The sequence below is a fragment of the Shewanella halotolerans genome, assembly GCF_019457535.1.
Classification (GTDB): Bacteria; Pseudomonadota; Gammaproteobacteria; order Enterobacterales; family Shewanellaceae; genus Shewanella; species Shewanella halotolerans.
Genome location: NZ_CP080417.1, coordinates 1958417 through 2073759 on the forward strand (window position 1 = coordinate 1958417; position 115343 = coordinate 2073759).

The 115343-nt window shown below is 52.4% G+C and carries 84 protein-coding genes (2 of these 84 running past the window's edge); 48 read left to right on the forward strand and 36 right to left on the reverse strand.

What is annotated here, in order from left to right; translation table 11 throughout:
• From rnm to K0H81_RS08445, 7 genes are all read left to right on the forward strand, one after another.
• Positions 1-231 carry the 3' portion of an RNase RNM gene (gene rnm / locus K0H81_RS08415; protein WP_220060548.1) on the forward strand. The gene continues 630 nt to the left of window position 1, outside the view, so the window shows 231 of its 861 coding nt (coding positions 631-861); its start codon lies off the left edge, out of view; its stop codon occupies positions 229-231.
• Positions 228-848, forward strand: a complete 621-nt coding sequence (locus K0H81_RS08420; protein WP_011866047.1) for an L-threonylcarbamoyladenylate synthase — start codon at positions 228-230, stop codon at positions 846-848. Before rnm ends, K0H81_RS08420 begins: the two co-directional genes overlap by 4 nt.
• A 162-nt stretch (positions 849-1010) precedes the next feature.
• Entirely contained in the window at positions 1011-1799 is a 789-nt protein-coding gene (locus K0H81_RS08425; RefSeq protein WP_011866046.1) for a segregation and condensation protein A, read from the forward strand.
• Between the two features lie 15 nt (positions 1800-1814).
• On the forward strand, positions 1815-2432 hold the full coding sequence (scpB, locus tag K0H81_RS08430; protein WP_220060826.1) for an SMC-Scp complex subunit ScpB: 618 nt from the start codon (positions 1815-1817) through the stop codon (positions 2430-2432).
• Positions 2425-3291 (forward strand): 23S rRNA pseudouridine(2605) synthase RluB, encoded by an 867-nt coding sequence (gene rluB / locus K0H81_RS08435; protein ID WP_220042662.1) that lies wholly within the window; start codon positions 2425-2427, stop codon positions 3289-3291. Before scpB ends, rluB begins: the two co-directional genes overlap by 8 nt.
• 402 nt (positions 3292-3693) lie before the next feature.
• On the forward strand, positions 3694-4602 hold the full coding sequence (locus K0H81_RS08440) for an exo-alpha-sialidase (protein WP_220060549.1): 909 nt from the start codon (positions 3694-3696) through the stop codon (positions 4600-4602).
• Between the two features lie 590 nt (positions 4603-5192).
• On the forward strand, positions 5193-7871 hold the full coding sequence (locus K0H81_RS08445) for a TonB-dependent receptor (protein ID WP_144202917.1): 2679 nt from the start codon (positions 5193-5195) through the stop codon (positions 7869-7871).
• A gap of 195 nt (positions 7872-8066) precedes the next feature.
• On the opposite strand, the gene K0H81_RS08450 is transcribed toward K0H81_RS08445, so the two are convergent.
• Entirely contained in the window at positions 8067-8423 is a 357-nt protein-coding gene (locus K0H81_RS08450; RefSeq protein ID WP_220060550.1) for a TraR/DksA family transcriptional regulator, read from the reverse strand.
• Positions 8424-8665: 242 nt separating this feature from the next.
• A complete protein-coding gene (dusC, locus tag K0H81_RS08455; RefSeq protein WP_220060551.1) occupies positions 8666-9595 on the reverse strand; it encodes a tRNA dihydrouridine(16) synthase DusC in 930 nt (309 codons plus the stop codon).
• Positions 9596-10037: 442 nt separating this feature from the next.
• Between dusC and K0H81_RS08460 the strand changes: the two genes are divergently transcribed.
• The 13 genes from K0H81_RS08460 (at position 10038) to K0H81_RS08520 (ending at position 25384) form a co-directional block, all read left to right on the forward strand.
• The gene (locus K0H81_RS08460) at positions 10038-10478 is read left to right on the forward strand and encodes an HvfA family oxazolone/thioamide-modified RiPP metallophore (protein ID WP_011866039.1); all 441 of its coding nucleotides are present in this window, start codon (positions 10038-10040) and stop codon (positions 10476-10478) included.
• Positions 10479-10580: 102 nt separating this feature from the next.
• Positions 10581-11417 (forward strand): HvfB family MNIO-type RiPP peptide maturase, encoded by an 837-nt coding sequence (locus K0H81_RS08465; protein ID WP_220060552.1) that lies wholly within the window; start codon positions 10581-10583, stop codon positions 11415-11417.
• Positions 11418-12161 carry an HvfC family RiPP maturation protein gene (locus tag K0H81_RS08470; protein ID WP_220060553.1) on the forward strand — a complete coding sequence of 248 codons (744 nt, stop codon included), beginning with the start codon at positions 11418-11420 and terminating at the stop codon, positions 12159-12161.
• Positions 12162-12480: 319 nt separating this feature from the next.
• On the forward strand, positions 12481-12849 hold the full coding sequence (locus tag K0H81_RS08475) for a YbaN family protein (RefSeq protein ID WP_220060554.1): 369 nt from the start codon (positions 12481-12483) through the stop codon (positions 12847-12849).
• Positions 12850-13008: 159 nt separating this feature from the next.
• A complete protein-coding gene (gene apt / locus K0H81_RS08480) occupies positions 13009-13563 on the forward strand; it encodes an adenine phosphoribosyltransferase (protein ID WP_220060555.1) in 555 nt (184 codons plus the stop codon).
• A gap of 384 nt (positions 13564-13947) precedes the next feature.
• Positions 13948-17304 carry a DNA polymerase III subunit gamma/tau gene (gene dnaX, locus K0H81_RS08485; RefSeq protein ID WP_220060556.1) on the forward strand — a complete coding sequence of 1119 codons (3357 nt, stop codon included), beginning with the start codon at positions 13948-13950 and terminating at the stop codon, positions 17302-17304.
• Between the two features lie 274 nt (positions 17305-17578).
• Positions 17579-17908 (forward strand): YbaB/EbfC family nucleoid-associated protein, encoded by a 330-nt coding sequence (locus tag K0H81_RS08490; RefSeq protein ID WP_144202934.1) that lies wholly within the window; start codon positions 17579-17581, stop codon positions 17906-17908.
• Positions 17909-17910: 2 nt separating this feature from the next.
• Positions 17911-18510 (forward strand): recombination mediator RecR, encoded by a 600-nt coding sequence (recR, locus tag K0H81_RS08495; RefSeq protein WP_144202937.1) that lies wholly within the window; start codon positions 17911-17913, stop codon positions 18508-18510.
• A 155-nt stretch (positions 18511-18665) separates the two neighbouring features.
• Positions 18666-20585, forward strand: coding sequence for a molecular chaperone HtpG (gene htpG / locus K0H81_RS08500; RefSeq protein ID WP_220060557.1), 1920 nt, complete (start codon positions 18666-18668; stop codon positions 20583-20585).
• Positions 20586-20704: 119 nt separating this feature from the next.
• Positions 20705-21544, forward strand: coding sequence for a co-chaperone YbbN (locus K0H81_RS08505; protein ID WP_220060558.1), 840 nt, complete (start codon positions 20705-20707; stop codon positions 21542-21544).
• 543 nt (positions 21545-22087) lie between these two features.
• Positions 22088-22732: an adenylate kinase gene (gene adk, locus K0H81_RS08510; RefSeq protein ID WP_220060559.1), complete on the forward strand. Its 645-nt coding sequence runs from the start codon at positions 22088-22090 to the stop codon at positions 22730-22732.
• Between the two features lie 136 nt (positions 22733-22868).
• Complete coding sequence (hemH, locus tag K0H81_RS08515; protein WP_220060560.1) at positions 22869-23882, forward strand: ferrochelatase; 1014 nt, start codon at positions 22869-22871, stop codon at positions 23880-23882.
• A 197-nt stretch (positions 23883-24079) separates the two neighbouring features.
• Positions 24080-25384 (forward strand): inosine/guanosine kinase, encoded by a 1305-nt coding sequence (locus tag K0H81_RS08520; protein WP_220060561.1) that lies wholly within the window; start codon positions 24080-24082, stop codon positions 25382-25384.
• 175 nt (positions 25385-25559) lie between these two features.
• Here the strand turns inward: K0H81_RS08520 and K0H81_RS08525 are convergent, their stop codons facing one another.
• Positions 25560-26879 carry a dicarboxylate/amino acid:cation symporter gene (locus tag K0H81_RS08525; RefSeq protein ID WP_144202950.1) on the reverse strand — a complete coding sequence of 440 codons (1320 nt, stop codon included), beginning with the start codon at positions 26877-26879 and terminating at the stop codon, positions 25560-25562.
• A gap of 216 nt (positions 26880-27095) precedes the next feature.
• Between K0H81_RS08525 and K0H81_RS08530 the strand changes: the two genes are divergently transcribed.
• The gene (locus tag K0H81_RS08530) at positions 27096-29552 is read left to right on the forward strand and encodes an Ig-like domain-containing protein (RefSeq protein ID WP_220060562.1); all 2457 of its coding nucleotides are present in this window, start codon (positions 27096-27098) and stop codon (positions 29550-29552) included.
• Between the two features lie 157 nt (positions 29553-29709).
• Here the strand turns inward: K0H81_RS08530 and astB are convergent, their stop codons facing one another.
• Entirely contained in the window at positions 29710-31047 is a 1338-nt protein-coding gene (gene astB / locus K0H81_RS08535) for an N-succinylarginine dihydrolase (protein WP_220060563.1), read from the reverse strand.
• Between the two features lie 357 nt (positions 31048-31404).
• Here astB and topA point away from each other — a divergent pair, with 357 nt between their 5' ends.
• The 5 genes from topA to K0H81_RS08560 all read left to right on the forward strand — a co-directional run bounded on the left by topA (position 31405) and on the right by K0H81_RS08560 (position 37036).
• Positions 31405-34053 (forward strand): type I DNA topoisomerase, encoded by a 2649-nt coding sequence (topA, locus tag K0H81_RS08540; protein ID WP_220060564.1) that lies wholly within the window; start codon positions 31405-31407, stop codon positions 34051-34053.
• Between the two features lie 188 nt (positions 34054-34241).
• Complete coding sequence (locus K0H81_RS08545; RefSeq protein ID WP_258406424.1) at positions 34242-34817, forward strand: YceI family protein; 576 nt, start codon at positions 34242-34244, stop codon at positions 34815-34817.
• A gap of 119 nt (positions 34818-34936) precedes the next feature.
• Complete coding sequence (locus K0H81_RS08550; RefSeq protein WP_144202963.1) at positions 34937-35287, forward strand: DUF3802 family protein; 351 nt, start codon at positions 34937-34939, stop codon at positions 35285-35287.
• A gap of 404 nt (positions 35288-35691) precedes the next feature.
• Positions 35692-36066, forward strand: a complete 375-nt coding sequence (locus K0H81_RS08555) for a SpoIIAA family protein (RefSeq protein ID WP_220060566.1) — start codon at positions 35692-35694, stop codon at positions 36064-36066.
• Positions 36067-36181: 115 nt separating this feature from the next.
• Positions 36182-37036 (forward strand): putative ATP-dependent zinc protease, encoded by an 855-nt coding sequence (locus tag K0H81_RS08560; RefSeq protein ID WP_258406452.1) that lies wholly within the window; start codon positions 36182-36184, stop codon positions 37034-37036.
• A gap of 57 nt (positions 37037-37093) precedes the next feature.
• Here the strand turns inward: K0H81_RS08560 and K0H81_RS08565 are convergent, their stop codons facing one another.
• The gene (locus tag K0H81_RS08565) at positions 37094-39757 is read right to left on the reverse strand and encodes a PAS domain-containing protein (RefSeq protein WP_220060567.1); all 2664 of its coding nucleotides are present in this window, start codon (positions 39755-39757) and stop codon (positions 37094-37096) included.
• Between the two features lie 144 nt (positions 39758-39901).
• A complete protein-coding gene (locus K0H81_RS08570; RefSeq protein ID WP_220060568.1) occupies positions 39902-41404 on the reverse strand; it encodes a methyl-accepting chemotaxis protein in 1503 nt (500 codons plus the stop codon).
• 392 nt (positions 41405-41796) lie between these two features.
• On the opposite strand from K0H81_RS08570, the gene pheS reads away from it, so the two are divergent.
• The 4 genes from pheS (at position 41797) to lpxM (ending at position 46540) form a co-directional block, all read left to right on the forward strand.
• Positions 41797-42780, forward strand: a complete 984-nt coding sequence (gene pheS, locus K0H81_RS08575; RefSeq protein ID WP_041407220.1) for a phenylalanine--tRNA ligase subunit alpha — start codon at positions 41797-41799, stop codon at positions 42778-42780.
• A gap of 15 nt (positions 42781-42795) precedes the next feature.
• Positions 42796-45183 (forward strand): phenylalanine--tRNA ligase subunit beta, encoded by a 2388-nt coding sequence (gene pheT / locus K0H81_RS08580; RefSeq protein WP_220060569.1) that lies wholly within the window; start codon positions 42796-42798, stop codon positions 45181-45183.
• A gap of 4 nt (positions 45184-45187) precedes the next feature.
• Positions 45188-45484, forward strand: a complete 297-nt coding sequence (ihfA, locus tag K0H81_RS08585; protein ID WP_011866012.1) for an integration host factor subunit alpha — start codon at positions 45188-45190, stop codon at positions 45482-45484.
• 120 nt (positions 45485-45604) lie between these two features.
• Entirely contained in the window at positions 45605-46540 is a 936-nt protein-coding gene (lpxM, locus tag K0H81_RS08590; RefSeq protein ID WP_220060570.1) for a lauroyl-Kdo(2)-lipid IV(A) myristoyltransferase, read from the forward strand.
• A gap of 116 nt (positions 46541-46656) precedes the next feature.
• On the opposite strand, the gene K0H81_RS08595 is transcribed toward lpxM, so the two are convergent.
• The 16 genes from K0H81_RS08595 to hisG all read right to left on the reverse strand — a co-directional run bounded on the left by K0H81_RS08595 (position 46657) and on the right by hisG (position 71350).
• Entirely contained in the window at positions 46657-48819 is a 2163-nt protein-coding gene (locus K0H81_RS08595) for a M3 family metallopeptidase (RefSeq protein WP_220060571.1), read from the reverse strand.
• Between the two features lie 834 nt (positions 48820-49653).
• Complete coding sequence (locus tag K0H81_RS08600) at positions 49654-50760, reverse strand: phosphoribosylaminoimidazolesuccinocarboxamide synthase (protein WP_220060572.1); 1107 nt, start codon at positions 50758-50760, stop codon at positions 49654-49656.
• Positions 50761-51011: 251 nt separating this feature from the next.
• Complete coding sequence (locus K0H81_RS08605) at positions 51012-52337, reverse strand: proprotein convertase P-domain-containing protein (protein ID WP_220060573.1); 1326 nt, start codon at positions 52335-52337, stop codon at positions 51012-51014.
• Positions 52338-52422: 85 nt separating this feature from the next.
• Positions 52423-55899, reverse strand: coding sequence for a S8 family serine peptidase (locus tag K0H81_RS08610; protein ID WP_220060574.1), 3477 nt, complete (start codon positions 55897-55899; stop codon positions 52423-52425).
• A gap of 857 nt (positions 55900-56756) precedes the next feature.
• Entirely contained in the window at positions 56757-58574 is a 1818-nt protein-coding gene (locus tag K0H81_RS08615) for a S8 family serine peptidase (protein WP_220060575.1), read from the reverse strand.
• Positions 58575-59084: 510 nt separating this feature from the next.
• Entirely contained in the window at positions 59085-61352 is a 2268-nt protein-coding gene (locus K0H81_RS08620; protein ID WP_220060576.1) for a tetratricopeptide repeat protein, read from the reverse strand.
• 6 nt (positions 61353-61358) lie between these two features.
• The gene (locus K0H81_RS08625; protein ID WP_220060577.1) at positions 61359-62099 is read right to left on the reverse strand and encodes a response regulator; all 741 of its coding nucleotides are present in this window, start codon (positions 62097-62099) and stop codon (positions 61359-61361) included.
• 382 nt (positions 62100-62481) lie between these two features.
• A complete protein-coding gene (locus K0H81_RS08630) occupies positions 62482-63531 on the reverse strand; it encodes a GGDEF domain-containing protein (RefSeq protein ID WP_220060578.1) in 1050 nt (349 codons plus the stop codon).
• A gap of 545 nt (positions 63532-64076) precedes the next feature.
• On the reverse strand, positions 64077-64697 hold the full coding sequence (gene hisIE / locus K0H81_RS08635) for a bifunctional phosphoribosyl-AMP cyclohydrolase/phosphoribosyl-ATP diphosphatase HisIE (protein ID WP_220060579.1): 621 nt from the start codon (positions 64695-64697) through the stop codon (positions 64077-64079).
• A gap of 28 nt (positions 64698-64725) precedes the next feature.
• Positions 64726-65499 carry an imidazole glycerol phosphate synthase subunit HisF gene (gene hisF, locus K0H81_RS08640; protein ID WP_220060580.1) on the reverse strand — a complete coding sequence of 258 codons (774 nt, stop codon included), beginning with the start codon at positions 65497-65499 and terminating at the stop codon, positions 64726-64728.
• Positions 65481-66218 (reverse strand): 1-(5-phosphoribosyl)-5-[(5-phosphoribosylamino)methylideneamino]imidazole-4-carboxamide isomerase, encoded by a 738-nt coding sequence (hisA, locus tag K0H81_RS08645; protein ID WP_220060581.1) that lies wholly within the window; start codon positions 66216-66218, stop codon positions 65481-65483. Before hisA ends, hisF begins: the two co-directional genes overlap by 19 nt.
• Positions 66215-66889, reverse strand: coding sequence for an imidazole glycerol phosphate synthase subunit HisH (gene hisH, locus K0H81_RS08650; protein ID WP_220060582.1), 675 nt, complete (start codon positions 66887-66889; stop codon positions 66215-66217). Before hisH ends, hisA begins: the two co-directional genes overlap by 4 nt.
• Complete coding sequence (gene hisB, locus K0H81_RS08655; protein ID WP_220060828.1) at positions 66886-67953, reverse strand: bifunctional histidinol-phosphatase/imidazoleglycerol-phosphate dehydratase HisB; 1068 nt, start codon at positions 67951-67953, stop codon at positions 66886-66888. Before hisB ends, hisH begins: the two co-directional genes overlap by 4 nt.
• A gap of 80 nt (positions 67954-68033) precedes the next feature.
• The gene (gene hisC, locus K0H81_RS08660) at positions 68034-69113 is read right to left on the reverse strand and encodes a histidinol-phosphate transaminase (protein ID WP_220060583.1); all 1080 of its coding nucleotides are present in this window, start codon (positions 69111-69113) and stop codon (positions 68034-68036) included.
• Between the two features lies 1 nt (position 69114).
• Positions 69115-70416: a histidinol dehydrogenase gene (hisD, locus tag K0H81_RS08665; protein WP_220060829.1), complete on the reverse strand. Its 1302-nt coding sequence runs from the start codon at positions 70414-70416 to the stop codon at positions 69115-69117.
• A 34-nt stretch (positions 70417-70450) separates the two neighbouring features.
• Positions 70451-71350 (reverse strand): ATP phosphoribosyltransferase, encoded by a 900-nt coding sequence (gene hisG / locus K0H81_RS08670; protein ID WP_011865995.1) that lies wholly within the window; start codon positions 71348-71350, stop codon positions 70451-70453.
• Between the two features lie 489 nt (positions 71351-71839).
• Between hisG and yoaA the strand changes: the two genes are divergently transcribed.
• Positions 71840-73765: a DNA repair helicase YoaA gene (gene yoaA / locus K0H81_RS08675; RefSeq protein ID WP_220060584.1), complete on the forward strand. Its 1926-nt coding sequence runs from the start codon at positions 71840-71842 to the stop codon at positions 73763-73765.
• 12 nt (positions 73766-73777) lie between these two features.
• Here yoaA and K0H81_RS08680 read toward each other — a convergent pair whose 3' ends face one another.
• Entirely contained in the window at positions 73778-75079 is a 1302-nt protein-coding gene (locus K0H81_RS08680; protein ID WP_220060585.1) for an NAD(P)/FAD-dependent oxidoreductase, read from the reverse strand.
• A 12-nt stretch (positions 75080-75091) separates the two neighbouring features.
• Entirely contained in the window at positions 75092-76009 is a 918-nt protein-coding gene (locus tag K0H81_RS08685; protein ID WP_220060586.1) for a DMT family transporter, read from the reverse strand.
• Positions 76010-76405: 396 nt separating this feature from the next.
• On the opposite strand from K0H81_RS08685, the gene tsaB reads away from it, so the two are divergent.
• The 7 genes from tsaB to rnd all read left to right on the forward strand — a co-directional run bounded on the left by tsaB (position 76406) and on the right by rnd (position 83495).
• A complete protein-coding gene (gene tsaB / locus K0H81_RS08690; RefSeq protein ID WP_220060587.1) occupies positions 76406-77119 on the forward strand; it encodes a tRNA (adenosine(37)-N6)-threonylcarbamoyltransferase complex dimerization subunit type 1 TsaB in 714 nt (237 codons plus the stop codon).
• Between the two features lie 65 nt (positions 77120-77184).
• The gene (locus tag K0H81_RS08695) at positions 77185-77559 is read left to right on the forward strand and encodes a hypothetical protein (protein WP_220060588.1); all 375 of its coding nucleotides are present in this window, start codon (positions 77185-77187) and stop codon (positions 77557-77559) included.
• A 335-nt stretch (positions 77560-77894) separates the two neighbouring features.
• Positions 77895-78557, forward strand: coding sequence for a M50 family metallopeptidase (locus K0H81_RS08700; protein WP_220060589.1), 663 nt, complete (start codon positions 77895-77897; stop codon positions 78555-78557).
• A gap of 82 nt (positions 78558-78639) precedes the next feature.
• Positions 78640-79488 carry a class I SAM-dependent methyltransferase gene (locus K0H81_RS08705; protein ID WP_220060590.1) on the forward strand — a complete coding sequence of 283 codons (849 nt, stop codon included), beginning with the start codon at positions 78640-78642 and terminating at the stop codon, positions 79486-79488.
• A gap of 2 nt (positions 79489-79490) precedes the next feature.
• Positions 79491-80426, forward strand: coding sequence for an alpha/beta fold hydrolase (locus K0H81_RS08710; protein WP_258406425.1), 936 nt, complete (start codon positions 79491-79493; stop codon positions 80424-80426).
• Between the two features lie 198 nt (positions 80427-80624).
• Positions 80625-82298 (forward strand): long-chain-fatty-acid--CoA ligase FadD, encoded by a 1674-nt coding sequence (fadD, locus tag K0H81_RS08715; RefSeq protein ID WP_220060591.1) that lies wholly within the window; start codon positions 80625-80627, stop codon positions 82296-82298.
• A 90-nt stretch (positions 82299-82388) separates the two neighbouring features.
• The gene (gene rnd / locus K0H81_RS08720) at positions 82389-83495 is read left to right on the forward strand and encodes a ribonuclease D (protein WP_220060592.1); all 1107 of its coding nucleotides are present in this window, start codon (positions 82389-82391) and stop codon (positions 83493-83495) included.
• 109 nt (positions 83496-83604) lie between these two features.
• On the opposite strand, the gene minE is transcribed toward rnd, so the two are convergent.
• The 3 genes from minE to minC are packed head-to-tail and all read right to left on the reverse strand — an operon-like array spanning position 83605 to position 85367.
• Positions 83605-83865 (reverse strand): cell division topological specificity factor MinE, encoded by a 261-nt coding sequence (gene minE, locus K0H81_RS08725; protein ID WP_144203062.1) that lies wholly within the window; start codon positions 83863-83865, stop codon positions 83605-83607.
• 2 nt (positions 83866-83867) lie between these two features.
• The gene (gene minD / locus K0H81_RS08730; protein WP_144203065.1) at positions 83868-84677 is read right to left on the reverse strand and encodes a septum site-determining protein MinD; all 810 of its coding nucleotides are present in this window, start codon (positions 84675-84677) and stop codon (positions 83868-83870) included.
• Between the two features lie 24 nt (positions 84678-84701).
• Entirely contained in the window at positions 84702-85367 is a 666-nt protein-coding gene (gene minC, locus K0H81_RS08735; RefSeq protein ID WP_144203067.1) for a septum site-determining protein MinC, read from the reverse strand.
• A 126-nt stretch (positions 85368-85493) separates the two neighbouring features.
• On the opposite strand from minC, the gene K0H81_RS08740 reads away from it, so the two are divergent.
• The 5 genes from K0H81_RS08740 to K0H81_RS08760 all read left to right on the forward strand — a co-directional run bounded on the left by K0H81_RS08740 (position 85494) and on the right by K0H81_RS08760 (position 91794).
• The gene (locus tag K0H81_RS08740) at positions 85494-85775 is read left to right on the forward strand and encodes a YcgL domain-containing protein (RefSeq protein WP_011865981.1); all 282 of its coding nucleotides are present in this window, start codon (positions 85494-85496) and stop codon (positions 85773-85775) included.
• A gap of 59 nt (positions 85776-85834) precedes the next feature.
• Positions 85835-86761 carry a lytic murein transglycosylase gene (locus K0H81_RS08745; protein WP_220060593.1) on the forward strand — a complete coding sequence of 309 codons (927 nt, stop codon included), beginning with the start codon at positions 85835-85837 and terminating at the stop codon, positions 86759-86761.
• A 115-nt stretch (positions 86762-86876) separates the two neighbouring features.
• Positions 86877-87317 (forward strand): YcgN family cysteine cluster protein, encoded by a 441-nt coding sequence (locus tag K0H81_RS08750; RefSeq protein ID WP_220060594.1) that lies wholly within the window; start codon positions 86877-86879, stop codon positions 87315-87317.
• A gap of 889 nt (positions 87318-88206) precedes the next feature.
• The gene (locus K0H81_RS08755) at positions 88207-91317 is read left to right on the forward strand and encodes a P-loop NTPase (protein WP_220060595.1); all 3111 of its coding nucleotides are present in this window, start codon (positions 88207-88209) and stop codon (positions 91315-91317) included.
• Positions 91318-91548: 231 nt separating this feature from the next.
• Positions 91549-91794, forward strand: a complete 246-nt coding sequence (locus K0H81_RS08760; RefSeq protein WP_220060596.1) for a hypothetical protein — start codon at positions 91549-91551, stop codon at positions 91792-91794.
• Between the two features lie 726 nt (positions 91795-92520).
• Here the strand turns inward: K0H81_RS08760 and dsbB are convergent.
• Together dsbB and nhaB are read right to left on the reverse strand one after the other, a co-directional pair.
• On the reverse strand, positions 92521-93036 hold the full coding sequence (dsbB, locus tag K0H81_RS08765; RefSeq protein ID WP_220060597.1) for a disulfide bond formation protein DsbB: 516 nt from the start codon (positions 93034-93036) through the stop codon (positions 92521-92523).
• 87 nt (positions 93037-93123) lie between these two features.
• Positions 93124-94719: a sodium/proton antiporter NhaB gene (gene nhaB, locus K0H81_RS08770; protein WP_144203080.1), complete on the reverse strand. Its 1596-nt coding sequence runs from the start codon at positions 94717-94719 to the stop codon at positions 93124-93126.
• Between the two features lie 298 nt (positions 94720-95017).
• Here nhaB and fadR point away from each other — a divergent pair, with 298 nt between their 5' ends.
• Positions 95018-95779, forward strand: a complete 762-nt coding sequence (gene fadR, locus K0H81_RS08775) for a fatty acid metabolism transcriptional regulator FadR (protein ID WP_220060598.1) — start codon at positions 95018-95020, stop codon at positions 95777-95779.
• Between the two features lie 89 nt (positions 95780-95868).
• On the opposite strand, the gene tamB is transcribed toward fadR, so the two are convergent.
• Together tamB and K0H81_RS08785 are read right to left on the reverse strand one after the other, a co-directional pair.
• Complete coding sequence (gene tamB / locus K0H81_RS08780; RefSeq protein ID WP_220060599.1) at positions 95869-99801, reverse strand: autotransporter assembly complex protein TamB; 3933 nt, start codon at positions 99799-99801, stop codon at positions 95869-95871.
• Complete coding sequence (locus K0H81_RS08785; RefSeq protein WP_258406453.1) at positions 99798-101588, reverse strand: autotransporter assembly complex protein TamA; 1791 nt, start codon at positions 101586-101588, stop codon at positions 99798-99800. Before K0H81_RS08785 ends, tamB begins: the two co-directional genes overlap by 4 nt.
• 229 nt (positions 101589-101817) lie before the next feature.
• On the opposite strand from K0H81_RS08785, the gene K0H81_RS08790 reads away from it, so the two are divergent.
• The 3 genes from K0H81_RS08790 to K0H81_RS08800 all read left to right on the forward strand — a co-directional run bounded on the left by K0H81_RS08790 (position 101818) and on the right by K0H81_RS08800 (position 107320).
• Positions 101818-102825 (forward strand): isoaspartyl peptidase/L-asparaginase family protein, encoded by a 1008-nt coding sequence (locus K0H81_RS08790; RefSeq protein WP_144203223.1) that lies wholly within the window; start codon positions 101818-101820, stop codon positions 102823-102825.
• A gap of 439 nt (positions 102826-103264) precedes the next feature.
• A complete protein-coding gene (locus K0H81_RS08795; RefSeq protein ID WP_220060601.1) occupies positions 103265-106102 on the forward strand; it encodes an ExeM/NucH family extracellular endonuclease in 2838 nt (945 codons plus the stop codon).
• A 288-nt stretch (positions 106103-106390) separates the two neighbouring features.
• A complete protein-coding gene (locus K0H81_RS08800) occupies positions 106391-107320 on the forward strand; it encodes a universal stress protein (protein WP_220060602.1) in 930 nt (309 codons plus the stop codon).
• 202 nt (positions 107321-107522) lie between these two features.
• Here K0H81_RS08800 and K0H81_RS08805 read toward each other — a convergent pair whose 3' ends face one another.
• The 4 genes from K0H81_RS08805 to K0H81_RS08820 form a co-directional block, all read right to left on the reverse strand.
• Positions 107523-107843, reverse strand: coding sequence for a YdbL family probable chaperone protein (locus K0H81_RS08805; RefSeq protein ID WP_220060603.1), 321 nt, complete (start codon positions 107841-107843; stop codon positions 107523-107525).
• A 21-nt stretch (positions 107844-107864) separates the two neighbouring features.
• Positions 107865-108008, reverse strand: coding sequence for a YnbE family lipoprotein (locus K0H81_RS08810; RefSeq protein WP_160290154.1), 144 nt, complete (start codon positions 108006-108008; stop codon positions 107865-107867).
• A 177-nt stretch (positions 108009-108185) separates the two neighbouring features.
• Complete coding sequence (locus tag K0H81_RS08815) at positions 108186-112043, reverse strand: intermembrane phospholipid transport YdbH family protein (RefSeq protein ID WP_220060604.1); 3858 nt, start codon at positions 112041-112043, stop codon at positions 108186-108188.
• A 229-nt stretch (positions 112044-112272) separates the two neighbouring features.
• On the reverse strand, positions 112273-113127 hold the full coding sequence (locus K0H81_RS08820) for a D-hexose-6-phosphate mutarotase (protein WP_220060605.1): 855 nt from the start codon (positions 113125-113127) through the stop codon (positions 112273-112275).
• Positions 113128-113378: 251 nt separating this feature from the next.
• Between K0H81_RS08820 and K0H81_RS08825 the strand changes: the two genes are divergently transcribed.
• A complete protein-coding gene (locus K0H81_RS08825; RefSeq protein WP_220060606.1) occupies positions 113379-115169 on the forward strand; it encodes an acyl-CoA dehydrogenase C-terminal domain-containing protein in 1791 nt (596 codons plus the stop codon).
• Positions 115170-115306: 137 nt separating this feature from the next.
• Here the strand turns inward: K0H81_RS08825 and K0H81_RS08830 are convergent, their stop codons facing one another.
• Positions 115307-115343 carry the 3' portion of a DUF938 domain-containing protein gene (locus K0H81_RS08830; protein ID WP_220060607.1) on the reverse strand. It continues 563 nt past the right edge of the window, so the window shows 37 of its 600 coding nt (coding positions 564-600); the start codon falls outside the window, past its right edge; its stop codon occupies positions 115307-115309.

Genomic DNA, 115343 nt, shown 5'->3' on the forward strand with positions numbered 1-115343 from the left:
GTACGTGAATTTAAGGCCGCCGGTGGCGATGCCATGGAAGTGGTGCTGGGTCAGCAGACCCTGGACGATCGTAACAATTTAATTGCCTTGAGTCGGCTTAATGAACTGCATGCCTCGCTGGGAAGCGATTTTCATTTTCCCGGTAGCTGGCTCGAGTTAGGTAGAAATATGTTCCAACCCCAAGGTGTCGATTGGGTTTGGCAAATGGATAATTGGATGGGAAACCCATGAGTCAATTTTTTTATGTACATGAGGAAAATCCTCAGGTTCGTCTGATTAATCAGGCGGTCAATGTGATCAAGCAAGGTGGCGTGGTGGTCTATCCCACAGACTCTGGCTATGCCCTAGGTTGTCTGCTGGGTGAGAAGGATGCGATGACCCGTATAGTGCGTATTCGTCAGATCGAGAACGATCACAACTTCTCCTTGATGGTGCGTGATCAGTCTGAGCTGGCGACCTATGCCAGGGTGGATAACCAGGCTTACCGCGTGCTTAAGCACAACACCCCTGGTCCTTTTACCTTCATCTTCAAGGCCACCAAAGAGGTGCCTAAGCGCTTACAGAACCCGAAGAAGAAGACAATCGGTATTCGCGTGCCAGACAATGTGATTGCCCTGGCGTTGCTTGAGGCGCTCGATGCACCGCTGATGTCTACCAGTCTTATCCTGCCGGGTGAAGAGTTTACCGAGTCAGATCCCGAGCATATCCGTGACATCCTAGAGCATCAGGTAGACGTGATTATTCATGGCGGTTATCTGGGGGAAAAACCGACTACGGTTATCGATCTTTCAGAGGGCGATATTGAGATCTTACGTGAAGGTGCAGGTGATGTTAGCCAGTTTGGCTAAAGCCCTGTCTATTGGTCAAATTTGCAGGTATAATCGCGCGTTTGGTGTCGATTAGCCTCGCCAGAAACCGGTGATTATTCGCCCTAAATGGCGGTAATTTATCGTTATTATCTAACCTTTAGCCTTTGGCAGGCAAATGCTGTCTGCTGACTTGGAGAGCGGATGCAGGGGACTCAGCAAAGTTTACCTTTGGCCGTGGTCAGGGGCGAGCCCGTTAAGGAGCTGCCGGCGGATCTCTTTATTCCGCCCGAGGCGCTAGAGGTGTTTCTCGAGTCTTTCGAAGGCCCGCTGGATCTGCTGCTCTATCTGATCCGCAAACAGAAACTGGATGTGGTCGAGATGGCCATTGCGCCGGTGACGGATCAATATCTCGAGTATATCGAGCTGTTGCAGGGGGCGAGGGTGGAACTGGCCGCCGACTATCTGGTGATGGCCGCAACCCTGGCCGAGATCAAGTCGCGCCTCTTGCTGCCAAGACCCGAACTTGCAGAGGAAGATGAGGCCGATCCCCGTGCCCAGCTGATAAGACAGCTTAAGGCCTACGAGGTGATTAAAGACGCGCAGCAAAGGCTAGATGCCTTGCCGCGACTCGAGCGAGATGTGTTTCAGGCTAAGGTGTTGCCCGCGCCTGATATCAAGCCGGTATTAGTGCCGCCGTCGGTTTCCCTGGTGGAGTTGGCCGGTGCCTTCGCCGCCGTGTTAAAGCGGGTTGAGGCCACAGAGCATCACCATGTGCAGCGTGAGCATCTGTCGACACGGGAACGCATGACGCAAATATTGGCTATGCTAGAAGGCAAGTCCTATGTGCCTTTCGAGCAGCTGTTTGATGTTTCTGAGGGGCGAGCCGGCGTGGTTGTGAGCTTTCTTGCGCTGATGGAGCTGGTAAAAGAGCTTCTGGTTGACCTAATTCAAGCGCAGCCGCTGTCGACCATACATGTTAGGGCCTATTGATTGTCGAGTAAGAAACTGCAAATAAACCCGGATCAGCTCAAGCAGTTGATTGAAGCCAGTCTGTTTGTGATGGCTAGGACTGTCTCTATCAAGCACTTAAATGAAAGTGTGCTGGCAAACTTTAGCGTCTCCCGCGCCAAGGTGAAGGCCGCCATAGAGGAGTTGCAGCAGGATTATCAGGGACGCGGCATAGAGTTAGTCAAGGTGGCGGGCGGCTATCGTTTTCAGTCCATCGAGACCTTGAGTCCCTATCTGCAGCCTCTGTGGCAAGAGAAGGCGCCGAGATATTCCCGGGCGACCCTGGAGACTCTGGCGGTGATCGCCTATCGTCAGCCGGTCACCCGCGCCGATATTGAGTTTGTACGTGGTGTGGCCGTGGGAAGCCATATCATCAAGAGTCTATCCGATAGACACTGGATTAAGATTGTTGGTCATAAAGAGGTGCCGGGCAGGCCCGCGCTCTATGCGACCACAAATGAATTTTTAGCCTATTTTGGCTTGGACAGGATAGCGGACCTTCCTCCCTTATCCGATGCCGAGTCACTAGCGGCGCTGTTTGGACAAACCCAGGCGGTCGAATCGACCCCTGACAATACAGCGCCTCAAACCAATGAAGAGTCTACTAATGAGTGAAAAATTGCAGAAAGTCTTGGCCCGTGCAGGCCATGGCTCCCGTCGTGAGATGGAGGCATGGATTGCTGCAGGTCGAGTTAGTATAGACGGTGAAATTGCCAAATTGGGCGATCGTATCGAGGCCGATGCCAAGGTGCGTATCGATGGTCGTACGGTATCGATTAAGTCGGAAGACGACTTGGTATGCCGCGTGATCGCCTATCATAAGCCTGAAGGGGAGATCTGCAGCCGCAAAGATCCCGAAGGGCGCCCGACGGTATTCGACCGTCTGCCTAAGACCCGAGATTCTCGCTGGGTTGCGGTAGGTCGTCTGGATATCAACACCTCAGGCTTGTTGCTGTTTACCTCTGACGGTGAGCTGGCCAACCGCCTGATGCATCCATCCCATGAGGTGGAGCGTGAATACGCCGTGCGCACCTTTGGTGAGGTAACCGATGCCTGCATTCAGCGTCTGCGCAGTGGCGTAACCTTGGAAGATGGCCCGGCTCATTTTGACAAGGTGAAGCCTGCTGGTGGCGAAGGCATGAACAAGTGGTGGCATGTGTCGCTGGCCGAAGGTCGTAACCGTGAGGTTCGCCGCCTGTGGGAATCCCAGGAAGTGCAGGTGAGCCGCCTGATCCGTATTCGCTACGGTATGATAGATCTGCCTAAATCCCTGCCTCGTGGCGGCTGGGTCGAGCTACCAATCGAGCAGGTAAACTATCTGCGTAAGCTGGCCGGCATGGATGAAGAGACGCGCACCCTGCTGGGCACAGACAAACACAGTGTGGCCCGCGCCAAGGTGAAAAGCGCTAAGATCCGCCGCGCCGTGCGTAAGCACAAGACCACAGCGGGTAAGACGCCGCGTCAAAGAAGCTAAAATTAAGTTTGTAGTAAAAGCCGCCTCGTGCGGCTTTTTTTATGCTTTTTTCTAGTGTTGCCTAAGGAAGGTGCGAACAAGTCGTCACACAGCTATGGCTTTGATAGCAGCGGCAGTTCAAGGCATTCAACTGAGGACATGCCGAGGCCTGCTGAAGTTGAATAACGCCGAAATGGTGTTGCTACCAAAGCCCCGCAGGTCGAGGCTTACAGTGGTATTTGCTGCGTTACAGTTCTTGCGAAGGACTAGGGCCATTCGCTGCAAACTGTGCCTTGCATCTACCCACTTTAAGCACACGCAGAGCAAGCACGGGACTTATTCGCACCTTCCCTAAGCCTCACAGACTTGAGTCATCTGTCGTCGTCAGCCATGATGAAGCTTATTGGCTACAGGGAACGCAAGATGAAATTATGCTCAGTCAGCAAAATATGGGATAAGTCGGCTCACAATGCCTTTACCGATCTTGCTCTCTATCGCGGCAAGCTCTATTGCGTATTCAGGGAAGCCAGTGCCCATGTGTCACCTGATGGCGCGCTGCGGATCTTATGCTCTAACAATGATGGACAAGACTGGCATAGTGTTGCCCTCATCGAGGCCGATTTTGCCGACCTCAGGGACGGTAAGCTGGTGGTCGAGGGGGATAGCCTATTCCTGTTTGGCGGCGCCGCTATGCATGAGGGCGAGGGCATGCGCTCTTACTGTTGGCAATCTGATGATGGGATACATTGGTCTGCGCCAAGGGCGCTGGTGAAAGAGAGAGAGTGGCTGTGGCGCATAACGCCCCACAAGGGCTACTTCTATGGCATAGCCTATTATTGTCATGAACATGATGGCTATGCGGCGCTGTATAAGAGCGACGCTAATACCGATTTTCATCCCTTAGTGGAGAAGCTTAGTCAGGCCGGTTATGTCAATGAGTCTGGTTTAGTGTTCGACGAGGAAGACAAAGCCATCTGTCTGCTGCGCCGGGATCCACTGTGGCAAACCGATGAGCGTGCATTGCTGGGCGAGTCTGCTCCCCCCTATACCCAGTGGCATTGGCAAACGGTGAACTGCCGCGTAGGGGGACCCGTAATCTTTCTCTATCAAGGTCAGCTTTATGGTGTGGTGCGCCTCTATGATGGTCGTGTGCGTACCTCTCTGGTGGCGATCGATCGGCAAACGGCTCAGATAGAGGAGCTACTGAGCCTGCCTTCGGGCGGGGACACCAGTTATGCCGGTGTCGTGCTCTGTGATAATACCTTGATGGTCAGTTATTACTCCTCCCACGAAGGTGACTGCGCTATTTATTTCGCTAAAATTGCCCTTTAACCTATTTAAGACCAAGTGAGACATCATTTGGTCTTTATCACTTCTGCATTTTCTCTTTTTGTTTAGTCAAATATCCTGAATGTCAATTCTTGCTAATTCTGTGACTTTTTAATTTATTTTTAAGGTAAAGGTTAAGGTGCGTAATAAATAAGGTTTAACGTTTTTGTTGTTAAAATTGTTATTTAACCTTTCTTACCATCAGGATACATTATTTTACATTGTTACTTTTGTGGTTGTTTTTTATATTTAATTGATCTTTCGTTAACCTGTTAAACATATTTGACACAGAGGTATAAATTTGTATCGGCTGATTGTTTTTTCATTTTTACATTTTTCGACAATCTTGGTAGTTTCACAAAAACCTTGTAAATCAGTCGATTAAGTTTTAGTTGTCGGGTTGGTATGATTGTTTTTCATTATCGAGTTGTATCAATTTTTATCATTGTGGTTATTTTCATGTTAACGGCGTTGACTTGTTTTATCTTTTTTCACAATATCTTCACCGAAGGACATTCTTCTTATTTTAAAAATAAAAAATAAATTAATGATCGAAACTCAGATTGTCTGGTTTCGTATTGTGAGGGAAACATATGAACTCTTTGACCTTAACAGCAAAAGCGGTTCGCGTAGGCTTATTTGCCGCCGCGACATCTAGCATTGCATTTTCTGGTATCGCAATTGCTGAAGAGCAAAGCGATAAAGTTGAACGCATCGAAGTAACTGGTTCGCGTATTAAGCAAGTTGATATGGAGACTTCGTCTCCTGTGACTGTATTAAGTGCGGCAGATATCGCGTTGACCGGTGAAAAAACTGTTGCCGACGTATTGAATAACTCTTCTATCAACGCCTTTGGTTCTTGGCGTGGTACTTCGGGTTATGGTTCGGGTGCGAGTGCGACTTCAACAGTTAACATGCGTGGTTTAGGTTCTCAGGCTACCTTGGTATTGCTTGATGGCCGTCGTATGCCTGGTACCAGCTCTAGCTCGGGTGCCGAGGCAGATACATCTCAGATCCCACTAGCAATCGTTGAACGTATTGAGATCCTACGTGATGGTGCTTCTGCGGTTTATGGCTCAGATGCCGTAGCAGGTGTAATTAACATCATTACCAAGAAAGAGTTTGATGGATTCCAAGTCGACTACAGCACAGAGCAGCCTAGCGTAGAAGGCGGCGATGCCAATCGTTTCTCTATTGCGGCAGGCTTCAACTCTGAGAAAGGTAATGTGACTTTTACCTATGAGTACTATGACACTAAGGCTGTGATGGACCGTGACATTTGGAACATGGATGATCCTAGCTATGGTGACTACAGCTCTTTTAGCTCTGTACCGAATGGCTACTATAACACCGGCGAGAAAGATGCCGATGGCGATGATATCTATGCATTCTACTCAAACTCTGAGATGTGTGCCGATACCGATAACGTTGCCGATACCACAGATGGTCAGAACAATGGTCGCTGTCTATACAGCTATGGTGCGGTAACCAAGCTATTTGGTGACATGACCCGCAACTCTTTCATGACCAACTTTAACTATGACATCACGGATAACATTCGCTTCCGTGGTCGCGGTACCGCATCTTTGAGCGAAACCAACACACGTTATGCCGGTACGCCCGTATCGACTAACTATCCTGTGATGAGCGCGGATAACCAATATAACCCAACGGGTAAGGACATGACGCTGTACATGCGCTCTGTCCAGATTGGTGAGCGTGACACCCTAACCGAAACAAACAGTTTCGATATCCTAGGTGGTTTCGTGGGTTATGCCGACGTGGGTAATGGTATCGATTGGGAGCTGAACGCACAGCATTCTGCATCGACCACTAACGCCTTTAACTACAACCTGATCAACGACAACATCATTCAGAGCGAGATCGATACTGGCAACTATGATGTCTTCAATACCTCAGGTATGAGCTATGCAGAGTGGGAGCAGCAGATGACAGCACTGTATTCTGCCGCAAACCACACTGGTGTATACCAAGGTAAATTCGACAGCACGCAGATCGACGGTCTTGCCAGCACCATGCTGTATGAACAAGGTGATTTCTCTGTGGCCATCGTAGGTGGTTTAGAGTATGAGATGATCAACTTCAAGCAAACCTCTGATCCAGAGTCGGCTTCTGGCATTATCTCTGGTGGTTCGGGTGGTGACGATGTTGATGCTGAGCGTACACGTCAGTCTGCCTATACCGAAATCCAGATGGCACTGCCTGCCAACTTCGAACTGTCAGCGGCGCTACGTTATGAGCGTTATGAGCAGGAAGGTACCTTGACGGGTGCAGAAGGTCAGGTGACTAACTCTTCTACATTCGATGCCGTTGTACCTAAGTTTGGTTTGAGCTGGCGCCCTGTTGATTCGTTGCTGCTTCGCGCTAGCTACGGTGATTCATTCCGCGCACCAAACATGGGTGAGATGTTCTCGTCGCAATCTCTGAGCTTCGAGAAGGCCTATGATTCGGTTTGGTGTGAAGCCAACAACAATTCTGACGCCAACTACTGTGCTACAGGTAACCAGCACAAGACTTGGTTTGGTGGTAACCCGAATCTAGAAGCGGAAGAGGGTAACTCACTGACATTGGGTGGCGTCTGGAACGTGACCGATGCGTGGAGTGTTGAACTGTCATATTACTCAATCACTTATGACAATAAGATTGAAGCCGTTAGCGCATCAGACGTGATCCGTGATGAGAAGATCAACGGCGGCTCTGATTTCGTGACTCGTGGCCCAGACGGTAAGATTGAGTACCTTGAAAGTGGTTATGTGAACAAGGCATCGCTGGAAACATCTGGTTTTGACTTTGCTTCTTCATACAACTTCGAGACAGGCTTCGGTGACTTCAACCTTAAGCTAGATGTTACTCACATCCTCGACTTTAAAGAGCAGGCCGATGCCGAATCTGAGAAGATCGATTACTCAGGTACGCAAGACTATCCTGATTGGCGTGGTAACTTCGCCGCGGCTTGGTACTACAACGATTTCAGCGCGGCTTGGACAACCGTGTATATCGGTAGTCAGTCAGGTGCAATGTGGCGTGATCTTGGTTACGACTACATCATCGACACACCAAGCTACTTCAAGCATAACTTCCAGGTGGGTTACACCCATGATTGGAACGGTACTATCACAGTGGGTGTGAACAACCTGTTCGACGAGAAAGCACCGACTTGGTATGACTATGCGGGTTATCGCGATGTGAACACCAACCTATACGATGTATTGGGTCGTACCTTCTATCTGCGTATTAACCAGAAGTTCTAAATCGTTATTCACCCTCCCTGTGACTTAACGATAAAAGCCTCCTGATTCAGGAGGCTTTTTTATGGGCATCATTAAGTGGATTGTCTTTTAAATTAATCGTCGACTGACGCGACTAACTTGGCTGGCGCGGTTAACTCGATTGGCGTGATTGAGCGGACCGCTCGATTAGCAAGCAGTCCGCTTATTGAGCTGTGCTTAGTGGGTGAGCCTGAGCTCGTGCCTGTGTTCGTGGGAGTAATCGGCGGCGCACTGGGTGCAGCGCTGCTCGAGCGGATTGGCGTTGAGCCGCTCGGCTTCGATATCGGCCTCGCAGTCTGAGCACAAGCCGTAGAGACCCAGATCCAGCTGGCACAGCGCCGCATCGAGTTGGGTCAGCTTGATAAACAGAGGCTCGTCGGCCAGTTTGGCCGTGGTCATCTCGTCGATTAACCTGGTCAGCGACAGTTGTTGGGTATCGAGCGTTATTTGATGTAATGCCAGCAGGGTACCTAACTCTTTCCTGAGATTCGCTTCAAGCACCGACAGTTCATGTCTGATATGGGATCTGCTCACAAATCATTGCCTAGTTGATATTCTTAGATAATCAGTCTAAACCGCTTGGGCGTCTTGGCTATGACTAAGATCAAAAGTCGGTGACATTTATAGTGAATCGCGTTTAGGGATGTAAAGATCAGACCAGTTGGCGCGCGACTGGGCTGGCTATTTGTCGCGCCTTAAGATAGGGAAAGGTGAAGGTTAGAAGCCCTGAAGCATCATAGAGCCTGCAGACGCGACCGTCGGGCACAAGTATCCTGCTAGCAACTGCGTAGCAGGGACAAGATGCTCTGGGTATCTTTCAGTACGCGTACCTGGCGGAACAGGGTTTCGCCCTCCTCATAGTGGCGGGCGATAAACCTCAGCCACTGTTTGATGCGCGCCGGATAGTACTTCTCTTTCTCACTGACTATCTCAAACTCTGAATATTGCAGCAGTAGCGCTAACACCTCGGGCCAGGGCATAGGCGTCTGCTGGCCTTTCACTACGTGGGCCAGGTTGGGGATGGTCAGAGCGCCGCGGCCGAGCATGACGTCATCACAGCCGCTGGCCTCGCGGCATTTGAGGTAATCTTCTCTGCCCCAGATCTCGCCATTGGCGATGATGGGCAGGCGAGTGACAGATTTTATCTGCGCGATATATTCCCAGTGTGCCGGCGGTCGGTAAGCTTCCTCTTTGGTGCGGGCGTGTACCGTCAGTTCGGTGGCGCCGGCCGCCTCGATAGCCTGGGCGATTTCGGTGCAGCGGCTCTTGTCATCCCATCCCAGGCGGATCTTGGCCGACACAGGCTTGTCCTTGGGTACTGCCTGCCTCACGGCCTGGGTCACCCGGTAAATGGTTTCAGGCTCTTTTAACAGCGCCGCGCCGCCCTTGCTGCGATTAACCATAGGGGCAGGGCAGCCATAGTTGAGATCGACGCCGCGAGAACCGAGTTCGACGGCGCGAATGGCATTTTCGGCCATCCAGTTAGGCTCCTGCCCCAGCAATTGCAGGCGCACCGGAGTGCCCGAGGCGGTTCTGCATTGGTACTTAAGCTCGGCGCAGAGTCGGTAGAAGACTTTTTCCGGCAGTAGTTGATCGACGACACGAATAAATTCGCTGATCACCATGTCATAGCCACCAACGCTGGTTAGCAGGGCTCGCATAGGGGCGTCGGCAACGCCTTCCATCGGGGCTAAGATGACACGCATGATTCTCGTTTTCTCATTAATTAAAGGCGCGGAGCCTAAAAAGGTGAACCTGTCGGCCATGGTTTACGTACTGCTTGAGTACCGTATTGCCCGGACCGGGTAAAAGGGCGCTTATTCTACGTCAAGCGCCTGGCAGATACAAAGCCTGTGTGCGTGCGAGGAGGTGTGGGGATAACGGCTGTGCCCAGCCAAACTCATGGGTCAGATGTGAGCATCTTTTGTTATCTATGACTGGCTTATCGATTTCTAGTCAATAAAGACGTGAGATCAATCGATTACTGCTGTATAGATGCTTGCGCTAACACATAATTTGGGTCATAAATGTGATGCCTGATAAGTTTTTTGAAATAAAAATCTAGGGGGCCGGGTCATATTATCCGAGCCAGCAACGCACTGATGTTGGCAAACCATTGCATATAAGAGATCAACAAAGGAAGAGATTATGAAATTAGTTAAGAATACTGCTGTTGCTGTAGCGTTAGGCACTGTGTTTGTTGGTAGCGCGTTTGCGGCGCAGGCTCAAGCTAATCCGTTTGGTTACAGTGAAATGCAAGCTGGTTACCAGATCGCCGATGGCGAAGGTAAGTGTGGCGAAGGCAAGTGCGGTGAGAACATGAAGAAAGGCGCCAAAGAAGGTAAGTGCGGCGAGAACATGAAAGCCAAAGAGGGTAAATGTGGCGAAGGCATGAAGAAAGGCGCCAAAGAAGGTAAGTGTGGCGAAGGTAAATGCGGCGCCCAGATGAAGGCCCATAAAGAGGGTAAGTGCGGCGAAAACATGAAAGCCAAAGAAGGTAAGTGTGGCGAGAACATGAAGGCCAAAGAGGGCAAGTGTGGCGAAGATATGAAGAAGGGCAAAGAAGGCAAGTGTGGTGGCCATAAGTAATCGGCCTTAAGGCAATTGCCCATTTCGATTAGGCCAGTTTTCACTGGCCTAATTCTTTTTACATAAGGTAAATGCGTCAATTTGTTCACTAGAGGTGGAGTGATGATGACACAAGCTAAGGTGGGGCTCGGCCTGCGCCGCGAGATGCTAGATGAGTTTTGCCAGTCCGTCCCTGGCGCCATCGATTTTTTCGAGGTGGCGCCCGAGAACTGGATGACACTTGGTGGTAAGTTTGGCCGTCAATTTAGGCAGTTAACCGAGAAGCACAAGTTTTTCTGCCACGGACTGTCGCTCTCTATCGGCGGGCCTGAGCCCCTAGATACCCGTTTCGTTAAACAGGTGAAGCACTTTCTTGACCATCACGGCATAGATATCTATTCGGAGCACCTAAGTTACTGTTCGGGCAAGGGCCATCTGTATGACTTGATGCCAATTCCCTTTACTGATGGCGCGGTGCGCCACGTGGCAAGGCGTATCGAGCAGGTGCAGGATATCTTAGAGCGCCCCTTTATTCTGGAAAACGTATCCTTTTACGCCGCGCCCGCGAGCGAGATGAGTGAGTGCGAGTTTGTCAGCGCCGTGCTTGAAGAGGCAGATTGTCGCCTGCTGCTGGATGTGAACAACATCTATGTTAACGCGATCAATCATCAGTATGACGCCGAGGCCTTCTTAAGGGCCATGCCCAGTGAGCGTATCGCCTACCTGCATATTGCCGGTCATTACGATGAGGCGGAAGATCTTAAGGTCGATACCCATGGCAGCGAGGTGATCGACCCCGTGTGGCGTTTGTTAGCGATCTGCTATCAGACCCATGGTGTGTTTCCCACCTTGCTTGAGCGTGACTTTAATATTCCAGCCACCTCTGAGTTGCTCAAAGAGATCAACAAGATACATGACTATCAGACTAAGGCATTGCAGCCCAGTCATCGGAGCGCCTAGATGAGTTTTACCCAAGTTCAGCAGTCGTTTATCGATTACATCAAAGACCCTTCATCGCCCCTGCCTCAGGGGACGGATGAAAGGCGCATGGGGATCTATCGCGAACTGTTTTTTAATAATGTGAAGGGGTTTGTCGCCAGCGGCTTTCCCGTGCTCTGCTCCTTGTATGAAGATGATGACTGGCAGGCGCTCGTTCAGCAGTTTTTTGTGACCCATGATTGTCAGACGCCGATCTTTATCGAAATCGCCCAGGAGTTTTTGCTGTTTTTGCAAAACGAGTATCAGCTGAGCGAGCAAGATCCCGCCTTCATGCTAGAGCTGGCTCATTACGAATGGTTGGAGCTGGTGGTGGCCACGGCGCTCGATGACAGACAGTCGCAACGTATTGACGAGCAAAGCCTGGAAACCCAGCCCCTGGGGTTAAGCTCGGCAGCCAGTGTGGCCCAATATCATTTTGAGGTGCAGCGTATCAGCCCCGACTATCGCCCCGAGGCGCCTAGCGAGCAGCCAAACTTTTTCTGTATCTACCGGGATGCTGACGATGAAGTCTGTTTCTTGCAGCTTAATCCGCTTACGGCGCAAGTGCTGGCCTATATCGAACAGCAAGAGGGTGTGGAGTTTGCAGCGCTATGTGACTGGCTCGCAACCCTTTATCAGCAGATGCCGAGGCCTCAGCTAGTAGAGGGTTGTCGGCAGTTGCTACTGGATATGGCTCAGCGGGGCATAGTGGTCGCCGCGAGATAAATTTTGTCCAATTAGGCCTTTCTATCGTGCTGGCTTGTCACTATAATGGCGGCGAAAATTGATCTAGATCAATAAAAGTTGTCAATCATGAGTGAGGAAAGTATGAGTCAGCCGTTTAAAGACCCGTTTAATTTTGTTTATTTTCTTGGTTTCTTGCTGGTAATGATGTTGCCTACGCTGCCAGCTACCCTGTCATGGTTGAAACACCTAAACCTGATCTCTTAAGCATTAGCTTTAAGCGGTTAAGCAACTAGCTTAGCGAGTTAAGTCGGGTATACTAACCACTCTTTCTTGAGTGGTTTTTTTATGCGAGGAATTCATGGTTATCAAGCGGGGCTTCTATCTACTCCTAGGCCTTAGCAGCCTGTTTCTCGGCCTGCTTGGCATTGCCATTCCGCTGCTGCCGACCGTGCCTTTTATCTTGCTGGCAGCCTTTTGTTTTGCCCGCTCGAGTTCGCGCCTGCATGACTGGCTGATGACCCACCCTTGGTTTGCCGACGCGCTGCAGAACTGGCATAGCGAGCGCGCCATTCGCCGCGGCTTGAAGCGCAAGGCCTATATCGCCACCTGTTTGAGTTTTAGCGTGAGTATCATCTTGGTGCCGCTGCTGTGGGTGAAGCTGATGCTGCTGGCCATGTTGACAGGCTTGCTGCTTTATCTCAGGCAAATTCCCGAATTAGACGACTGATTGTGAACTTAGATTGTGAACCTTGGCGGTGAGTTTGGTTAAGCTTTGTGACATTCGCTGTTGCAACCCATATCAAAGGAGCTTAAGCTTTAGCCGAAAATTCTAGTCAAAACTGGCCCTATGGCCAGTTTGTCCTTTTTAAGGGCTCAAACGAAAAAGATGGTAGTAATGAATACAGACAAGTTAGCCTTGATCAAGCAGAGCATTAAGACAATTCCAGATTATCCGAAACCAGGGATCATGTTTCGCGATGTAACCAGTTTAATGGAAGACCCATCGGCCTATCAGGCGACGATTGCCCTGTTTGTTGAGCGCTATAAAGATCTTGGCGTAACCAAAGTGGTGGGCACCGAGGCGCGTGGCTTCCTCTTCGGCGCGCCGCTGGCGTTAGAGTTGGGCGTCGGTTTCGTGCCTGTGCGTAAGCCGGGTAAACTGCCGCGCGAAACCATTTCTGAGAGTTATGAGCTGGAATATGGCCATGACATGTTGGAGATCCACACGGATGCCATTAAGCCAGGCGATAAGGTATTGGTGGTCGACGATTTGCTGGCTACAGGCGGTACTATCGAAGCGACAGTAAAGCTTATCCGTCAGCTCGGTGGTGAAGTTGAGCACGCGGCGTTTGTGATCTCTCTGCCAGAGCTTGGCGGCGAGCATCGTCTTGCCGAGATGGGCCTCTCTCTGATGACCCTGTGTGAGTTTGAAGGCGAGTAATATCGTCTAATTGATCACTCTGGTTGATCATATAAGTGCCGTGGCTATGCCGCGGCATTTTGCTATCTGGGCATCTGTGATGTCAGGCCGATGAGATATGTGAGTCTGCTGTCTGTCCCATGGGATTGATGGCGTGGGAGAAGGCGATCATTGCCCTGTCAACTCGCTAAAAACTAGCTAAAGAGTGGCACACGATGGCTTAGCAATAGGCCTTTAAATGGCGGGCAAAGCGGGTGATAGGTTAAACATGAAGCAAGCTGGCTAAACAAAGATAAATTAAGGCGCGCTAAGCGCTTAGCTTGCTAGCGAGATGGACCTTGGCATGTTATTGTTTGCTGATTAATGAAGTGTGCTTCGTAATAGTTACCAACCTTGGGGAGTTCCATGTCATATCAGGTGTTAGCCAGAAAGTGGCGCCCTGCAACATTTGAGCAAGTCGTCGGTCAGTCACATGTGCTGCATGCCCTAACCAATGCCTTATCGCAAAACCGTCTACATCATGCCTATCTGTTTACCGGTACCCGAGGGGTCGGTAAGACGAGTCTGGCCAGGCTATTTGCCAAGGGATTGAATTGTGAGCAAGGGGTAACGGCCACGCCCTGTGGCCAATGTGCCAGCTGCGTCGAGATCGCCCAGGGCCGTTTTGTCGATCTTATCGAGGTGGATGCGGCGTCGCGCACCAAGGTTGACGACACCCGCGAGTTGTTGGACAACGTTCAGTATCGCCCCACACGCGGCCGTTTCAAGGTGTATCTTATCGATGAGGTGCACATGCTCTCGCGCAGCAGCTTCAATGCCCTGTTGAAGACGCTGGAAGAGCCACCAGAGCATGTTAAGTTCTTGCTGGCGACCACAGATCCTCAGCGCCTGCCGGTCACCGTACTCTCCCGCTGTCTGCAATTTAACCTTAAGAGTCTGACACTCGATGAGATCTGCGTGCAGCTTGGCCACATCCTGGCGCAGGAGATGGTTGGGTATGACGATGGCGCGGTAAAACTACTCGCCAAGGCGGCCAACGGCAGTATGCGTGACGCCTTGAGTCTAACGGATCAGGCGATCGCCTTCGGCGCCGGTCAAGTCAGGCTCACTCAGGTGCAGACCATGCTGGGCACCATAGATGAGCATCATGTGATCGTACTGCTGAAAGCCCTGTGCGATGGCGACGTGGATCAGCTCATGAAGGTGACTGGGGATGTTTTATCCTTCGGCGCCGATCCCCATGAGGTGCTGCGCAGCCTGCTGGAATTGCTGCATCAGATCACCTTGACCCAGTTTGCGCCCAGCGCCGCTCAGCTGTCGCAATATGCCGAGCAGATCAAGGCCTTCGCCAAACAGCTAAGGCCCGAGCAGGTACAGCTCTATTATCAACTATTGCTAAACGGTCGGCAGGATCTGCCCCATGCACCCGATCCTAAGTCTGGCCTAGAGATGGCGCTATTGCGCGCCATCGCTTTCGTGCCCGAGGCGCCTGTGCAGCGCTGGATGGGCGAGGCAGGTAGCGAGATCCTCTTGCCAGACACTCTTTTACGAGAACAGGGCAAGGGTGAAGATGTTGCGCCAACCTCTGCTAAGCCAGACGAAACAGTTAAGTTGGTGAAACCTGCTGAGTCTGTGTCAAACAGTCAGGACGAAGTGGAAGCCGAGGTTGAAGAAAAGGCTAAGGTTGAGGCCAGCAGTGAATCAAGTGCGCCAATGTTTTCTCAAGACGATGCGCAAACGCCAACTGCAGAGCAGACGAACAAGTTAAGCGATACTGACGCCCCAATTGAAGCGGACTTAGTTGAAGCGGATTTAGTCGAAGCGGATTTAGTTGAAGCTGGCTCTGCGGAAAAGGATGCGCTTGAGGAGGATGAGGGCGCACTCGATCTGTTTGCCGAGCAGCAGCTGATTTTGAGTCAGGCCAATAGCCAAGGTCATAGCCCTAATCATAGTTCTGAGCCTATCACTGAGCCTGTGTCTAGCCCTGAGCCGAGCGCGCAAGCAACGAGCTCGGCAAATAAGAGTCCCGTAAGCGATGCATCTGCCGAGTCTAAAGCGGATGTGTCGACGAGTTCTGCGACAGCGCAGGGCGGTGAAGCGGCTCTGTCAACCGAGCCAAAAATGCCGGCAGAAAGCGTCGAGCAAACTGCTTCAATAGCCGAGCAAGGTGCGTCATCGGCAGATGAGAGTGGCAGTTTTTATGATGACCTCTATTTCAGTTCAGATGAAGATGAGTCTGGCGACCCAAGTGACTATGAAGCCTACCTTGCCTATCAACAGGGCCAGGATAGTCAGACGTCTGGCGATATCTCTTCCACTGAGGCAACAACGCCTGCTGCCAAAAGTGTCCAGGCTAGTAGCGCCCCGGTAAATGAAGATGCCCCCCTTGGCGGCTTGACGCCCGATACTGCATCGGCAAATGAAGAAACGACGCCCAACCTGTTAGAAGATGATCTGCTCGATGCCGTATTGAATGCGCGTCAGAGCCTGCTTAGCGATCTTGAGGAAGATGCGGCTAAGGAGGACGCGGCTAAGGAGAGCGCATCAAAAAAGCCCCTAGTCGGCGCTAAGAAGCCCGGGGCTAACCAGGCTCAAGCGAGTAGCGAACAGCAGGCGGGCGAAGAGAGCAAGTTTGGCGCAGAGCCTTATGCGCCACCAAAAAGGCTAGAGCAAGCAGCCTTGAGCGTAGAAGCAGCCGAGAGCGGAGAAAAAGCAGCCCTGAGCGGGAATGATGAAGCCCCGAGCGTAGGTGAAAATGCCCTGAGCGGGAATGACGAAGCCCAGAGGGGCGGTGAAAATGACTTGAGCGGGGAAGCAACTTCTCAGAGCTTTGGTGAGACAGCCCAGAACGATCAAGATAATGCCTTGAGCGTAGAAGCTGTCTCGAACACGGCTGTGATGACGGAGCCTGGGACGAAAGCGCCTGCTCCGCAGCACAATAATTCTTCACAGCAGCCTACTGCGTACCTAAATGATGAAGACAGGCCGCCTTGGGTGTCACCAGAGCCAAGTCAGCAGGCGATGACCGCGCCAAGTGATGAAGCATCTAATCTTGTCGAGCAAGTCGATACAGAGACTGAATCACACGTCCGCGCCGCTGCAGTTGCTGAGACTGAACAAGGTTTGGATGAACTCAGCTTGGAGGACCAAAGCTCGGAGGACCAAGGCTCAAATGAAAGCGGTGCTATCGGCAATGATCCCGTCCAGCGTCCTGCTGCGCAGGAATCTTCTGCATCTTCGGCGGTAACTCAGCTCGTCAGTCAGACGACCCGGGTGGCCTTTGTGGCCGATGAGATCACAGGGCACGATACGGATCTTAAGTGGTACCGCTTGATGTCGGCGCTGGAGATCGGCGGCCGGGTAAGACAGCTGGCGGTCAACGCCGTATGTCAGGCCTTTAGTGAGCCACTGCCTTTGGTGCTTAAACCCAATCAGAAGCATTTGGCGGCGCCAGGCGCCATCAGTCAGCTCGAAGATGCCTTGTCGAAGGCCTTGGGCGGCAGCTGCCAGGTGGCGTTTAGTGTCGGCGTCGAGCCGGATCGTGAGACACCGCTAGAGATACGTCAGCGTTTTCATCGTGAGCTGCTCGAGCAGGCGCATCAGGGGTTATTGCAAGATGAAAACATTCAGTGGCTGACACAGGTGATGCAGGCAGAGATGGAGCCAGACAGCTTAAGTTATCTGCCGGAGCTGCTGGGTAAGCGGGGCCAGACGATAGCACTTATCGATAAGTCGAACTTTGTGGTGACAGAGGAGTCTTAACTCACGCGAGTTATCGCTCATATGAGGGATAGCTTGAGTCAGTCGTTAGTGCGGCTAACAAATGTCGTGAGCAAGGGTCGTGAGCAAGTGTCGTGAGCAAGTGTCGTGAGCAAGCGCAGTGAGCTAGTGCAGTTGGCTCGATAGAATGAAGGAGCCGAGCAATGCGAAAGGGCTCGCAGGTCATAAGTTTTAAGATTGGTGATCAGCTTTGATTGCTTATTGGTGCTAATTCAGTAAGATTAGCCAGTTTTTTTAATATTGAAGAGAACTCGATATGTTTGGAAAAGGCGGTATGGGCAACCTGATGAAACAGGCCCAGATGATGCAAGACAAGATGGCCAAGGCGCAAGAAGAGATCGCGCGTATGGAAGTGACCGGTGAAGCCGGTGCGGGTCTTGTTAAGGTCACTATGACAGGCTCTCACAGCGTACGTAAGGTCGAGATCGACCCAAGCCTGCTAGAAGATGACAAAGAGATGCTCGAAGATCTGATCGCGGCGGCTTGTAACGATGCGGCGCGTCGTGTCGAAGAGAGCCAGAAAGAGAAGATGGCTGAAGTCACAGGCGGCATGCAGTTGCCACCTGGCATGAAGATGCCTTTCTAACGATGAAATTTAGTCCCCTCGTCGATGAGTTGATCCAGTCGCTGCGCTGTCTGCCCGGGGTTGGCCCCAAGTCGGCTCAGCGCATGGCGTTTCAGCTGCTTGAGCGCGATCGCAAGGCGGGTCACAAGCTCGCCCAGGCGCTGTCGAGTGCCATGAGTGATGTGGGACACTGCAGCAGCTGTCGCACCTTCACCGAAGAGAGCCTGTGCCCCATCTGCGCCAGTAGTCGCCGTGGCAGCTCAGATCTAATCTGTGTGGTCGAGACGCCTGCAGACGTGCTGGCGATTGAAGCCGGCGGTCACTTCTCGGGCCGTTATTTTGTGCTCTTAGGCCACCTGTCACCCCTCGACGGTGTGGGGCCTGACGAGCTCGGGCTGAGCCTGCTGGAGACCCATCTTGCCAGTGGCGAGGTGAGTGAGCTTATCCTGGCGACCAACCCCACGGTAGAAGGGGACGCGACGGCGCACTTTATTGCCGATATGGCCAAGCAGCATGAGGTCAATGTGAGCCGAATTGCTCATGGTGTGCCCGTAGGCGGCGAGCTGGAGTATGTCGACAGCACCACGCTGGCGCTCTCCTTTAATGGACGCATTCCGTTATAAGGCTCTTTTAAGTCCTATATTAAAATCCAGTTCATTTTGAGCTGGATTTTTTTTGACCAATTAAAACCCTTTGTCTGTTTTTGGCTTGAAAAGCGAAAATCCAGCCCCATCTCTAAAGCCATAAGCGTTTTTGTGAAATAGAGAAGGAAACATCCATGTCACATCAAGAAACCCATGGCTTTCAAACAGAAGTCAAACAACTACTCAATTTGATGATCCACTCTTTATACTCCAATAAAGAGATTTTCTTGCGTGAATTGGTCTCTAACGCCGCCGATGCGGCCGATAAACTTCGCTACGAAGCCCTGACTAAAGATGAGCTTTACGAAGGCGACGGTGAGCTGCGCGTACGCGTCAGTGCCGATAGCGAGAAAGGCACAGTGACCATTGAAGATAATGGTATCGGTATGACCCGCGATGGCGTGATAGAGCATCTGGGGACCATCGCCAAGTCGGGCACCGCAGAATTTTTCAAGAACCTGTCGGGCGATGAGTCTAAAGACTCACAGCTGATCGGTCAGTTTGGTGTGGGCTTCTACTCGGCCTTCATCGTTGCCGACAAGGTGACCGTACGCACTCGCGCCGCCGGTCACGCGGCAGATGAGGCGGTGCAGTGGGAATCAGCCGGTGAGGGCGAATTCACCGTCGAAAACATCGTAAAAGAGAGTCGCGGTACAGAGATCATCTTGCATCTTCGCGAAGAAGAGAAAGAGTTTGCGAGCGATTATCGTCTGCGCTCTATCATCACCAAATACTCAGATCATATCTCGGTACCGGTAGAGATGTGGCAAGAAGGCACGCCGGCCCAGGAAGCGAGTGAGGAGGGCGGTGAAGCCATTCCTGCGACCGAAGGTCATTGGAAGGCGATGAACAAGGCGACTGCTCTGTGGACTCGTAACAAGAGCGATGTCACTGACGAAGAGTATCAAGAGTTCTACAAGCATATCTCCCATGATTTTGCCGACCCTCTGCTGTGGAGCCACAACCGCGTTGAGGGTAAGCAGGAGTACACCAGTCTGCTTTACATCCCGTCGAAGGCGCCTTGGGATCTGTGGAACCGCGACCGTAAACACGGCCTGAAACTCTTCGTGCAGCGCGTATTCGTGATGGACGATGCCGAGCAGTTTATGCCTAGCTACCTGCGTTTCGTGCAGGGGCTTATCGACTCAAACGATCTGCCGCTGAACGTCTCGCGTGAAATCTTGCAGGACAACAAGATCACCACGGCGCTGCGTACTGCGGTCACCAAACGTGTGCTTGGCATGCTAGAGAAGCTGGCTAAGAACGATCCCGAGAAGTATCAAACCTTCTGGGCCGAGTTTGGTCAGGTATTGAAAGAAGGTCCGGCGGAAGATTTCGCCAACAAGGAGAAGATTGCCGGTCTGCTGCGTTTTGCCTCGACTCACACCAACGAGGCGGCCCATACCGTGTCACTGAGTGACTATGTTGAGCGCATGAAGGAAGGTCAGAGCAAGATCTACTATATCGTTGCCGACAGTCATGAAGCGGCGGCCAACAGCCCACACCTAGAGCTACTGCGTAAGAAGGGGATCGAGGTGCTGTTGATGTCGGAGCGTATCGATGAGTGGTTGATCAACCATCTCACCGAGTTCGACGGCAAGCAGCTGCATTCGGTGACCCGTGGCGATCTCGAACTGGGCGAGCTGGAAGATGCCGCCGAGAAAGAGGCCCAAGAGAAGCTGGAAACCGAGTCTGAAGGCCTGGTTAAACGCGTCAAAGAGGTGCTGGGCGATAAGGTGGCCGAGGTGAAGGTGACCAGTCGTCTAACCGACACCCCTGCTTGTGTGGTTGCTGGCGCTGGTGAGATGTCGTCGCAGATGATTAAATTGATGCAGGCCGCAGGCCAGGCTGTGCCCGAGAGCAAGCCTGTGTTTGAGCTTAACCCCGAGCATCCGCTGGTGAAACGTCTGGACACTGAGCAGGATGAAGAGGTGTTTGGTCAGTGGGCCGAGCTCTTGCTGCAACAGGCGCAGCTATCTGAGAAAGGCAGCCTGGCCGACCCATCAGCTTTTATCAAACTGATGAACAAGATGTTGTTAGCCAGCGTTAAATAAATCTAAGCTAGAGTTAGTAAGAGGCAGTTTGACTGCCTCTTATGCTATCTACTTATCGCTAACTCATTAACAGAGACAAGCTCTCTCAAAAAAGAGACGATCTCGATAAAAGAGATATTATGGATTCAGTATTGGATTTAACCAAAGAAAACATTCAACAAGTGGTCGATGCCTCCATGCAGCAGGTGGTGGTCATGACGTTTTGGAGCCAGCAGAGCCCGGAGAGCCTGCAGCTGATGCAGACGCTGAACCAGATCGCGGCACAGGGGCGTTTTGTATTGGCCAAGGTCAACTGCGATCAGGAGATGGAGATAGCCAACTATTTTCAGATCCAGAGCCTGCCGACCACCTTGGTGTTAAAAGAGGGTAAGCCGGTCGATGGCTTTGCCGGCCTGCAGGAGGCGGCGCAAATCGAGGCCTTACTCGACCAGCATCTGCCTAAGGCCTGGCAAGTCGCGCTTAATCAGGCCAAGGTCCAGCTCGCCGAGGGCGATACAGAAGGGGCGCTGCCGCTGCTCAAGCAAGCCTATCAGGAGTGTCAGACGGCCGAGGTATCCTTGGTGTATGCCGATGCGCTGCTGGCCGTGTCAGACATCAATCAGGCGAAGGTGCTACTCGATGGTATCGGCCTTGCCGATCAAGACGCCTACTATCAGAGCCTCAAGGCCAAGCTCTCCCTGGTGCTGGACGCCGCCGATACGCCGGAGATCAGAAGTCTGCTGGATGATGTCGAACAAGACCCCTTTGATTATGCCAAGCTCTTGTCCCTTGCCAAGGCGCTTCATGGCGCCAAGCGCGATGAAGAAGCGCTCGAGCGTCTCTATCTGGTATTAAAGACAGATCTGCAGGCCCAGCAAGGTGAGATCAAGCTGCTTTTCATGGAGATCCTCACCGCATTAGGCCAGGGACATGCCGTGGCCAATCAATATCGCCGCAAATTATACACCTTGCTCTACTAGGGCCTGTTTTTCTTTGCTGTTTGTTTTTGCAGCAGTTTGTGGGTGATTTATACAAGGCAGAGCCTGTGCGTGTAGTGTTTTTATAAACCAGAGTTACACCAACGGGCGAGAACGCTGTAAAAATGGCCTACAAACACTGCCCAATGGGTTCATCTAAACACGCACTGTACTTTATGATAGGCTTCCTGCCCTTCACCGTGGGCGGTCAGCGACGCTGTTAGAAATCGTTCCAGACGATTTCTTGGTTGTTCGCCATTCACATAGAGTAACTATGCTTCATGACTCTCGCCTCGTGCAAAACGCGTTTAGATTGAACAAAAATTAAACTTGAAAGTACAACAGCCCCTAATGAGTCTCTGCATCGGGTTGTCATACCAGTGATATATGCTGACCTGGTCGCTTTATAAGGTGGTATCTGTGGTATCAGCCTAAAGTCGAATTAAAACTGGCCATGCGGCCCTTCAAATAGGCGCCCATTTGTGCGAAGATCGCCGCCCAGATAAAACTAATAATCAAATTTATGCGAAATAAGAGGACTCTCAGATGCGCATTATGCTATTAGGTGCCCCAGGTGCCGGTAAAGGTACTCAAGCCCAATTCATCATGGAAAAATACGGTGTGCCACAAATTTCTACGGGCGACATGCTCCGTGCAGCCGTTAAAGCGGGAACGCCTCTGGGTCTAGAAGCCAAGAAAGTGATGGATGCAGGACAGTTGGTTTCTGATGAGCTGATTATTGGACTGGTTAAAGAGCGTATCACCCAAGACGATTGCGCCAAGGGCTTCCTGCTCGACGGTTTCCCACGCACCATTCCTCAGGCCGATGCCATGGCGGCTAGCGGTATCGATATCGATCACGTGATCGAAATCGACGTGCCAGACGAAGAGATCGTTAAGCGCATGAGCGGTCGTCGTGTACACCCAGGCTCTGGCCGTGTTTACCACATCGTTTACAACCCACCTAAGGTGGAAGGTAAAGACGATGTAACCGGCGAAGATCTGGCTATCCGCCCAGATGACGAAGAGAGTACAGTGCGTAAGCGTCTAGGCATCTACCATGAACAGACTAAGCCGCTGGTTGAGTACTATGGTAAAGTCGCCGAGCAAGGTAAGCTGACCTACAACAAGTTCGACGGCACCCAGAGTGTTGGTGCTGTGAGCGAAGCTATCGTTAAGGCGATTGGCTAATCCCGCTCCTATAAAGTGAAGCGCTATATGAGCTGCTTCTCATATTTGAAAAAGCCCACCTAGGTGGGCTTTTTTTATGTCAAGGTGGGTGCTAGCCTATCGCTATCCTTGCCAGAGAATATGAGTAGAGTAATTCTTGAATAAAGTCGACAACTTATCTCCTGCTAAGCTTGGTGTTTTGCTGGTTAATCTCGGCACACCCGATACACCAACGCCTAAAGATGTAAAGCAGTTCTTAAAACAGTTTCTCAGCGATCCCCGTGTGGTCGACCTAAATCCCTGGATCTGGAAACCCATACTCAATGGCATCATATTAAATACGCGCCCTAAGGCAGTAGCCAAGCTCTATGAGTCTATCTGGTGGCCCGAGGGCTCGCCTCTGATGGTGATCAGTGAGCGCCAACGTGAGGCGCTGAGTGCGATTCTAAAAGCGCGTCATGGTCACGATGTTCCGGTGGAGTTGGGGATGAGTTACGGCAACCCCTCGTTGACAGCTGGGATAGATAGCTTGCTGGCGAAAGGGGTGGAGCGCCTCGTCGTATTGCCGTTATATCCCCAGTATTCCTGCTCGACCGTGGCACCGGTATTCGATGCCATCGCCAGTGACTATAAGGGCAGACGCAACTATCCCGAGACCCGCTTCAGTAAAGAATATTTCGAGCACCCGGCCTATATCGCGGCGCTGGCCGATTCAGTGCGGCGTCACTGGCAAGATAAGGGTCAGGGTGATTGCCTCTTGATGTCTTTTCATGGTGTGCCACTGCGTTATGTGACTGAGGGCGATCCCTATCAGCACCAGTGTCAACGCACTGCCGAGCTACTAGCCGAGGCCTTGGGATTGACCGAGTCACAGTGGCGCCTGTGTTTTCAATCGAAATTTGGTAAGGAGGAATGGCTGACACCGGCAACGGATGCGCTGCTCGAGAGCCTGCCGGGTCAAGGGATTAAGCGTGTGGACATTCTATGTCCGGCTTTCGCCGTCGATTGTTTGGAGACGCTTGAAGAGATCTCGATTGGCGGCAAGGAGAGCTTTATCGAGGCGGGCGGTGAGGCCTATCATTTCATCCCTTGTCTGAACGAGGATGAAGCTCACATGCAACTGCTTGCGGACTTGGTCGATGAGCAGGCGGCGGGCTGGCTTAAATCTTAAGCAAAGAACCTTAGGTAAACGGCATAAATCACTGCCCGATGCTATTTTATATGGTACGATCTGCCGCCGTTTTTTTGAGGCGATGGCGTCCGCGTAGCATTAACCAAAACGCGGCCTGGTAGACAGCAGACTAAGGGGGTCTAGTGTGCTGTTTATTCTTATTTGATTCTGCATGGATGCATTAGAGTGAGTTCTGTATGAAGTTTCCCGGTCAACGTAAGTCGAAACATTACTTTCCAGTTAAGAATCGCGATCCATTATTGGCGCAGTTAACCCTGCAGCCGCAGCATATTTCAACCCACATCAGTGGAATTGATCAGACACTGGTCGACATCGAGGCCAAAGTGGGCGACGAGCTGCTTAGCCGTTACGCCCTGCCGAAAGGAAACTCGACACTGATCGATGATGAGAAGGCGCACCAACTTTACACAGAACTGAAGTCTTCTGAGCTGATCAGCGATGAATTTGCCGGTGGCACCATAGGTAACACGGTACACAACTACTCTATTCTCGCCGACGATCGCTCCGTGCTGTTTGGGGTGATGAGCAATCATATCGAGGTGGGCAGCTACGCCTATCGTTATCTGTGCAACACCTCTTCTAAGGTAGATCTTAATTTTCTGCAGCCGGTCGATGGGCCTATCGGTCGTTGTTTCACCCTGATCTCAGAGTGCGGCGAGCGCACCTTTGCCATCAGCAAGGGCTCGATGGATAAACTTACGCCGGAATATATCGACCAGGAGATAGTGCAGACCTCGTCGGCGCTAGTGCTTACCGCCTATCTGATGCGCGCGAGCGGTGGCGATAGGATCACAGATGCCGCATTAAAAGCCATCGAGTATGCCAAGGCGGCAGATGTGCCCGTAGTGCTAACCCTGGGGACACGCTTCCTTATTGAGGAAGATCCCCAGTGGTGGATCGAATTCATTAAGGAAAATGTCACTATACTGGCGATGAACGAAGATGAGGGCGAAGCCCTGACCGGCTTAAAAGATCCCTTGAGTGCCAGCAATGCGGCATTAGAGTGGTGTGATATGGTGCTCACCACGGCAGGTCCGCTGGGGCTCTACACCGCGGGCTATACCGAGGACTCCGAGAAGCGCGAAACCAGTCATACGCTGCTACCTGGCGCAATTCCAGAATTTAATCGCTATGAGTTCTCCAGACCTAAACTAAAGCGCGACTGTCAGACCCCAATTAAGGTGTTTGCGCATATCTCGCCTTATATGGGCGGTCCTGAGATCATACGTAACACCAATGGCGCGGGCGATGGTGCGCTGGCGGCGCTGCTGCACGACCTTGCCTCTAACACCTATCATAAGGCCAATGTGCCGGGGTCGAGCAAGCATAAGCGAGACGGCCTGTGTTACTCCTCTTTCTCGCAGATCTGTAAGTACGCTAACCGTGTAGCCTACGAGGTATTGGCGCAGCACAGTCCACGTCTGTCTCGCGGCTTGCCTGAGCGGGAAGACAGCCTGGAAGAAGCTTACTGGGAAAGATAGGCTATTGGGAAAGATAGGCTATTGGGAAAGATAGACTTTGGCAGTTTTAAATAGGCCTGCACGGTTTTAGCGAGGCTTGTTTAAGTTAATTCCCGTTCTACCCCATATAAATTAAATAGAAAAGGCGTCCATAGGACGCCTTTTTTGCTTCAATTGAACGATGAAATCTATGGTTTTACTCTTTAAGTTCCGCATTGACCTGATCGACAAAGCTACCGGCAGTTTTACCAGCTTGAGGGTCATCAAAGGTCTCTTGATTAAAGGCATTTTCCGATTTGGCAATGATAAGCGTCGCAACCGAGTCTCCGGTGACGTTGACTGCGGTGCGCACCATATCCAGCAGTCTGTCGACCCCCATGATAAGGGCGATACCTTCGACAGGCAGACCCACCTGATTAAGCACCATGGCTAGCATGATAAGACCGACACCTGGTACACCTGCTGTGCCGATAGAGGCTAGGGTTGCTGTGACCACCACCATGGCATAGTCGGTGATAGTGAGGTCGATACCAAATACTTGGGCAATAAACACCGTGGCGACACCCTGCATAATCGCCGTGCCGTCCATGTTAATGGTGGCGCCAAGCGGCAGAGTGAAAGAGGCAACCTTGTTATCCACCCCTAGACGGTGTTCAGAGGTTTCTAGCGTCACCGGTAGCGTGGCATTTGAGCTAGCCGTACTAAAGGCGAACAGCTGCACATCGCGCATCTTACGAATAAAGGTAAAGGGACTGAGTCCGGAGAAGAGTTTTAATAGCACTGGGTAGCTAACGAAGGCGTGGACTAATAACACCGCCAGAACTACCGCGAAATATTTAACGACGCTTTCAAATGTCTCGAGACCTAAGGTTAAGGCGAGTTTACCCATGAGGGCAAATATACCGTAGGGGGCCAGTTGCATGATGAGAGTGACCACGCGCATGATCACTTCATTTAAGTCATTAAATAGTGCCGATACACGTTTGCCGCGCTCGCCAATATGGGAAATTGCAAAGCCAAAGATCACCGCAAAGATGATGATCTGTAGCATATTCCCCTCTGTCATCGCCTGTATCGGGTTGCGGGGAACCAGATTGATCAAGACATCGGAAAGGCTAGGGGCCTCTTTCACACTGTACTGCATGTTCTCTGCTGCTAGCGAGGCGTTACCTGGATGAACGAGCAGCGCGACCAAGATGGCCATAGATAGCGCAATCGCCGTGGTAAACAGATAAAAAGCGATGGTTTTTCCACCGAGCCTGCCAAGGGATGATGGGTCACTCAGCGAGCAGGTACCACAGACCAGGGAGATGAAGACCAAAGGGACGACCAACATCTGTAAACTCGAGATAAAAATACTGCCGACCACGTTCAATAAGCCGTTAGTAATATACTCTTCGATAAACTCACTACCGGGGAAAAAACTGCGTAGCAGTAGCCCGATTAAAATGCCTCCGGCCATACCTATGAGTATTTTTCCGGTGAGGCCTAATTTTTTGTTTTGCGTGCCAGCCATAGTGCTTCCTGTATTATTTTTATGCTTTTCAATTTGCACCTAAAGCCTAGCAAGAAACCCTAGGTGATGAAACGGCTAAATAGTTAAAGTTTTTGTCACTTTTACGCCTTTAATTGCGATTAGTGATGGAAAAGTTATGGGAAAATTGTGTAATGTTAGCCTATAAGTAATAAGCAGATGCTTTTAATGATAATCTGAGTAACAGGGAGTCTGACAATGAAGTCAGCGTTTAAAGTTTTTACCTCATATTTATTTTTGCTTTTTATTGTCGCCTGTAGCGGCGGGGGAAATGTCACAGATGGTGGATCCGGTGGTACACCGACACCGCCAACTATCTCTATTGCTTTATCTATCGATAATACGCAGATCTCAGTAGCGGAACCTGCGATGATAACCGCTAAGGTGAAAGATTCAACAGGAGCCGCAGTCAGTACACTAGTAACGTTTAGTTTGAACAATGATACTTACGGAACCTTCTCTCCTGGTACGGGTGAAGTTGCGACCGATGCCGATGGTATTGCTAAGGTGCGCTTGGATACGGCTGCTATCAATACTGGCGCGACTATTACTGCGACGACCAGTTCTGGCGAGAGTGCATCGCTGAATGTCACCATGATAGGTGATGGCGGCGAAGCCGGCGGTGGAGCACAAGTTTCTGTATCACTTACCGACAGTACCGGTAATCCAATTCAATCGATCAGCATTCTTGAGCCAGGCAAGATCACTGCTACGGTAACAGGCATCACTAAGCCGACAATCGTGACTTTTGCGACGACTATTGGCGACCTACCTATCAAGACCGCGGTGACCGATTCTGAAGGTAAGGCTACGGTAGACATCTATGCGGGTAGCTCTTTAGGGGCGGGTGAAGTGACCGCGAGTCTGTCTACCAATGAGGTGGGTAAGACTATCGTTGTGGTTGGTGCGACCAATGTAGTGATGGGAAGCGGCGATCCTTTTGTTCAAGGAAAAGCTGAGATCAGTACCGCAACTCTCTCTGCTGGTGGTACGGCAACGATTTCCGTTCTTATTCAAGATGATAAAGGTAACCCCTTCACTCAACCTGTAGATGTTAACTTCTCTTCAACCTGCGCGACTAAGAATCCTGCTCAGGCCGAGATTAGCTCGCCAGTCTCTTCGAGCAATGGTGTTGCTACCTCAACCTACCGTGCGCAAGGTTGTGTGGGCGAAGATCAGATTAACGTCACAGCTAACGCAGGTGGAATTAGCCTATCGGCAACGGGCACACTAACTGTCCTGCAAGCAGATGTTGGCAGTATTGTATTTGAATCGGCAACGCCGCAAAATATCGCAATCTTAGGAACGGGTGGCATAGAGTCTTCTGTCGTTAAATTTAAAGTGCTGGATAAGAACAGCAACCCTGTTCCTAACCAAAATGTTTTGTTTTCACTTAACACTAAAGTAGGGGGTGTAGATATCTCGCCTCTGCAGGCGACCACTAACAATGAAGGTATCGTTCAGACGGTCGTCACTACCGGTACGGTAGCTACATCACTGCGTGTTACTGCGACTGTTGATAACGGTGCGGTACCGGCCATTTCGAGCCAGTCTAGTCAGTTGATTGTCTCTACGGGGATTCCTGATCAAGACAGTTTTTCGCTATCAGCGTCTGTGCTCAATGCGGAAGGGTGGGACGAAGATGGTACTAAAGTAGTGGTTACGGCGCGTATGGCCGATGCCTTCAATAACCCTGTGCCCGATGGGACGACGGTTTCATTTACCACCGAAGGTGGTGCAATCGAAGATGCTTGTCAGACGGTTAATGGTGCCTGTTCGGTGACATGGACTAGCCAGTTACCACGTCCAGAAGGTGAAACTATCATTTCTGGCGCAGGTGAGATGGTTCGTAATCCAGATGCAGCATTAGTGTACTATCCAACGCTCGGTGTGTACGGTAACGTATATGGTCAGATGTATGGTGGGCGCGCCACAGTTACGGCTACAGCTATCGGTGAGGAGTCTTTCCCAGATCTCAATGGTAATGGTCGCTTCGATGCCTCGGAGATGGCTGAGTTTACCAATGGTAAAGATGTAACGGGTCAGTCGTTCGACCTTACCGATGCATATAGTGATTATAACGAAGATGGCTTGTTTAACCCGCAGCAGGCTGGTGGACAAGTTGGTGGCTCACTCGAGGAGCTTATCGATTTCAATTCAAATGGAATCTTTGAAGCCAAAGACGGTAAATACAACGGTGTATTGTGTTCAGACCCTGTCCATGCTGGTTGCGCAGATGGTGTCAGTGAATCTAAGTCACTCTATGTGCGCCGTAGCTTGGTAATTGTTATGTCGGGTAGTACCGCTTATGCGACTGCAGATGATGACATTTTGATCAGCGATAAAGATGGTGTTCATTACGGTGGCAGCATCAATATAGTAGGTAAGGGGGCTGCCAGTGTTTCCTTTACCATTTCGGATCTGCACAACCAACAGATGCCTGCCGGCTCTAAGGTTCGCTTTAAGACGAGTGCTGGATCGGTAGTTAGTTCGGCTGAATTAGTTTGGCCAAGTACTAACTATAACGGTGGACGAGAGTATGGTGCAACATTGAAGGGGGAAGACGAACCTACTACTGGGGTATTTATCGTAGAGGTAGAAACTCCCGGTGGAACAATTACTCAGGTCGTCTCGCTTAAGGTAAATATCTTTTAGGTTAACCTTTGAAAAAGACGCCTTAAGGCGTCTTTTTTATCGAGTCGATTTTATCTGTTTGATGAAATTAGCACTGGTAGTTGCCAATTCGTTTCCCCATGAAACAAAAAGCCATCGTTTCAGATGGCTTTTTTAGTTTTAACTTAATAGTTAAAATCTATTTCTGGAACTGATAGACGCTGCCGAGTTTCATTATCTGTGTCAGTTCATCCAGCGCGGTTCGCGATTCGACAATGAGCTGAGGATCGGCGAGATCGTCGATGGCGAGCTCGTCACGATAGTGTTTATCGACCCAGAGGTTAAGCCTGTTAAACAGCTCATCATTCATCAAGGTGTTGGGGTTGACGGCAGCAAGCTCTGTCTCGTTCATGGCGACTCGTAGACGCAGACAGGCGGGGCCTCCGCCATTTTGCATGCTCTGCTTCACATCGAAATAGTGCACCTGCTTGATCGGTGTACCAAAGGTGACGAGCTCATTAAGGTAGGCATATACTGCCCAATTTTCCTGACAGTTAGTCGGCGCAATAATCGCCATCTCACCATTGGGTAGGGTGACTATCTGGGTGTTGAACAGGTAGCTCTTCACCGCATCCTGGATGCCGACCTTGGCAGTAGGCACTTCAATAAAGTGCAGTTCTTTACCGTTGAACTTACCTTGGATTTCGGCCAGTTTCTTTTGTGTATCGATAAAGGCCTGCTCGTGATAGAAGAGCACATTCTGGTTACCCACGGCAATCACATCGTTGTGGAACACGCCTTGATCGATGACATCTGGATTTTGCTGGATAAAGACGCTGCTCTCATCATCGAGTTGATGCAGACGGGCGATGGCTTGTGAGGCTTCGAGTGTCTGTCTAGCAGGGTATTTTTTCGGCTTTGGCGCGTTAGGGTTAGTCGCTTCCTGGCCGTAGACGAAGAGTTCGATACCGGCATGACCGTATTCGCTGCAAAGACGCGTATGGTTAGCCGCACCTTCGTCGCCGAAGCTCACGTGTTCAGGCAGATGTTGATGGTGATGGAAGTAACGCGAATTATTAAAGGTGGCGGCCAGTATGTTACCTGTGGTCACCGGCTCTATGCTGCGATGGAGCTTGTCTACCAGGTTTGCCGGGGTGAAATGGATCTTACCATCATGGGTATCGGCGCTTGGTGATACGGTTGCCGCATTGGCCGTCCACATACTTGAGGCGCTGCAACAGGCTCTAAGGAGCGCAGGGGCTTGTTTGGCGGCTTTATTTAATACTTCGGCATCTGTACCAGAAAAACCAATTCGACGCAGTGTGTGAAGATCTGGGCGCTCCTGAGGGGCAAGCATCCCTTGGGCCAAGCCTAAATCGGCGAGGGCCTTGGCTTTCTTGAGGCCTTGTTTCGCAGCCGCCTTAGGGCTGGATATTGCGGCGGCGTTATTTAAAGAAGCCACATTACCGTATGACAGGCCCGCATAATTATGAGTCGGTCCGACGAGTCCATCAAAATTCGCTTCGTAATGCTTCATTGCATATCCTTCAAGTTATTATTGCTTTAATAGGGCGTCAACACAGGGCTGAGGTGGCGCCGTAATTCGTTGAATTTGTGCTCCAGTATACTTGAGCTTTGGGGCATAACAAGCTAGGGGATGTGGCCTTATCTGTGATATTGGCTCAGAAATGCATAAGTATTACTTGCTAGTTGGGGAATAATGAAATATTAGTTTTTAATTACGCAATATTATTTTTCACATTTTTTTCAAAAACGGTTAAAAATTGGCTCGCCGTAACAAATAAAACAGGGATTAGCTTGAAACTATTGATACAACCCTCTATATATGGAGCCAATTTACAGAATTTTGAGACTTTTTGGCGCAGATCATTCTATGGGTAAATCGCTAGTTATTGTCGAATCACCGGCCAAAGCCAAGACTATTAACAAATATCTCGGCAAAGATTACATCGTAAAATCGAGTGTAGGTCACATCCGTGATCTCCCTACCTCATCCTCCAGTGACGCCAGTTCGTCGACTAAATCGCCCGCCGAAGTGCGCAAGATGTCCCCCGAAGAGAAGGCTAAATATAAGGCTGACAAAGCGAAGAAAGCCCTGGTTGCGCGTATGGGTGTCGACCCAGAGCGAGGCTGGAAGGCTAAGTATCAGACGCTTCCGGGCAAAGAGAAAGTTGTCAAAGAATTACAGTCACTTGCTGAAAATGCAGATCATATCTTCCTCGCAACCGATTTGGATAGAGAGGGGGAGGCAATTGCATGGCATCTTCAAGAAGTGATTGGTGGGGATCCGGAGCGCTATCAGCGCGTGGTCTTTAACGAGATCACTAAGAGCGCGATTCAAGAGGCGTTTAGCCATCCGTCGCAGCTCAACACCAATATGGTCAATGCCCAGCAGGCGAGACGTTTCCTCGACCGCGTGGTGGGTTTCATGGTGTCACCCCTGCTGTGGAAGAAAGTGGCCCGTGGCCTCTCCGCAGGGCGCGTGCAATCGGTCGCGACGCGTCTGGTGGTCGAGCGTGAAGGCGAGATTAAGGCGTTCGTCCCAGAAGAGTTCTGGGACATTCATGCCGAGCTGACTACCCTAGGTAACGAAGGGCTCAAGATGCAGGTGGCTAAGTTTAAGGGTGATAACTTTAACCCCGTAAACGAAGCCCAGGCCATGGTGGCGGTTAACGCACTACAAGACAGCAAGTACCAGGTTTCTAGCCGTGAAGTTAAAGCGACTTCTAGCAAGCCCTCGGCGCCCTTCATCACCTCGACGCTTCAGCAGGCGGCCAGCACCCGTCTTGGCTTTGGCGTGAAGAAGACCATGATGATGGCTCAGCGTCTCTATGAGGCGGGTCATATCACCTATATGCGTACCGACTCGACTAACTTGAGTCAGGAAGCCCTCGACAGTGTGCGTGACATGATCGGCAAGGAGTATGGTGATAAGTACCTGCCCGATGCGCCGATCCGTTATGGCAGCAAAGAGGGGGCCCAGGAGGCTCACGAAGCGATCCGTCCGTCCGATGTGAACGTCAGTGCCAGCAGCCTTAGCGATATGGAAAGAGATGCCCAGCGTCTCTACGAGTTGATCTGGCGCCAATTCGTTGCCTGTCAGATGACCCCAGCCAAATACGATGCGACGCGTTTGACCGTGACCGCAGGGGATTACGAACTCAAGGCCAGTGGCCGTACACTTAAGTTTGACGGTTGGACTCGGGTTCAGACTGCGCTTAAGAAGAAAAACGAGGAAGACAACACCCTGCCGATGGTTGCCGAAGGCGATGTGCTGGCATTAGAAGTGTTGTTACCTAAGCAGCACTTCACTAAACCACCGGCGCGTTATAGCGAAGCATCACTGGTGAAAGAGCTTGAGAAGCGTGGCATTGGTCGTCCATCGACCTATGCGACCATCATCTCGACCATTCAAGACCGTGGCTATGTAAAGGTTGAGAATCGTCGGTTCTACGCCGAGAAGATGGGGGAGATCGTTAGCGAGAGCCTCATCGGCAGCTTCGAAGAGCTGATGAGTTACGACTTCACCGCCGGCATGGAGCAGACCCTGGATAACGTGGCTCAGGGTCAGCTCGAATGGAAGAAGGTGTTGGATAACTTCTATAAAGGGCTGACCGCTCAGCTTGAAAAGGCCGAGCTACCGCCGGAAGAGGGCGGCATGCGCCCTAACGAGATGGTGCTGACCGATATCGCCTGTCCGACCTGTGGACGCCCAATGGGCATTCGCACCGGTACTACCGGCGTGTTCCTGGGCTGTTCAGGTTATGCCTTGCCACCGAAAGAGCGCTGTAAGACGACCATGAACCTGACGCCGGGCGAAGAGGCCGTCAGCGAAAACAGCGAAGATGCCGAAACCGATGCACTGCGCGCCAAGCACAGATGTGATGTCTGCGGCACGGCCATGGACAGTTATCTTATCGATGAGAAGCGCAAGCTGCATGTGTGTGGTAACAACCCCATCTGTGGCGGCTACGAGGTCGAGCAAGGACAGTTTAAGATCAAGGGGTACGAAGGGCCGATTATCGAATGCGATCGCTGTGGCAACGATATGGAGCTGAAGAATGGCCGTTTTGGTAAGTATTTTGGCTGTACTAACAGCGAGTGTAAGAATACACGTAAACTGTTGAAAAATGGCGAAGTGGCTCCGCCAAAGGAAGATCCGATCCACCTGCCAGAGCTGAAATGTACCAAGTCTGATGGCTATTTCGTGCTCAGAGACGGCGCAGCAGGCATCTTCTTGGCCGCGAGCACCTTCCCTAAATCACGTGAAACCCGCGCGCCTTTGGTGGAAGAGCTGGTGAAGTACCGTGAGCTCTTATGGCCCAAGTATCAATATCTGGCCGATGCCCCTGTAGCGGATGATGACGGTAATAAGGCTGTCGTGCGCTTTAGCCGTAAGACCAAGGAGCAATATGTGGCAACCGAAATCGACGGTAAGGCGACCGGTTGGACGGCCAAGTTTGTCGGCGGTAAGTGGGTCAGTGAAGCCAAGGCGAAGCCAAAGGCGAAGAAGAAAGCCTAATTGACAGACTGTCAATTACCTAAATAAGGGCCCTAACTGAGTTAGGGCTTTTTTATTGGGATAAATATTAGTGGTTCATAATCTGTTGTATTAGGCTAATATAGATAAGATTACCTTGCTAATCATTCAACTAGCTGGGTTTCAACGCAGAGGTTTCGACGGATTTAGGGTTATAAATGGAGCGTAAAATGAAAACACTGATCATGGCAGCAGGACTTGGGATCTTAAGCTTAAACGCCTATTCGGCCGATTGGCAGGTGAGCAACCAGGGCTCACGGGTTAACTTTATCTCAATCAAGAAGGGTGATATCGCAGAGGTGCATCATTTTACTCAGGTCTCGGGTCAGCTTAGCGACGCCGGCGCCTTTAGCCTGTCTATTCCCCTTAACAGCGTGGTCACCAATGTGGAGATCCGCGACCAGCGTATGAAAGAGATACTGTTCGAAACCGCTCAATATCCGAGCGTCGAATTAACTGCCAGTCTCGACGGACAGGCGATCGATAAGGCTAGTGTTGGCACCATAATGTCGATGAGTGTCGATGCTAAGGTGAGCCTGCATGGTAAGACCCAGAATCTACCTGTGATGGTGAGTGTGGCCAAGGTGGCCGGTGATAAGTTGATGGTGGCCAGTGAGGCGCCTCTGGTGGTCAATGCCGGTGACTTTGGCCTGACACCTGGGGTTGAGAAGCTCAGAGAATTAGCCGGTTTGCCTGCCATCAGCAAGGCGGTGCCGGTTTCTTTCGTATTGACCTTAATGCGATAGAAAAACGTGCACTAACAACAAGATTGGCGGGTCGATTTATATCATAATGGCGGTAGAAACTGGATATTGAGCATGGGCTATACCATGCTCATATATAAGTCGTGTGTTTAGGGCAAAAAATGGTTACTGATAAAGACGGATACATACATCTAATACAATATCTTACCGAGCATCTAGGCCTGTTTGAGTCTTCCGAAGACGGTGGGGTAGCGGGTGACACCGTCATGGAGTTGTTTGAAGAGCAGTTGGCGGCGCAGATCATCATGGTGTGTGGCCAAAATCCGTCCTTAACCTTTGCCGAACGCAACATGGTGATCCGAGAAGTCGATGCCATCGTCTATGACTTAGAAGAGATCTTAGCCAAGGTGGCTAATCACAACGCCACCCAAGAGCAGACCCTGTTTATTACCGAGTTTTCGGGACTGATCAAAAATCTGTTCGATCAGGAAATTGCCAAGATGCAAGCTTAGGTTTTGCAATCCGAAACAGGTGTTTACAACTCACTGCTTGAGAATGTCAGCCTTTATTCCTACTGTTAGCATAAGTGCGAAATTGGGAAGTTTGTGTGCATGTCTGCAACCTCTATCAGTAAACAACATTTTGTTATCTATGCGGTACTCGTGTTGTTTTGGGTCATTTTTCAGATCTTTAGCGCTAATGCATTGGCGTTTGGCTGGGGGTTCATTCCATTTGTCATCTCCTTGCCCTTTGTACCCTTCATCTTGGTCTGGTTGGGAGTGCAGTTTGTGCGCCATTACAGATACATACGTTTAGGGCCTAACATCAGCTTGCACCTGGTGCACTGTATCTGTACCTGTACGCTATTTTGTCTCTTCGTCTATCATTTTGTTTATTAATCCAAAAGGAGTTGTTGATGATAGAACTACTGTCGGGATTTCATCATGATACCGTGGCGGTGAAGGCCAGAGGCGTGCTCTCTCGGGCCGACTATGACCAGACTCTGGTTCCGGCGATAGAAACCAAGTTGCAAGATCACTCAACCATTAAGCTCTGGTATGAATTTAGTGAAGAATTTGAAGGGGTTTCTGTTGAAACCTTGTGGGATGATGCCAAATTAGGATTCTTTCATTTGACGGACTTTTCCAGAGTCGCCATCATCACAGATAGTGAGTGGGTGGCTAATACCGCCAAAGTGATGGCCTATATGGCGCCCTGTCCGGTGAAGGTATTTGCCCGGCAAGCGGCGGATGAGGCGCTGCGCTGGCTGGGTGAGAGTTCGCCGGAATAAGATTGTAGTTAGGCCGACACTCAGTCGGCTTCGTTTCATTGGGTTTAGGATATTTTTTATGATTAGAATGTTGACCTTGAGAACGTCGAGCCTTAAAGCGTTGACCAAAGCATTAATGTTAGTGGCGCTATTTCTGCTTGCGCCTGCCTATGGCGATGATAAAGCGGTCATTGGTCAGACGGCCATGATGACGGTCGATGAAGCCGGGCTAGTCTATCAGGCCCGCATCGATACCGGCGCAGGTAATACGTCCTTGCATGCCTTCGATCTTGAAATCCAAGGGGGCAGCGCCAAGAAGATGGCTGACAATGTGGGTAAGACCATCTGGTTTACCACAGAAAACGCCGCAGGTGAGCGTAAGCGTCTGAGCGCCAAGATAGTTAAAACCTCCACCGTCAGCAACTCTCAGGGTACTGAGACACGTTACATGGTGGAGATGCATGTCGGTTTTGCCGGTGAGACCCGCAAGGTCAAGGTAAACCTCAGAGACAGGGGCCATATGGATTATAAGCTGCTGATCGGCCGTAACTGGCTAAAAGGCAAGTATGTGGTGGATGTGTCTGAAAAGCGGGTGATAGGTGCCAGAGCCCCCATCAGCATCCTGGAAACTGGCCTCTTGTTTGATACCCGTATCGATACCGGCGCGGTAGAAAATTCGCTGCACGCGGTGGATCTCAAGGTGGAAAATGGCGTCGAAGATATGGAGCAAAATGTCGGTAAGATGCTTGCTTTCACCACGGAAAACGAGAAAGGTGAAACAAAACGTGTCCATGCCCGTATCGTCGAAACCTCGCTTATTCGCAATGCCCAGGGCAGCGAGGTGCGCTACATGGTGGAACTCAATGTGGGCGAGCCGGGCAGGGAGTATAAGGTGAAGGTGAACCTGAGAGACCGTACCAAGATGACCAATAAGCTCTTGATAGGTCGTAACTGGTTGCAAGGTCACTACCTGGTCGACGTCGACCAATAATCTGTTAGACAAGGCAGACAAATATCGTCCCCGGATGTTTTTACCTCCGGGGATTTTTTATGCCTTATCGAGATGTAACTCGCATACTAGCTCGGTAAACTGCGCGCTCTGACTGGCGACTGTGAGCCTGCCGTTGAAGTGAGCCTTGAGCCACTGATTGATATGGATGAGGGAGCCTTGTCCTTTACCGCTACAATTACCACTGCTATTGCCACAATTATTGCCACAGCTATCTAGCGCGTGAGTGAGTTTCTCCAGCCGGGCTTGGCCTATCCCCAGGCCGTTGTCTCTCAGGGTCAGGGAGAGCAAGCCTTCTCGATAGCGAATACCTATGCTCAGCTGTTTCGGTCGATTGAGCGCCTGACTGTCGGGAAAGGCATGTTGCAGGCTGTTGCCGATCAATCTGTGGCAGAGCACCAGAAAATGCCAGGGTGAGATGGGCAGCGTCAGGTGATGGGGACAGTCTATCTGCACCGCTACGTCCTTGGCTTCGAGCTGAGGCCTTAACATGGCCACCAGGTCTTGCAAGAAGAGGTCGGCCACAGTGGCGCGAACATCTGTGATGTCGGCGCTGATCAAGGATTGACCATGTCGTATGATATCTATCTGGGATGTCAGGGCCTCGGTAAATTTGGCAAGTTGAGGCTCATCGATATCGGCCGCATCTAACTGACGCAGCTGGATAAAGATCTGCTCTAGCGCCTGCAGCTCCTGGCGGAGTAACTGATGTACCACCTGAGGCAAGATAGCCTGCTGGGCCAGCTCTATCTGTTTAAGCTGCGCCAGCCCCTTGGGATCTATCCCTTCTTTTACCACGGCTTGCGGCTTGGCATCTAAGGCCTGTTTTAGCTCTGTGTTTCTTGCCCCTTGTAGCTTGATGGTTTGCTCCAGCTCTGCCTGTTTGGCCTTGAGGCTGCTGATATCTACCGCCATGGCACCCAGGGCGATGATGTTGCCATCCTTGTCTTTGATTGGGTACTTAGTGATCAGGTAGATACGTTCACCATGCACGGTGGGCATTGGCTGCTCAAAGCTCTGGGCTTGATCGCTGCCCAAGATGATGCGGTCATGATGATTGATGATCTCGGCAATATGCGCCGGATAGAGGTCGCTGTCGCGCATGCCGATGACCCGGGCTCTTTCTATGCCCATCACCTCGCAAAACTTGTCGTTGACCAAGGAGTAACAGCCATGGGTATCCTTGATGCAGATGAGGTTTTGCGAGGCGTTGAGCAGGGAGTTGATCAACTCCTTCTTGTTCTCCAACTCCTGCTGCGACAGTTGTTGCATCGCCAGTTGCTGCTCCAGCGCTAGATTGCTGGCATCGAGACTGGCATAGGCAATCTCCAGCTGATTGCTGCGGGCGATAAAGGCCTTGGCCAGTTGGCCAACCTCGTCGTGGCGCTTGTTGGCATCGAGCTCCAGCCTGCCCAGGTTACCGCTTTGCAGCGCCGAGACGATCTGAAAGATTGGCCGGATAAAGAGCTTGTGCTGGAAGATAAACAGAATGAGCAGGGCGATAAGCTGCGCGAGTAACAGAAACGCACCTATCTTGAGCGCGATGGCGTTGGCCTGGGATGCGAGGCTCGACAGCGGCGTTACCAAGATGATCTTCCACTGGGTCTGGGCCATGGTGAGGATAGACACCAGCACGGGCTCGTTAAACAGGGGATCGCTACTTAGCTCCAGGGTTACTATAGGCGTCTTGCCATGGCTTCCCCTGATAGAGGCATTGATGAGTGTGGTTAAGCGCTCTCGCTCCTCTCTAGGCGTCTGTACGAGCACTTTCTCGAGCTGTTCCGGGCGATAGGCCGGGTTGGTCATTATCTGCTGACTAAAGGTCTGATCCATCGTCTCTATGCGTTTGGCGATGGGGGCGAGTTGCGGGTAGCGCTGAATAAGTCTAGAGAGCGGCTGGCCGAGCATGGCGGTCTGCTGCTTATCAGACTCGTCGAAAGGATCCGCCAGCAGATTGTTATAGCTGTCCAGCGCCAGGATATATCCCTTAGAGAGGGGGTTCTGGTCGGAAAAATTAAAGCGCTTATCCAGGCCGCGCAGGGCGATGTCGACCGTGGCCACGCCGATGAAGCTGTGGTTGGCGCGCATGGGCACAGAGGCGGTGATCATCACCTCCTTGGTGTAGGGGTCGACATAGGATTTAGACCAGTGGGTATGGCCATCTTGGAAATATTTCGCCGGCAGGTACCAGAAGGCCTGATGATAACCTGGGCCTTCGGCGCTGTTGTAGTTGTCCAGGTATTGAAACTCATCATGCTTGTCCCGCGCCCAGAAGAAGCTGTTGCGCGTCTTCTGTGTACCGAACATGCCGGGCTCGGGCCAGATCCCGCCGCCTGCGATCAGCTGATGGCGCTCGCCAATATCCAGCAGGGAAGGGATCAGCTCTTTCACCACCTCATCCTGGCCGCGATAGGTTTCACCCACTATGCCTATGGTGTTCGCCAGTGTCTCGATTTTGGAGGTGACCTGTTGCAGTTGCTCTATGACCGCCTGGCCGTAGTTCTGGCTCAGCGAGAGTTGGGTGTCCATGTGATGTTTCTTCTCGGTAGAGAAGATCAACCAGATGCTTGAGGCGATGATCAGGACCGCGACCACAAATTGGACTATGGTGAATTTAAAGGTAAGGCTGTTTTTCCACTGGGTGTTTAATGAGCCGGCCTCGTCTTTCTCATTGGCGACCATAGGGGCTTGTGATCCATTCATGCATTAGTGATAGCTCAAGATTAAATCAAAATGCGACAGGATTAAACTCTTATGAAGTCGGCTTAGGGTGACGAGTTGCCTCCCTAAGCCGTTAAAGTGACTAGCTTTTAGTGACTAGAGCATTAATGACTAGAGCATTAGTGACTAGACTTTCAGGCCAACCAATAGCTGATCCAGCTGTTCGGCGGTGGCGTGCAGCTCGTCGCAGCCTGAGACAGACTGGTTGGCGGACTGCTCCACATCGTGAGACTGGTTGCGGATCTCCATCAGGTTGGTGGCGATCTCGTTGGCGACCGCCGATTGCTCCTCGGCCGAGGTGGCGATCAGTACGCTCATTTCGTACACCCGCTCGCTGTGGTGGGCGATGGCCTTGAGATCTTCGCCGGTTTCCAGCACATGCTGCTTACCCTCCTGGGCCTTCTCGACTGTGCGTTTCATCACCTGAGTGAGTGCATGAGAGCCTGTCTGCAAGGCCTCGATCATCGATTTGATCTCAACGGTTGCGGCCTGGGTGCGTCCGGCCAAGGTTCTGACCTCATCGGCGACCACGGCAAAGCCGCGACCCTGCTCACCGGCGCGGGCTGCTTCGATGGCGGCGTTGAGCGCCAATAGGTTGGTCTGCTCTGAGATGGCGTTGATGGTGGTGACCACCTCATCAATCTTGGCGGCGTTGTCGTTCAGAGTATTCACCGCCGTCGAGGCGTCGCCAATTTCGTTGGCAAGATCGCCAATGGCTTCGACCGTGATGGCGATATCTTTCGAGCCCGCATCAACCTGTTGGTTGGCCTCCTGGGTCTCGTTAGAAGATTGCTCTGCGTTGCGGGCCACCTCTTTCACCGCGGCGGTCATCTCCTCCATGGCCGTGGCCAGTGAATCCAGATGTTGACGCTGCTCGGCGGCAAGGGTTTGTCCCTCTTGAGCCGTTTGTCTGAAGCCCTGCACTACGGTGCGGATCTGGCTGATGGCCTGGGTCATGCGGCTCACCAGCTGATGCTGACGTTCGACGAGTGTGTCTATGCTCACCGCCAGGATGCTGAACTCATCTTTCACCTCGAAGAAGTTCAGTCGTCCGGTGAGATCGCCATCGGCCGCGCGTTTAAGTGCCATCACGTTGGTGTAGAGGGCGCCGCCGACGAAGGTGGAGATATAGTAGCTGCTTAGCAGGATGACAAAGATAAGTGCCACCAGGCTGATGATGACCACGCTCTGGGCCGAGCTCAGTACCTGGTCGAGATCTGTCACCTCTGTCTTGGCAACCAGATTGGCACTTGAGGCGCGGCTGTAGGCTGTCAGGCTGTCCTTTTGCATTAAGGTGCCACCACCGGCCTGTACCAGGTGGTTGGCTTTGGCGTTGAGGGAAGATTGGGTATCGGCAAAGCCAGCAGCGATTAGCGCCTGCTGATAGCTGTCGGCCTTGTCGGCTGGCACGTACTTAAGGCTCAGGTCGATAAGCTCCACCATCTTCTGGGCGTCAGCCAAGGCACTCTGCTGGTGACTCTGCTTAATCTGGCTATTGAATTGCCCATAGAGGATATAGGAAAGCCCCATTAGGGTGATGATGGGGATGATGGCCAGAATGGTAAATTTGGTTTTCAGGGTCATATGGATAAGATACTGATCTATCCATCGAAACTTTACTTCTCTCATAGCTTTTCTCTGCCGCCTGGGGATGATCTCGTTATCGGATCGCAAAGTGATTACTTAACGAGAATTTTGCCTCAGGGCGTTTGTTTGTTGTTTATTTGTACTGGGATTTTATCGTTATTGTTAAATAAGGTACGGCTCAAGTGTACATGCTTGCTGTGATCGCGGCGAATCAAAATTACATTTTGGGATGGCTTTTTAGCCTATCTGAGTTTGATGCTTAGCCAGCTTGGCCTTTTCTCACGGATTTCGTTAGAAAAATACCAAATAAGCCCTAGTCAAACGTCTTATGGTCACGTAAAATTTGTCTCTTTTTCTATTTTCGTAAAGATTAAATAGTCAGCATATAGAAAGTCTTGGCTCTCAGCGTGAGGGCGGGCGTACTGGAAGAGATGATGTCAGAGTTAACAGAAATCGTAGAACAGGCCTTACAGGCAATCGAAGGGACAGATGATCTGAAAGCCCTCGATGACCTTCGTGTCGATTACCTGGGTAAGAAGGGTAAGATCACCGACATGATGAAGATGATGGGTAAGCTGAGTCCTGAGGAGAAGCCGGCCTTTGGTCAGGCGGTCAACCAGGCGAAGCAAGCGGTGCAGCAAAAGCTGTCCGAGCGTATCGAAGGCTTAAAGGCTCAGGAGCTCGAAGCTAAGCTGAGCGCCGAAAGCATCGACGTGACCCTACCTGGACGTCGCATCGACAATGGTGGCCTGCATCCTGTGACCCGTACCATCGAACGTATCGAAACCTTCTTTGGTGAGCTGGGATTCAGCGTAAAGCAGGGGCCAGAGATCGAGGACGATTTCCATAACTTCGATGCGCTCAACATTTCTGAGCATCATCCGGCACGTGCCGATCACGATACCTTCTACTTTAATCCTAAGCTGATGCTGCGTACCCAAACCTCGGGCGTGCAGATCCGTACCATGGAAACGGAAAAGCCGCCGCTGCGTATCATCTCTCCGGGCCGCGTTTACCGTAACGACTATGACCAGACTCATACGCCTATGTTCCATCAGGTAGAAGGTCTGTTCGTCGATGAAAATGTTAACTTCGCAGAGTTGAAAGGGATCTTGCATGATTTCCTGCGTAACTTCTTCGAAGAAGATCTACAAGTACGCTTCCGTCCCTCTTACTTCCCATTTACAGAGCCTTCAGCCGAAGTGGATGTGATGGGTAAAAACGGCAAGTGGTTAGAAGTCTTGGGTTGCGGCATGGTTCACCCTAATGTCCTGCGCAGCGTTGGCATCGATCCCGAGAAGTACCAAGGTTTCGCCTTCGGTATGGGGGTAGAGCGTCTCTCTATGTTGCGTTATGGGGTTAATGACCTGCGTTCATTCTTCGAAAACGACCTACGTTTTCTTAAGCAATTCAAATAACGGAGCGAGTAAATAATGAAATTCAGTGAGTCTTGGCTTCGTGAGTGGGTCAATCCAAGTATTAGCCGTGACGATTTGTCACATCAGATCACCATGGCGGGTCTGGAAGTCGACGGTGTCGATCCGGTAGCCGGTGATTTTTCAGGCGTGATTGTGGGTGAGGTGGTCGAATGCGGCCAGCACCCAGACGCCGACAAGCTACGTGTAACTAAGATTAATGTTGGTCAGGATGAGTTGATCGATATCGTCTGCGGCGCGCCAAACTGTCGTCAGGGCCTGAAAGTGGCCGTGGCTATGGTCGGTGCCGTCTTACCGGGCGACTTTAAGATTAAGAAGGCCAAGCTACGTGGTCAGCCATCATTTGGCATGCTCTGCTCCTACGGCGAGCTGGGCATCGATATCGAGAGCGACGGCATTATCGAGCTACCGCTCGATGCGCCTATCGGACAAGATGTTCGTGAGTACCTGGACCTTAATGATGCGGTGATCGATGTCGATCTGACCGCCAACCGCGCCGACTGTCTCGGTATGGTGGGTCTGGCCCGCGAAGTAGGTGTACTTAACCGCCAAGCGGTTGTAGCCCCGACATGGGAAGCAGTTACCCCTAGCATCGAAGATGCTATCGAGATCGATAATCAGGCACCTAGCGCCTGTCCACGCTACCTGGGTCGTGTGGTGAAAAACGTTAACGTTAAGGCGCAGTCGCCACTCTGGATGCAGGAAAAACTGCGTCGCAGCGGCATTCGCTCTATCGATCCTATCGTCGACATCACCAACTATGTGTTGATCGAGTTCGGCCAGCCGATGCACGCCTTCGACTTGGCGAAAATCGACGGCAAGATTCAGATCCGTCTGGGTGATGGTGAGGAGAAGCTGACTCTGCTCGATGGCAACGAAATTACCGTACCAAACGATACTCTGGTTATCGCCGATAACAGCCAACCTCTGGCCTTGGCTGGTGTGTTCGGTGGCGAGTACTCGGGTGTGACGGGCGAGACCCAAGATATCCTGCTGGAATGCGCCTTCTTTGCGCCGCTGGCGATCATGGGTAAATCACGTCGTCTTGGCCTGCACACAGACTCGTCACACCGTTTCGAGCGTGGCGTCGACCCTGAGCTGCAACATAAGGTGATCGACCGTGCGACCCGCCTGGTGCTAGAGATCTGTGGCGGCGAAGCCGGCCCTGTGGTTGAAGCAAAGGCAGACGAGCATCTGCCTCAGCCTGCTAACATTCTGCTGCGTCGCAGCAAGCTAGATCGCGTGCTAGGCCATCATATTGCAGATGCCGATGTCACCGAGATCCTTGAGCGTCTTGGCTTTGGCGTGTCGCGTGAGGATGACAACTGGCAGGTTGTGACCGCGACTTACCGTTTCGATATGGCGATCGAAGAAGATCTTATCGAAGAGGTTGCTCGCATCTATGGCTACAACAACATTCCGAATGTTGCGCCTGTTGCGGCCCTTAGCATGCCACTTCACAAAGAGTCTGATATCGACCTTAAGCGCGTGCGCGCCATGATGGTCGCCCGGGGCTTCCAGGAAGCCGTGACTTACAGCTTCGTCGATCCTAAGCTGCAGCAGCTGGTACATCCGGGCGTAGATGCCATGGTGCTGCCAAACCCTATCTCGGTAGAGATGTCGGCCATGCGCTTGTCTATGTTCACCGGTCTGTTGACTGCCGTGGGTTACAACCAGAGCCGTCAGCAAAACCGCGTTCGCCTGTTTGAAACTGGTCTGCGTTTCGTGCCAGATGCCAACGCAGAATCGGGTGTGCGTCAACAGGCTATGTTGGGTGCGGTCATTGCCGGTAACCAAAATGACGAACATTGGTCGATGGAATCAAAAACTGTAGACTTTTTCGACCTTAAGGGCGATCTCGAAGCCATTATCGGCTTGACAGTTTCAGAGGATGAATTTACTTTTAAAAAAGCATCTCATCCGGCGCTTCATCCGGGGCAATGTGCTGAAATCTTAAGAAATGATCGTGTGATTGGTGTCATTGGTGCGGTCCATCCGAGCCTGGAAAAGCCCTTCGGCTTAAATGGTAAAACCATCGTATTCGAGCTCGAATTAGACGCCTTATTGCACGCAAGTTTGCCGCAAGCCCAGACTGTGTCTAAGTTTCCAGCAAACCGACGTGACATTGCCATCCTGGTTGATGAAGATGTCTCGGCAGGAAATGTTGTAAATTTGATAAGAAAAGTTGGCGAAAATCAGTTGGTTGGCTTAAACTTGTTCGATGTATACCAAGGTAAAGGTGTTGAACCAGGTAAAAAGAGTCTGGCGATTGCACTTACACTACAAGACAACGCTCGTACACTTGAAGAGAAAGAAATTGCTGAAATGGTAGAAAAGGTAGTTTCTGAACTCAAGACCGAGTTCAACGCATTGTTGAGGGATTAAAAGTATGGCACTTACCAAAGCCGAAATGGCAGAACATCTTTTTGAAACGCTTGGTATTAACAAGCGAGTTGCGAAAGAGATGGTTGAGGCATTTTTCGAAGAAATTCGTCAAGCCCTCGAGAACGGTGAGCAGGTCAAGTTATCTGGCTTTGGCAACTTTGACCTAAGGGACAAAAATCAAAGACCGGGTCGCAACCCTAAAACAGGCGAGGATATCCCGATTTCTGCTCGCCGCGTGGTGACTTTCCGTCCAGGACAGAAACTTAAGAGTCGTGTTGAAGAGGCTAACGCCGGTAAATAATCCGACTTAACGCATAGAGAAGGCCACTCCTTGAGTGGCTTTTTCTGTTTCTTCTGAACTGGTTATCTGTTGTTTATGCCTGTGTGGTCACAGGCGCTGGATGAGTAAGAGGTTGTACTCTTGTCTAGAAAACCTAAGTATTTCGATCGCCGCTTTCGCGCCGAGTTATTACACCCTAAGCATTGGCCCACCTGGTTTGCCATAGGGCTGTTGGTGTTTTTCGGCCTGATGCCCGCCTGGCTAAGAGATCCGATAGCGCGCCTGCTAGCGCGTCTGGTGAAGAAGATCGCCAAGAAGCCCCTCAGGGTGGCCAGGGCAAACCTGGAGACCTGTTTCCCGGATAAATCGAAGGTCGAAATCGATAAGCTACTCGATGAGAATATTGAGAATTTCGTGTTGATCCTGTTGGCGCAGTCAGAGCTGTTGCTGCGCTCAGATGCTAATCTGCGTCGCCGGGTCCAGCTTGAAGGCTTCGAGCATGTGCAACGCGCCCGTGATGCAGGTCAGCCGGTGATCTTCATCATGCCCCATGTATGGGGCATAGAATACGCCGGGCTCAGGTTGAACTTGGAGCTGCCCATGGTGACCATGGCCAAGGCCCATCGTAACAAGCTGTTCGATTGGTTCAATAACCGCATGCGCAGCTCCAAGGGCGGCAACGTCTATATGCGCGAGGCGGGTATACGTGCGCTCCTGTCTGAGCTGAAAAACGATAACAGCTTCTTCTATCTGCCAGATGAAGACCTAGGCCCTGAGAAGAGTGTCTTCGCGCCATTTCTAGGCACGGTTAAGGCCACTCTGCCTGTAGTGGGGCGTCTTGCCTCGGCGGGCAACGCCCAGGTGATGCCGGTGAAGATTGGCTATGATCAGCAAAAGCGTCAGTACCTGCTGACGGTACTGCCGCCCATCTCACCCGAGGAGATGCAGGGTAAGGAGAATGAGGCCTTAGCATTAAACCGCGCGGTGGAGCAGGTGATCAACGCCTATCCAGAGCAATATATGTGGTTCCTTAAACTTCTGCGTACCCGCCCGCCGGGCGAAGCGTCTATCTACTAGCTTTTAAAGTAAGCTCTTGAAAGTTAGTGTTAGAGTTAGGGAAAAGATCGCGCTGAAGCAGATAGTGATAAAAAAAGCGGCTCAATGAGCCGCTTTTTAATGCCTGAAATCCAGACTTATTCCGTCAGGCCTCTGTGCTTTAACAGGGCATCCACGGTTGGCTTTCTGCCGGTGAACTTGATGTAGTCCTGCATCAGATCTTCACTGTTACCCTTAGACAGCACGTTGTCGCGGAACTTGTTACCGTTCTCCAGTGACAGGCCGCCGTTGTGGCTCATGAAGTCGAAGGCATCTGCCGCAAAGACTTCGGTCCACAGGTAGGCGTAGTAGCCCGCCGAATACCCGCCGGCGAATGCATGGCTAAAGTAGGTTGACTTGTAGCGTGGCGGGATAGGCGCAAAATCGATGCCGTGTTTCGCCAGTGCCTGCTGCTCAAACTTCGCCACGTCGTCGATCTTGGCATCGACGCCAATGGAGTGCCACTCCATGTCCAGGATGGCCGCCGCCAGATACTCTGTGGTATCGAAGCCTTGTCCAAACTTACTCGCCGCCAATACCTTCTTCAGCAGCTCTGCTGGGATAGGCTCGCCGGTCTGATAGTGCTTGGCGTAGTTGGCCAGAACTTCAGGATCGATAGACCAGTCTTCGTTGGCTTGTGATGGGAACTCGACGAAGTCTCTCGGCGTAGCTGTACCCGCCACACTTGGGTATTTCACCTGAGAGAAGAGACCATGCACGGCGTGACCGAACTCGTGGAACATGGTGCTCACTTCATCATAGGTCATCAGGGTTGGGCCTGAGGCTGGCTTTGGAATGTTCAGCGCGTTGTAGACCACAGGCTTAGTGCCAAGTAGGCCGCTCTGGGTCACAAACTCATCCATCCAGGCGCCGCCGTTCTTACCTTCTCTGGCGTAAGGATCCAGATAGAAGATGCCGATTGAGCTCTTGTCTTTGTTAAAGATCTCATAGGCCAGCACATCCGGGTTCCATACAGGCAGATCCTTGCGCGCCTTGACCGTGATGCCGTAGAGTTTCTCCATGGCGAAGAAGAGACCGTCGTTGAGGACGCGGTTAAACTCGAAATAAGGCGTGACCTGGCTCTGATCCAGGTCGTATTTGGCCTTGCGAACCTTCTCGCTGTAATAGGCCCAGTCCCATGGTGCCAGTTCGAAGTCTTGACCCGATGCCTTAATCTGCGCCTGTATGTCCGCCGCCTCTAGCTTGGCCTTGGCCACAGCCTTAGGGGCTAGGTCATCTAAGATCTCATATACGGCTGCGGGTGTCTTGGCCATCTGATCGGCTACCGTGTAGGCCGCCCAAGAGTCATAGCCAAGTAGCGCCGCCTTTTCGGCGTGCAGATGTGACTGTTTGACGATATTCGGGCCATTGAGGGCCATTGCGCGGTTTGCCGAGGTCTTCCACACTTTCTCTCTTAGCTCGCGATTGTTCAGGCTGGAGAGGATAGGTTGGCGAGTGGTGTTCACAAGAGTGATCAGGTATCCCTCTTTGCCGGCATCTTTAGCGGCCTGGGCGAGGGTAGCGATTTCGGCGTCAGATAGCCCGTCGAGCTCCGCCTTGTCTTTAACTATGATCACTTCGTTTTTAAATGAATCTAGAACGTTCTTCGAAAATTCCGTGGTTAGGCTGGCGAGCTGACCGTTGAGATCGCGCATCTTCTCTTTATCAGCGTCAGAGAGTTTGGCACCGGCGCGCTCGAATGCCAGGTAGTAATACTCTACAAGGCGCTTGTCTTCCGCGTTCAGGCTGTCGCGGCTCTTGTAGACGCTCTCGACGCGGGCAAATAGCTCAGGGTTTAAGAAGATGTTGTCCCAGTGCGCAGACAGCTTAGGTGCTAGCTCGGCTTCCAGGGTTTGTACCTGGCTGTTAGAGTTGACGCTGGCCAGGTTAAAGAAGGTCTTGGCCACGCGGGTAAGCAGGCTGCCAGACTTTTCCATGGCGACTATGGTGTTGTCAAAATCTGCGGCGGCCTGATTGTCGATGATCGCCTGGATCTCTTTATCGTGCTCTATGATCCCTTGGGTGAAGGCGGGGGCATAATCGTCGAAGCTGATCTTATCAAACTCAGGCGCCTGATACTGTAACACGCTCTTCTTGAGCAGTACGTTGCTGGCATTGATTTGACCTTCACTCGCCTGAACGGCAGGCTTCGCCGCTTCGCTACTTGCTACTTCTGTATTGCTTGCTTCCTGACTCGCTGGTGTACAGCCAGTGAGATATAGACCGGCTAAGATAGCCGTGGTGAGGATAGACTTACGCATGGATTCTCCCTGTTGCTGGCGCCCAATCGTTTTTTTACTGCCTAACAGGCATGGGGGCGCTAAAGATGTGATTGCCGCCATACCTTATCAAGCGGGGCAGGGGCGCGGCAAATCAAAAGTTTAAGATTGGATTAATAAAGTTGTGAGAAAATATTAAGGCAATCTTTACAACCGAGTTTTTACTGTAGTTTGAGTTGCCAGATCCAGTCTTGTCTGTCTCTCGTTAGTTAATGTTTATGTCATTGCCTTAGCTTTATGAAGTTGCGGCGAACGGTGCGTTAGAGACGAGTTGCAGGTTTTATCCCCCTCCAATATCCAGGACTGAGTGGATTGAGGCTTGTTGGGTTTCTTTATATCATGATGATTTTAATAGCTATTGTGTGTTAAACCATTTCAGTGGATGTGCTGCCGTTACTTGAGCTAAGCTATGTCGGCAGACAGCCTATGAGATTTCTCTTTGAGGAAAGTTGCCATCTTGCTCATGTTTGGGTAAAGCGAATTACCGACGCAAATTAAACGTATTTTTTAGGCCCCTTTAGATGGCGTGCCCACCTGTTTTATCAGATTAATTTTCTTTCATCATTGTCTTATCAGCGAGGCGCCAGGTTTTAACGCCTCTGCCAGCGTCTTTGAAGGCTCATGCTCAAGCCGGATAAAACCACTTCTGGATGACTTTCCAATAAAAAGGCCCAATCGAATCTCAGGTGAAACGCAGATAAACACGCATAAAAAAGCCAGCGTCTGTTGAACGCTGGCCTTCGTATTTAGCAAATCCTGACTATCTCATCTTGCCCTGGCGAATTAACCAGGTTGAGCATCAGGAGCTTAGCGCCATTAGGCTTGGATTAGCTGATACTCATCGCGCAGGATATCGATGATCTCCTGACGAGGATTCTCGCTCAGGTGTAGCTTCTCACCTATGATGGTCTCGGCGATGCCTACGTAGGTGTTAGAGATATCCATCATCACTTCGGTTGGCAGCTTGTTGTCGCGCGCCAGGGCGAAACGCTCAGGCATGCGCTCCTTGTTGAGCAGAATATCGGGATCTGGGAAGTGGTTTAGCAACCATTGTCTGAAGCCTTCTTTCGACTTCTCGACTATTTTGCCGTTGCGACGGGCTTCACCGTCCCAGATACGTGATGAGTCAGGTGTGCCGACTTCATCCATGTAGATCAGTTTTTCCTGACCGCTGGCATCTTTTACGTAACCAAATTCAAACTTGGTGTCGACGAAGATCTGATCCTGCTCGGCCAGGGCCTCGCTGATCACCGCAAAGCCCTCTTTAAGCAGCTTCTCGTAAAGGTCGATATCGCCCTTGCTGTGGAAGTTGAAGCCTTCCAGGTGACGCTCCAGATCTGCACGTGAAACGTTAACATCATCGGCTTCGGGAACGCCCTCAAGACCCGTCAGTACACCTTTGGTCGATGGGGTGATCAGCACCTCTTCCAGTTTCTGATCTTTCTCCAGTCCCTCGGGTAGTGTAATACCACAGAAGTCGCGCTCGCCCTTGCTGTAGGCACGCCACATAGAACCTGTGATGTACTGTCTGGCGATCGCTTCGACCATCACAGGTTGTGCCTTCTGCACAATCCACACGAATGGATGTGGCACATCCAGAATATGGCTGTCTGCTAAGCCTTTCTCTTTAAATAGCTTGAACCAATGGTTAGAGATGGCATTAAGCGCCGCCCCTTTGCCAGGGACGCCGTTGAGGCCGTTTTCGCCTTGCCAGATGCAGTCGAAGGCAGAGATACGGTCACTGATCACCATGATCGCCAGCGGCGTGTCGGCGGGAACGTCATAACCTTTCTGCTCGATCAGGCGCGCACTGTCTTCGGCGGTTAACCAATAAACACTGCGGACTTTACCTGAATGTACCGGCTTGTCGGTGCGGATGGGGAGATCATCGTTAACGGCTAGAACTTTATTAGATTGATTCATAGGGTACTATTTTTATATGTAATGTTAGAGGAGGAAATTACGGCGAAATTGTAGCAGAACTGCTATGGGACAACAGCTTTTTCGCTTTAATTCTTTTGCGGAAACAGTGTGTTCTCATTGGCAGAAGGTGAATGCAAGATGCACGATAAAGTTGGTGTATTCTCGCGCGAAATGGCGGCTTTATAGACGAGTATGCTCGGGTGCTGGTCAGCCATGATACAGCACGCATCTGGCTCATCTGACAGCACGGACTATGGACTAGCACTTATCTCTAGTGGCTGAGTTACCGAGTAACCCGAGATGAGGAGTTGCCAGCCTCTTAGGGTCCCTACATCGCCTGCGGCCAGGTCACTCACCTTGAGGGTCCAGTCGCCTCTTACCACTTCGTTATTGAAGGTCTCGGTACGATATTCCCGATACTGATTGTCTTTTGTTGCATGACTCTCTCTGACTGCATAGCTTTCTCTTACGGCAAGGCTTTCTCTTACGGCAAGGCTTTCTCTTACGGCAAGGCTTTCTCTTGCGGCAAGGCTTTCTTTTGACGAATCGCTCGCTTTTACTGTTTTACTTTCTTTTGCAGCATAGCTTTCGCTTTCTAGTTGATAGCTTGTGCCCATGGGGGAGGTGAGGGTCATCTTAAGATCCCTGTGCCAGGTATGGGAGACATTCACTAAGATGCGCACGCCAAAGGCGGCAAGCTCATCATCGACGGCGATGCGACTCTCTATCCCCTCTGGGGCATTGTCTATGATGGGGTGCCAGGTAAGATTGGCCTGCTTGATCTCGCGCATGTTGCCGGGAAGCAGGCTGAGATTGACACTCTGCTGCTTGACCCAATTGCCGCTGTCAGCCGAGGCGGTCACGGTGAACATATAGTCGCCCCATCGGGCATCACTGTTTGATGGCACCAAGAGGCTGAATGTGTCGCCAGGATGAATCCTTTCCTTAGAGAGCCTGGCGCCGGGAAGGGAGGAGGCCAGGCTCAGGCATATCTGTCCTCCTAATTTCTCGCTTGCTATGCTTGTACCTGTATGGCTTGTGTCTACAAGGCTATTGTCTACAAGAGTCCTGTCTTCAAGTGTCGAGAAGTGATAAATGGCGGTCTCACCGGCTGCTTTGCTTAAGTGCTTTTCTTGTACAGATAGCATGAAACCCGGCGTTGACGCCGTGGGCTTGGCCCGCTTTGTGGTCGACATCGACACGTTTAAGCGCTCTGGCGTGGCAGAAGCGAGCCTTTGCTCGTTCGCTCTCTGGTCCTTGTTTTCAGTGTTCGAGTGAATGCTCAGAGATTTTTCGCCCATCAGCTTGGGGGGCATCTCAACTGAGGTGTTAGTCGCCTTGCGCAGCGCGTTTAACTTTTCGAGCGTTGCTCTGTCCTCGGCAACCATGTTCAGCAGTGGGTCGTCATAGCGGCTCTGGTGGGCGCGAAATTCGCTCGAGCCATGGGTGAAGGGCGATAGCATAGAGAGCAGGATAATTGCGAGTAGGGAGAGTCGGTTCTTTTTCACCTCTTTTGCCTCAAGAGTCTGCCAACCCTGGATCTGGGTGAATCCGGCGGCGGGGTTATTGCTTTTCATAACGTTAGATAGCGTTAGATAGTGTTAGCTAGATATAGATAGAAAAAAAGGAAGGCTCTTGGCAGAGCCTTCCCTGGGTTACAACTTACTTGTTTTTACCTTTGGTCTTAGGGGTCGCCATTATGGTGACTTCGTAAGAGCAGTTGCTTGTGCCAGTTTCACATACTTGGTAAGTGAAGCTAGTCGCGGTTGAGTTGAAGCGGTCTGTGTAACTAGACTTTCTCACTCCAGTGCTGACTAGGGCACCGTCGCGGTATACATCAACCGATACCTTGCTTGATGACGTCCAAGACAGGTTAGCTGTTACACGGTTACCGTCGGTGGTCGCGCTTCCTTGTAGTGCCAGGCTTGGCTCTGTCACAGTGATCTCTTTTGTGACTGAGTGCTCGGCGCCGTCGTCATCGCTTACGGTCAGGGTGACAGTGTAGCTGCCTGCGGCGCCATAGCTGTGGCCTGGGTTTGCTAGCGTTGAGCCAGCGCCATCACCGAAGTCCCAAGACCAGCTGCTTACCGCACCGTCGCTGTCGCCAGAAAGGTCGCTAAACTGCACGTCTAAGAAGTTAGCTGCGAAGCTGAAGTCGGCCACAGGGGCTTCGTTAGCAGGTGCATCGACAACGGTGAAGCTTACCTGTGCCTGGTCGAAGGCGTCTTGCGAGTCAGTCGCCACAGCTGTCACTATGTGGTCACCAGCGCCTAGTGTGTCGATGCTAAATAGGGCACCAGTACCGATTAGGCCGTTGAAGTTTGAGTACCACTTGATGCCTGCACTCAGGTCACCGTCTTCGGCGTCAATTGCGCTGCCGTCGAAGGTGATGCTGTCGCCCAGGTTGAAGCTAGAACCACCCATAGGAGCATTGATAGTCATCACAGGTGCGGTGTTTTCAGCCGGAGGCGGAAGTACTGCGTCGCCGTTTGATACCGAGATGCTCCAGTTGTTCAGTACGCCGTTCATTGTGTAGCTTGACGTATCTTCAACAAACAGACGCCATGTACCCATGCTCGACTCGCCTGCGAACTCCACCGGGTTAAAGGTCTTAACCAGATCTTTGTTCCAGAATTGACGCCAGGTGACCAGTTTGACCATGGTGCCCGTTGGAGACTGTAGCCATACGTTCAGGTATTGAACCGATTCGAACGAGATATCGACATTGACTTCGATTGCATCGATAGCAACGCCGGTAGGCAGGTCGATTTCAGTGAATACCTTACCGCCCATCTCAGGCATAGCAATAGCCGTGTTGTTTGCACCGCTTACCGTAGTGTTAGCGTCAGCAACCGACAGCTCAACCGTTTCTGTGCTTGCCTGGCCTGCCGAATCAGTAGAGGTCGCTGTGATGACGTGGTCACCTACAGACAGGTTAGACTTAGTGAAGGTTTCGCCGTTACCGATCACGCCGTCGATGCTTGAGGTCCAAACGATACCAGCAGTCAGGTCGCCGTCTTCGGTGTCGTTAGCACTTGCGCTGAAGCTGACGGTTTCACCAGTCAGGTACGCGCCCTGATTAGCTGGTGTCACTATCTGTACGTTTGGTGCGAAGTCTGTGCCGGCAGAAGGGGCGCCAGTCAGTTTTAGTGACCAGCTGTTGATAGCACCCGTGTCCCCTGCCACTTCGTCAACAACTTTCAGTGTCCACTCACCCAATGCGTTGTCCAGCTCGTATTCGGTAGGAATAAAGTTGCCAACAAGACCAGTGCCATTGCCGCCCGCACGGTCGTGCAGAATGACTTCTTCGCCGGCTGGTGAAATGACAGACACTACCATGTCAGATGCCCAAGTGTGAGTGATGTCAACAAACACTTCGACCTGAGTCAGCGTCATGTCGTAAGGAACATTGATGCTGCTTGTTGCAGGGTTTGAAGGATCGTTATCGCTGATAGGCACGATTTCATTGCTGGTCAGCATAGTAGAAACAGTACCCTGAGGCCATACTTTCAGCTCCAGGTTGATGTTCTTAGAAACGGCTCCGTCGGTGGCGTTAACTGTCATGTTGTACGTACCAGGCGCAGTTTGCTCGGTCGTATTGATAGTCATTGTGTTAGTGGTGTCGCCCGCAACCGGGTTTTGTGCAAATACCACGTCTGCATTGAGCTCAGGCACGCTGCTTAGGCTCATGGTCGCGGTGCCGCTGAAACCGCCGGCTGCGACCAGATCGATAGCATAAGTCTGGCTATTGCCTTGGTTGATGGTCGACTTAGTTGGGGTTGCTTCCATGAAGAAAGAAGGACCCGCGCCGCCTGAATCGATCAGGGCGTTGGCGACGTTCAGACGTTTACCTGAGATGGTCTTACCTTGCAGAGACGCAAGCGCATCACCTGTATTCATGAGTACGCTTTTTAACTGTGACGTAGTCAGGTTGGGATTACCCGCAAGGATCAGCGCGGCGGCGCCGGCTACGTGCGGTGTCGCCATAGAGGTACCGCTGAAAGTGTCGTAGCTGTTGTTAGGCGTCGTTGACAGGATAAATGAACCCGGTGCAGCCAGGTGAACCAGTTGGTCGCCGTAGTTAGAGAAGCCAGACAGATTGTCGGCGCTATCGGTAGAGGCTACCGCTACTACGTTAGGCACATCGTAACCGGCAGGGTAGAAACCACCGTTGTCGATGTCGGCCGAGTCGTTACCCGCAGCCGCGACGAAGAGAATGTCGGCATTGTTGGCCGCCGAGATGGCATCCTTAAGGGTTTGAGTGAAGCCGCCACCACCCCAGCTGTTGTTCAGCACGCGGATGTTGTTGCCGGCATTTTTAAGACCGATCATATAGTCGATACACTGAACACCATCGGCAAGGGTACCGCCGCCAGTACCGAGGAAGCTACAGCCGACCATATTGGTTTGCCAGTTTACACCGGCAACGCCCAGGGCGTTGTTCCCTTTGGCACCGATAGTGCCAGATACGTGAGTACCGTGAGAACCTGTGTCAGACGGGTTACCATTATCCAAGATGGCTGAGATGCCGTGGATATCATCGATATAACCGTTACCGTCGTCATCGATACCGTTGCCCGCGATCTCATTGGGGTTGGTCCAGATGTTGTCAGCAAGATCTGGGTGGTTGAAGTCGAAGCCGGTGTCGATAACACCAACAAGAACAGAAGAGTCACCGATCACATAGTCCCAGGCAGTTTCCGCTTGGATCTTCTGCATGCCGTAAAGGCTTGCATATGAAGTATCGTTAGGCACCGCTGTCGTGTGTACTATGTAGTTAGGTTCTGCGTACTCTACCAGTGGGTGGTTTTGCAGGCTTGCCAGTATCGCATCAACTTTACGGCCTTGGCCAAGTTCTAGTACCGCCAGACGACCGTTGGCGATGTTGCGCAGGCGGTCATCCACGCCGTCGTTATTCTTATCTTTGAAAGAGACGCCCAGGTTACGGGTCAGCGCCTTACGATCTTTCTTAGTGACTTTCTGTTTGAACTTGACTAGTACGCTTTGGTTATCGTACTGCGGCATTGCCTTCAGAGGTGCCTTGGTTACGGCCAGTGCTACAGGGCTCAAACCGGTTAAGAGTGAGGCACCTACTAGTGTTGTGAGCAGCTTGGAAGATGATTTCTTGGGTGTAGTCATCAACTGTTCTCCTGTTGTTATTAAATTTATAAGTACTCAGTGTTGTCGCACCCAGTTACTTGATGAGGTCTTCAATAGGGCTATATCACATACAAATGTATTCGATATGTATACATTTATATATCTAGATTTGATTTTGATCAACATTTGTTTATCAAAAATGTCACAAATTCGTCTTAAATGTGAATTTATGTATATCAATGTTAGTGCGTTCATCTGGCTAGATGCTTGCAATACGCTGATCTCTATAAAAAAATCGAATATAACTGGTCGATAGACCCGACGGAGGAGGGGATAACTCTGTATATAGCGCCTTGAGTGGTGGCAGCGTGTGAATTGGAGAAAGGGCGGAGGATAGACGAAAGCGCTAGACGGCTAGCATTTCCCATAGCCTAACTCTGTCTAGTCGAGACTCTGTCTAGTCGAGACTCTGTCTAGTCGAGCTTAGTCTAGTCGAGCTTAGTCTAGTCGAGCTTAGTCTAGTCGAGCTTAGTCTAGTCGAGCTTAGTCTAGTCGAGCTTAGTCTAGCCGAGCTTTGTCTAATCGCGCTCTGTCCAATGGAGCTCTGCTGCATAGATCATAAGGGCAGAGATCAAATGAGATGATCTCTGCCCTTTATTTGCTGGCGCACAAGGTGCTCGCGTCTAACGAGCTTGTGTTTAATAGCCTTTGCTTAATGAGCTTTTCTTCACGAGCTTTTTCTTAGCGAGCCTTTTCTTAGCGAGAGAATGCCCAATGAGCTCGCGCTTGATGAGCCAATGCTTAATGGCTAGTGTCAGCCGCTACAGCGCTCATCTCTAAGACTATCAGCAACTTATCAAATCGTCTTGATTAGCTGCAGCAACAAATCTCCGTGACTAGAAGCTGACGCTTTGGGTCTCGGTGCAGCTCTGGGTATTTTCTTCACAGGCCTTGTAACTGAAGCTGCCACTTGCCTTGCGACCAAAGCTATCGGTATAGAGGGTGTTTGCCGCTACCGTGGCGATGAGTTGCTCGTTACGGTAGATGTCTACCTTAGGGCTAGATGCCGCGACTGTCGTCAGGTTTACCCTGTGTTTGCCTCGCGCGTATTCATACTCGGCGTTTAGGCTAAAGGTTCCCGGTGTGCCCCCTTGACCATTACAGTCACTGCTTTGCAGATAATCATAAGCCGCCTTGGCCTTGACTATGCCATAGCCAAAATACTCATCGTGTCCAGGTATGCCCTGATCTTCGGCGGTCGCCTTAAGTGCTTGACGGATCTCGCTACCAGTACACTCTGGGAAGTTTGACCACACCAGTGCCGCGACGCCCGACACGGCAGGGGTCGCCATCGAAGTACCGCTCATATAACCGTAATCACCACTCGCGATAGACACCGAGGCTTGAGTCGCTGACATCAGGGCTGTGCGATCACTGAGCGCCGCACCCACGGCGGGAATCTGGGTGCTGTTGGCGTCACCCAGCGTGCCATATAGCATGCCGTCGACGTTATTGATGATGATGGCGCCGATACCGCCGGAGGCCTCACAGTTGGCGACCTTGTCATGGAAGGAGATGTTGCCGCGATCGATAACGCAGACACTGCCCTGGGCTCGCGTATCTAGGGTTTCGGCCGTGCCCATGAAATAGGTGTTGCCACTGGCTCTGCCGATATTTTCCATGGCCGAGGCCTCGAAGAAAACATCATCCGCCGACATAGCGGCTATGGTCGCCATTTTGGCGGGATAGGTCGAAAGCGTCTGTACGCCGCCAGCGGTGACTTCTACGCAGGTCGTTTCATCTTGGGTTGCATGTTTGCCTCGGCCACTGCTACAGCTAGGAAATTGCGAGAAACTGGCGATATTGTTATCGGCATCGTTGGCACCAACCATCATGACGGCTGGGTAGGCGGCCGGGTAGGAGCGGGCGTTGTTACCATCGTTGCCCGCTGCCGCGACCACCAGGCCACCTGCCTGGGTAAAGGCTTCGAAGGCGTTAGATTCAATGCTGCTCGCACCGCCACCACCCAGGCTCATGCTGATGATGTTGGCGCCCGCCTGGCTACAGAGGTCAGTGGCATGAGCCAGATCTGAAGAGTAGGCCCAGCCGCTAGCGGTAAAGACCTTGATGATATGCATATCGACCCCAGGTGCCATACCAACGACACCTATGTCGTTGTCTGCCGCGCCTATGGTACCGGCAACGTGGGTGCCGTGAGGTCCGCCGTTGACATCCCAATCGCCTGTGCCTGAATCGTTATCGCCTGTGATGGCTCCCCAGTTAAAGTCGGGGTTGCTTCTATCCAGGCCCGAGTCGATCACGCACACCTTAATGCCGGCGCCCGGCACGAAATCAACTTGATCTGCCTGAGACTGATAGATGGCATAGGGGGTGAGTTGGATCAACATAGGGTCGCCCGCATCATCCCGATAGAGTGACTGCAGCGTGCGGCGTTGGTCTTCCTCGACCAGCTTCACATGGGGATTGTTTAACAGGCCTTTGACCTGGGCAAGCTCCTGGGCGTTAAAGCTGGCGGCGAAGAAGCCATCACCGTCGAGTTCGATTATCGCGCCAGATTTGACCGCCAGGGCCTTCACTATGCCCTTGTGTTGATTATCGACTTGAATCACATAGCGGTTGTCTGCTGCCTGACTCGAGGCGGCGATGCCCAGTGTGATTAGGGAGATCATGCCTGCTAGTTTACTGATTTTCATCTTATATGCTCCACGATTTCCTGTTGCATTGGCAGCTCGCATATTCTGCTATACCGCTGCCGGCTCAGGTGCCTCGTTGTTATTGTGTGTGGTAGGGGTGAGCTAGGCTCATGGCACCGCTCCCCTTGCTGAGGGGGATTTCTCTGCAAGATTTACGGTGGTTAATATACATTTATATACAAAGGTATTCATTCGATCAAATTTATTTAACAAATTACAAACATTTTTTAGGGTGGTTTAGTGCATTAGGCGGAAAATGTTGGGATGCAACAGGATGAATTCTCGTCGCTTGGGCGTGAAAAGTTGGCTTATCAGCAGGGAGATTAGCAGGGGCATTAGAAGAGGAAGGGGGATGAGCAGCGAACTGGCACTAGCAGCGGATCGGTTTTATAGACCTGTTTCTACAGGCTTTACCGACTTTCTGTTTCTAGCTTATCTGTTTTCATGGGCTTTGCTTTCGGCCGCCTAATGTTCCACCGCATTATGTTCTCCTGCTTAGTTTTTAGCTGCCTAGGTAGAAGAATTTTTGTTATCAGACTCTTTGTTAGCTAAAGGGCAGGAGAGCGACAACTTGGCGCCGCCCAGCTGGGACGAGGAGATGGTGAGGGCGCCACCATGGGCTTCACATATTTTCTTGGCGAGGGCGAGACCCAGGCCTATGCCGCCCGAATCCCGACAACGGCTCTGATCTAGCCTGACGAAGGGTTCAAACACCCTTTCTCGCTGCTCTGTGGGGATCCCTGGGCCATCATCTTCGATGATGACCAGGATACGGGACTTTTCTTGCTTGAGGCTAACGAGTACCTGAGAGCGGGCGAATCGGGCCGCGTTGCGCAGTATATTGGAAAATGCCCGCGCAATCTGAGTGCTATCGGCCTTAACCAGGCAAGTTTCACTTGGGTTAACCTCCAGCTTAAAGGTCTTGTCGGGGTAGAGGACACTATTGGCGTCCATCAACTCACTCAGCAGCTTATTGAGATTGACCTGCGAGAGGTGTAACGGCTTGGATTTACTCTCTATCTGGATGAAATCCAGCGCCTCTTTGATCAGCTTCTCCAGTTCACTCAGGCCTTTGTTGATGGTGTCGATGAGACGAGTGGGTTTGTTCTGCTCAAACTGCTCTTCCAGCATGTCGAAGGCCAACTGAACCCGGGCGAGCGGGGATCTAAACTCGTGGGCAACCGCTTGAATTAACTCACGTTGAGATTGAATGTTCTGATTGAGCGATGCGTTGATCTTGCGCTGGTGATGACGATTAACCAGCAGGAGCAGGATGATAAACAAGACGCTCAGGCCGCCTAGCCATACGTTGCGCTGATAAGTATGTTGCGCCAGCTGGGTCTTCTGCAGCGCCTGATCGGCCTGCAGCAGCTTTATCTGCTGTTCCTGCTGCTCGGCCTCGAAGTGGCTGAGGAGAAAGGCCAATCTCTGGTCGCTCTCAGAGTTAAACATCTCATCGTTCACCTGCTTAAAGGCTTCCAGACCCGCCAGCGCCTGTTCGGCTTGCCCGAGATGTTTGTAGAGCAGGTAACGAAACTCATGTACATCGCGCACGACACGCTTATCTTGTAGCTGCTGGGAGCTGTTTAACGCCGCCGCACTTAAGGAGAGGGCACGCTCACTGTTGCCGCGTAACTTTTCCACCTTGGCGAGGGTCAGCAGGCCATAGGCGCTGAGAGAGACGATGCCGAGCTTATTGGCCTGATCTAAGCCCGTGGTGATCTGCTTGAAGGCTTGTTCAGGGTCATCGAGTTCGATATAGGCATTGGCGAGATCTATGTTGATCCTGGCCTCGAGCGCCGTATCTGGGATCGCCTTGGCCAGCGCCAAGGCCTCTTGATACTGCAACAGTGCCGATTCCAATTGATGCTCGTGCAGATGAACCATGCCGAGGTTGCCGTGGATCTCGGCGATGCCCTGTTGATCCTTGAGGGATTCGTAATAGCCCAGAGAGCGTTGCAGATAAGAGAGTGCCTGTTCGCTGTCCTTAAGATAGAAATAGGTGAGGCCGATATTCCCCAGGATCTGCGCCAGGCCAGGCAGATCGTTTAGCTCCTCGCGAATCTTCCTCGATTGCAGTTGATAGTCCAGCGCCAGGCTATAGTTGCCGCTGGTGCCATACATGTTGGCGATGTTATTGAGGGAGACGGCTATGCTCTTCTCATCACCCACCTCTTTTTGAATGTTGAAGGCGCGGATGAAATAGTCGAGCGCCTTCTCTGGTTGGCCCAGGGTCTGGTAGATGATAGCCATATAGTTGGTCGTGTTGGCGATACCTCTGAGATCTTTCTCCTGCTTAGCTATCTCCTGCGCCTGTTCGAAGGTCTTGAGGGCGGTCTGATAGTCCGCCTTGCGCCAATAGATGATCCCCTGCATAGTCTGCGCGGTAAAGAGTCCATGCAGGTCATTGCTTGCCTTGGCCAGTTGTTTGGCCTGGTCGGTGCGCAGCTGAGCATTTTCATACTGGCTCAGCGAGACATATATCCAGGCCATGTTGTTCAGCACTGTTACCTTACGGATATCGTCGGGTACCTTGGAGAAGAGGGTCAGGGCCTGTTCACCATAGGTCAGGCTCTTGAGGGGATCGTTGTCGCGATAATGCTTGACCAGCGCGGTGAGCAGTTCACCCTGCTGGTTTTCAGGCAGGGTCGTCAGCTGCGCCTCTCGCTCTGTGATGCCGGCCCTTGCCTCGGGAGGATCCATACGTGCGGTGATACCGACCAGGCTGAGGCTGATCAGTATCGCGAGCAGTAGTAAGGCAATGGGCTTTTTTCGCATCTAGAGTCAGTCTCCGACAAACAGATAACCCTTGCCGTGGATCGTCTTGATGCGGGTGGCGTGGCTGGGATCGTCGCCAAGCTTGCGGCGAATGCGTGACACCCTGAGATCTATGGTTCTGTGGGAACTCTCGTACCCCAGGTCGCTGAAGTAATCTGAGATAGAGTCTCTGTCGCAGATCTCGCCGGGCCGACTGGCCAGCAACCACAGCAGCTCAAATTCAGCGGTGGTGAGTTCGATATCCTGTCCATGTTGTTGGATGCGTTGATATTTCTTATCTATGCTGAGGCCGTCAAATTCGATGAGACTATCGTTGTTGCTGTGAAGCTTACTGAGCTTCTCGGTGACAGGTGGCTCAGGCTTACGTCTCAGTAGGGCCCGGACTCTGGCCAGCAACACCCGGGAGCGCACGGGTTTGGCCAGGTAGTCGTCGGCGCCTGTCTCCAGGCCAGCAACTTCGTCGATATCGTTGTTAAGGGCGGTCAACATCAGGATAGGGCCGTTGTAGCTACCCTCGATTCCTGGATGGCCATGACGCACCGCGCGGCAGATGGACAAGCCGTCCATGTCGGGCAGCATCACATCTAAGATAACCAACATAGGTTGCTCGGCAATGATGCGCTCGACGGCCTTGGCACCGTTGTGTTCTATCTCGGTTTTATAGCCGTTCATCTCGAGAAAATCGGCGACCAGGTTTGCCAGATCGGCATCGTCATCGACAATCAGTATCCAGTTATTATCCTTCACGATATCCCTCTGAAGTGTTGCAATACTGTAAAAGGTTTATTGCCAGTTATTATATATCACTTTTGTATTCTAATGTATGTTTATGTATATAAAACTTGTTGTGAAAGCAATAGTTAGCGCAAAATCGGTCCAACTTAGTGGCAAACTAGCTTATTTTCCAGTCTGTTTTTGACGTTTATTTTCGAAGCTTAATTTCGTAGAGTGGCTAGAAACTATAGCCAGCGACATAAGCCAGCGACATAAGCTAGCGACATGAGTCAACCGCGTAATGGAAGGGTTTTAAGCTGATGGGAGATAAAAAAGTTTAAGGCTTCCCTGCCTTAAACATAAAACTAGCACTTAGCACGAGCTAAACCTGTAGTGGGGGGGGTAGAAGTTTTGCTTAAAGAGCGGCTTTCCTTAGATCAAGACTCTGCCTAGACAATGGCTTAGATGAAACCATAGCGATTCCGGGGATCTTGGCGGGGTCTAATTGCAGCTCATCCGGGATAGGCAGCTGGTCACTCCCCATGTAACTAAACCAGGTATTGCGCGAACTCGTCTTGGCTTGGTACAGCGCCATATCGGCAAGATGAACCACCTGCTCCCAGCTTATCCTGTCCGCCTGGGCTGTGGAGAAGGGGTAGGGGGCGGCGCCGACCGAGGCGGTGATCTTTATGGTGCGCTTAGCGTCGAGTTCAATCTCCATCGACTCGATGGCGTGACGGACTTTTTCCGCGAGATGGTTTATCTCTTGGCGATCGATAAAGCGTGCCACCACCAGAAACTCCTCACCGCCCCAGCGCACCACATAATCATAGTTGCGAAACAGTGTAGTCAGTTGCTGACCCACTTGGCTCAGCACGCGATCGCCGGCCAGATGACCATAGGTGTCATTGATGGGCTTAAAGTGATCGATATCTATGATGAGCGCCAACAAGTCGGCTTTGCTCGGCAGCTCTTCATTCCTGAGCTGCGTGGCGTCATAGCTGCGGTCGACCCGATTCAGGTCTTGGGCAATCATCTCTTCGATGAAGCGGCGATTCTTAAGGCCGGTCAGGGGATCTCTGTGACTCATCTCCTGCAGGCGCAGGTTTTCAAGTTGCAGCGCCTGAGTGCGTTCATCGATCGCTTGCTCCAGTCGTGTTCTGGACAGGGTACTAGCCTGTCTATAAACCCGCTGCATCACCAAGGCGATGGCAATGAGCGGCGCAAGATAGTGAAGCAGCAGATTCGGATAATGGGCTTTGAGCTTGCCCAGCCATGAGGAGGCAATGCTGGCTTGGCGGCTTGGGTCGTACGGCGGTGATGCTGAGGTGCGGGGATTTGGGGAAAGCCCCGCGGATGCCATACTCGATTGTCTCGGGGCAAACTGAAGCTGGTTACTGCTCTGCTCAAGTTTAGGGCTTGCGGTGGCGACCATGCTATAGGGTGCGGCCAACGCACCAGGCATGAGTGCACTAGGCATTAGCGTATAAGGCGTGAGGGCGTGAGATGTGAGTGCATAAGGCATGAACATAGGCTGAGCCTGGCTAGCACTCGCCGCGACTTGGCTAGAGACTAGTAGCATTAAGCTACAGGCAAAGCATGTGTTTGTTTTGAGTTTGAGCTGTCGAAAACGCCAAGCCATAACCGGATACCTCTTGTTTAAACGCTAACATCAGTGGGCATTTCATCGGTGAATTTGTAGTGATTTTGTTGTAATCAAGCCCTTTTGTTACACTGTGTATTCTTTTGTATATAAATGTATATTATGTGCCAGAGTGGATTTTTGCAATAGCGGTGTGGATTTTTGCAACAGCGGAGTGGATTTTTGCGGCAGGGAAGTGGATTTTTGCGATAGCGTAGTGGATTTTAAAGATAGTGGCTTAAGTCGCCCAGAAGGTAGGAAAAAGGGGGATAGAGGGGGATGGTCATAAATCGTCATGGCAAGATACAGAGCAGGGGCGCCCGCTTCTCCCGGACGCCCTTGATGATTGTGCTAACGCTAGCCTTGGTCTATTTGCTGGCGGCGCTGTGACGCGCTAGCAGGTTGGCGGTGACATCCTCCAGGCTAAGCTCTTGATCTTCAAGTAGCACCAGCAGGTGATAGATGAGGTCTGAGGCCTCGTTGATCAGCTCCTCCTTGTCATGGGTGGCGGCCGCCAGGGCGGTCTCCAGTCCCTCTTCACCGACCTTCTGGGCGATCCGTTTGGTACCGCGCTCGAACAGGTGCGCCGTGTAGCTGCTCTTGGCATCTTGCCCTTTACGCGAGGCGATGAGATTTGCCAGGTTGTCGATAAAGGGATGCGCCTCGCCGTCGGGCCAGCAGCTTTCCCGTTCCAGGTGGCAGGTGGGGCCATTGGGGATCACCTGCACCAGTAGGCTGTCGTTGTCACAGTCGCTGTCGATGGCGATAAGATCTAGGGTGTTGCCCGAGGTTTCGCCCTTGGTCCACAGCCGCTGCTTGCTGCGACTGAAGAAGGTGACCTTGCGGCTTGCCAGGGTCTGGGCCAGCGCCTCTTTATTCATATAGCCCAGCATCAACACCTTACCCGTGAGGTGGTTCTGGACCACCGCGGGTAGCAACCCCTGCTGTTTGTCCCAATCTAAGTTGTTAAAATCTTCTAGGTTTTTCATCTTTAATCCTTGAACAAATTTGCGGCGGTTACAGGCGCATCTGTACGCCATTATCGAGCAGGTATCGCTTAAGCGCCTCTATCTCTATGATCCCTTTGTGAAAGACGCTGGCCGCGAGGGCCGCATCCACACCCGCCTGGGTGAACACTTCGAGGAAGTGTTCCATGGTGCCGGCGCCGCCCGAGGCGATGAGGGGCACGTCGCAGATGGCGCGCACCATGGCGAGTTGCTTGATGTCATAGCCCTGGCGAACGCCATCCTGGTTCATCACGTTCAGCACTATCTCGCCGCAGCCACGTTTCTGCACCTCTTCCACCCAGTCTTGGGTGTACCACTGGGTATCTTTGGTGGCGGCCTCGTCACCGGTAAATTGCTTCACCTTGTAGCTGTCGGTATCGGCGTCATAATAGGAGTCTATGCCTATTACGATACATTGACGGCCAAACTCATCTTGCAGGCGGTCGATCAGGCTGGGGTCGCTCAGGGCTGGCGAGTTTATCGAGATCTTATCGGCGCCGAACGCCAGCTTTTCCCGCGCCTGCTCGATACTCTTGATGCCGCCGGCGACGCAGAAGGGGATATCTATCTGCTCGGCGACGCGGCTGACCCAGCTCTTGTCCACCACTCTATCGTGGGCGCTGGCGGTGATGTCGTAAAATACCAGCTCGTCGGCGCCCTCTGCGGCATAACGGGCGGCCAGGGGCACAATGTCGCCGACGATCTCATGGTTGCGAAACTGAACCCCCTTGACCACCTTACCGTCACGGACATCCAGACAGGGGACTATGCGTTTGGCCAGCATGCGATCGCCTCCTTCACGGTAAAGTTGTTGATGAGTAGGGCCTTGCCTATGATGATGCCGCTGGCGCCGCTATCACGCACGGCGCTCACATCGTCCAGGGTGGCGATACCGCCCGAGGCCTGCCACTCAATGTCGGGATAACGCGCCGCGATCTCCTGATAGAGCTGGGTATTGCTGCCTTGCAGCGTGCCGTCACGGCTGATGTCGGTAACCAGGGCGTGCTTGAGTCCATAGGGGGCGAAGGTGGCCACCAGAGACTCCAGTGTCTTACCGCCGCCACTCTGCCAGCCCGACACGGCGACTATTTTCTCACCCGACTGGTTAATATTCACATCCAGTGCCAGGCAGATGGCATCGCTTCCGTAGGTCTGGAGCCAGGATTGCACCAGCTCTGGCTGTTTGACGGCGAGGGAGCCTATCACCACCCGCTTGACCCCGAGATCTAACAGCTCCTTGACCTGGGCCTCGCTGCGAATGCCGCCGCCGACCTGAATGTTGGCCTCGAGATTCTCGACCAGTTCACCTATGAGTCGGGTCTGGCGTCTGTCTGGGTCTTTCGCACCCGTCAGATCGACGATATGCAGCCAGGTCGCACCTTGAGCCTGATAGGCCTGTAGCTGGTCGAGCGGACTCAGGTCGAAGGTGGTCTGCTGGGCATAATCGCCCTGGTAGAGACGCACCACTTGGCCCTCGATGAGATCGATTGCTGGGATGATCATTGGGCGCTCTCCTGTGTAGATTTGTGGTTACCGGCAAAGCTGCCGGCATTCATTTTCATAAAGTTTCTTAATATGGTGGCGCCCACCGCGGCGCTTTTTTCCGGGTGGAACTGCACCCCCATGAAGTTATCTTTGGCGATGGCGGCGCTAAAGCCCTCGCCATATTCGCACTTGGCGATGGTGAAATCGCCAAGCGGTGCCCGGTAGCTGTGAACGAAATAGACATAGCTGCCCTCGGCAACCCCGGCAAACAGTGGGTGATCGCCCGGGCTTATCTGATTCCAGCCCATGTGGGGCAGCGGCAGGCCCTTTGCGTCCAACTGCTCGATATTGGTGTCGATCAGCCCAAGGCACTGACAGTCCTTGCTACTATTCCCGTAACTTAAGCCACCGCGCTCCTGTGACGCCTTGGTTAGCATCTGCATGCCGAGGCAGACGCCAAGCACAGGCTGGGTGAGGGAGCAGATGGTGTCGATAAGCTTTTTATCCGTCAGCGCCTGCATGGCGGCCCTGGCGGTACCTACGCCCGGCAGTACCACACGGGTGGCCGCCTTTATCTTGTCGATATCGTCACTCACCTCGACGTCGGCGCCGATCCGCTCGAAGGCGTAACGCACCGAGCTTAAGTTGGCGCAGCCGGTATCTATGATGATGGTATCAGGGCTGCTCATAGCACCCCCTTGCTCGATGGCAGGGCGTCACCTTCGACCTTCACCGCTTGGCGCAGGGTGCGGCCAAAGACCTTAAACAGGCTCTCAACCTTGTGGTGATCGTTATCGCCCTGGGTCGAGAGGTGCAGGGTGCAGCGCAGGCCATCGGCTAGGGAGCGGAAGAAGTGTGGCACCATTTCGGTGGCCATCTCGCCGACCATCTCGCGCTCAAATTGGCCTTCAAATTTGATAAAGGGGCGACCCGAGAGATCCAGTAAACAGCTGGCGCTGGCTTCATCCATGGGGATGCTAAAGCCGAAGCGGGCGATGCCGCGTTTATCCCCAAGGGCCTGTCTGAGGGCGTCACCTATGGCCAGCGCCGTGTCTTCGACGCTGTGGTGATCGTCTATCTCCAGATCGCCATCGACGCTCACATCTAGCCTGAAGTTACCGTGGGTGGCTACCTGATCCAGCATGTGGTCGAAGAAGCCGATGCCGGTATTGATGCTGCTCTTTAGCTGACTGTCGAGATCGACAGTGACCTTGATGTCGGTCTCCTTGGTGGTGCGCACCACAGTCGCTACGCGGTTACCCCCAAGCAGTTGTTCGGCGATGGCGTCCCAATTCAGGGTCTCGCGATTGTACTGTATGCCTGTGATGCCCATGGCCTCGGCCAGGCCCAGATCGGTTTCTCTGTCACCGATCACCGCCGATTGAGTAAAGTCGACCCGGCCCTCGGTGAGGTATGCCTTGACCAGACCCAGCTTAGGTTTGCGGCAGCTACAGTTTTCATCGTCAAAGTGTGGGCAGATGAGCACCTCATCGAACTTGACACCTTGGCTGTTGAAGATCTGCATCATCATATCCTGGGGGGCATCGAAGTCATCCTTGGGGAAGGAGGGGGTGCCAAGGCCGTCCTGATTGCTCACCATCACCAGGCGGTAGCCGGCGCCCTGTAGCTTGAGCAGTGCGGGGATCACCTGAGGCTCAAACACCAGCTTGGCCAGGCTATCGACCTGCTTGTCGGTGACCGGCTCCTCGATCAGTGTGCCATCGCGGTCGATAAAGAGGATTTTCTGTTTCATCATGCTTCTACCTTAAATCTGCTTCTATCTTAAATTTGTCGTTATTGTCTGGCTGGGTGCGGCTTTACTTCGTTTTGCCATTAGGCCTTGAGTATGGCAAGCAGCGTCTCGGTCTGGGCGTTGCTGGCAAAGCTAAAACGTATCGCATCGGCAAGGGCCGGGTCTTTGTAGGCCCTGGCGACCACACCCGCCTGTTTGAGACATGCCTGCATTTCATCGACTTTTATCTCATTTGCCTGGTCGAAATAGGCCAGCACGAAGTTGCCATAGGCAGGAAGCACTCTGGCGCCAGCTTCTCGTAACGCGTCAGCGAGTCGTTGGCCATTGGCCTTGAGCTGAGCGACCTGAGTCTGCATTCGGGTTATCCCTTCCTTACTTAGCGCATCTATCGCCAGCGTGGCGACCGGAAGCGGCACTGGATAGGGGGCGATCACCCGCATCACCATCTCTATGACCTCAGGGTTTGCCAGCATGAAGCCGCAGCGGGCACCGGCTAAGGCGAAGGCCTTGGACAGGGTGCGCAGCACCACCAGGTTGTCGTACTTATCCAGCAGGCTTGCCACGCTGTAGTCCGGGCAAAACTCGATATAGGCTTCATCCACCACAACCAAGGTATCGGGCAGGCTGCGGATCACTGCCTCTATGGCGTCTGGGGCGATCACTGTGCCGGTTGGGTTGTTGGGATTGCAGATAAACACTAGCTTGGCATCGCCGACCTGGCTGCAAAGTGCTTGTGGCAGCTGATACTCACTATCCAAGCGCAGCGCCTTGACGCCGACGTTGAAGGTCTTGGCGCTGATGGCGTACATGCCGTAGGTGGGGCCGAAGCAGGCGATGCTGTCCCGCCCCGGGATACAGAAGGTGCGGATAAGCAGCTCTATGGCTTCATCGGCGCCGCGACTGGTGAGTACCTGTTGATTACTTACGCCCGCATACTCGGCATAACGCGTAATAAGCTCGGGCGGCTGGCACTCAGGGTAGCGGTTTAGGCCATCCAGGTCGCTGTTGTTAAAGGGTGACTCGTTGGCATTGATCCAAATTTGCCCCTCGCCGCCGATGCGGCGCGCCGACTGATAGGGCTCAAGCGTCAGGAGCTCGGGTCTGGCGAGACGCTCGGCGAGCGATGTCGCGTTAACATTCATCTTAGCTTCTACACTCATCTTATTTCTCCTCGCCCGGTAGCGTGGCAAGGCGCACGGCGACGGCATTTCTGTGGGCATCGAGCTGCTCGGCGCTGGCCAGGGTCATCACGCACTCGCCTAGGCCCTGTAGCCCTTGGGCGCTCAGCTCCTGCACGGTGAAGCGGCGGCTAAAGTCGGCCAGCGACAGGCTGGAGACGGCGCGGCTATAGCCATAGGTTGGCAACACGTGATTGGTGCCGCTGGCGTAATCGCCAACTGACTCTGGCGTGTAGGCGCCAAGAAATACCGAGCCGGCGGCGCGGATTTTACTCAGCAGTTCACGGGGGGCGCGAGTCTGAATGATCAGGTGTTCAGGGCCATAGCGGTTAGAAACCTCGGCGGCCTGGGCCATATCCTCGACAATCAGGGTGCGACTGGCGCTCAGCGCCTGCATGGCGATCTCGGCTCTGGGCAGTCTTGCCAGTTGCTCGCCAAGGCTCTGGTTGACGGCGTCTGCCAAAGTTTGGCTGTCGGTGACCAGCATTACCTGAGAGTCGGGGCCGTGCTCGGCTTGAGAGAGGAGATCGGCGGCGATGAAGTCGGGATTAGCCTCGTTATCGGCGATCACAAGCACCTCTGAGGGGCCGGCGGGCATGTCTATGCTGACCACGCAGCGGCTATCCTGGGCAACTAAGCGCTTGGCCTCGGTGACATAACGGTTGCCCGGGCCGAAGATCTTATCGACCGCTGGTACAGATTCAGTGCCCAGGGCCAGGGCGGCGATCGCCTGGGCGCCGCCTATCTGATAGATATCTGTGATGCCACAGGCCTTGGCAGCGTAGACAATCGCATCGTCGATCGGTGGCGGGCTGACCAATACCCGCTGCTCACAACCGGCTATCTTGGCCGGCAGTGCCAGCATGAGCACGGTAGAGATGAGCGGCGCACTGCCACCAGGAATATAGAGGCCCACCTTTTCGATAGCTTCGGTTCTGAGCTCGCAGCGCACCCCGGCTTGGGTCTCAAGGTCGATCCCCTTGAAGGCCTGGGCCTGGTGAAAGGTCTCGATGTTCTGTTTGGCCTGCTCGATAGCCTGCTTAGTCTCGGGCGTCACTCGCTCGCTGGCGGCTTCTATCGCCGCATCGCTGAGGCGCAGGGCGTCGAGTTCTACCTTATCGAATTTTTGTGAGAAGGCTTTTAGCGCCGCGTCGCCCTGGCTGGCCACCTGGTCAATGATCGCCTTGACCTGCTGCTCAAGGTTAGCATCGCCAATCAGAGGTGAGCGTGACAGGGCCTCTCGCCTTGCCTGGTCATCGAGCGCCTGCCAGTCGAGGCGCTGCATCTGTGTGGATGTCATGGTGTTTGTCGTCATGGCATTATCCCATCATCTTTTCGATTGGCATCACCAGGATGGAGCTGGCACCTAGCTGGGTCAGGGCCTCCATGGTATCCCAGAAGAGATCTTCGCTGCTGACCGCGTGGATCGCCACGCGATTGGTGTCGTCGTTCAGCGGCAGTACGGTCGGGTTCTCGGCGCCTGGCAGTAGGGCGACAATCTGATCCAGTGTCTCGGTCGGGGCGTGCAGCAGGATATATTTGCTCTCCTTGGCGCGCACCACACCGTTGACGCGGGAGAGGATCTTGTCGATCAGCGCCTGTTTGGCCTCGCTCTGCTCCTGGGTCGATTGGATGATGCAGGCCATGGAGCGGTAGATCACCTCAGTCTCGTACAGGCCGTTGGCCTCTAACGTGGCGCCAGTTGAGACCAGATCGCAGATACCGTCTGCCAGGCCGGCGCGGGGGGCAACCTCCACCGAGCCCTTGAGCATACAGTCGCGATAGCTAATGCCTTTCTCCTGCATGTAGCGGCGTAGCAGGTTAGGGTAGGAGGTGGCGATGCGCAGGCCCTCGAGCGAGCTGGCGTCCTGATAGCGAAACTCGGTGGGCACCGCCAGCGACAGGCGACAGGCGCCGAAATCCAGTTGGCGCAGCTTGATACACTCGCTCGGCTTGTCCAAGGTTTGACGCTCGATCTGCTCCTCTTCGAGCACGTTCTCGCCTATGATGCCAAGGTCGACCACGCCGTCCATCACCAGGCCGGGAATGTCGTCGTCACGGACACGTAAAAGGTCGATAGGCATGTTGTCAGAGTGGGCGATGAGGCGCTGTTCGTTAACGTTAAACTTGATGCCGCAGCTCTTGAGGAGCTTCTGGGATTCCTTGGACAGGCGGCCGGACTTTTGAATGGCGATACGTAATCGGTTTGACTCTGACATAGGATGTTTCCTCATTTGTTGATTCAGTAAAATTGTTTAAATCGTTTTAAAACAAAATCTTAAGCTAAAAACTAAAAACCCCCGGAATTCCTTCCAGGGGTCTTAGATCGCTTTTGAATCAACCGCCAGAAGGAAATAGTCCTCCGGCAGTAAGCATCCGAAGGCTACCGCATATGATGGTGATGGTGGATAGTATTCAAACGCTGTGCCATGTTCTGTCTTCTCTCGCTTAGTGCTGCGTGTACTTGCTTTGTGTATTAGCGGGGGCAGTGTCTGCCCTAAGTTGTATTTAAACTAATCAAGTTTTTCGGCGTATGCAAGCGCTAATTTGGGTCGATTGAAAATTATTCAACTAACGCTGGGGTATCCCCAATGGATCTCAATGATTTCCTGTTTCTTTATCGCTAGCGCTTTGTGGCTTGTGCTGGGTAAGAAAATCCGCATAATGCCAGCATGTCATTTTAAACATTAACTATCATCAGCCATTCATTGAATAAACGACTGACCCAGGATGTACAGCAGGTATTCGCCCCAGATGGCAGCTTAAGCCGTCATATCAAGGGCTATAGCTGTCGTGTCCAGCAGCAGACGATGGCGACTCGGGTGAGTAAGACCCTGCAAAAGGGCGACAACCTGGTGGTCGAGGCGGGCACGGGCGTGGGCAAGACCTACGCCTATCTGGTGCCGGCGCTACTCAGCGGTAAGCAGGTCATCGTCAGCACCGGCAGTAAGAACCTGCAGGAGCAGTTATTTTTCAAAGATCTGCCCGCACTGCTCAACATCTTAGGGATCAGGCCAAAAGTGGCTCTGCTCAAGGGGCGCAGCAACTACCTGTGCCAATACCTGATGGAGAAGCAGCTCAGCGGCGTCGAGGTGAACGATGGCAAGATCCTCGATGACCTGCTGCGAATCGATCAGTGGGCCAGCCAGACGGTGGATGGTGACATCGGCAGTCTCTACGCCGTGCCGGAAAACTCCCCGGCGATCCCGTTGGTGGTGAGCAGTAAAGAGTCCTGCATTGGCAAGGCCTGCGATCACTATGAGGCCTGTTTTACCCGTAAGGCCCGCGCCAAGGCGCTGGATGCCAAGGTAATAGTGGTTAACCATCACCTGTTTTTCGCCGATCGCATCCTAAAAGAGACGGGATTTGCCGAGCTGCTCCCCGACAGCGACGTGGTGATCTTCGATGAGGCGCATCTGCTGCCAGATATCGCCGTGACCTATTTCGGCCAGCAGCTCAGCATCAAGAGCCTCATCCGCCTGCTGGAACGTTTTAACGAACTCTATCGCACCCAGATGGCAGATTCGCCGCAGATTGGCGCCATGACGGCCCGCTGCCATACTCAGCTGATCCATTGGCAGGGACTGCTTTTTGCTGGCGAGGAGCGTGACTGGCGAAGGCTTATCGGCGACAAGGCCCTGATGGAGGCATCATGGGCACTGGTGTCTGAGCTGACCGCCTACCGCACCATGCTGCTGGGCTATCTTGGCCGCAACGAGGCGTTCGACGATGGCGTTGAAAAAATTGATGGGCTGCTCAGTAAATTAAGCGTGTTTATTCAATGCGATAACCCAGATAGCGCCTACAGCATAGACTATGGTTATCAGCACCTGACCTTGAGGATCTCGCCCATCAAGGTGGCCAAGGAGTGTCAGTCGCTGTTTAGCCCGGATGTCAGCTGGATCTTTACCTCGGCCACCTTGCAGATCAATCGCGACCTGTCGCTGTTTACCAAGGCGATGGGGCTGGAAAAGGCCAACACGAGTATATTGGACAGCCCCTTCGACTATCAGCGCCAATCTCTGTTCTGTGTGCCGCGCCATCTGGTGTCGGTCACCAGTCAGGAGCGGGCCGCCAGGCAGCTGGTGGAGGTGGCGGTGAAGGCGATAAATGCCGCCAAGGGGCGTACCTTCATGCTGTTTACCAGCCATCGCATGCTCAATCTGGTGGCGGTGATGTTACAGGGGCGGGTCGATTATCCGCTCCTGGTGCAGGGACAGGCGGGCAAGCAGACTTTGCTTAAGAAGTATCGGCAGCTGGGTAACGCCGTGCTGCTGGGTACGGGCGCCTTCTGGGAGGGGGTGGATGTGCGCGGTAAGCTACTGAGCTGCGTCATCATCGACAAGCTGCCCTTCGTCTCGCCGGACGATAACCTCTACAAGGCCAGGGCCGACGGCGTGCAGCGTGAGGGCAAAGATCCCTTCATGACCTTGTCGCTGCCCCAGGCGGTAATATCCCTGAACCAGGGTGTCGGCCGCCTGATTCGAGATGAGAAAGACAGGGGCGTGTTAATCCTCTGCGACAACCGCATCGTCAATCGCCCCTATGGTCAGGCCTTTATTAACTCGCTGCCGCCCATGCATCGCACCCGGGAACTCGACAGTGCGGTGCGTTTCCTGCAAGCCATAGACTAGCGCTAAGCCTGCTTAGTGCAGCTTCATCCGTGGGCGAACTACCCGCATCATCTTCTCCACCAACCAGAGGGCGATGGTCTTGGTCAGGCCGTGAATTGCTTTTTGGTGCATGCGGTAGAGGGAGATGTACATGAAGCGGGCGATCTTACCCTCGACAAACATGCTGTCTTTGGTGAGGTTGCCCATCAGGCTGCCCACGGTACTAAAGCGTGACAGATTGACCAGGGAGCCGTGATCCACATATTCATATTCGGTGAGACCCAGGCCTCTGAGCTCATTGAGAATATTGCGCTCGACACACTGGGCCATCTGGTGCGCCGACTGGGCCCTGGGCGGCACGAAGCTGCCATCGGCTTGTTCACAGGCGCAGCAATCGCCGATCACATAGAGATCGTCATGGCCTTGGGCCTGTAGGGTCGGACGCACCAATATCTGATTGGCGCGGTTGAGGTTAAGTCCCTCTATCTGCTTGATAAAATCTGGCGCCTTAACCCCGGCAGCCCATAACATCAGGTTGGCGGCGATCAACTCGCCGCCTGCAGTGACAAAGCCCTTAGAGGTCGCCTCTTCGATGCGGGTATTTTGTCGCACCGACACGCCAAGCTTAATCAGCTCGCGGGTAGCCGAGGCGGCGATACGCTCGGGCAGGGCGGGTAAGATCCGCGGGCCAGCCTCGATCAGTGTGATACTCAGCCTGTCGGCGGTCATCTTGCTCAGGCCATAACTCTTGAGCAGATCGGTCACATGGTAGAGTTCGGCGGACAGCTCCACCCCAGTCGCACCACCGCCGACGATGGCAATATTGAGCTTTTGCTGTTCCTCCGATTGATGCATGCGGGTGAAGCTGTCGAGCAGGGCGTTGTGAAAGCGGTTCGCCTGGTGGTGGGAGTCAAGAAAGAAGCAGTGCTCCTTTACGCCCGGGGTGCCAAAGTCGTTGCTGACGCTACCGACCGCCAATACTAAGGTGTCGTACTCAAGTTCTCTGGCGGGCAGCAGTGCCTCGCCCTTATCGTTGCTGATGGCGCCGAGCTGTAATCGTTTGCCCTTAAGATCTAGCCCGGTGAGTTCCCCCAATTGAAACTGGTAGCCATGTTTAACCGCATGGGCGGAGTAGACCACGCCGTCGAGGTCGGCGTCGAGTGAACCTGTGGCCACCTCATGGAGCAAGGGTTTCCAGATATGAGTGCGATTTTTGTCTATCAGCAGGATCTCGGCCCGCTGCTTCTTGCCTAACTTGTGTCCCAGTTGGGTGGCCAGGCCGAGTCCGCCGGCACCGCCGCCCACTATCACGATTCTTGGGATCTTTGCACTCATCGACAACTCCTTCTATTGGGGATTAGGGGCCCGGCGTCGCTTGCGTGTCTGTATCAGTCCGGCGCAGATGATCAGGCCACAGCCCATTAATTGTATCGGGGTGAGGTGCTCGGCAAACAGGCTCCAGCCGAGGATCACCACGGTCACAGGTTCGATATAGGCCAAGGTGCCGAAGGTGGCCGCGGGCAAAACCCGTAGCGCCTTGACCGCGAATAAGATCGCCAGAAAGCCGGGAAACACGCCGATCAGCGCCAGCCAGAACCACTGGGTTAAGCTGGGGAGCACGGCTTGATGCAGGGCGAAGGGCAGCAAGCAGAGGGCGCCGAAACTCAGTTGGATAAGCGTGCTCTGGTAGGGGCTGGCACTGGCGGGGCGGCGATTGATTAACATGAAACCGCTGTAGCTCAGCAGGGCCAGCAGGGCAAAGCCATAGCCCTTGAGTTCGGCCGTGCTGCCCGTGAGGCTCTCAAGGCTCGGCAATATGGCTACGACGCCAATAAGGGCGATGCCTATGGCTAATAGGTCTTGGCGCGTCAGCCGCTCATGGAAGAGGAAGTGAGCGCCAATGGCGCTGACCAGGGGGGCGAGATAGATAAGCATCACCGCATTGGCCATGTTGATGTAACCTATGGATTGCACGTAAAACACCATGAAACCGGCGAGCATAGCGCCATTAAAAAGATGGCGTTTCCCTGGACGATGCAGGATCTGCCGGGCCTTGCCTGTGGCAAGCATGTAGGCGATGAGGCAGGCGGCGCCGATCAGCAGGCGGTAAAAGGTGATGATGCTGGCTTCTAGGTTGGCGGTGCGCGCCAGTGCGCCGATTGTGCCCATTAAAATGGCCGAGCCTAGGGCCATCATCACGGCCTGGGAGGATAAATGCGATGGCGATTGTGACAGAGGTTGGGACTGTGCTCTTGATTGACTCATTACGTCATTAGCCTACATCTGAGTGCGACTCTAGATCCTTGGGTTGAGTGTCTGTGCTAGCTCTTGTGTCGGCTTGCGTGCTGGCTTAAGCGCCAAATTAAGCTAATAAGCCGATAAGCGTGAGCCTATCCTATCGGGTTTATCTCAAAGAGAAAACGGATTTTTTGCCCTAGCGTCGATATCAACTCAAGGGGCTATAGGGCCAAAGGGCAAGTGACGTCTAGTCGCTAAAATACCTAGGTTGACCGCTATGGAGCGGGCAATTAAGGCTATACCTAAGCGGGTTTTACGTTATAATCGGCGCCATTCATCCTATGGTTTTGGCGATGAGGCATTAGCGCAGTTCGAATAGCCGCGCAGTGTCATGATATCGCGACAGATTTGGTTCGTTTTTGCATGCCGGAAAATAAAGATTTCTCAGCCCCATTAAGTTTACTCGCCCTGGACACCTGCACCGAGTTTTGTTCGGTCGCCCTGCAATATCAGGGACAGGTGTTTGCCCGTGAGGCCGATGCGCCGCGGGAACACAGCCAACGCCTGCTGCCCATGGTGCAGGAGGTACTGCAAGAGGCGGGTATCGAGCTGAGTCAGGTGGATGTGATTGCTTATGGCCGTGGCCCTGGCAGCTTTACCGGGATCCGTATCTGCACCTCTATGACCCAGGGGATGGCTTTAGGCCAAGATCTTCCCGTGGTGGGGATCTCAACCCTGGCGGCCATGGCCCAGGCGGCTATCGAGATAAAGGGCGCGACTCAAGTAGCGACCGCCATCGATGCGCGCATGGGCGAGATTTACTACGGCGAGTACCTGTCTGTAGATGGCTTGGCCAGCCTGGTTGGGGAAGAGCGGGTCTGTGCGCCAGAGGAGTTGTCGAGCCAGCTGGCTTTTGATACGCCCCTTGCCGCCTGTGGCACAGGCTTCGATGCCTATCCGGAGCTATTGACCGAGCAGATGAGCCTGGTCGAGGAAGCCAAATTCCCACTCGCGCGCTTTATGTTGCCGCTGGCAGAAGCCGCTGTGAAGGCGGGGCAGGCGACCGATGTGGATCGGCTAAAACCTGTGTATCTGCGTGATACCGTGACCTGGAAAAAACTGCCCGGTCGCGAGTAATTTAGTGTAGGCTTGAAGCAGTATCGCGTAACCAGATTGTCAGGAGAGAAGGGGGAATCATTAGTATGCAAGTTTCGTCATCTAACCTGATGCCTGGACTCTCTTCGGGCGCCTCTGCCATTAGCGATGCTATCGCCCCCCAGCAGACTTTGCGGACCAATGTCATCGACGTGACGCCAGTGGGGCCGGCCGTACCAGCTAGAGACGAGATCCAAGTTGCGGCAAATGCCAATACAAATGTGGCTAGCGATACCACTGGTGACGCCACTCAGTTGGTCGATCGCAAGCACGAGTCCCTCGAAGAGCGGCTTAGCGCCAAGCTTGAATACGATCAACAAACCGGTGGCAGTCGCGGCGCCATAGGCCAATATCTGCTGCACCAACACGCCGCCCAGCGCGATGCCATCTCTCAGATGGTGGGCATAGACACTTACGTTTAGTTGCTTATGTTTGATGCCTGACGTTTAACGCCTAGCGTTTCACATCTCACTTTAAGTCAGGCATATTCTAGTCTAGGCACACTTTAGTTCAGGCAGATAGGTAGTTAGGCGTCTTGTCTTATTCCGGTTTTAGCCCGGTTTTAGTCCGGTTATAGGCTGGTTTTAGCCATGTTTTAGTCCGGTTTTAGCCGGGAACACCAGACATGATTGAGTGGCCGAAACATCACTGCATCATCAACCTATAGGATGGGTTATTCATTATGGGACTTTCGCCAACTTCCTCCTCTGTTTCTCCCTCATCTTCTCCGTCACCTTCGCCTTTAGGTTCAAGCGGCATGCCATCTCGCAGCCTCTTCATGGTCGAGCTGCTGCTGGCCCTGGTAGTTACTCGCATTCCCTATCTGAGCGTGCCCTTTAAGTGGCTGGAGAGTTATTTTCACGAGGCGTCTCACGCCCTGGCGACCCTGATTAGCGGCGGGATAGTGAGTCATATTGAGCTCTATCCCAACGGCGCCGGTCTGTGCGTGAGCCAGGGAGGCTGGCCCGTGTTGATTGGCTTTGCCGGCTATTTCGGCGCCGCGCTCTGGGGGCTACTCATCTTTCATCTGGCGACTTGGGCCAGGGGGATCCGCGTCAGCTTTAGCTGTCTCGGGCTGGTGGTGTTGCTGAGTATCGTGCTCTGGGGGCGGGATCTGCTCACCGTCGCCATCTTGCTGATGCTCGCCTTGCTGTTTCTGCTGCCGTTAAAACTCAGTCATAGCCCACTGCTGACCTTTGCCCTGAGGGTGATGGCGCTGATGGTGATGTTGAACGCGCTCGCCAGCCCGACCGTGCTGCTGGGCATGCCGGGGCGCGGCGATGCAGCCATGCTGGCGGAGCAGACCTGGATCCCGGCCTGGATCTGGGTAGGCATCTGGCTGCTCACCAGTTTAACCATGCTCTGGCTCTGCTGGCGCCGGGTCGATAGTGCCAATCAGCTGAGCGCGCAAAAAGTGTAACCGACTGTATATCTAGTTTAATTTTCGTTATTAGCCTGATAGCTTAGGTGTTTTAGCCTTATCTAATATCTAGGGAGAGAATATGAAGAGTTTAACCTTAGCGGCCTCACTGGCATTAGCCATAGGCGTGGCGGCACCTAGCCTAGTCAGCCCAAACTATGCCCAGGCTAACGAGACACACCTGGTCAATCAGCAGGTCACAGATGCGCTCACCAATCCGCTGAGACAAGCGGCAAATATCGAGCGTGATCAGTATCGTCACCCGGGGGAGACCCTGAGCTTCTTCGGTGTTAAGCCAAGCGATACCCTGGTGGAACTCTGGCCGGGCGGTGGTTGGTACGCCGAGATCCTCGCCCCATACTTGGCGAAAGAGGGTCACTATATCGCCGCGAATTTCGATGCCAACCCGCCAGAGGGCCTAGAGGTGCCTGGCTATCGTATCCGCCTGGGCAAGGCGCTGGACAAGTGGCTCAAGGATCATGGCGATACTTTAGGTCAGGCATCGAGTATCAGTTTCGATCCCCCAAGGCTTGCGGAACTCGGCGCGCCTAACAGCGCCGATGTGGTGCTGACCTTCAGAAATCTGCACAACTGGGCCAAGTCCGGAGTATTGGAGCAGGTGTTTGACTCCGCCTACAAGGTGTTAAAGCCTGGTGGTACCTTTGGCGTGGTTGAGCACAGGGCAAACCCTGGCATGGATCTGAGCACAGGCTACATGGTGCAGGATGAGATGATCGCGCTGGCTGAGAAGGTTGGCTTTTCCTTGGTGGCAAGCAGTGAGGTCAATGCTAACCCTAAGGACAGCAAAGATCATCCTAAGGGCGTTTGGACTCTGCCGCCGAGCCTGCGTCTGGGCGATCAGGATAAAGCCAAGTATCTTGCCATCGGCGAGAGCGACCGCATGACGCTTAAATTTGTGAAGAAGTCTTAATCATGAGCGATCCGCTAGCCCCCCTGTGTCAGCCCTCAACTGATGGCAATGAAGTGATGCTTTCACTGCCCCATATTCGTCTCTCTGGTCGGCTGTGGGGGGAGGCGGATAAACCTCTGCTATTGGCGCTGCACGGTTGGCTGGATAACGCCAACAGCTTTGCGCCCTTGGCGGAGCATTTAAGCGAGTATCGCCTGCTGGCGATCGATTGGCCGGGTCACGGCGCGTCACAGCACAGGCCCGGCGGTTATCCGCTGCACTGGATAGACTACCTCTATGATCTCGAGCTGCTTATCGATGCCATAGTGCGTCATCAGCCCCTGCATGGCGTGATAGGTCACTCGCTGGGCGGCATAGTGGCTTCGGCCTACAGCGCCGCCTTTGCCGAGAAGGCCAAGCATTGGATCGTTATCGAGGCGCTCGCGCCGCTGTTTGAGGCGCCCGCTAAGAGCAAGCTAAGACTCAGGCGCAGCTTCGATGCCCATCAGCGGGCCGCCATGAGTCAGCTCGCGCCTAAGCCTGTGGTGCTGGATGCAGCGGTCAGGGCAAGGCATAAACTCACCGGGCTGGATATGCCCTGGTGTAGGCTTATACTCGAGCGCAACCTGCAGCTTACAGACGGTCACTACTACTGGCGTAGCGACCCCAGACTCAAGTTAGATTCCCCCATGCGTCTCGATTTTGACCATGTCAGCGGCCTGATGCAGGGCCACGCTGGCAAGGTGCTGGTCATTAGAGGCAAAGAGGGTTATCCCCTGATGGGCTATCACCAGACAGAAAAGGTGTCTGAAGCCCATGATACGGCTGGCGAAGATCTATGTGAAACCGCCGCCAGTTGGTATCAAGATCTCACTCAGGTGACCCTCGAAGGTGACCATCATCTCCATATGGGTAATAGTCTGGAGGTGGCTGCGGCAATTAAGGCATTTTTAGCGTGACAGCCCCTCGGGGAGGGATGGTAAAATTACACTAGGATTTTTACTCTAATTGTGTGATGATGTTCAAAATTAAAACGCCCGTATGATTTTTAGGGTGTTACCTACAATATTTATAAGTCAGTGTTTAGTTTCTGTTTTTGAAACCTTAAGTGAATGGCCTCATTCACCTAACTCTGCCTGGGGATTTAGGAGAGACTCGTGGAACAGCTTTGGACGAAAAATTTACCCCATGATGTGCCCGCTATTATCGATGCAAAGCAATACAGCTCGCTGATCGACCTGTTTGAAAGCTCGGTAGCCAAGTATGCCGATCAGCCTGCCTTTGTGAACATGGGCGCGACGCTGACCTATCGAAAACTCGAAGAGCGCAGCCGTGCCTTTGCGGCTTATCTGCAAAACGAACTCAAGCTAGAGAAGGGCGATTGCGTGGCGATCATGATGCCTAACCTGCTGCAGTATCCCATCGCCCTGTTCGGCATATTGCGTGCCGGCATGGTGGTGGTCAACGTGAACCCTCTGTATACCCCAAGAGAATTGAAGCATCAGCTCAACGACTCGGGTGCCAAGGCGATCGTCGTGGTATCTAACTTTGCCAATACCTTAGAGCAGGTTGTGGATCAGACGCCGGTGAAGAGCGTGATCCTAACCGGTCTTGGCGATCTCTTGAGCGCGCCTAAGCGCACCCTGGTGAACTTTGTGGTCAAGTACATCAAGAAGATGGTGCCTAAGTATCATCTGCCACATGCCATCTCTATGCGTCAGTCCCTCTCTAAGGGGCGCCGCCTGCAGTATGTGAAGCCGACCATCAAGGGGGACGATATCGCCTTCTTGCAATACACCGGCGGCACCACTGGTGTGTCTAAGGGCGCCATGCTGACCCATGGCAATATCGTCAGCAACCTGCTGCAGGCCGACGCGGCCTATTCGCCGCTGCTCGCCGATGGTAAGGAGTTTGTGGTTACCGCACTGCCGCTGTATCACATCTTCGCCCTGACGGTGAACTGCCTCTTGTTCCTGCATAAAGGCGCGAACAACCTGCTGATCACTAACCCAAGGGATATCCCGGCCTTCGTGTCTGAGTTGAAGAAGCATCCATTCACGGCGCTTACCGGGGTGAACACCTTGTTTAACGCCCTGGTCAGCTCAGAAGAGTTTAAGACCTTGGATTTCTCCAATCTTAAGCTTTCTATCGGTGGCGGTATGGCGGTGCAGCGCGCCGTGGCCGATAAGTGGCAGGGGATCACCAAGACGCGCCTGCTGGAAGGTTACGGTCTGACCGAGGCCTCGCCGCTGCTGACCTGCTGCCCCTATAACCTGGAGGGCTACAACGGCTCTATCGGCTTCCCGGTCGCCAATACCGACATACAGGTGCGTGACGAAGAGGGCAATGTGCTTCCTCAGGGCGAGACCGGCGAGCTGTTTGCCAAGGGTCCTCAGGTGATGAAAGGCTACTGGCAGCGCCCGGAAGAGACGGCCAAGGTGATCGATAAGGATGGCTATCTGGCCACCGGCGATATCGGTTACATGGATGAGCAAGGCTTCTTCTTTATCGTGGATCGCAAGAAGGATATGATCTTGGTCTCTGGCTTTAACGTCTTCCCTAACGAGGTGGAAGAGGTGGTTGCCCTGCATCCTAAGGTGCTGGAAGTGGCCGCCGTCGGCGTTCCCCATGAGGTGAGCGGCGAGCTGGTGAAGGTATTTGTGGTACCAAAAGACAAATCTTTGACCGAAGAGCAGGTGATCAAGCACTGTCGTCATCATTTGACGGGATATAAAATTCCTAAGCTGGTAGAATTCAGGGATGAGCTACCTAAGAGCAACGTGGGCAAGATCTTACGCCGCGAGTTGCGTGACGAAGCCAAATCGGCCTAGTTATATAGGAAACCACCCGTTGTAGGTGACTCAAAGCCGGCATTATGCCGGCTTTTGTGTTCACCGAGCCATAGCATTTGGAGATGAGATTTGACCTTTCAATATGTAGAGGATGACGCCAGCCTAACAGAGTTGGTGGCTAAGTATCGTCAGGCTAAGGTCCTGATGTTGGATACCGAGTTCGTTCGCACCCGCACCTATTACGCCAAGCTGGGACTGATCCAGGTTTATGATGGCGAGACCCTGGCGCTGATCGATCCTGTGGCGGTAAGCGACCTCTCTGCATTTTGGGCCTTGCTGGAGCGCGACGATATGGTAAGCGTGCTGCACTCTTGTAGCGAAGATCTCGAAGTCTTGGCCCGTTACGGTCGCTGTCAGCCTAAGGTGCTGTTCGACAGCCAGATCGCCGCCGCCTTCTGTGGTTGGGGTCATGGCATGGGCTACGCCAAGCTGGTGGAGCACTGCCTGGGCGTGCAGCTGGATAAGGGCGAGTCGCGCACCGACTGGATGAAACGTCCGCTCACCGATGCCCAGCTTCAGTATGCCGCTAACGATGTGGATTATCTCTATCAGCTCTATCCTCAGCTGCTAGAAAAGCTGCAAGAGAGTGGCAGAATGCCTTGGCTGCTGGAAGAGGGCGAGCGCATGACCCAGGGGCGTCTTGAGAGCCCGGATGGCGACACCGCCTACCTCAAGGTGAAGAACGCCTTCCAGCTAAGCCCTAAACAGCTGGCCTATCTAAAGGTGCTGGCCAAGTGGCGCCTGCAAAAAGCGCTGGACAGAGACTTGGCCCTGGGCTTCGTTATCAAAGATCACGCGCTGCTGGCGCTGGCCAAGAAGCAGCCTAAGAGTACGGGGGAGATCTTCAGGATGACAGAGTTGACCGAACAGGAGAAGCGCCTGCATGCCAAGGCGATCATCGCCGTGATGGCCAAGGCGGATCTGGATAACCTGCCCGAGGCTATCGATGTGATCGCCCTGAAACCCGGCTATAAGTCGGCCTTTAAGGCGATCAAACAGGCGCTAACCCAGGTGGCGGAAACCAATGAGGTGCCGATGGAGCTGCTTGGCTCTAAGCGTCATATCCATGAATACCTGCAGTGGCGCTGGAATGATGGCCAGGGCGAGATGCCCTTGGTGTTACAGGGCTGGCGCGGTGAGCTAAGTAAGGACACCTTGGCCGAGATAAGCTGCTAAGACAGGATTATTCAAGTTGCTAAACGCCAAACGGCGCCCATGAAAAAGCCCTCAATTGAGGGCTTTTCTGTATGCATATTCTGGCTACGGAGTAAGACCTGCCAGTCGCCTAAGACTTTTCCGGCAGGGTCACGTTCAGTTCCAGTACCGACAGGTTGTCGTCGTTCTGATCCAGCTGCACCGATACCTGATCGCTGTCTATCTGCACATACTTGCGGATCACCTCGATGATCTCCTGCTTCATCGCCGGAAAGTAGTCTGGCGCATCACGCTCGCCGCGCTGGTGGGCGACGATGATCTGCAATCTCTCCTTGGCGGTGGTTGCGGTCGTAGGCTCTTTTTTCGCTCTGAAGTAATCGAGTAAAGACATAATTAGCTACCAAATATCCTTTTCAAGAATCCTTTTTTCTCTTCGGTGACGAAACGCATCTCTACGTCTTCACCCGTTAGTCGTGCCACGGCGTCGCTGTAGGCCTTACCGGCATCGCTCTCTTGGTCGATGATCACAGGTACGCCCGAGTTAGATGCCTTGAGTACGGCTTGTGACTCGGGGATCACCCCAAGTAGCGGAATGGCCAAGATCTCCTCCACGTCGGCCACGCTGAGCATCTCGCCGGTGGCGACGCGAGTAGGGGAGTAACGTGTCAGTAGCAGCAGCTCCTTGACCGGCTCAAGACCCTCTTCGGCGCGCTTAGACTTGCTCTGCAACATGCCCAGGATACGGTCCGAGTCGCGCACCGAGCTAACCTCTGGGTTGGTGGTGACGATCGCCGTGTCGGCAAAATAGAGGGCCATCATGGCGCCGGTTTCGATACCCGCAGGTGAGTCGCAGATGATGTATTCGAACTCTTGCTTAAGCTCGTCCAGTACGCGGCCCACGCCTTCTTTGGTCAGGGCGTCTTTATCACGGGTCTGAGAGGCGGGCAGCACGAACAGCTTGCTGGTGCGCTTGTCTTTGATCAGCGCCTGATTCAGGTTGGCTTCGCCGTTGATCACATTGACGAAGTCGTACACCACGCGGCGCTCACACCCCATGATGAGGTCCAGGTTACGCAGGCCGATATCGAAATCGACCACGACGGTTTTATGTCCTTTCAATGCCAGGCCGGTGGCAATGGCCGCACTCGAAGTGGTCTTGCCCACTCCACCCTTACCTGAGGTGACAACAATAATTTGTGCCATGTTTGTTTCTGTCCTTTTCAATTTCTATAGCGATAGTGCTTCGACGGTAAGGCTGTCGCCGTCAAGCCTGATGCAACCGCTCTTGATCGAGGCATGTGCCTGTAGATTCTCGGTTAACCAATATTGCCCGGCGATGGAGACCAGCTCGGCATCGATATTCTGGGCGATGATCACGGCATTCTTGTCGCCATTGGCACCCGCCATGGCCTTGCCTCTAAGACTACCGTATATGTGTATGCTGCCATCTGCAATCACTTCTGCGCCATTACCCACGGCGCCTATGATGATGAGATCGCCATTTTGCGCGTAAATTTGCTGACCAGAGCGAATGTTCTGCTTCACTATCTTGGTGGTTTTCGGCAGCTGCGGCTGGGTCTGACTCTGTTTGCCAGACTTGATCAGCGCAAGCCCCAAGGCCTTGGCCTGATTAGCGATAGCACTCGGCGCGCCTGTGATCCCCACAATCACCAACTGCCTGGAGATCAAGAGATCTTTGAGGCCGGCGAGGTTGTAATCGGGATCTGAGATGGCGCTGAGGTTAACTACCAGAGGCGCACCAAGAAAAAACTGCGGTGCGATGGCCAGTTTATCGTCGAGTTCGCGGGCAATTCCGTCGAGATCTGCATCATTAATATGCAGCACTGAAAGCGTAAATGAAGAGCCTTTTAATTCGAGGCTAGGTTTCTGCATTCCTAAACTTGCTCTTGATAAAATTAACCGGCGTGAGCCGGCTAGATATTATTATAATCCTTGCGCTCCATGTTATAGTGTGCGCAATTTGCTGGCAAGTTGAATAAACTGGAAATTTCACCCTATATGATCTGTGCTGTATATAAGAGTCGCTTAAAACCCGATAGTTATCTTTTTGTGGAGAAACGCAACGATTTCGAGCGTGTGCCCGAGCCTCTGATGAAGATGTTTGGCACGCCAGAACTGGTGATGTTGCTGCCGCTAAACAAACGGGAACAGTTAGCCCTTGCCGATATCGAAAAAGTAAAAGTTGAACTAGCCGAGAAGGGGTATTATCTTCAATTACCACCACCGCCGGTTAACCTACTCGAAGAGTACAAGAAAGAGATAGGTTATAGCAGAGACTAGGAAAGTGCATGTTTTTGAAGAATGTTTTGCTAATTGCTTTACTTGCAAATGGCTTGGTTTTGACCAGCCCCTTGCAAGCCCAAGAGTCAGCGCTCAGTTACGATCAATATCTCTCTGAGTTAAAGCAGCAAGCAGTCGAGCAGGGGATCGCCCAAGGCACCATAGACGCGGTTTTCGATCAGATAAAGCTGTTCAAGAAGGCGGTGGTTAACGAACCCGTCGCCAATGGCCCACAAAATCTGGATACCTATCTCCCAGAGCGAGTGAGCGAAGCCCTGGTAGAGCAGGCGAGAGGCCTGTATCGAGACAACAAGGCGCTTTTCGACCGTCTCGGTAAGGAATATGGCGTTCAGCCAAGGTTTGTACTGGCCTACTGGGGCATAGCCTCGGCCTTCGATGCCAGCGACTATCCGGCGCTGACGGTGATCGCCTCCAACGCCTATCATGGTGATGGCCAGGATGAAGCGTTTCTCGCGGCGCTTAAGCTGATGGAGCGTGACAAGCTTAGTTTCGACAGCCTCAAGAGCGATGCCTCCGGCCTGATGGGCTACCCCCACTTTACCCCCAAGCAGCTGGCCAAATACGGCAAAGACGGTAATGGCGACGGTAAGGTGGATATCTGGCAGAACCTCGCCGATGCCTTCGCCACCACGGCAAATTATCTCAAGCAGCTTGGCTGGGATTATGATGGCACCTGGGGACGCCAGGTGAAATCCCCTAGCGAACTGCCCAAGGATCTGGTGGGGCTAGAGGTACACAAAGGCTTTGACCAGTGGCAGGCGCTCGGCGTAAGGCGCTTCAATGGCAGCGACTTGCCGTCACGCAAAGATATGCAGGTGTCGCTGATAAGGCCCGATGGCGAAGGCGGTCGCAGCTATCTGGTGTATGACAACTACCGGGTACTGAGACAGACCCAGGCATCGGATCATCTGACCCTGGCTGTGACCTACCTGTCAGAAAGAATTAAGTATCCTGAGATAAAATAGGCTACTCGAGACGCCGAGCCGGTTTAAGCTGGCTTGGCGCCTAAGCACTACGTCAACTTTTGATCATTGAAATATATGGTTTTTATAAGAGTTGGCCCTTGAAAGAATTGTAAAAATGTCGTTTTGGAAAGAGAAAACCCTCGCAGAGTTGAGTGCCCAGGAATGGGAATCGCTGTGCGATGGCTGTGGTAAGTGTTGCCTCAACAAGATCATCGACGATGAAACCGATGAGCTCTACTACACCAACGCCGCCTGTAAACTGCTCGATGCAAAGGCGTGTCACTGCATGCACTATGAGCAGCGTTTTACCTTCGTCCCCAGCTGCACTAAGGTGACGGTCGATAATATCGCCGAACTCACCTGGCTGCCCGACAGTTGTGCCTATCGCCGTCTCTATCAGGGCCGGGATCTCCCCAGCTGGCACCCGCTGTTAACCGGCGATAAGTCCAAGATGCATGAACTTGGGATGTCGACCCGCAACAAGATAGTGAATGAGAACAAGGTCAGGTACCTTGAGGACCATATCGTTTTGTGGCCGCTCAAAGATTGCGACTAGTTCTTCACTTAACTAGTGAAAAGTGGTTTTAGTCTTCTTTGACTGCAATCACTTTGCTGTAGCGTTAGCCATCAATGTTACTTATTGCCTGCGGCAGGCTCTTCGTGCAGGTGCTGCTGCGGCACGCTGTAAACCCTTCCCTGGGCGCTCTACGACAGCATCCCTGCTGTCGAAGGCCTCAGCCGCACCTGCACCAAGTTAATTGTCTCTTCGATTTAACCTTTCTGGTATCGGATAATGTTTGGGCCTGAGCGTCTAGCTACGTTTTGTATTTGGAAGGGCACCTAGAATCATCACTTCATGGTGGATCAATTGCCTCCGGCAGGCTTATGTGCAGATACATCTGCTACACGCCGACTCTTTGTTTTAAAGGGAGTCATCCTTGGAGGCTCGACGATGGCATCCCTGCCATCGACGTCCGCAGATGCATCTACACTCGGTATCTAACGTTTCTTCGATTTGGCTTCGTCTGTTGCTCATTGATACAAGCTATTATTCCTAAAGAAAAATTTCATGAAAGTGTGAAATGAGATGTTGAATATCAGCGACAAAATAGATTAAAGTATCACCAATCAAGGACAGAGCTAGGCCAACTCGAATCAAACATCGACTACGCCATTCAGGGAATGAAAAAGCCTACCAACATGCGCCAATCAAATCCCTCAAAAAGCTAACTATGACCACATTTATTCCAACAAAGCGTTGCCGAAAATAGCTAGAAAACGCTCAAATCATGAGAAGATATAACATTTTCTTCTTTTATGGTAAATCTGAGTAACGTAGGTAGTGGGGACTTTTATTTTATCTTTAATAATTAGAGATATTACGGTTTAACAAATTAATATTTGAGTAAAGATAGTCAGTTCATAGATAATAAAAAGGAGTTTATATGAAGTTGCCTCACCCACTTATAGAAAAGGTTAAATCAGGAAGGGTGGTTTTATTTTTAGGCTCTGGAGCATTATTTGGGGCAAAGCTACCTAACGATAGGAAAATACCGCTGGGTAATGATTTGAGAGATATATTGAATGAAAGGTTTCTTAATGGAGAGTTTTCAGGAGAGTCTCTGTCAGTTGTCTCCGAAATGGCTATATCTGCTTACAGTTTATCTGAGGTTCAAACTTATATTGCGGAATATTTTTCAGGTGTAATTCCAGCGGAGTTCCACTTTGAAATTCCAAAGTTTAAGTGGTCGACGATTTTTACCACCAACTATGATAGGTTAATTGAGACGTGCTACGAAAAGTCTGCAGACTCAAGCCAAAAGTTAATTCCCTTTTTGTCAGATGAGCAAGATATAGAGAGCCATTCTATTTCTCCCAGTGAATTGCCATTAATTAAATTGCATGGGTGTATTACACGAACTCATGATGAAAGTCTCCCTCTAATATTAACTATTGATCAATATAATCAATACAAAAATAATCGAACAGGTTTGTTTAAATACTTGTTTGAAACAGCTTATAAGAACACGATAGTTTTTGTTGGCCATAGCCTGCAAGATGCAAACATTAGGTCTGTCCTTCATGAACTTGAAACGGAAGCGCCTAATGGCGAAAGACACTATTTGCTCAAGCCTGAATTGAGAGACGTGGAAAGGGATTTTTGGGGCCAGAAAAAAATAACGGCACTAGACATGACGTTTGAGGATTTTATATATGAGCTTAATTTACAAATATCTCCAGAAGATAGAGTTCTAAGTAAGTTTATCAGCCCTGATACACATTTTATACAGCAATTTTTTAATACTAACTTGCCACCAAGTGAAGAACTGATTATTTCATCTGAAAGAGATTTTACAATTCTTCATAATACAATGTCTGTTAAAGCCTGTGTCGCCAAAGATTTCTTCAGAGGTGTAGATCAGGAATGGTCTCCGATTGTTGATAACGTTGCAATTACGCGGTCGATACAATCGATAATATATGATTCAGTAATAATTAAACCTGACTCTGAAAGGAAAATTAAAACTGAGTTTTATGTTGTAAAAGGCGAGGCTGGTTCAGGTAAGTCAGTGCTTTTAAGACAGTTAGCATGGGAAACAATGCAATCTAAAATAGGGGTAGCTATTTGGGTTAATTCTGGAAGACCACTTGATATTGACTTAATAGAGGAACTTAGTTCAAAGTCTGGAGAACGATTATTCGTCTTCTGGGACGATGCAGCTAATAATGCTATAGAAATAAACAGATTTGTATCTAAAGCGATAAAAAGAGACTTAAAAATTACTATCGTTTCTGCTGAGAGATATAATGAATGGAATATGCGATGTGAAGAGCTTGATGAACAGATTACTGACAAATTCATATTAAGATATTTATCAGAAAAGGAAATTGAAGCGCTGGTAGACTCTTTGGAGCTACATGATTCACTAGGGCCCATATTAGTCAATAAGTCGAGAGAAGAAAGATGTTCTGAATTGCGAGATCGACATGGACGTCAGCTATTGGTTGCACTTCATGAGGCCACTATGGGGGAGCCATTTGAAGATATTATATATAATGAATATTCCAATATATTTCCAGAAAGAGCAAAAAGCATATATTTAACAGTTTGTGTGCTAAATAGACTTAAGGTGCCAGTTAGAGCTGGGTTGATATCAAGGGTGCACGAAATTACTTTTGAGGATTTTAAGAGTAACCTTTATTATCCTTTGGAAAAGGTGGTTGTTTCAAAGACGTATGGTAATGATGATACATTTTATTCTGCTAGGCATTCTGAAATTGCAGAGATTGTATTTAAAAGGGCGCTTGAAAAGTCTGAGGACAAATATCTAGAATACATTAGCATATTAAGCAAGTTAAATATATCGTTCAGTTCCGATAGAGACTCATATAGGCTGCTTATTAAGGCTAGATCGCTTCAGGAATTATTCCCAGATTTGGATGATGTGGTTGCCATATATAAACATGCGCATAGCGTTTTTGGGGATGATCCATATTTGTTGCAACAAATGGCTAACTACGAAAGAATTAGGGTTAATGGCAGTTTAGATAAAGCTATTGAACTTTTAGTTACGGCTAGTGACTCAGCTCCAAACGATTCAAGCATATTACACTCATTAGCAGTTTGTTGGAGAGATAAAGCTGAAAAAACAAAGGACCAGAGTCATTTAAGTTTGGCCATTGGTGAAGCTAGAGGTTATTTGCAAAAAATTGTCCATAAATGGGGTGATAGTTCTTATGTTTCGTCTACCTCAATAGAACTTTCTATTATTAGTTTGAAAAATTTATTAAGTGATGATTCATCTCCGTTAAAGTTAATAAATGAAAGTATACGTAAAGTTCAGCAAGAGTTAACGGATAATAAACAGAAGTTTCCATCTAGTGGCCATATTTACAAGTTGGAAGCACAGTTTTCCGAATTAATTAATGATAATGAGAATGCTCTAAAGGCATTGCAAAGATCATTTGAAGAGAATGATAGAGAACCATACTTGGCTATTCGATTGTCGGAGATTTATTTGGAGGCTTCTAAGTTAGATGAAGCAAAAAAAGTTCTAGAAATGGCATTAGAAAGAAGAAGATCTGACCATAGTTTAAATTTTCACTATGCTGAATTATTGCGTAATTATACGGAGCCAGATCAATCAGAATTAATTTATTTTTATCGAAGAGCATTTACTCCGAAAGATAGAAATTATCATGCACAGTTTTGGTTCGCGCGATTCTCGTTTTTTTCGTCAGATAAAAAAAATCATAAACAATCCATTGAAATCTTCGATCATATACGTAACGGGAGATTTTCACTCGAAGTTAGGCATGAGGTTAGGGATTATGATGGTGGGAAACAAAACCCGAGAATACATAGTGGAACTATATCTCGTAAAAGGGAAGGGTTTGGTTTTTTGATCATGGATGGTACAGGTTATGAGATATTTGTCCCAGCAAAACAAGTCAAAGATGATTTGTGGAACGCGATTGAAGAAGGCGATAGAGTCAATTTTAACATAGCATTTTCATTTAGTGGGCCTTTTGCTGCAAACTTGACTCCTGTTTAATCGTTATTTTAGTCGATAGGTTTGCCAATAAGTCACTAATTGCATTTGTGTAAAGTTTCATGATGACTATGTGATAACAAATAAATGGGGTCAGAGTTAACTTTCTAAGAGATTTGACTGGCACCTGAGCCTTGTTGGATTTTGTGTTTATCGTGCGATGGGGTAGGCTGGGTAGTAGCGTTGCTTACGCTGAATAAGGCGTTATGTGGAAATCGAGTTATGGAGAAGTCGATGAAGATAGAGAAATGGAAGCAAGTACGTGCCAAGGGTAAAGCTAGGTTTATCTGGATGAATGGCTTTCTATTTTGGGGCGTATCTACTGCAGTGCTATGGTCAATTTTGATGGAGTCTTTTCAGCCACAAGAACCTATTTGGGTTAGACCGCTTGTCGCTATTATCGTTTTTCCCGTTGGCGGTTTAATTTGGACCAATTGGCTTTGGTACTCCTCAGAGCGCAAGTATCGTAAAAATATATAACAAGTGACTTCGGCGTTTAGCCTGTTTATCTCAGTTTTTACACATCCTAGCTCCTCATTCTTAAGCAGGAGCTTGTACCTCTAATCTCTGTCTTATCTTCTTTTCATTACCAATGCCGCCAAATCGAAGAGACGTTAGATACCGGGTGTAGATACGCCGGTGAGCTTCCGAAACAGGGATGTTTCGGCAGAGCCTATAGGGATATATTCACGGCGTCTCACAGGCGTATCTGCACAACCCCCGCCGGGCAGGCGTTAGGTTGCAGTGAGGGTGCGCTTCAAAGTGTCCTTGATAAATGACCTTGTAGGTTGTTGCTACTCAAGCGAATCGAAATTCCCATACCTACAATTAAAAAACGAAAACCTTTGGCTCTTACTCAATAGAACGTTTGATAAGCTACTCGCCATCATTTCCGCCAAATCGAAGAGACGATAGATACCCAGTGTGAACACGATTTGGCCCTCGGCGACAGGACGTCGCCGTGGAGCTTATAGGGACATATTCATAGCGTGCCAAAATTGTGTTTGCACAACCCCCGCCGGGCAGGCGATAGGTTGCAGTGAAGGTACGACTTAAGACGTTCTTGGTAAGTAGCTATGGAGCATGGCACTACATAAGCGAATTCAAGGAAGATGAGTTGATAATCGACACGCGTGGCTAGGCGATAGCTAGCCACAAAAAAACGCCCATTAAGGGCGTTTCTTAAAAGCGGTAATCTAAACGCAATTAGGCCTTCTTAGTCGGCATTAACGCCGGAACAATAAACACCACCAGGGCAATCAGGTAAGTGCTGAAGGCCACCACCATCCACTGTGACATGGTGATGCCAAACATCTCCCAGGGGATGTCGGTGCACATGCCGGTGGGCAGGAAGACTGACGGGAACCACTCGTGTAGCGGCATCCATTCTGGGAATTCCGGCAGGAAGGAGCAGGTTGAGAAGGGCGATGGGTTGGTTTGCATCTCGACCAGTTCCAACGCCAGCTTGAGGCCCCAGGCGGCGCTAACGCCCCACAGGAGTACGCCGAGAAAACGCAGCAGACGGAATTGATGGCCAACTACGCCGATGAGGCCGGCGGTGAGTACGCCGAGCACCGCTAAGCGCTGATAGATACACATGACGCAGGGGTCGAGTTTCATCACGTGTTGAAAGAAGAGGGCACAAGCTTCCAGGCCAATGGCTGTGAGTAGCAGTAGGGTCCAGGCTAAACGAGACTGTGCAAATCGGGTCAGGGCGCTCAACGATATTCTCCTATAAAAAAACGCCTCTAACTGCTAGAGGCGTTTTTAAGACTTTACGAAACTAGATAAGTTCAGTCAATCAACAAATTAGTGTCCGGTGACTGCGCCCTTGGCCGCTTCCGCCACCGAGTGGTGGATCAGCATATGGGAATCGTAGAAGTATTGGGTCATCTCGCCCAGGAATCCTGTCTCGATGGCCAGGATGCCCACGATAGACAATACGATAGTGTAGGGCAGCGCCATCCACACCATGCGACCGTAGGAGAGTCGGATCAATGGGGCAATCGCCGAGGTCAGCAGGAACAGGAAGGCCGCCTGACCGTTAGGAGTTGCCACAGATGGCAGGTTAGTACCCGTGTTGATGGCAACCGCCAGCAGGTCGAACTGATCGCGGGTGATCTGGCCATCTAACAGCGCGGCTTTCACCTCGTTGATATAGACGGTACCCACGAACACGTTATCACTCACCATAGAGAGCAGGCCGTTGGCGATATAGAAGATCACCAGCTGAGTGTTACCCTCGTAGCTTAGTGCCCACTGGATCACAGGGGCGAACAGCTGCTGGTCGATAATCACGCCCACGATGGCGAAGAAGACCGCCAACAGCGCGGTGAAGGGCAGTGCCTCTTCGAAGGCCTTACCCAGGGCGTGCTCGTTGGTGACGCCGTTAAAGGCGGTGGTTAGGATGATCACCGACAGACCGATAAGACCCACAGAGGCTAGGTGGAAGGCTAGGCCGACGATCAGCCATACACCCACAAACGCCTGAATAACCAGCTTAATCTTGTCATGCTTGGTGCGGTGCGCATCTTCATAGGAGGCGTAATCGGACAGAATTTTGTGTACCGCCTCTGGCAGCTGTTGGCCATAGCCAAACCACTTAAACTTTTCCACCAGGAAACAGGTGGCGATACCCGAGATGAACACAGGCACTGTGACCGGGCCCATGCGCAGGGCAAACTCACCGAACTGCCAGTTGGCCTGGGCGGCGATGATCAGGTTTTGCGGCTCACCCACCATGGTGCACACACCACCCAATGCGGTACCGACACCGGCGTGCATCAGCAGGTTACGCAGGAAGCCACGAAATGCCTCCAGCTCATCTTCACACAGGGGATGTCCCTCGCCGTGGCTATCTGAGGTGTGGTCATGATCGTCGGTAAAACTTTTGCCCGAAGCCACCTTGTGATAGATGGAGTAGAAGCCTACGGCCACGGCGATGATCACGGCGATTACCGTCAGCGCATCGAGGAAGGCCGACAGGAAGGCCGATGCCACACAGAACATCAAGGAGACCACTACCTTAGAGCGGATCTTGGTGATCATCTTGGTGAACACAAACAGCAGTAGCTGTTTCATGAAGTAGATGCCGGCCACCATGAAGATCAATAGCAGCAGTACTTCCAGGTTGGCTTCTATTTCATGTAAGACCTGACTGGGCGAGGTCATGCCTATGATGACGGCTTCGATGGCCAGCAGACCACCGGGTTGTAGGGGATAACATTTCAGCGCCATTGCCAGCGTGAAGATGAACTCGACTACCAGTAACCATCCGGCGACGAATGGGTTGAGGTAGAAGACGATCGGGTTGATCACTAAGAATGATAAAATTGCGATTTTGAACCACTTAGGAGAATTTCCTAAGAAATTGTCAATAAACGCCTGACTCATGGTCACAGGCATGGCATCCTCTCATCTATATAATTATTTTTTGACAGAAAGTTAACGAACTGTCCGCTGTTCAATTCAGTGTATCCTAATGATATGTAGAATTTAATACTTTTATGGCACCTATTGCCCAAAAACGGACATTAACTGCAATCTATATCACAAGCTTGTTGATGTGGTGTGTATTTTGCCCAGTAATGAGATCTGAGTCCTTGATCTTATCCAGTAATGTTACGGATTAGGTTTCCATTTTTTACCGCTCTGGTATGATCAGTTCCCAAGATAACTTTGAATAAATTGGAATAGTGGCCTGATGACAACTGTCCCCCAAGTACCTGTAGCGCCTAAAGACAAAGATATTATTGAAGCGAAAGGTCCTGCGAGCTTTGCCGAAAAGTATATTGTTCGTTCGATTTGGGAGGGAAAGTTTCCACCCGGTTCCATTCTACCTGCCGAGCGTGAACTGTCTGAATTGATCGGCGTGACACGTACAACGCTGCGTGAAGTGCTGCAGCGCCTGGCCCGTGACGGCTGGTTGACCATTCAACACGGTAAGCCAACACGAGTTAACGATATCTGGGAAACCTCGGGTCTGAACGTGCTGGAAACCATCGCCGATCTTAACCCTGCCGGTGAACCTGTGCTGCTGGAGCAGCTTTTATCTGCCCGCACCAACATCAGCGCCATCTATTTTAAGGGCGCCGTCCGTTACAACCCAGACAAGGTGCTTGAGGCGTTAGCGCCACTGGCCACCCTGAAAGACGATGCTAAGGCTTTTATCGAGTTCGATTACCAACTGCATCACACCCTGGCGTACCATTCGGGTAACCCGCTTTATGTGTTGATCCTTAACGGCTTCAAAGGCCTCTATAGCCGTGTGGGTGAAGAGTACTTTGCCATCGAGAAGGCCCGTGAGCTGGCGCTGGACTTCTACCAGGCGCTCGAAGCTTTGGCCAAAGATCACAACCACAACGACGTGCCTGTATTGATGCGTAGCTACGGCATCAACAGCGGCAAGGTGTGGCAGCGTTATAAGGCGAATCTGATGCAATCGGCACAAGCGAGCAAGGCTTAAGCGCCAGCTGCAAAACCCTTTAATAAAAAAGCCGCTCATTGAAGCGGCTTTTATTATGGCGTCTTTAAATCTGTTTGTTACTCGCGGTGTTAATCGATATCGAAGTTGTAGTAGATATCCAGTGTCTTGGAGATGGTACCCGAGACGCTCTCCAGATAGAGCTGGGACATCAGGTAGTAGCGCACCGTCATCTCATAACCTGGGTTGAACACCCCGACACCATATTTGACCATAAGATCTTCGCCGATGAAGCCACTGATGGCGACCTTGCCATCGTCGTTGGCGTCGAACTGCACGTTGGAGATGCCGAACTTCTCTATGATGCTGGAGGCGGAGCTGCCGAGATTGCTAAAGGCGTTGTCCCCCAGCTGATTGCCCAGGGTGAGGGCGGCGCCCATCATCAGGGCATTGTTTTGATCTGAGCTGGTGTTATTCAGCCCTGTGCCCTTGATGATGTAGGAGAGGATCTCCGCCTGCTCCTTGGCAGGGTTGGAGAAGAGGGTGACCACAGGTTTTAGCGGTGTGCCGGTAATGCGCACCCCGGCGACCACATCTTCATCCTTGATCTCGCGAATTGCCTCGATATTCAGGTTAGGCACCGCCATGGGGCCGACAAATTGCACCTCACCGGCCTTGATTGAGAGGGTCTGACCCATAAATTTGTAGTTACCGTTAACCACCTTGATGTCGCCATAGAGTAGCGGCGGCTTGAAGGCGGCCTGGCGCAGCTCCAGGGTGCCCACCAGCATGCCTCGGAGCCCCATGCCGTCTATGGTGAGCTTGTCGCCTACCTTGATCGCTATCTGGCTGGTGACGGCGATGGGATCTTTCACCTGGGCTTGACTGGCCAGACTGTCGTTGAACACCACGTCGCTGGACTCGGCCACGCCGCCCTCGGGCAGCTGGACGATTTTGATGTGGCCAGATGGCACATCCAGCTTGCCGCGAATATCCAGGTGCTTATCGCTAAAGCTGATGTCCAGATCCGGCGACACATCCAGTATCGCCAGCGGTGGCTGAATGATGGCCAGCTTGTCGCCGCTAAAATTAAGATCCCCCTTTAGGCCCTCTTGCCAGCCAATCTCGCCATCTACCTTGGTCTTGCCATCGCCCATGGTCCACTGACCTTTCACCTGGCCCGTCTGCCCCTGCAGGGTGAGTTTGAGGTTGATGTTATCCAGCAGGGTCGGGTTAGCGGCCGCCGCCAGTTGGCCATTGACCAGATCTAACGTGCCGCTGAGATCCGGTTCATTCAGCGTACCGCCCAAGATGATGGCGCTGGAGATCTGACCGTCGAGCACCTCAAGCTGAGGCGTAAAGTCGGCCAGGGCATGCAGGTCGATATCTTTAAGATCTATCTTGCCGCTCAGCCTGTGCTCGGGATCCGTGCTTATGGTGAGCTGACTGTCTATCTTGGCAAACCGCTCAGATTCCAGCTGTGTGTCTATGGCCAGTTGCAGCTCATCCAAGCGGGCCTTGAGGTTGAGGTAATGGTACTGGGCCTCAATATGGCGCTTGGTGGTGGTGAGATCGAACTGTCCCGGCGCCATGGCCAGGGTTAGCTGACCCGTGGGCTTGGCGCCCTTGGCCCATTGAAGCTCGCCATCGAGCTGAGTCGGCCCCTTCCATTTAAGATTTTCAGGCAGCACGGGTGACAGCAGGGCGCCGAGATCGCCGACAAATTGCAATCGGGTATCGCCCTTGTCGCCAAGCTCTGCGGTGTCGGTGAGGCACAGACTGGCGGCGTCATGTCGCCAACAGAAGGGCGAGATCTCGCCCTTGGCGTGTTTATTGTCCCAATAGAGGTCGATGGGCTCATCCAGCGCCATGGCGCCGAGGCGAGAATTGAGGCTGATACGCTTTATCTTGGCGTCGAAGCGCTGGGTTTTCTCGTCGAAGGTGGAGGCGATAGAGGTGTTAAGCTGCAGGTCGCCATAGGTCTGCAGGCCCAGTTTCTGTTTGGCCATATCCCCCTTGAAGCCCAAGGTGAGGTTACTCAGTGCCATGCCTTGCCCCTTGATACCCGAGGACTTCAAGGATAGGGCAAACTGATGTGCATCCTGGGGGCGGTAGAAGGCGATAAGCTTGGCCTTGTCTACCGTGATATCGGCGTACTTAAACTCTATGGTGTCGGCGTTGATGGCCACTTCCGGGTGCTCGTCATCGCCCGAGACATTGATCACCGCCTTGATGGCGCCGCTGGCATTGGGATCCCACAGGCTCAGCGCGGGCACGCTTAGCTGACCGTCCAGCGCCCAGGCATCATCTACCCGTCCGGAGAGGGTAAGCTGCGATTCCAGGGCGTCGAGCTGCAGATGCTCTGCGTTAAGCTGGAACTTATCGTTCAGGGAGATATCCCCCTGAAGCCTCAGGGGGTATTGATCCACCTGACCTTCGAGATCCGCCTGGCTGATGCCTACCGACCACTGTTTATCGCTAAAGCGTCCCTGGCTATGCAGGCTGCCGCTTATCTGAGTTTCGGGCAGAGGTTTATCAGGCATTACATCCAGCTGGGCAAGATCTAAGCCTTGGGTGTCGGCCTCTAGCTGCCAGCTAATCGTCTCGCCGTAGCCCAGGTTGCCCTTAAGATCTAGATTGCCCATCTCGCTGTCGACGGTAAGCGCCGCCACCTCGACTTGCTTATCCTGATGGGTCAACTGGGTCTTCAGGCTTAACCAGGGGTGATAAGGAGTCTTAAGCTCACCATTTAGACTAAGGCTCTGGGACGCTAAGCTGCCGCTCGATGTAAGGGCCAATGCCTTGGCCTCATATTGGGCCTGAACTAGCGGCCACATCAGGTGCGGGCTGGAAAGCGTCATCTTATAGGGCATTGCAGGCGTGCTCAGGTTCGCCTCGGCATCTAGGTCCAGCGCGAGGTGACCCTCGCCCTTAAGCTTAACGGCAAGGGCTGAGAAACTGCCGTTGATCTCGGCGTTCAGGTGCTGGCGCTTGAGATCCGGCAGCTCGCTGACCTTGTTGCTGGTGAGATCCGCCTCGATATGCAGCGCCATGGGATAGTCTTGAACCAGGCTCATCTCACCATCGAGGCGCGCCTTACCATAGTCATGATCTAGGGTCAGGCTATCGACGGTGATCTTATAGCCAAGGTAGCTGCCGGCAAGGTCGATAGCGGCAAATTTGTCTATGCGCTCGCCGAGCCTGAGCTCACTACCGGCCAGATGTGCGCCATCGACAAAGATGGGCATGGGGATCTCGACCTCGGGCAACTGACTCAAGGGCCAGCTCGCCTGCGCGTCTCGCTGGTCAGCTTTTACCTGATTTTGAGCCTGCATTTGGCTATTAGTTTGATTTTGCTGCGCGCCATCTTCGCTCTGTCCAAGGGGAATCGAGACCAAGAGTCCGCTGCTGTCGAGCCGATTGACCCTCAGGCCTGTCTCTAACCAGCTGGCCTTGGCCGCGAGCTGCTCGGCATTAAACTGCATCTCATTGACCCGCACCCTAATCTGATTGAGGTCGCTCTGGTTGAGGATTATGCCGATAGGCAGGGTGAGCGGACTGTGTTCCTTCGTTTCGTCAGTTGGCGCTGCCTCCTCGAGAGGAGCGTCTGGCGATGTTGAGGTGAGCAGGTCTGTATCGATATCGACCCTTACCGCATCGGCGCCCAGCGAGTCGACACATACCTGGCGCTGTAGCAGGCACAGGGGGCGCCAGTTGAGGCTAAGCCCCTCTGTTTCGACCTCTATGCCCGTCATCTGCCACTTGGCATGTTCCAGTTGCAGCTGACCGTTGAGGGTACCGCCGCCGTAGCTCAGGCTTAAGTCCGGCACCAAGAGATCGGCGAGATTGACCGCGATACGACTGCCAAAGGGGGTGCCTATCAAGATGGCCAGCAGGATGAGCAGGGCCAGCGGCAGATAGAGCAGCACCCTGACCAGGTTACGCAGCCAGCAGAGCAGGCGGTATAGCAAAGATCTCTGTGCTGCCGTTTCGCCGCTCTGCGTCGATAGCAGCTGTTCCGGCGACATCTGGTCTTGGTCGATTCCATCTGGCCGCTCTATCATAGCTCGGCCCCCATAGTGAGATGGATGCGCCAGCTGCGATCAACTGTCTCAGTCTCCTTAAGGCCCACACCCAGGTCGAGCTTGATGGGGCCGATGGGGGAGATCCAGTGGACACCCCCGCCCACAGAGACGATGGGCTCGAACTGCTTATCGTCGAAGGCATTACCGGCATCGACGAAGGTAGCCACTCGCCAGGTAGGGGTGAGATAGTATTGATACTCCAGGCTGCCGACCATGAGGTAGCGGCCACCGACTACCATGCGGGCCAACTGATCTTGGCTGTTGGTATATTCGATATAGGGGCCAAGCTCCTGATAACTATAGCCGCGGATACTCTGATCGCCCCCGGCAAAGTAGCGCAGCGAGGGGGGCACCATGGGCAGATCCTCTTCGCTCACCAGGTTGGCGCCCAGATCCAGCCGGGAGACAAACCTGTGCTTGTCGAAGAAGGTGTCTATCCACTTAAACTTGGCCTGTAGCCGGGTCAGACGCAGATCTGAGCCAAGACTCGGGTCGGCATGCTCCAGGCTGTAATATTGAAAGAAGCCCGACTTAGGATCCAGGCTCTTGTCGCCACGGGTGGTCTTGGAGAGGCTGGTGCCGAGCAGCAAGACGTCGGGATTGTACTTGATATCCGACTGGGTATACTCTTCGTTGATGGCATCTAGCGAATAGGTAAACAGCCATTGATTTTGCAGGCGTTTCTGCCTGACGACCCCCACGAGTTTCTTGATCGATTCCAGCTCACCCGTGTTGCGATAGTCGCGCTTATCGGGATCGTAGATCTGGCTCACCCCATATTTATCCCTCAGCAGGCCGAGCCGTAGTTTAAGCTGATCGTCCAGCGGATGGGTGAGGGGAATGGTATAGGTGGTTAGAAACTTGGGCCTGTCTGGCGACCATTCGACGCTGGTCTCCTGTGAGTGGCCATAACGGTTGATCTGCGGCGTGCGCCAGGTCACCCTGACTCTCGGCTCTATGTTATTGTCGATGGAGTTGCCTATGTCGGCGCCCAGACCCAGCTCGATGGAGTGGCTGGGTTTAGGCGTTACCTCTACCCGAATAGGCACTCGGTCATCCTGCATCTTGTCCAGCTGTGGCAGCACCTTGATATTGGTGAAGTAGCCGGTATCCACCAACTCACGGTTGAGGGCGCCTATCTTACCCGTGCTGTAGTGGGAATCTGGCTCAAAAGGGATCAGCTTGTCGAGAAACCCAGGCACTAAGTCGTGACCATTGAAGCTGACCTCGCCGATACGATAGCGTGGGCCCGAGTCGTAATGCAGGCTGATCTGCGCGCTGTCGAGATCCCGGTTGACCACTATCTGATTGGTCAGATATTTGCCCTCGAAGTAACCCCTGGCCAGGGCGTAGGTGAGCAGCTGCGACTTGATCGCCTCATATTCGCCATGATTGAGCACATCGCCGGGTTTGACCTTTATCTGTCTGAGCCAGGCGTTGATCACCTCATCGTCGAGGATCTCGCCGGACAGCTGAATATCTATCCACTGGATCACCGTCGGGGCGCCTGGGGTGACGGTTAGGCGGAGCGTCCAGGGGCCAGATTCTGGGCTCTCCAGCTGCTGGTCTATCTTGCCCTTGTAGTAGCCCAGGGAGTGTAGTGCGGCCTCTATGTTCTCTTCGGCGTTGAAGATATAAGCGCGGCGCTGTACCTCTGAGCTTGGGAGGGCGCCGAGGTGGGCGGTGATGTTGCGTTTAAGTGACTCGCTCGCACCGTCGACCTCGACCTTCAACCAGTCGTTTGCCCAGACGGGGGAGACACCCATGCTGAAGCTGAGTAGGGCGAGTATCGATAGCCGGGATAAGGTCGCAAAGATCCGCAAGAAAAAGGCTCTATCTAGTTGAAAAGTTTGTTGCTGTTTATTGTCGCAGATTATAGAGGCCAAGCAAGATGGTGATTGTAATTAATGATGAAAATCGGTACAAAGAAGGCAAACAATAACGAGGAAGCCTACCGTGAGAAGCACTTTTACCCCCTCCCTACTGGCCGGCCTGATGGGCCTGTTGATCAGCACAGGCGTAGCGGCCGAAACCCAGCCATTTTCCATCGCCATCCATGGCGGCGCCGGCACTATCTCTAAGGCCAATCTAACCGAGGCGCAGCAGCAAGCCTACCGCGACAAGCTAAAAGAGGCGGTGGATGCCGGCTATAAGGTGCTCGAGAAGGGGGGCGATAGCCTGACGGCGGTGACCACTGCCATCAATATTCTCGAAGACAGTCCGCTGTTTAATGCGGGTAAAGGCGCGGTTTACACCTATGACGGCACCCATGAGATGGACGCCTCCATCATGGATGGCCGCAGCCTCAACGCCGGCGCCGTGGCCGGGGTGAAGCATATTAAGAACCCGATCAACCTGGCGCGCGCCGTGATGGACAAGTCGCCCCACGTGATGCTCTCGGGTCAGGGAGCGGAGGAGTTTGCCCTGAGTCAGGACTTTAGCCTGGTTCCTGTGACCTATTTTGATACCGACAGTCGCTATCAGCAGCTTCTCGATGCTAAGGCCAAGTTGAAGGCGGCCGAGAGCAAGGAGGCGGGCAAGCCTGACTATCAGGCCTCGGTTAACTATCTGGATCTGGATTACAAATTTGGCACCGTGGGCGCCGTGGCGCTGGATAAACAAGGCAACCTGGCGGCCGGCACCTCGACCGGCGGCATGACGGTCAAGCGTTTCGGCCGTATCGGTGATTCGCCGGTGATCGGTGCCGGTACCTATGCGGAAAACCAGGTGTGCGCGGTGTCGGCCACCGGCCATGGCGAGTATTTCATTCGCTACCATGTGGCGGGGGATATCTGCGCCAAGGTGAAGTATCAACAAAAATCGATTCTGCAGGCGGCGGATGAGGTGATCAACCAGCGCCTGATCACCGCAGGTGGTACCGGCGGGGTGATTGCCATCGATCAGCGCGGCAACATCGCCACCCCATTTAACACCGAAGGCATGTACCGCGCGACCCGCAAAGGCGGCGAGCCGGCCAAGGTGATGATCTGGCAGGACAACTAAGCGCATTCAACAAAAAGCACATCCAACAATAAGCAATCCAAAGTATTGGCTTGTTTTGAGCCGAGCCTGGGCATATAGCCCTGGGCCTGGCTTTAGCTTCTATCTCTTATCTCTAAGCTCTTATCTTTAAGCTGCTTATCTCGTACTTCTTCACGTTAGATTCTAAATCAGTTTACCTCAGTAAACCCCTGTCGACTGACTTCATCGAGACGCTGATAAAAGAGGATTGTGCTGCAAAATCGCCTCTAAGCTGTCAATTGTGCTTAAGGCTCGACGTATTGATTTTATGTAAAATTTGTAACCTCTTTGTCACTAAGCTGATTTATAGTGTGCGCTGGTCGAAGGATCAGCACCGCAGTAATTTGAGCGATAAGACTCGGATACTGTCTAGCACAGCACTAGTTAAACACTAGGTTAATGGATAATTTTAGGGGTTAATATGTTTACCAAAGCAAGCGCGCTTGCCTTGGCGATTGGTGGTGTCTCCACCTTTGCCCAGGCCGCAGACGATCTGATCATCTCAGAGTATGTAGAAGGCAGCAGCAACAACAAGGCCGTTGAATTCTACAATCCCACCGGCGCCGCCATCGATTTAAGTCAATATCAACTCGAGTTCTACTTTAACGGCAGCACCAGTGCCGGCTCTACCATAGCCCTTAGCGGTAGCCTGGCTGCCGGCAAGACCTATGTGCTGGCCGATAACGATGCCGCCGGTGAGATCTTAGCGGTCGCCAACCAGCTAAGCACAGCCAGTTTCTTCAACGGTGACGACACCTTAGTGCTGCGCAAGCAGGGCCAGGTGATCGACAGTCTTGGTCAGTTGGGCACAGATCCGGGGTCAGAGTGGGGCAGCGGCGAACTGTCGACGCAGAATAACACCCTGCGCCGGGATCCTAACCAACTGATCGCCGATACTCAGCTCGATGATGCCGTGACCCTGGCCACCTGGACAGGTCATGCACAGGATGATTTTGGCGATCTCGGCCAGTTTGCCAGTCAAGGCCCGACAGATCCAACTGACCCGACGGATCCTACCGAGCCGCCGGTGAGCCTTGTCTGTCATGATCCGGCCACCAAGATCTCAGCACTGCAGGGCAGTGGCGATATCAGCCCGCTCAATGGTCAGAGCGTAACGGTCGAGGCGATCGTCACCAGCAATCAGGAAGCTGGGCTCAAGGGTCTGTTCCTGCAGATGGCCGATGCCGAGGTTGACGCTGACATCAACACCTCAGAGGGGGTCTTCGTTTATACCGGTGGTTCGCTGGGTTATCAGGCGGGCGATCGTGTGCGTCTGACCGCCACGGTCAAGGAGTACAACGGCCTGACCGAGCTGACCAATGTTAGCGAGCACGCCTTGTGTGACAGCGCTCAGGAGTTACCGAGCGCCGCCGAGGTGAGCCTGCCACTGGCCCAGAGCAGCGACCTGGAAGCAGTCGAAGGCATGCGTGTACACTTTACTCAGAACCTGGTCGTGAATGAGGTTTATAACCTGGGACGCTACGGCGAGATCTTGCTTGGTAGCAAGCGTCACTTCATTGGGACTCAGGTGGCCGAGCCTGGCAGTGACGCGCTGGCGGTGAGTCAAGCCAACGCCTTAGACTCAGTGCTGCTGGACGACGGACTAACCTCGCAAAACCCAGATCCTGTGCGTTACCCAGCACCAGGCCTAAGCGCCGACAATACTGTGCGTGTGGGTGACTCGATTACCGGGCTTAACGCCGTGATGCACTATGGCTTTGGCAAGTATCGTCTGATGCCAATCGATACGGTTAATTTCGTGGCGACCAACCCAAGAAGCAGCGAGCCAACCTTGGCCGCCGGCGGTAACCTCAAGGTCGCCAGCTTCAACGTGCTGAACTACTTCAACGGCGATGGCCAGGGCGGCGGCTTCCCGACGGCTCGCGGCGCCGACACGCCAAGCGAGTTTGCCCGTCAGCGCGCCAAGATCATCAGCGCCATGGTGAGCATAGACGCCGATATCTTTGGCCTGATGGAGATAGAAAACGACGGCTTTGGTAGCGAATCTGCCATCAATGACCTGGTGAGCGGTCTGAACCAGGCGGTGGGCGAGACAAGATATCAGTTTATCTCGGCGCCAACGCCAACCATAGGCACAGACGCCATTACCGTGGGCATGCTGTATCGTAGCGATCGCGTTACGCCTGTGGGCGCGGCCAAGGTGCTGTCTAGCGCCAACTCGCCGCTGGATGAGCAGGGTGAGGTGCTGTTTAACGATGGTAAGAACCGTCCGAGTCTGACCCAGGCCTTCGAGGTCTTGGGTGAAGAGCAACAACTCGTGGTGTCGGTAAACCATCTTAAGTCCAAGGGCAGTGACTGCATCAGCCTGGGTGACCCAGACCTCAACGATGGTCAGGGTAACTGCAACCTAACCCGTACCCGCGCGGCGACCGCCCTGGGGGCTTGGCTGGCCAGTGAGTATGGCGAGCTGCCAACCCTGGTGATTGGTGACATGAATGCCTATGCCAAGGAAGATCCAATCGATGCGCTACGCGGCGCCGGTTACCTCGAGCTGTTCGACCATCTGGGCAAGTCGGGCGCATACTCCTATGTCTTCTCCGGTGAAACGGGGCAGCTTGACCATGCATTGGCCAATACTCAGTTAGCCGACAGGGTTGTCGATGTGGCCGAGTGGCATATTAATACCGACGAGCCAAGACTGCTGGACTACAACGAAGAGTTTAAGTCTGCCGGTCAGATTGAGTCGCTCTACAGCAGCGATGCTTATCGCTCTTCGGACCATGACCCTGTGGTGATCTCCCTGCTGCTGGAGCGTGAGACCATAGCGCCAGTCGCCAGTTTTAGTTATGAGCTCCAGGGCCGTACCCTGAGCCTGGTGAGCAGCGCCACGGATGAAGATGGTGAGATCGTCGATTATCAATGGGATCTCGGTAACGGTGAGACCGCCAGCGGCGAGCAACTAAGCTATCGCTACGCTAAGGCCGGTGAGTACCCAGTGACCCTGACGGCAACCGACAACGATGGTCTGAGCCATAGCGTGACCCAGGTGGTCAAGGTACAGGTGAAGCAGCAAAAGCCTGTTGCCGTTATCGAGCATCTGGATCTCTGGTTTATGGATCTGTTCATCTCGCTAAGCTATGACACTGACGGTGAGATAGTGTCGCAGTCGTGGAAGTTTAACAATGGCAGCAAGCAGACGGGCCCGGTTGCCATCAGCTTCGGTCACCGCGCCAGCAAGGTAAAGCTGACGGTTGAGGATAACGACGGCCTCAAGGGTAAGGCAAAGTTGAATTTTTAGTGTTTAGTTTGCGCCGATTGAAATGGCCACCTTAGGGTGGCCTTTTTTATGCTTAATTAATGTCTATATTTATGTAATCTAATGATTTTAATGGCTAAATAGCCGCATTGCTTTCAGCTAATAGCTAAAGGTTTGCATTGGGGCTGGGTTAGCTAAAAATGTTCTTAACAATAATCATTTCTATTATCATGCGGTTGGCGCTAACCCTTGTCAATAAAGGGCTAGCGCCATTTTGGCGCCTCTGGCTTGAACTACAATTAGGTGCGAATCCTAGGTGAGAGCAAAGTTATGGATAGCTATCAGAGACTTTTAGTGGTTGTTGATGAACACGATTTTAGTTTAAAGGCCGTTTCCCGTGCCGTGTATTTGGCCAGTAAAACCCATGCGGCAATCATAGTGATGATGTTAGAGCACAGCCATTTCGTCAATCGTCTGGTGGACACCTTCGAGGCCGATGCCAATGAGGTGCAGTCCCAACCCCTGACCAAGGAGCGTAAGCTGAGTTGCTTAAATGCCTTTATCAGTCAGGCCGCCCAATCGGGACTTTCCATCTCCAAGGCGTCTATCGCCTGTCATTGTAGCGACGATGTACTGCAGTTTTGCGACGATTTCAAGGTGGATGCGGTGATCTTGGCCGCCTCGCGCCATAAGCTATGGAACTGGCTGACCATCAAACCGTTGGATGTGCGGCTGATCCGCGAGTCTTCCCGCCCCGTGGTGGTGGTTAAGGACCACCTGTGGCAACCCGGCGGGCATATTCTCTCTCTGGTTGAGCCCTGTGCCGATGATGTCACCCACAGGGCGCTCAATGACGCCGTGCTGCAGACCTCGGAGCATTTCTCTCAGCTGTTGGCGGGGGATTGTCATCTGATCGATTGCTACTATGGTGAGACACCAAGCATCTCTTTCCACCAGGCGCTGGCGCCTGCCAATGATGAAAATTTCCATCTGCAGCAGATGTCCAACTACTCCAGTCGTTATCATCTGCAGCCAAAGGGGACCACGGTGAGCAATCATCATCTTCATCTGGCCAAGTCACTGCCGGAAGATGCTATCGAGTCCTTAGCCAAGGAGGTGGATTCTGAGCTGGTGATCGTCGGCGATACCGGCAATGGCAGCATGTTTTCTAACATGTGCGGCCATGTGGGGGAGCAGGTGATCGACAGGATCCAATGCGATCTCTTGGTCGTTAAGCCCCAAGGCGCTCACGCCATCTAGCCCTTGTATGTTTGAACGCGTCACTGCGAGAGTAGGTGGTTAGTCGCCACAGCAATAGGAATTAAGGATACAAATAAGCGACGCATCTAGCGTCGCTTATTGATTAGGGACTTATCACAGGTTGAATGAGAACTAGCAGACAGAGTTATGAACCGTGACTTCTTGACCCCTCAATTTTTACCCCATCTATTCTTTGCACTATTTATTTCTTGACCCATTTTCCTTGGGGAGTCTGAATATAATGGCCCTTGGCGGTAGCCGCTATCGCCTTCTCGGCGGCCAGCTTGGCCACATCATCTACGCTGATCTGGTTCTTGCGGGCGATCTTTTCGTAGTGCGCCTTGCGCTTGGCGTTGACCGACTTGGCCAGGGCGCTGGCTTCACTATTGTTGACCACCACACCTAGATAGCCGTTGACCTGTTCGCCCACTAATCCTTGCGCCTTGGCGTCTTGCAACGAGATGGCGAAGGCATTGAGGCTGAGAAGAAGTCCGGCCATGAGGAGGAGTATTTTGCTTTTCATTTGGATCACCTTATACCTTGATTAGAAGAGTTCATCGTTGTTGATCAGCTCATCGAGCTCTTTATCCACCTTAATCTTGATCTCATGTTCAATCTTAACGTTAAGGTTGATAACGATAGGCTTCTCAGGTGGCTCTATCTTGACCGTTGGCGTGCAGCCGCCCATGAGCAGCACGGCGGCCAGGCTCAGGGTTATCGTCGGCAAGGTTAGCAATTTCTTCACAGTGCTTCCTTAATCTGGTTGAAAATTCTATTGGCTATGGTCTTAGTGTAGATCCCTAAGATGACCATAGGCTGAACGTTTGGCTATGACTCTGACAGTTATGTCGCCTCTTGTACGGAACTAGTTGGCCATGGCCCGCTCGATTTCAGTCTGCAGTCTATCACCGATTTGTAAACTCTTGAGTAGCTGCAACATATTTTCTTCCTGAGCGTAGTTTAAATGGATAGGACGTTCAATATCTTTGGCCCGTCCCTTCACCTGAACTTTTAGCAGGGCATCGCCGTTGGGGGCCATGTCGAAACTGCTGGATAGCTGGGTGTAGTGCAGCTCCTCCAGGGCCGAGAAGGCGAAATCGAGATAGGGTTGCGACAGGCGCATCTGCAGCACGGCCGGATTGTCATCCACCTTGATGAGGCCACCGGGGGCCCGCGCCGCGAGCTGACCATTGGTGATGCTCACCTGACCATGTTCGAGCTGCACCGGCAGCACGCCGTCGAAGATGCCATCGGCATAGATGCCGGTTTGGGGCTGGGCGGCGAGCAGCTGCTCTAGATCAAGCCCCTGCAGCACCAGATAGGCGGAGGAGGGGGCGCCGAGGTTCAGGTTAAAGATAGGCAGTAAGATCTCGCCCCCCAAGGTGTTGGCCCTGGCATCGAGCTTCACATCGGCGCCGCTGAGCGCCAAGGCTGCACCTGTTTGAGCACCGAGTGCGGCTTCCATTTCGCCTTGGGTCAGATCTAATTTGAGCTTGGCGTGGGCGTTGATGTCGGTGATCAGCACCCCTGGATTGAAGGCGGCGACCTTGAGTGACAGCGGCTCACAAGCGAGCTTTGCCGTTTGAGAGCGAGGCGCTTTGACACCATCTAACTGGCATTGGCCGGTAAACTCTGCCTGCTCGAACGGCAGGGCGTTATAGCTACCCTCACTGAGCTTAACCTCTGGGGTCAAGGCAAAGGCAAAATCCATCTTATCGCCCCGCCAGTTGAGGCTATGCTGGCTGGTGAGATTGATATCGCCGATTAAGGGATTTTCTAGGCTTGTGCCTTGCATATGGGTTACACGCTTCATCAGCTCGTTGGCATCGCTTGCTAGCGTGAGTTCTCCGGTAAGACGGCTGGGCTTAAGGGAGTGAGTCAGCGCAAGATGATGCTCGCTGTAAAATGGCAGGCCATCCAGGTTCCACCGCTCTTCGGTCGCGAGTTGATAGCCTGGCGACGGATCTTTTACTAAGCCATCGTGCTCAGATTGGATCAAAATTATTGATGGCTCAGCTACAGGCCCTGAATAGGACTTAGTACCTGAACTGCCAGAAGTTTGCAGGGCACCTTGCCATTGCAGCGACTGACTCAGGCTGGTGCTGGGCAGTTTAAGCAGCGTCTTGCGGCGCAATTTATTGAGGCGAACACTCTCCTCGCTCACCTTGAGATTGGTCAGCTGGTAGTTCACCTCACTCAGCCAAGGGGAGGCTAACAGGGCATCTGGCGACAGTGATAACGTCGACTGTGATAGTGTCGCCGCGGCGCTTTCCGCTTCTTTGCCAGCCTTGGTGGCTCCTGGCGTTAGCGCTATGCTCTGGGTGGCAAGGCTTAACTCATCCAGATTGACCCGAGTGGTTCTTACTTGAGTTGTTTTAACTTGAGTGGTTTTAACCTGAGCTTGAGCCTGTTCTTGGCCCTTTCCCTGAACGGCTTTTTGCTCGCTGGCGGCCAGCTTAATAACCTTTAACCCGACGGGGGGGATCACCAGAGCTTGCGCATCGAGGCGCAGTGGCTGCGCGGCTTCGAGTACAAATTCACTCGCGGTAAGTTCGCGCTCCAGCGGCTTTGCTGCCCTCTCTATTTTTGAGGTGTCTGCCATTGTGGCCTCTGGCAGCCTCAGATGAGGGGAGTGAGTGACACTCCTAAAGCTCGTTAGCTCGGCCACAAGCGGTTTGTCTGGGCTAAAGGTAAAATGACCTGCGCCAAAACTCGTGCGAGTCTGCTCGCTGGTTAGCTGTGCTTTTGGCTCTTTGTTAGCCATCTCCTGCATCGCTGGCCAGCTTAGATGATGTCCATCGATCGCGACTTTTAGCCCTTGCCAGTCGAGGTTTAGCTTAAGTTCTGGCCCGGTGTTTAGGCTGAAATTAAGAGGCGCCGGAATTTCTGTGGTGATCCTGCGCGCGCCCACCTTAAGGTCTCTCTGATTAAATTCGGGTTGCGCTAGGTTCAGCTCGCCCGCCAGGGTGAGATTAATAGATCTATTTCCCGGCAAATCATCTGTCGCATCTGCTTGTCTGGCATCCAGCTCGCCTTCTAGCTGTAGATTGGCTTTGGCAAGATTGAGGCGATTGTCTATGGGCGTTTCAATACCTATTTGCGTGTCATCATTAGCTTCTGTTTCGCAGCTGACAATCGTCTGTGGATAGGGGGGCAGGGTTAGACACAGCGGCTGTTTAAGCTCTGCATCAAGTTGCCAGTTACCGGTGAGCAGCCAGGCTGAAGTTGGCTTCGATTCAGGATTTTTTTCCAGCCTAGCCTTTTCAAGCTTGGCTGATAGCACTAATCCCTGAGTTTCAATCTTGGCGGTGAGAGCTCCTAGCTTCAAGTCTGCATCTTGGAGCGAAAAATCGAGCGCATCTTCACCATTCATCTCTTGGCCAAGCTCCAGGGAGAGCTTGGTGGTTTGTTGACCGGCTGAGCGCTTATCATGTGCCTGCTTATCATGAGCCTTCTTATCATGTGCTTGCTCATCTAGAGATTGAGCCTCAAGCGCCGTGAGTAGGGCGGTGACCAGCTCAGATTCACCTGCCAGTTCTCCAAGCTGCCTCAGCGATGTGTTGCTGGTGACCAAAGTTGGCGACAGCGTTAAATGCAGATCGTTAAGGGGGCCATTCAGTTCAAGTATCATGCTCTGACTGGACTGAGCCTGATTGGATTGTGCATGACTTAATTGAGTTTGACGGGACTGACTGATATTCGTGCCGTCTTGTTTGGCATGTCCCAGGCCCGTCACTGCAATGCTTAGCTCTGGCGATAGCGGCTGACCACCAAGCCGTTTCAGCTTGATGTTAAGCCCATCAAATTCATGGCTTGAGTGAAGTTCTCCCTTGATAAGGTCTAACTCGCCGCGGGAGTTGAGGCTGCCGCTTAGGGAAAAAATTTCGGTTAAACGCTCATTAACATCATGCAGGGCCGTGACTAATGCAGGTGCCTTTGAAAGGCTTGTAGCCGGTGCCTCTGAAACGCCAGACGCCTCTGAAACATTAGATGCCTGTTGCTTAGCTGACGTGTCTGGATCTTGTTCACTTGGGGCGGCGGTCGAGGTGAGCATGCTGAGCTCGCCGATGAGGCGGCCAAGGGGCTCGAATTCGAGCCTACTCTCGAGTTGCCAGCGGGTCTTCTCGAGTGTCGCCGCAAGGCTCAGCAGGGGTGCCTGATAGAAGCTGAGGGCGCCGGTAAGCTGACCTTGATTATCCAGGTTAAGATAATCCAGCTTGAGGCCCAGGGGTTGTATCTTTGAGGCGCTAGCTTGTTTGGCTAACAGGTTGAAGCTGACTTCGCCCAAGGCGATCTGCGGAAGGGCGCCCAGGTTGAGGGCACTGCTGGCGCCTGATGCTTGCTCACGACCTAGATTATCGAAATAGTCCTGGCTCAGTGATACCTCGGCGCGGCGCACCGAAAGCGAGTCTATCTGGGTGAGACCCATTGGCGCCGATTGCCAGTCTTCGGCGAGTGTGAGCTCAAGATCGTCGAGTCTCACCAGGTTGCTATCGACCTTAAGCAGCGCCATGGGCAGCTTGAGCGCCATCAGATCGTTGGTGCTTAAGCGCAGACTTTCTATGCTAATGCCAGCATCAGCCAGATAGGGATTAGCGAGACGTTTAACCAGGTATTCCAATTGACTCGCCACTAGCACGAAGAGCAGCAATAGCAGCAGGGACAGCGCCATTGCGCCGGCTATCCATTTTATGCTGCGGGAGGTAAAAAAACGTCGCGACATCTGTCCCTGTCTCTGATTATTTAGCGAAAGTTGCTAGCGCTGGTTACTTAAGGTCTCAATGATTGAAACTAACCTTTTCATTTTAGCGCTCTCGCCACTAAAACCTATGCAGTAAAACCTATTACCACCAGTAAAACCTTTGATCAATAGGAGAGAGCGGCTTCTATGTATCGCTAGTTTACCGGGCTAAAGAGGGCACCTTATTCACCTGGTGCCCAGAAACTCAAGTTTAGCCCTGAGGTTGCCAGCGGATATGAGTGCTCAGGGTATGAGACTCACCCGGCGCCAGCTCGACCCTATCTTCCAATACATTGGCGGCCTCAAGGCAGACCATGGTGAGATAATCCTGATCATTAAAGCGCGACAGACGCTTAGATTTCTCTATCCAAGGATTCCACAGCACCGCCGATCGGCTGTTATCGCGGCGCACCTCTATGATCCCCTGTGGGGTATGCAGTAGCTGGCAGTCGCCAAGCTGGGTGTAGACACGGTCGGTTTCCCGGTCAAATAACACTTTCTCTCCCTCCTGCTCGAAGGGGCCTTCACCAAATTCGATATAGCGGGCATCGCTAAAGCCACTGGCCTTAAGCTGATGAATATCTTCGATAGGGAAGTAGGTGTGCAGCGCCTGGGTCAGATTGAACGGGGTATCACCCAAGTTGGTGTTGATCAGGCTGACGCTTAGGCTATCGCTTAAGGTAAAGATGAGCTCGACTCGGCTTGGATGCGCCCAGTACTGCCTGTCTTCATCGCTTATGGTCAGGCTAAACTTGAGCTCCACCACCTGATCCTGCATCTGCACCGAATCTAGATTCCATAGACGGGTACGGGCAAAACCGTGTTGCGGCCACTGAGGGTTCTCATGCATGCCAAACCAGGGCCAGCAGACAGGGATACCGCCCCGGATGCCGCTACCCGGCTGATAGTCGTCGGCGCTCGATACCCAGAGCAGCGGGGCTTGCCCCTTAGGCTGAAACCTGTCTATCTGGGCGCCTTGCATGAAGATGCGTGCCTGACAGAGATCGGTATCGACCTCGACATATTCGAGTCCCTGGGGATGTTTTTTTACGGTTACAGAACCCATAAATGCTCCTCACGAGTTAAGCCGGGTTGATCATTTAGCTGATGACCTAGCTTACAGAGTTTTCGTTGTAAGCTGTAGTATGACCTTGATTGTTTTTAAGCTTTTCGACGCTCGAAATAAAACAGCCGAGTATAAGGGCTGTATTTTTGAGCAGATTTGGGTAAAGTGGTCGGAGCACTATAGTTGAGCGAGCGCTAATGTCCCGGCTAGCGCCTGTTCGTTTTGGGTTTCGACAATAGAAGGAATAAGGAATGCCAATCTATCAAGCTCCACTGCGCGACTATCAGTTTATTCTCTCCGAGCTACTTAACATCTATGGGCGCGATGACCTTCAGGGATTCGATGAGATCGACGCCGAGCTGACTGACGCCATTCTTCAAGGGGTCGCCGACTTCACCACAGAGATCATGCTGCCGCTCAACAGCCAGGGCGATACCCAGGGTTGCCAGCTGGTGGACGGTCAGGTGCGCACCCCCGAAGGCTTTAAGGACGCCTATCAGCAATACGTGGATAACGGTTGGGCGACACTCACCAGCGACCCAGAATATGGCGGTCAGGGTCTTCCCGAATGTATCGGGGTGTTTGCCACTGAAATGAAGACGGCGACCAACATGGCCTTTGCCATGTATCCAGGCTTAACCCACGGCGCCTATGCGGCGATCCATGCCCATGGCAGCGACGCGCTCAAGGCCAAGTACCTCGAGAAGCTGGTCTCGGGCGAGTGGACCGGCACCATGAACCTGACAGAGGCCCATGCGGGCACGGATCTGGCGCTGCTGCGCACCAAGGCTAAGCCGGTGGGCGAAGACACCTATGCCATTAGCGGCGAGAAGATCTTCATCTCATCCGGCGATCACGATCTGGCCGACAACATAGTGCACCTGGTGCTGGCGCGTTTGCCCGATGCGCCCGATGGCGTGAAGGGGATCTCCCTGTTTGCCGTGCCCAAATATCTGGTGAATGACGATGGCAGCTTAGGTTGCCGCAATGGCGTCGAGGCCAGTGCCCTAGAGCATAAGATGGGGATCCACGGTAACTCTACCTGCGTCATGGTGTTCGACGGCGCCATCGGTGAGCTGGTGGGTGAACCCCATCAGGGCCTGAGGGCCATGTTTACCATGATGAATGAGGCGAGACTCGGCGTGGGCGTGCAGGGGCTCGGGGTCTCTGAGATCGCTTATCAAAATGCCCTGAGTTACGCCAGAGAGCGCCTGCAGGGGCGCGCCTTAAGCGGCGTTAAGGCGAGTGAATCGCCGGCCGATCCGATTTTGGTTCATGGTGATGTCAGACGCATGTTGATGGCCCAGAAGGCTTTCAACCAGGGCGCCAGAGCCCTGATGGGCCAGCAGGCTCTCTGGCTAGACGAGTCTCACCGTCATCAGGACAAGGCCAAGGCGACCATAGCGGCCAAGTTAGCGGCGCTCTTTACCCCAGTGGTGAAAGGCTTCGTGACCGATCAAGGCTTTAAGGCCTGTGTCGATGCCCAGCAGGTCTATGGAGGCCATGGCTATATTCACGAGTGGGGCATGGAGCAGTTTGTGCGCGATAGCCGCATCGCCATGATCTACGAAGGCACCAACGGCGTGCAGGCGCTTGACCTCGTTGGGCGTAAACTGCTTGCCGATAAAGGCGAGGCGCTGGGGCTCTGGTCTGAGATGGTTAAGCCGTTCCTGGCTAAATATCTCGAGGATGAGTCGCTGAAACCTTACCTGATGCCGCTGATGGAGGCCACGACCGACCTCGAGAAGGCGACTCAGTATATCGTCGCCAACGGGGTGAAAAATCCAGACATCATAGGCGCCGCTTCTATGGGGTATCTGCAGATCCTGGGTATAGCGGCCCTGGGCTGGATGTGGGCGCGGATGGCGGTCAAGGCTCATCAGGCTATGGCGGCGGGCGAAGAGGAGGCCTTCTATGCCAACAAGCTAGTGACGGCGAAGTTCTACATGAGTTACTGGGCGCCTCAGACCCGGAGTATCCGCTACCAGATGGAGCGTAGCTGTGAGCTGCTGACTCAGTTACAAGACAGCGATTTCGACTAGGCCAGATTCGATTCGGCCAGATTCGAATGGGCAAGTTAGGATTGAGCCAGATTCGAGCTAGCAAGAAGGGCCGCAAGGCCCTTTTTTAATGCCCTTTTACTTGCCGATTTAAAGAGTAAACGACAGGGGGGATGTTGTTAGCGCATGAAATGCAGCAAACGGTTGTTGGCCGGC

Bases quoted from the DNA above. Each gene is read 5' to 3' on its own strand.
- K0H81_RS08420 (WP_011866047.1), top strand. From the start codon at position 228: ATGAGTCAATTTTTTTATGTACATGAGGAAAATCCTCAGGTTCGTCTG.
- K0H81_RS08425 (WP_011866046.1), top strand. From the start codon at position 1,011: ATGCAGGGGACTCAGCAAAGTTTACCTTTGGCCGTGGTCAGGGGCGAG.
- rluB (WP_220042662.1), top strand. From the start codon at position 2,425: ATGAGTGAAAAATTGCAGAAAGTCTTGGCCCGTGCAGGCCATGGCTCC.
- K0H81_RS08440 (WP_220060549.1), top strand. From the start codon at position 3,694: ATGAAATTATGCTCAGTCAGCAAAATATGGGATAAGTCGGCTCACAAT.
- K0H81_RS08445 (WP_144202917.1), top strand. From the start codon at position 5,193: ATGAACTCTTTGACCTTAACAGCAAAAGCGGTTCGCGTAGGCTTATTT.
- dusC (WP_220060551.1), bottom strand. From the start codon at position 9,595: ATGCGTGTCATCTTAGCCCCGATGGAAGGCGTTGCCGACGCCCCTATG.
- K0H81_RS08460 (WP_011866039.1), top strand. From the start codon at position 10,038: ATGAAATTAGTTAAGAATACTGCTGTTGCTGTAGCGTTAGGCACTGTG.
- K0H81_RS08465 (WP_220060552.1), top strand. From the start codon at position 10,581: ATGATGACACAAGCTAAGGTGGGGCTCGGCCTGCGCCGCGAGATGCTA.
- K0H81_RS08470 (WP_220060553.1), top strand. From the start codon at position 11,418: ATGAGTTTTACCCAAGTTCAGCAGTCGTTTATCGATTACATCAAAGAC.
- K0H81_RS08475 (WP_220060554.1), top strand. From the start codon at position 12,481: ATGGTTATCAAGCGGGGCTTCTATCTACTCCTAGGCCTTAGCAGCCTG.
- apt (WP_220060555.1), top strand. From the start codon at position 13,009: ATGGTAGTAATGAATACAGACAAGTTAGCCTTGATCAAGCAGAGCATT.
- dnaX (WP_220060556.1), top strand. From the start codon at position 13,948: ATGTCATATCAGGTGTTAGCCAGAAAGTGGCGCCCTGCAACATTTGAG.
- K0H81_RS08490 (WP_144202934.1), top strand. From the start codon at position 17,579: ATGTTTGGAAAAGGCGGTATGGGCAACCTGATGAAACAGGCCCAGATG.
- recR (WP_144202937.1), top strand. From the start codon at position 17,911: ATGAAATTTAGTCCCCTCGTCGATGAGTTGATCCAGTCGCTGCGCTGT.
- htpG (WP_220060557.1), top strand. From the start codon at position 18,666: ATGTCACATCAAGAAACCCATGGCTTTCAAACAGAAGTCAAACAACTA.
- K0H81_RS08505 (WP_220060558.1), top strand. From the start codon at position 20,705: ATGGATTCAGTATTGGATTTAACCAAAGAAAACATTCAACAAGTGGTC.
- adk (WP_220060559.1), top strand. From the start codon at position 22,088: ATGCGCATTATGCTATTAGGTGCCCCAGGTGCCGGTAAAGGTACTCAA.
- K0H81_RS08520 (WP_220060561.1), top strand. From the start codon at position 24,080: ATGAAGTTTCCCGGTCAACGTAAGTCGAAACATTACTTTCCAGTTAAG.
- K0H81_RS08525 (WP_144202950.1), bottom strand. From the start codon at position 26,879: ATGGCTGGCACGCAAAACAAAAAATTAGGCCTCACCGGAAAAATACTC.
- K0H81_RS08530 (WP_220060562.1), top strand. From the start codon at position 27,096: ATGAAGTCAGCGTTTAAAGTTTTTACCTCATATTTATTTTTGCTTTTT.
- astB (WP_220060563.1), bottom strand. From the start codon at position 31,047: ATGAAGCATTACGAAGCGAATTTTGATGGACTCGTCGGACCGACTCAT.
- topA (WP_220060564.1), top strand. From the start codon at position 31,405: ATGGGTAAATCGCTAGTTATTGTCGAATCACCGGCCAAAGCCAAGACT.
- K0H81_RS08545 (WP_258406424.1), top strand. From the start codon at position 34,242: ATGAAAACACTGATCATGGCAGCAGGACTTGGGATCTTAAGCTTAAAC.
- K0H81_RS08550 (WP_144202963.1), top strand. From the start codon at position 34,937: ATGGTTACTGATAAAGACGGATACATACATCTAATACAATATCTTACC.
- K0H81_RS08555 (WP_220060566.1), top strand. From the start codon at position 35,692: ATGATAGAACTACTGTCGGGATTTCATCATGATACCGTGGCGGTGAAG.
- K0H81_RS08560 (WP_258406452.1), top strand. From the start codon at position 36,182: ATGTTAGTGGCGCTATTTCTGCTTGCGCCTGCCTATGGCGATGATAAA.
- K0H81_RS08565 (WP_220060567.1), bottom strand. From the start codon at position 39,757: ATGAATGGATCACAAGCCCCTATGGTCGCCAATGAGAAAGACGAGGCC.
- K0H81_RS08570 (WP_220060568.1), bottom strand. From the start codon at position 41,404: ATGAGAGAAGTAAAGTTTCGATGGATAGATCAGTATCTTATCCATATG.
- pheS (WP_041407220.1), top strand. From the start codon at position 41,797: ATGTCAGAGTTAACAGAAATCGTAGAACAGGCCTTACAGGCAATCGAA.
- pheT (WP_220060569.1), top strand. From the start codon at position 42,796: ATGAAATTCAGTGAGTCTTGGCTTCGTGAGTGGGTCAATCCAAGTATT.
- ihfA (WP_011866012.1), top strand. From the start codon at position 45,188: ATGGCACTTACCAAAGCCGAAATGGCAGAACATCTTTTTGAAACGCTT.
- K0H81_RS08595 (WP_220060571.1), bottom strand. From the start codon at position 48,819: ATGCGTAAGTCTATCCTCACCACGGCTATCTTAGCCGGTCTATATCTC.
- K0H81_RS08600 (WP_220060572.1), bottom strand. From the start codon at position 50,760: ATGAATCAATCTAATAAAGTTCTAGCCGTTAACGATGATCTCCCCATC.
- K0H81_RS08605 (WP_220060573.1), bottom strand. From the start codon at position 52,337: ATGAAAAGCAATAACCCCGCCGCCGGATTCACCCAGATCCAGGGTTGG.
- K0H81_RS08610 (WP_220060574.1), bottom strand. From the start codon at position 55,899: ATGACTACACCCAAGAAATCATCTTCCAAGCTGCTCACAACACTAGTA.
- K0H81_RS08615 (WP_220060575.1), bottom strand. From the start codon at position 58,574: ATGAAAATCAGTAAACTAGCAGGCATGATCTCCCTAATCACACTGGGC.
- K0H81_RS08620 (WP_220060576.1), bottom strand. From the start codon at position 61,352: ATGCGAAAAAAGCCCATTGCCTTACTACTGCTCGCGATACTGATCAGC.
- K0H81_RS08630 (WP_220060578.1), bottom strand. From the start codon at position 63,531: ATGCCTGGTGCGTTGGCCGCACCCTATAGCATGGTCGCCACCGCAAGC.
- hisIE (WP_220060579.1), bottom strand. From the start codon at position 64,697: ATGAAAAACCTAGAAGATTTTAACAACTTAGATTGGGACAAACAGCAG.
- hisF (WP_220060580.1), bottom strand. From the start codon at position 65,499: ATGCTGGCCAAACGCATAGTCCCCTGTCTGGATGTCCGTGACGGTAAG.
- hisA (WP_220060581.1), bottom strand. From the start codon at position 66,218: ATGATCATCCCAGCAATCGATCTCATCGAGGGCCAAGTGGTGCGTCTC.
- hisH (WP_220060582.1), bottom strand. From the start codon at position 66,889: ATGAGCAGCCCTGATACCATCATCATAGATACCGGCTGCGCCAACTTA.
- hisB (WP_220060828.1), bottom strand. From the start codon at position 67,953: ATGAAACAGAAAATCCTCTTTATCGACCGCGATGGCACACTGATCGAG.
- hisC (WP_220060583.1), bottom strand. From the start codon at position 69,113: ATGAGTGTAGAAGCTAAGATGAATGTTAACGCGACATCGCTCGCCGAG.
- hisD (WP_220060829.1), bottom strand. From the start codon at position 70,416: ATGCAGCGCCTCGACTGGCAGGCGCTCGATGACCAGGCAAGGCGAGAG.
- hisG (WP_011865995.1), bottom strand. From the start codon at position 71,350: ATGTCAGAGTCAAACCGATTACGTATCGCCATTCAAAAGTCCGGCCGC.
- K0H81_RS08680 (WP_220060585.1), bottom strand. From the start codon at position 75,079: ATGAGTGCAAAGATCCCAAGAATCGTGATAGTGGGCGGCGGTGCCGGC.
- K0H81_RS08685 (WP_220060586.1), bottom strand. From the start codon at position 76,009: ATGAGTCAATCAAGAGCACAGTCCCAACCTCTGTCACAATCGCCATCG.
- tsaB (WP_220060587.1), top strand. From the start codon at position 76,406: ATGCCGGAAAATAAAGATTTCTCAGCCCCATTAAGTTTACTCGCCCTG.
- K0H81_RS08695 (WP_220060588.1), top strand. From the start codon at position 77,185: ATGCAAGTTTCGTCATCTAACCTGATGCCTGGACTCTCTTCGGGCGCC.
- K0H81_RS08700 (WP_220060589.1), top strand. From the start codon at position 77,895: ATGCCATCTCGCAGCCTCTTCATGGTCGAGCTGCTGCTGGCCCTGGTA.
- K0H81_RS08705 (WP_220060590.1), top strand. From the start codon at position 78,640: ATGAAGAGTTTAACCTTAGCGGCCTCACTGGCATTAGCCATAGGCGTG.
- K0H81_RS08710 (WP_258406425.1), top strand. From the start codon at position 79,491: ATGAGCGATCCGCTAGCCCCCCTGTGTCAGCCCTCAACTGATGGCAAT.
- minE (WP_144203062.1), bottom strand. From the start codon at position 83,865: ATGTCTTTACTCGATTACTTCAGAGCGAAAAAAGAGCCTACGACCGCA.
- minD (WP_144203065.1), bottom strand. From the start codon at position 84,677: ATGGCACAAATTATTGTTGTCACCTCAGGTAAGGGTGGAGTGGGCAAG.
- minC (WP_144203067.1), bottom strand. From the start codon at position 85,367: ATGCAGAAACCTAGCCTCGAATTAAAAGGCTCTTCATTTACGCTTTCA.
- K0H81_RS08740 (WP_011865981.1), top strand. From the start codon at position 85,494: ATGATCTGTGCTGTATATAAGAGTCGCTTAAAACCCGATAGTTATCTT.
- K0H81_RS08750 (WP_220060594.1), top strand. From the start codon at position 86,877: ATGTCGTTTTGGAAAGAGAAAACCCTCGCAGAGTTGAGTGCCCAGGAA.
- K0H81_RS08755 (WP_220060595.1), top strand. From the start codon at position 88,207: ATGAAGTTGCCTCACCCACTTATAGAAAAGGTTAAATCAGGAAGGGTG.
- K0H81_RS08760 (WP_220060596.1), top strand. From the start codon at position 91,549: ATGAAGATAGAGAAATGGAAGCAAGTACGTGCCAAGGGTAAAGCTAGG.
- nhaB (WP_144203080.1), bottom strand. From the start codon at position 94,719: ATGCCTGTGACCATGAGTCAGGCGTTTATTGACAATTTCTTAGGAAAT.
- fadR (WP_220060598.1), top strand. From the start codon at position 95,018: ATGACAACTGTCCCCCAAGTACCTGTAGCGCCTAAAGACAAAGATATT.
- tamB (WP_220060599.1), bottom strand. From the start codon at position 99,801: ATGATAGAGCGGCCAGATGGAATCGACCAAGACCAGATGTCGCCGGAA.
- K0H81_RS08785 (WP_258406453.1), bottom strand. From the start codon at position 101,588: ATGGGTGTCTCCCCCGTCTGGGCAAACGACTGGTTGAAGGTCGAGGTC.
- K0H81_RS08790 (WP_144203223.1), top strand. From the start codon at position 101,818: ATGGGCCTGTTGATCAGCACAGGCGTAGCGGCCGAAACCCAGCCATTT.
- K0H81_RS08795 (WP_220060601.1), top strand. From the start codon at position 103,265: ATGTTTACCAAAGCAAGCGCGCTTGCCTTGGCGATTGGTGGTGTCTCC.
- K0H81_RS08800 (WP_220060602.1), top strand. From the start codon at position 106,391: ATGGATAGCTATCAGAGACTTTTAGTGGTTGTTGATGAACACGATTTT.
- K0H81_RS08805 (WP_220060603.1), bottom strand. From the start codon at position 107,843: ATGAAAAGCAAAATACTCCTCCTCATGGCCGGACTTCTTCTCAGCCTC.
- K0H81_RS08810 (WP_160290154.1), bottom strand. From the start codon at position 108,008: ATGGGCGGCTGCACGCCAACGGTCAAGATAGAGCCACCTGAGAAGCCT.
- K0H81_RS08815 (WP_220060604.1), bottom strand. From the start codon at position 112,043: ATGTCGCGACGTTTTTTTACCTCCCGCAGCATAAAATGGATAGCCGGC.
- K0H81_RS08820 (WP_220060605.1), bottom strand. From the start codon at position 113,127: ATGGGTTCTGTAACCGTAAAAAAACATCCCCAGGGACTCGAATATGTC.
- K0H81_RS08825 (WP_220060606.1), top strand. From the start codon at position 113,379: ATGCCAATCTATCAAGCTCCACTGCGCGACTATCAGTTTATTCTCTCC.